This window comes from Streptomyces tsukubensis (assembly GCF_003932715.1).
GTDB lineage: Bacteria > Actinomycetota > Actinomycetes > Streptomycetales > Streptomycetaceae > Streptomyces > Streptomyces tsukubensis.
On the sequence record NZ_CP020700.1, the window covers coordinates 5,459,451 to 5,574,793 of the forward strand.

At 72.7% G+C, this 115,343-nt stretch carries 94 protein-coding genes and 1 riboswitch (2 of these 95 cut by a window edge); of the genes, 45 read left to right on the top strand and 49 right to left on the bottom strand.

Going from position 1 to position 115,343, the window contains the following annotated elements; all coding sequences use genetic code 11:
- Positions 1–112, bottom strand: the 5' portion of a protein-coding gene (locus B7R87_RS22665) for a M50 family metallopeptidase (RefSeq protein ID WP_006346727.1). Its footprint begins 656 nt before the window's first position; only the first 112 of its 768 coding nucleotides appear in the window; its start codon is at positions 110–112; the stop codon falls past the left edge of the window.
- A gap of 381 nt (positions 113–493) precedes the next feature.
- On the opposite strand from B7R87_RS22665, the gene B7R87_RS22670 reads away from it, so the two are divergent.
- From B7R87_RS22670 to def, 8 genes are all read left to right on the top strand, one after another.
- Positions 494–1,309 carry an SOS response-associated peptidase gene (locus tag B7R87_RS22670; RefSeq protein WP_040914341.1) on the top strand — a complete coding sequence of 272 codons (816 nt, stop codon included), beginning with the start codon at positions 494–496 and terminating at the stop codon, positions 1,307–1,309.
- A 159-nt stretch (positions 1,310–1,468) separates the two neighbouring features.
- Positions 1,469–2,173, top strand: coding sequence for an alpha/beta hydrolase family protein (locus B7R87_RS22675; protein ID WP_233168906.1), 705 nt, complete (start codon positions 1,469–1,471; stop codon positions 2,171–2,173).
- Positions 2,174–2,485: 312 nt separating this feature from the next.
- Positions 2,486–3,181 (top strand): sigma-70 family RNA polymerase sigma factor, encoded by a 696-nt coding sequence (locus tag B7R87_RS22680; protein WP_006346724.1) that lies wholly within the window; start codon positions 2,486–2,488, stop codon positions 3,179–3,181.
- Complete coding sequence (rsrA, locus tag B7R87_RS22685; protein WP_006346723.1) at positions 3,178–3,492, top strand: mycothiol system anti-sigma-R factor; 315 nt, start codon at positions 3,178–3,180, stop codon at positions 3,490–3,492. The genes B7R87_RS22680 and rsrA overlap by 4 nt, the downstream gene beginning before the upstream one ends.
- A gap of 246 nt (positions 3,493–3,738) precedes the next feature.
- Positions 3,739–5,220 (top strand): HD-GYP domain-containing protein, encoded by a 1,482-nt coding sequence (locus tag B7R87_RS22690; RefSeq protein WP_130584839.1) that lies wholly within the window; start codon positions 3,739–3,741, stop codon positions 5,218–5,220.
- A gap of 251 nt (positions 5,221–5,471) precedes the next feature.
- Complete coding sequence (locus B7R87_RS22695; protein WP_045852864.1) at positions 5,472–6,779, top strand: HD domain-containing protein; 1,308 nt, start codon at positions 5,472–5,474, stop codon at positions 6,777–6,779.
- Positions 6,780–7,065: 286 nt separating this feature from the next.
- Complete coding sequence (locus B7R87_RS22700) at positions 7,066–8,076, top strand: tetratricopeptide repeat protein (RefSeq protein ID WP_006346720.1); 1,011 nt, start codon at positions 7,066–7,068, stop codon at positions 8,074–8,076.
- Positions 8,077–8,220: 144 nt separating this feature from the next.
- Positions 8,221–8,853: a peptide deformylase gene (gene def, locus B7R87_RS22705; protein ID WP_006346719.1), complete on the top strand. Its 633-nt coding sequence runs from the start codon at positions 8,221–8,223 to the stop codon at positions 8,851–8,853.
- A 157-nt stretch (positions 8,854–9,010) separates the two neighbouring features.
- On the opposite strand, the gene B7R87_RS22710 is transcribed toward def, so the two are convergent.
- From B7R87_RS22710 to B7R87_RS22720, 3 genes are all read right to left on the bottom strand, one after another.
- The gene (locus tag B7R87_RS22710; RefSeq protein ID WP_006346718.1) at positions 9,011–10,039 is read right to left on the bottom strand and encodes a ribonucleotide-diphosphate reductase subunit beta; all 1,029 of its coding nucleotides are present in this window, start codon (positions 10,037–10,039) and stop codon (positions 9,011–9,013) included.
- A complete protein-coding gene (locus B7R87_RS22715) occupies positions 10,039–12,444 on the bottom strand; it encodes a ribonucleoside-diphosphate reductase subunit alpha (protein WP_006346717.1) in 2,406 nt (801 codons plus the stop codon). The genes B7R87_RS22710 and B7R87_RS22715 overlap by 1 nt, the downstream gene beginning before the upstream one ends.
- A 139-nt stretch (positions 12,445–12,583) precedes the next feature.
- Positions 12,584–12,745: riboswitch (cobalamin riboswitch) on the bottom strand.
- 597 nt (positions 12,746–13,342) lie between these two features.
- On the bottom strand, positions 13,343–14,107 hold the full coding sequence (locus B7R87_RS22720; RefSeq protein ID WP_006346716.1) for a GntR family transcriptional regulator: 765 nt from the start codon (positions 14,105–14,107) through the stop codon (positions 13,343–13,345).
- 390 nt (positions 14,108–14,497) lie between these two features.
- On the opposite strand from B7R87_RS22720, the gene B7R87_RS22725 reads away from it, so the two are divergent.
- The 6 genes from B7R87_RS22725 (at position 14,498) to B7R87_RS22750 (ending at position 22,891) form a co-directional block, all read left to right on the top strand.
- A complete protein-coding gene (locus B7R87_RS22725; protein ID WP_006346715.1) occupies positions 14,498–15,772 on the top strand; it encodes an extracellular solute-binding protein in 1,275 nt (424 codons plus the stop codon).
- 86 nt (positions 15,773–15,858) lie between these two features.
- Positions 15,859–16,839 carry a carbohydrate ABC transporter permease gene (locus B7R87_RS22730; RefSeq protein ID WP_006346714.1) on the top strand — a complete coding sequence of 327 codons (981 nt, stop codon included), beginning with the start codon at positions 15,859–15,861 and terminating at the stop codon, positions 16,837–16,839.
- A complete protein-coding gene (locus B7R87_RS22735; protein WP_006346713.1) occupies positions 16,836–17,666 on the top strand; it encodes a carbohydrate ABC transporter permease in 831 nt (276 codons plus the stop codon). The genes B7R87_RS22730 and B7R87_RS22735 overlap by 4 nt, the downstream gene beginning before the upstream one ends.
- 15 nt (positions 17,667–17,681) lie before the next feature.
- Positions 17,682–19,265: a glycoside hydrolase family 3 protein gene (locus B7R87_RS22740; RefSeq protein ID WP_391116083.1), complete on the top strand. Its 1,584-nt coding sequence runs from the start codon at positions 17,682–17,684 to the stop codon at positions 19,263–19,265.
- Between the two features lie 99 nt (positions 19,266–19,364).
- Positions 19,365–20,447 (top strand): SIS domain-containing protein, encoded by a 1,083-nt coding sequence (locus B7R87_RS22745; RefSeq protein ID WP_040914325.1) that lies wholly within the window; start codon positions 19,365–19,367, stop codon positions 20,445–20,447.
- Between the two features lie 971 nt (positions 20,448–21,418).
- Positions 21,419–22,891 carry a PAS domain-containing sensor histidine kinase gene (locus B7R87_RS22750; protein ID WP_006346708.1) on the top strand — a complete coding sequence of 491 codons (1,473 nt, stop codon included), beginning with the start codon at positions 21,419–21,421 and terminating at the stop codon, positions 22,889–22,891.
- Between the two features lie 287 nt (positions 22,892–23,178).
- On the opposite strand, the gene B7R87_RS22755 is transcribed toward B7R87_RS22750, so the two are convergent.
- Together B7R87_RS22755 and B7R87_RS22760 are read right to left on the bottom strand one after the other, a co-directional pair.
- Positions 23,179–23,436: a WhiB family transcriptional regulator gene (locus B7R87_RS22755; RefSeq protein ID WP_003953983.1), complete on the bottom strand. Its 258-nt coding sequence runs from the start codon at positions 23,434–23,436 to the stop codon at positions 23,179–23,181.
- A 318-nt stretch (positions 23,437–23,754) separates the two neighbouring features.
- Complete coding sequence (locus tag B7R87_RS22760) at positions 23,755–24,723, bottom strand: diacylglycerol/lipid kinase family protein (protein WP_006346707.1); 969 nt, start codon at positions 24,721–24,723, stop codon at positions 23,755–23,757.
- Positions 24,724–24,820: 97 nt separating this feature from the next.
- Here B7R87_RS22760 and B7R87_RS22765 point away from each other — a divergent pair, with 97 nt between their 5' ends.
- Positions 24,821–25,237: a hypothetical protein gene (locus B7R87_RS22765; protein WP_006346706.1), complete on the top strand. Its 417-nt coding sequence runs from the start codon at positions 24,821–24,823 to the stop codon at positions 25,235–25,237.
- Positions 25,238–25,385: 148 nt separating this feature from the next.
- Here B7R87_RS22765 and B7R87_RS22770 read toward each other — a convergent pair whose 3' ends face one another.
- From B7R87_RS22770 to B7R87_RS22780, 3 genes are all read right to left on the bottom strand, one after another.
- Positions 25,386–26,507 (bottom strand): RNA polymerase sigma factor SigF, encoded by a 1,122-nt coding sequence (locus B7R87_RS22770; protein WP_006346705.1) that lies wholly within the window; start codon positions 26,505–26,507, stop codon positions 25,386–25,388.
- 17 nt (positions 26,508–26,524) lie between these two features.
- The gene (locus B7R87_RS22775; RefSeq protein WP_040914318.1) at positions 26,525–26,938 is read right to left on the bottom strand and encodes an ATP-binding protein; all 414 of its coding nucleotides are present in this window, start codon (positions 26,936–26,938) and stop codon (positions 26,525–26,527) included.
- 321 nt (positions 26,939–27,259) lie between these two features.
- Positions 27,260–27,520 (bottom strand): UBP-type zinc finger domain-containing protein, encoded by a 261-nt coding sequence (locus B7R87_RS22780; protein WP_006346703.1) that lies wholly within the window; start codon positions 27,518–27,520, stop codon positions 27,260–27,262.
- 84 nt (positions 27,521–27,604) lie between these two features.
- On the opposite strand from B7R87_RS22780, the gene B7R87_RS22785 reads away from it, so the two are divergent.
- Positions 27,605–29,203 (top strand): Na+/H+ antiporter, encoded by a 1,599-nt coding sequence (locus B7R87_RS22785; protein WP_006346702.1) that lies wholly within the window; start codon positions 27,605–27,607, stop codon positions 29,201–29,203.
- A 659-nt stretch (positions 29,204–29,862) separates the two neighbouring features.
- Here B7R87_RS22785 and B7R87_RS22790 read toward each other — a convergent pair.
- Positions 29,863–30,810, bottom strand: a complete 948-nt coding sequence (locus B7R87_RS22790; RefSeq protein ID WP_130584836.1) for a 1-aminocyclopropane-1-carboxylate deaminase/D-cysteine desulfhydrase — start codon at positions 30,808–30,810, stop codon at positions 29,863–29,865.
- A gap of 405 nt (positions 30,811–31,215) precedes the next feature.
- Here B7R87_RS22790 and B7R87_RS22795 point away from each other — a divergent pair, with 405 nt between their 5' ends.
- The 3 genes from B7R87_RS22795 to B7R87_RS22805 all read left to right on the top strand — a co-directional run bounded on the left by B7R87_RS22795 (position 31,216) and on the right by B7R87_RS22805 (position 33,338).
- Complete coding sequence (locus B7R87_RS22795) at positions 31,216–32,247, top strand: family 2 encapsulin nanocompartment cargo protein polyprenyl transferase (protein WP_130584922.1); 1,032 nt, start codon at positions 31,216–31,218, stop codon at positions 32,245–32,247.
- Between the two features lie 126 nt (positions 32,248–32,373).
- Positions 32,374–32,619, top strand: a complete 246-nt coding sequence (locus tag B7R87_RS22800; protein ID WP_006346698.1) for a hypothetical protein — start codon at positions 32,374–32,376, stop codon at positions 32,617–32,619.
- A 278-nt stretch (positions 32,620–32,897) separates the two neighbouring features.
- A complete protein-coding gene (locus tag B7R87_RS22805; RefSeq protein WP_006346697.1) occupies positions 32,898–33,338 on the top strand; it encodes a DUF6304 family protein in 441 nt (146 codons plus the stop codon).
- A gap of 200 nt (positions 33,339–33,538) precedes the next feature.
- Here the strand turns inward: B7R87_RS22805 and snpA are convergent, their stop codons facing one another.
- Positions 33,539–34,213, bottom strand: a complete 675-nt coding sequence (snpA, locus tag B7R87_RS22810) for a snapalysin (RefSeq protein WP_130584835.1) — start codon at positions 34,211–34,213, stop codon at positions 33,539–33,541.
- Between the two features lie 414 nt (positions 34,214–34,627).
- Between snpA and B7R87_RS22815 the strand changes: the two genes are divergently transcribed.
- The gene (locus B7R87_RS22815; protein WP_130584834.1) at positions 34,628–35,575 is read left to right on the top strand and encodes a LysR family transcriptional regulator; all 948 of its coding nucleotides are present in this window, start codon (positions 34,628–34,630) and stop codon (positions 35,573–35,575) included.
- A gap of 117 nt (positions 35,576–35,692) precedes the next feature.
- On the opposite strand, the gene B7R87_RS22820 is transcribed toward B7R87_RS22815, so the two are convergent.
- From B7R87_RS22820 to sodN, 3 genes are all read right to left on the bottom strand, one after another.
- A complete protein-coding gene (locus B7R87_RS22820; protein WP_045852862.1) occupies positions 35,693–38,008 on the bottom strand; it encodes a peptidoglycan recognition protein family protein in 2,316 nt (771 codons plus the stop codon).
- A gap of 91 nt (positions 38,009–38,099) precedes the next feature.
- Positions 38,100–38,750 (bottom strand): NUDIX hydrolase, encoded by a 651-nt coding sequence (locus B7R87_RS22825; protein WP_006346694.1) that lies wholly within the window; start codon positions 38,748–38,750, stop codon positions 38,100–38,102.
- A gap of 215 nt (positions 38,751–38,965) precedes the next feature.
- Positions 38,966–39,361: a superoxide dismutase, Ni gene (gene sodN / locus B7R87_RS22830; protein WP_006346693.1), complete on the bottom strand. Its 396-nt coding sequence runs from the start codon at positions 39,359–39,361 to the stop codon at positions 38,966–38,968.
- Positions 39,362–39,527: 166 nt separating this feature from the next.
- On the opposite strand from sodN, the gene sodX reads away from it, so the two are divergent.
- Positions 39,528–39,944 carry a nickel-type superoxide dismutase maturation protease gene (gene sodX / locus B7R87_RS22835; RefSeq protein ID WP_078902139.1) on the top strand — a complete coding sequence of 139 codons (417 nt, stop codon included), beginning with the start codon at positions 39,528–39,530 and terminating at the stop codon, positions 39,942–39,944.
- On the opposite strand, the gene B7R87_RS22840 is transcribed toward sodX, so the two are convergent.
- Positions 39,827–40,477 (bottom strand): CGNR zinc finger domain-containing protein, encoded by a 651-nt coding sequence (locus tag B7R87_RS22840; protein WP_006346691.1) that lies wholly within the window; start codon positions 40,475–40,477, stop codon positions 39,827–39,829. The genes sodX and B7R87_RS22840 overlap by 118 nt on opposite strands.
- 93 nt (positions 40,478–40,570) lie before the next feature.
- On the opposite strand from B7R87_RS22840, the gene B7R87_RS22845 reads away from it, so the two are divergent.
- The 3 genes from B7R87_RS22845 to B7R87_RS22855 all read left to right on the top strand — a co-directional run bounded on the left by B7R87_RS22845 (position 40,571) and on the right by B7R87_RS22855 (position 42,853).
- Positions 40,571–41,356: a class I SAM-dependent methyltransferase gene (locus tag B7R87_RS22845; protein ID WP_006346690.1), complete on the top strand. Its 786-nt coding sequence runs from the start codon at positions 40,571–40,573 to the stop codon at positions 41,354–41,356.
- A gap of 145 nt (positions 41,357–41,501) precedes the next feature.
- Positions 41,502–41,993 (top strand): SigE family RNA polymerase sigma factor, encoded by a 492-nt coding sequence (locus B7R87_RS22850; RefSeq protein ID WP_006346689.1) that lies wholly within the window; start codon positions 41,502–41,504, stop codon positions 41,991–41,993.
- Positions 41,990–42,853: a hypothetical protein gene (locus B7R87_RS22855; RefSeq protein ID WP_006346688.1), complete on the top strand. Its 864-nt coding sequence runs from the start codon at positions 41,990–41,992 to the stop codon at positions 42,851–42,853. Before B7R87_RS22850 ends, B7R87_RS22855 begins: the two co-directional genes overlap by 4 nt.
- A 132-nt stretch (positions 42,854–42,985) precedes the next feature.
- Here B7R87_RS22855 and B7R87_RS22860 read toward each other — a convergent pair whose 3' ends face one another.
- From B7R87_RS22860 to B7R87_RS22870, 3 genes are all read right to left on the bottom strand, one after another.
- Positions 42,986–43,738 carry an amino acid ABC transporter ATP-binding protein gene (locus tag B7R87_RS22860; protein ID WP_040914299.1) on the bottom strand — a complete coding sequence of 251 codons (753 nt, stop codon included), beginning with the start codon at positions 43,736–43,738 and terminating at the stop codon, positions 42,986–42,988.
- A gap of 5 nt (positions 43,739–43,743) precedes the next feature.
- Positions 43,744–44,709 carry an amino acid ABC transporter permease gene (locus B7R87_RS22865; RefSeq protein ID WP_006346686.1) on the bottom strand — a complete coding sequence of 322 codons (966 nt, stop codon included), beginning with the start codon at positions 44,707–44,709 and terminating at the stop codon, positions 43,744–43,746.
- Between the two features lie 97 nt (positions 44,710–44,806).
- Entirely contained in the window at positions 44,807–45,790 is a 984-nt protein-coding gene (locus tag B7R87_RS22870; RefSeq protein WP_006346685.1) for an ABC transporter substrate-binding protein, read from the bottom strand.
- A gap of 632 nt (positions 45,791–46,422) precedes the next feature.
- Between B7R87_RS22870 and B7R87_RS22875 the strand changes: the two genes are divergently transcribed.
- From B7R87_RS22875 to B7R87_RS22895, 4 genes are all read left to right on the top strand, one after another.
- Positions 46,423–47,709 (top strand): NAD(P)-dependent malic enzyme, encoded by a 1,287-nt coding sequence (locus B7R87_RS22875; RefSeq protein WP_006346684.1) that lies wholly within the window; start codon positions 46,423–46,425, stop codon positions 47,707–47,709.
- Between the two features lie 508 nt (positions 47,710–48,217).
- The gene (locus tag B7R87_RS22885) at positions 48,218–49,180 is read left to right on the top strand and encodes a zinc-binding dehydrogenase (protein ID WP_006346683.1); all 963 of its coding nucleotides are present in this window, start codon (positions 48,218–48,220) and stop codon (positions 49,178–49,180) included.
- 69 nt (positions 49,181–49,249) lie between these two features.
- A complete protein-coding gene (locus tag B7R87_RS22890; RefSeq protein WP_006346682.1) occupies positions 49,250–49,459 on the top strand; it encodes a helix-turn-helix domain-containing protein in 210 nt (69 codons plus the stop codon).
- Positions 49,459–50,082, top strand: coding sequence for a Clp protease N-terminal domain-containing protein (locus B7R87_RS22895; RefSeq protein ID WP_040914295.1), 624 nt, complete (start codon positions 49,459–49,461; stop codon positions 50,080–50,082). The genes B7R87_RS22890 and B7R87_RS22895 overlap by 1 nt, the downstream gene beginning before the upstream one ends.
- A gap of 70 nt (positions 50,083–50,152) precedes the next feature.
- Here B7R87_RS22895 and B7R87_RS22900 read toward each other — a convergent pair whose 3' ends face one another.
- Positions 50,153–51,124 carry a PadR family transcriptional regulator gene (locus tag B7R87_RS22900; RefSeq protein WP_130584833.1) on the bottom strand — a complete coding sequence of 324 codons (972 nt, stop codon included), beginning with the start codon at positions 51,122–51,124 and terminating at the stop codon, positions 50,153–50,155.
- A gap of 1 nt (position 51,125) precedes the next feature.
- Positions 51,126–52,022 (bottom strand): DUF4097 family beta strand repeat-containing protein, encoded by an 897-nt coding sequence (locus B7R87_RS22905; protein WP_006346679.1) that lies wholly within the window; start codon positions 52,020–52,022, stop codon positions 51,126–51,128.
- Between the two features lie 185 nt (positions 52,023–52,207).
- On the opposite strand from B7R87_RS22905, the gene B7R87_RS22910 reads away from it, so the two are divergent.
- Positions 52,208–53,056, top strand: coding sequence for a hypothetical protein (locus tag B7R87_RS22910; protein ID WP_130584832.1), 849 nt, complete (start codon positions 52,208–52,210; stop codon positions 53,054–53,056).
- Positions 53,057–53,135: 79 nt separating this feature from the next.
- On the opposite strand, the gene B7R87_RS22915 is transcribed toward B7R87_RS22910, so the two are convergent.
- Complete coding sequence (locus B7R87_RS22915; RefSeq protein ID WP_006346677.1) at positions 53,136–53,318, bottom strand: DUF6104 family protein; 183 nt, start codon at positions 53,316–53,318, stop codon at positions 53,136–53,138.
- A 141-nt stretch (positions 53,319–53,459) separates the two neighbouring features.
- Between B7R87_RS22915 and B7R87_RS33715 the strand changes: the two genes are divergently transcribed.
- From B7R87_RS33715 to B7R87_RS22940, 4 genes are all read left to right on the top strand, one after another.
- Positions 53,460–54,119: a CU044_2847 family protein gene (locus tag B7R87_RS33715; protein ID WP_006346676.1), complete on the top strand. Its 660-nt coding sequence runs from the start codon at positions 53,460–53,462 to the stop codon at positions 54,117–54,119.
- A complete protein-coding gene (locus B7R87_RS22930; protein ID WP_006346675.1) occupies positions 54,116–56,113 on the top strand; it encodes a VMAP-C domain-containing protein in 1,998 nt (665 codons plus the stop codon). The genes B7R87_RS33715 and B7R87_RS22930 overlap by 4 nt, the downstream gene beginning before the upstream one ends.
- Before the next feature lie 398 nt (positions 56,114–56,511).
- A complete protein-coding gene (locus tag B7R87_RS22935) occupies positions 56,512–57,525 on the top strand; it encodes an AAA family ATPase (protein WP_006346674.1) in 1,014 nt (337 codons plus the stop codon).
- Between the two features lie 4 nt (positions 57,526–57,529).
- Positions 57,530–61,120, top strand: coding sequence for an SAV_2336 N-terminal domain-related protein (locus tag B7R87_RS22940; RefSeq protein ID WP_187144535.1), 3,591 nt, complete (start codon positions 57,530–57,532; stop codon positions 61,118–61,120).
- A 770-nt stretch (positions 61,121–61,890) separates the two neighbouring features.
- Here B7R87_RS22940 and B7R87_RS22945 read toward each other — a convergent pair.
- The 10 genes from B7R87_RS22945 to B7R87_RS22990 all read right to left on the bottom strand — a co-directional run bounded on the left by B7R87_RS22945 (position 61,891) and on the right by B7R87_RS22990 (position 74,865).
- A complete protein-coding gene (locus B7R87_RS22945) occupies positions 61,891–65,772 on the bottom strand; it encodes a multifunctional oxoglutarate decarboxylase/oxoglutarate dehydrogenase thiamine pyrophosphate-binding subunit/dihydrolipoyllysine-residue succinyltransferase subunit (protein WP_130584831.1) in 3,882 nt (1,293 codons plus the stop codon).
- A 333-nt stretch (positions 65,773–66,105) separates the two neighbouring features.
- Positions 66,106–67,350, bottom strand: a complete 1,245-nt coding sequence (locus B7R87_RS22950; protein ID WP_233168907.1) for a HAMP domain-containing sensor histidine kinase — start codon at positions 67,348–67,350, stop codon at positions 66,106–66,108.
- A complete protein-coding gene (locus B7R87_RS22955) occupies positions 67,347–68,087 on the bottom strand; it encodes a response regulator transcription factor (protein WP_006346668.1) in 741 nt (246 codons plus the stop codon). Before B7R87_RS22955 ends, B7R87_RS22950 begins: the two co-directional genes overlap by 4 nt.
- A gap of 92 nt (positions 68,088–68,179) precedes the next feature.
- Complete coding sequence (locus B7R87_RS22960) at positions 68,180–68,884, bottom strand: spermidine synthase family protein (protein ID WP_006346667.1); 705 nt, start codon at positions 68,882–68,884, stop codon at positions 68,180–68,182.
- A gap of 152 nt (positions 68,885–69,036) precedes the next feature.
- On the bottom strand, positions 69,037–69,630 hold the full coding sequence (locus B7R87_RS22965; RefSeq protein WP_006346666.1) for a hypothetical protein: 594 nt from the start codon (positions 69,628–69,630) through the stop codon (positions 69,037–69,039).
- Between the two features lie 38 nt (positions 69,631–69,668).
- A complete protein-coding gene (locus B7R87_RS22970) occupies positions 69,669–71,009 on the bottom strand; it encodes a hypothetical protein (protein WP_130584830.1) in 1,341 nt (446 codons plus the stop codon).
- 125 nt (positions 71,010–71,134) lie between these two features.
- Positions 71,135–71,986, bottom strand: a complete 852-nt coding sequence (locus tag B7R87_RS22975; protein ID WP_006346664.1) for an ABC transporter ATP-binding protein — start codon at positions 71,984–71,986, stop codon at positions 71,135–71,137.
- Positions 71,983–73,221 (bottom strand): zf-HC2 domain-containing protein, encoded by a 1,239-nt coding sequence (locus B7R87_RS33720; RefSeq protein ID WP_332903359.1) that lies wholly within the window; start codon positions 73,219–73,221, stop codon positions 71,983–71,985. Before B7R87_RS33720 ends, B7R87_RS22975 begins: the two co-directional genes overlap by 4 nt.
- 458 nt (positions 73,222–73,679) lie before the next feature.
- The gene (locus B7R87_RS22985) at positions 73,680–74,291 is read right to left on the bottom strand and encodes an RNA polymerase sigma factor (protein ID WP_130584829.1); all 612 of its coding nucleotides are present in this window, start codon (positions 74,289–74,291) and stop codon (positions 73,680–73,682) included.
- A gap of 70 nt (positions 74,292–74,361) precedes the next feature.
- On the bottom strand, positions 74,362–74,865 hold the full coding sequence (locus B7R87_RS22990; RefSeq protein ID WP_006346662.1) for a DUF1877 family protein: 504 nt from the start codon (positions 74,863–74,865) through the stop codon (positions 74,362–74,364).
- A gap of 173 nt (positions 74,866–75,038) precedes the next feature.
- On the opposite strand from B7R87_RS22990, the gene B7R87_RS22995 reads away from it, so the two are divergent.
- From B7R87_RS22995 to B7R87_RS23005, 3 genes are all read left to right on the top strand, one after another.
- Positions 75,039–75,971, top strand: a complete 933-nt coding sequence (locus B7R87_RS22995; protein ID WP_130584828.1) for a hypothetical protein — start codon at positions 75,039–75,041, stop codon at positions 75,969–75,971.
- A gap of 129 nt (positions 75,972–76,100) precedes the next feature.
- Positions 76,101–78,524: an endopeptidase La gene (gene lon / locus B7R87_RS23000; protein WP_040914266.1), complete on the top strand. Its 2,424-nt coding sequence runs from the start codon at positions 76,101–76,103 to the stop codon at positions 78,522–78,524.
- Between the two features lie 456 nt (positions 78,525–78,980).
- Positions 78,981–79,829 carry a pentapeptide repeat-containing protein gene (locus tag B7R87_RS23005; RefSeq protein ID WP_006346659.1) on the top strand — a complete coding sequence of 283 codons (849 nt, stop codon included), beginning with the start codon at positions 78,981–78,983 and terminating at the stop codon, positions 79,827–79,829.
- Positions 79,830–79,946: 117 nt separating this feature from the next.
- On the opposite strand, the gene B7R87_RS23010 is transcribed toward B7R87_RS23005, so the two are convergent.
- Positions 79,947–80,843, bottom strand: coding sequence for a lysozyme (locus B7R87_RS23010; RefSeq protein WP_006346658.1), 897 nt, complete (start codon positions 80,841–80,843; stop codon positions 79,947–79,949).
- Positions 80,844–81,078: 235 nt separating this feature from the next.
- Here B7R87_RS23010 and B7R87_RS23015 point away from each other — a divergent pair, with 235 nt between their 5' ends.
- Positions 81,079–81,561, top strand: a complete 483-nt coding sequence (locus B7R87_RS23015; RefSeq protein ID WP_040914265.1) for a MarR family winged helix-turn-helix transcriptional regulator — start codon at positions 81,079–81,081, stop codon at positions 81,559–81,561.
- A 91-nt stretch (positions 81,562–81,652) separates the two neighbouring features.
- Here the strand turns inward: B7R87_RS23015 and B7R87_RS23020 are convergent, their stop codons facing one another.
- A complete protein-coding gene (locus B7R87_RS23020; RefSeq protein WP_006346656.1) occupies positions 81,653–82,441 on the bottom strand; it encodes a protein phosphatase 2C domain-containing protein in 789 nt (262 codons plus the stop codon).
- A 399-nt stretch (positions 82,442–82,840) separates the two neighbouring features.
- Between B7R87_RS23020 and B7R87_RS23025 the strand changes: the two genes are divergently transcribed.
- The 5 genes from B7R87_RS23025 (at position 82,841) to B7R87_RS23045 (ending at position 89,026) form a co-directional block, all read left to right on the top strand.
- Complete coding sequence (locus B7R87_RS23025) at positions 82,841–85,996, top strand: sensor histidine kinase (RefSeq protein ID WP_391115834.1); 3,156 nt, start codon at positions 82,841–82,843, stop codon at positions 85,994–85,996.
- A complete protein-coding gene (locus B7R87_RS23030) occupies positions 85,993–86,478 on the top strand; it encodes a roadblock/LC7 domain-containing protein (protein ID WP_006346654.1) in 486 nt (161 codons plus the stop codon). The genes B7R87_RS23025 and B7R87_RS23030 overlap by 4 nt, the downstream gene beginning before the upstream one ends.
- Positions 86,475–86,903, top strand: coding sequence for a DUF742 domain-containing protein (locus B7R87_RS23035; protein ID WP_006346653.1), 429 nt, complete (start codon positions 86,475–86,477; stop codon positions 86,901–86,903). The genes B7R87_RS23030 and B7R87_RS23035 overlap by 4 nt, the downstream gene beginning before the upstream one ends.
- Positions 86,884–87,606 carry a GTP-binding protein gene (locus B7R87_RS23040; protein WP_006346652.1) on the top strand — a complete coding sequence of 241 codons (723 nt, stop codon included), beginning with the start codon at positions 86,884–86,886 and terminating at the stop codon, positions 87,604–87,606. The genes B7R87_RS23035 and B7R87_RS23040 overlap by 20 nt, the downstream gene beginning before the upstream one ends.
- Positions 87,607–87,769: 163 nt before the next feature.
- Positions 87,770–89,026: a styrene monooxygenase/indole monooxygenase family protein gene (locus tag B7R87_RS23045; RefSeq protein ID WP_006346651.1), complete on the top strand. Its 1,257-nt coding sequence runs from the start codon at positions 87,770–87,772 to the stop codon at positions 89,024–89,026.
- Positions 89,027–89,089: 63 nt separating this feature from the next.
- Here B7R87_RS23045 and B7R87_RS23050 read toward each other — a convergent pair whose 3' ends face one another.
- From B7R87_RS23050 to B7R87_RS33180, 12 genes are all read right to left on the bottom strand, one after another.
- Entirely contained in the window at positions 89,090–90,298 is a 1,209-nt protein-coding gene (locus B7R87_RS23050; RefSeq protein ID WP_130584827.1) for a C40 family peptidase, read from the bottom strand.
- Between the two features lie 179 nt (positions 90,299–90,477).
- The gene (locus tag B7R87_RS23055; protein ID WP_006346649.1) at positions 90,478–90,747 is read right to left on the bottom strand and encodes a hypothetical protein; all 270 of its coding nucleotides are present in this window, start codon (positions 90,745–90,747) and stop codon (positions 90,478–90,480) included.
- A 45-nt stretch (positions 90,748–90,792) separates the two neighbouring features.
- On the bottom strand, positions 90,793–92,013 hold the full coding sequence (locus tag B7R87_RS23060) for a helix-turn-helix domain-containing protein (protein ID WP_006346648.1): 1,221 nt from the start codon (positions 92,011–92,013) through the stop codon (positions 90,793–90,795).
- A 221-nt stretch (positions 92,014–92,234) separates the two neighbouring features.
- Positions 92,235–92,963, bottom strand: coding sequence for a TetR/AcrR family transcriptional regulator (locus B7R87_RS23065; RefSeq protein ID WP_006346647.1), 729 nt, complete (start codon positions 92,961–92,963; stop codon positions 92,235–92,237).
- A 53-nt stretch (positions 92,964–93,016) separates the two neighbouring features.
- Positions 93,017–93,952, bottom strand: a complete 936-nt coding sequence (locus B7R87_RS23070; protein ID WP_006346646.1) for an AurF N-oxygenase family protein — start codon at positions 93,950–93,952, stop codon at positions 93,017–93,019.
- 287 nt (positions 93,953–94,239) lie between these two features.
- Positions 94,240–94,716, bottom strand: a complete 477-nt coding sequence (locus B7R87_RS23075) for a DUF3291 domain-containing protein (protein ID WP_006346645.1) — start codon at positions 94,714–94,716, stop codon at positions 94,240–94,242.
- Positions 94,717–94,778: 62 nt separating this feature from the next.
- The gene (locus B7R87_RS23080; protein ID WP_006346644.1) at positions 94,779–96,236 is read right to left on the bottom strand and encodes a penicillin-binding transpeptidase domain-containing protein; all 1,458 of its coding nucleotides are present in this window, start codon (positions 96,234–96,236) and stop codon (positions 94,779–94,781) included.
- On the bottom strand, positions 96,233–97,684 hold the full coding sequence (locus tag B7R87_RS23085) for an FtsW/RodA/SpoVE family cell cycle protein (protein ID WP_006346643.1): 1,452 nt from the start codon (positions 97,682–97,684) through the stop codon (positions 96,233–96,235). Before B7R87_RS23085 ends, B7R87_RS23080 begins: the two co-directional genes overlap by 4 nt.
- 97 nt (positions 97,685–97,781) lie before the next feature.
- Positions 97,782–98,948 (bottom strand): sensor histidine kinase, encoded by a 1,167-nt coding sequence (locus tag B7R87_RS23090; protein ID WP_006346642.1) that lies wholly within the window; start codon positions 98,946–98,948, stop codon positions 97,782–97,784.
- Positions 98,949–99,214: 266 nt separating this feature from the next.
- Positions 99,215–100,024, bottom strand: coding sequence for a hypothetical protein (locus B7R87_RS23095; RefSeq protein WP_130584826.1), 810 nt, complete (start codon positions 100,022–100,024; stop codon positions 99,215–99,217).
- A gap of 104 nt (positions 100,025–100,128) precedes the next feature.
- Entirely contained in the window at positions 100,129–100,497 is a 369-nt protein-coding gene (locus B7R87_RS23100; RefSeq protein ID WP_006346640.1) for a zinc-ribbon domain-containing protein, read from the bottom strand.
- Entirely contained in the window at positions 100,494–102,908 is a 2,415-nt protein-coding gene (locus B7R87_RS33180; protein WP_187144534.1) for a PBS lyase, read from the bottom strand. Before B7R87_RS33180 ends, B7R87_RS23100 begins: the two co-directional genes overlap by 4 nt.
- Before the next feature lie 228 nt (positions 102,909–103,136).
- On the opposite strand from B7R87_RS33180, the gene B7R87_RS23110 reads away from it, so the two are divergent.
- Entirely contained in the window at positions 103,137–103,991 is an 855-nt protein-coding gene (locus B7R87_RS23110; RefSeq protein ID WP_130584825.1) for a nuclease-related domain-containing protein, read from the top strand.
- Positions 103,992–103,998: 7 nt separating this feature from the next.
- Here the strand turns inward: B7R87_RS23110 and B7R87_RS23115 are convergent, their stop codons facing one another.
- Both B7R87_RS23115 and ligD read right to left on the bottom strand, forming a co-directional pair.
- Positions 103,999–104,916 (bottom strand): ATP-dependent DNA ligase, encoded by a 918-nt coding sequence (locus B7R87_RS23115; RefSeq protein WP_269847464.1) that lies wholly within the window; start codon positions 104,914–104,916, stop codon positions 103,999–104,001.
- 65 nt (positions 104,917–104,981) lie between these two features.
- A complete protein-coding gene (ligD, locus tag B7R87_RS23120; RefSeq protein ID WP_006346635.1) occupies positions 104,982–105,857 on the bottom strand; it encodes a non-homologous end-joining DNA ligase in 876 nt (291 codons plus the stop codon).
- Between the two features lie 40 nt (positions 105,858–105,897).
- Here ligD and ku point away from each other — a divergent pair, with 40 nt between their 5' ends.
- Positions 105,898–106,968, top strand: coding sequence for a non-homologous end joining protein Ku (ku, locus tag B7R87_RS23125; protein WP_006346634.1), 1,071 nt, complete (start codon positions 105,898–105,900; stop codon positions 106,966–106,968).
- A gap of 228 nt (positions 106,969–107,196) precedes the next feature.
- On the opposite strand, the gene B7R87_RS23130 is transcribed toward ku, so the two are convergent.
- Both B7R87_RS23130 and B7R87_RS23135 read right to left on the bottom strand, forming a co-directional pair.
- The gene (locus B7R87_RS23130) at positions 107,197–110,478 is read right to left on the bottom strand and encodes a S8 family peptidase (protein WP_006346633.1); all 3,282 of its coding nucleotides are present in this window, start codon (positions 110,476–110,478) and stop codon (positions 107,197–107,199) included.
- Between the two features lie 361 nt (positions 110,479–110,839).
- Complete coding sequence (locus tag B7R87_RS23135) at positions 110,840–114,235, bottom strand: S8 family peptidase (protein WP_040914241.1); 3,396 nt, start codon at positions 114,233–114,235, stop codon at positions 110,840–110,842.
- A 477-nt stretch (positions 114,236–114,712) separates the two neighbouring features.
- Here B7R87_RS23135 and B7R87_RS23140 point away from each other — a divergent pair, with 477 nt between their 5' ends.
- Positions 114,713–115,343: the 5' portion of a hypothetical protein gene (locus tag B7R87_RS23140; protein ID WP_153227288.1), read on the top strand. The gene runs 380 nt beyond the window's last position; the window shows 631 of its 1,011 coding nt (coding positions 1–631); the start codon lies at positions 114,713–114,715; its stop codon lies off the right edge, out of view.

The following is a 115,343-nucleotide window of genomic DNA, read 5'->3' on the forward strand; positions in this document are numbered from 1 at the left end:
CCGGCGCGGGCTGGACGCCGGTGAGCCGGTCCCAGAGGTCGGCGGGGGAGGCGCTGCTCAGGAGCAGGCCGGTCGTGGCGTCGGGGAGACCGGCGACGGGGGTCCTGTCCATGGCGGGGCGGCTCCTGGGAGAGGGGGGCGGGCGCGGGGGGAGAGTGCAGTGTGGCATCCGAAGGTGTGCACCCGGGGAGACGCCTGGGCGGAGCCGATCGTTCCGTGGGTGCCTCGGGGCCGGTTTTTCGGCCACCGGGGCGCCCGGCCCGGCAGACTGCAGGGGCGCACCGGGGCGTCCGCCGGGTCACGGGCACGCCCTCGGGCCCGGCCCGGCGGGCCCCGCAGCGGCGCGGGACGGAACCGGGGACGCGACGGAACCGCGGGTTCACGGCGCCGTAGGACCACGGCACCGCGAACCGGCGGCCTCGCGGAGCGACGGGCACCGCGGAATCACAGCGCACGACCGCACGGTTGTGCAGAGCGAAGGGGTGGTTGGCAGATGTGTGGACGGTACGCGGCCGGTCGGGGGCCCGAGGAGCTCGTGGGGCTCTTCGGCGTACAGAAGTGGGAGCCGGAGGAGACCCTCGCACCCGACTACAACGTCGCCCCGACCAAGCAGGTCCACGTCATATTGGAGCGCCCGCTGAAGGACTCGGGGGATCCCGCCCCGGTGCGGCAGCTGCGGACGGTGAAGTGGGGGCTGGTGCCGTCCTGGGCGAAGTCGCCCGAGGGCGCCGCCCGGATGATCAACGCCCGGGCGGAGACCGTCCACGAGAAGCCGTCGTTCCGCCGGGCCTTCGCGGCCCGCCGCTGCATCGTGCCCGCCGACGGCTATTTCGAGTGGGTCACCGGCGCCGAGGAGCGGGAGCTGGAGGAGAAGGGCCGGAAGAAGCGGCCCCGTAAGCAGCCGTATTTCGTCACGCCCGCCGACGGTTCGGTCTTCGCCATGGCCGGGCTGTACGAGTTCTGGCGCGACCGCACCCTGCCGGACGACCATCCGCTGGCCTGGTGGGCCACCTGCACGGTCATCACCACCGAGGCGGAGACGGGTCCGCTGGGCGTCGCGCCCGCCGACGGGCCGCGGACGCTGGCGGAGATCCACCCCCGGATGCCGCTGATGCTCACCCCCGACCGCTGGGACGAGTGGCTGGACCCGGCGCATACGGATCCGGCCGGGCTCCGGTCGCTGCTCGTCCCGCCGCCGGAGGGCCTGATGCGGGCCTATCCGGTCGCCACGGCCGTCAGCAACGTGCGGAACAACGGCCCCGAGCTGCTGACCGAGCTGGAGGCCCCGGAGGAGAGCACGCTCTTCTGAGCCCGAAGCGCCCGAAGCGCCCGACGCGCCCGACGCGCCCGACGCGCCCGACGCGCCCGACGCGCCCGTTGAGCCCCGACCGCCCCCCGCGACCGGCGCGGCAGGATGGGTCCGTGACCCCGGTGCCCCGGACCCGGGGCCGGAACGGAGGACGTCGGGATGGAGCACGGCCACAGGGACGGCGCCGGAAGCAGGCCCGGCGGCACAGAAGCCCCCGCAGCAGTCGAAGCAGCAGAGGTGGAGGACGTCGGGACGGCCGCCGGTCCCGCGCGGATCCTCTGGCACCGGGCCCGCCGCCCCCGGCTCGTCCTCGCCCTCGGCCACGGCGCGGGCGGCGGTACGGGCGCCCGCGATCTCGCCGCCCTCGCCCGGGCCCTGCCCGCCGAAGGGGTGACCGTCGCCCTGGTGGAGCAGCCGTGGCGGGTGGCCGGAAAGAAGGTGGCCCCCGCCCCGAAGACCCTGGACACGGCGTGGCGCGAGCTCTGGCCCGCCCTGGCCCGCCCCGGGCTGCCCGTCGTCGCCGGGGGCCGCAGCGCGGGCGCCCGGGTCGCCTGCCGGACCGCGGGGGAGCTGGGCGCCGCCGCCGTACTCGCCCTCGCGTTCCCGCTCCATCCGCCCGGCCGGCCCGAGCGGTCCCGCGCGGACGAACTCCTCGGCACCGGCGTGCCCACCCTCGTCGTCCAGGGCGGCAACGATTCCTTCGGCCGTTCCGGCGAGTTCCCCGACGGCCCGTACGAACGCGTCGAGGTGCCGTACGCCGACCACTCGTTCGCCGTGCCGAAGCGCTCCGGCCGGACCGAGGAGGAGACCGTGACGATGATCACGGAGACGGTACGGGGGTGGCTGCGCACGGTACGGGAATGACCCGCGCCCGCGCTCTGTTGTGCGGAGTACCGAGGCCACTGCGGAGAGTCGGCAGGTCCGGCAGGGAAACAGCCATCACGCCGACGGCACAGCCGCCACCAGAGCATGGAGTAGGGAGTCCGACGCATGGGATCGACCATCTGCCCCCGCCGTACGCACGCCGCTGACCTCGGCTGGACCGTGCTCGGACCGGAGGCTGCAGCCCCCGGGCGGGCGAAGGCCGGGGTCGATCACCGAGAGGTCGCCGCCGAAGGTCGACTATTCTCCGATTCGAGCGGGTCCGCATTCGGCCTCGCCACAGCGTTGGAGGAGGTGGGTCCGGTCACTGGGACCGACGCAGGGACCGACGGCGGCCAGGCACACAAGGCGGACGCGGCCGGACGGACGGCTGAGCGCGGTGCGGAGACCCCCGCCGAGCGCAACGCCCGATTCGAACGCGACGCCCTGGCCTTCCTCGACCAGATGTATTCGGCGGCCCTGCGCATGACGCGCAATCCGGCGGATGCCGAGGACCTGGTCCAGGAGACGTACGCCAAGGCGTACGGGTCCTTCCACCAGTTCCGCGAGGGCACCAATCTCAAGGCGTGGCTCTACCGGATCCTCACCAACACCTTCATCAACTCCTACCGCAAGAAGCAGCGCGAGCCCCAGCGCAGTGCGGCCGAGGAGATCGAGGACTGGCAGCTGGCGCGCGCCGAGTCGCATATGTCGACCGGTCTGCGTTCCGCCGAGTCGCAGGCGCTGGACCATCTGCCCGACTCGGACGTGAAGTCCGCGCTCCAGGCCATCCCCGAGGAGTTCCGGATCGCCGTCTATCTCGCGGACGTCGAGGGCTTTGCGTACAAGGAGATCGCGGACATCATGGGAACACCCATCGGGACGGTGATGTCCCGCCTGCACCGGGGCCGGCGCCAGCTGCGCGGTCTCCTGGAGGACTATGCGCGCGAGCGCGGACTGGTCCCCTCCGGTGCGGGGGAGTCGGACGAAGCGAAAGGCTCGGGCTCATGAGCTGCGGAGAGCCGCACGAGACGGACTGCTCGGAGGTGCTCGACCACCTCTATGAGCTTCTCGACGGCGAGATGCCCGACGCCGACTGCACCAAGTTCGAGGTGCACTTCGAGGAGTGCTCCCCCTGCCTGGAGATGTACGGGCTGGAGCAGGCGGTGAAGAAGCTGGTCAAGCGGTGCTGCGGATCGGACGACGTCCCGTCCGACCTGCGCTCCAAGGTGATGGGCCGGATCGACCTGATCCGCGCCGGGCACCCCGTGCCCGACGAGGACGTCACCGTCGGCGGACCGGAGTCCCCCGACCGCGAGTGACCGCACCGGGGCCGGACGCCCGGGGCCGCACCGGCTTCCGCTCCCGGCCCTGAACGCGCTGACGGGCGCGCCGCGACGATTCAAGGCGGCGCGCCCTTCGTCTGCCCTCCGCCACCCGTCCGCCGCCGGGGATTCACCCGGATGCGGGAACCGCCGGGCGGCCCGTCACTCCTTCGCCCGCCGCTCGTTAGCGTGACACCCGGGTGCACCACCGGCGCGCGCGGAGCACGAAGGAGGGGTGGCGACGTGCGGTCCGTTCCGGCTGCGGCCTACGCCTACGTCCTGGGTGCCGTCCTCGGCACCGTCTGGTGCGTCCTGCCCGCACTGCGTGCGCACCCCTCCTGGACCACGCTCGGACTGCTCGCCGCCCTGTACGCGCTCTGCGAACTGCCCGGCCACTGTCCGTACACCGGTGACGCGATCCCGGTCCGGCCCGGCTCCTTCTTCCCGGTCCTGCTGGCGGCCTCGTTCCTGCTGCCGCCCGCCGCGGCGGCGCTGGTCGCCGTGCCGGGCGCGCTGCTGTCCCGGGTCGACCGGCGTCCGGCCGCGGTACGGCGGATCTGGCGGGCCGCGCAGCTCGCGCTCGCGACCTGGGCGGCGGCCCGGACGTACGACCTGCTCGGCGTCGACCACATCCCCGGGCCGCCGGACTTTCCCTATGCGCTGCTGCCCGCGGCCGCCGGGGCGCTCACCTTCTGTCTCGTCCTCGGACTGCTGGAGTGCGGTGTGCTCGCCACCGCGGAGCGACTGCCCGCGCGGAGCGCCTGGCGCGCGGCCGGATCCGCCGGGGCCGCCGGGCCCGCCGGTGCGGGACGGCCCGGCGGCCCCGGCGGACCACTGGGCGCGGCGGCGGTGCCGTACCTGGTCCACGGTCTGGCCGGGCTGATGATGGCGGTGCTCTGGCGCAGCCCGTACGGTCCGGTGTCGGCGGTCTTCGTCCTGCTGCCGATGTACATCTCCTGCTGGTTGTTCGCCCAGTACCAGCGCGAGTCGGCCGCCCACCGGGCCACCATCCGCTCCCTGGTCCAGGCCGTCGACATCAAGGACCGCTATACGCGCGGGCACGGCGAACGGGTGGGCCGCGCCTCCGTGCTGATCGCCCGGGAGCTGCGGATGGGCGAGGAGCGGCTCGAAGCGGTCCGGTTCGCCGGGATCCTGCACGACGTCGGCAAACTGGGCGTCCCCACCCGGATCCTCCGCAAGGACGGGCCGCTGACCCCGGAGGAGCGGCGGGTGATCGAACTGCATCCCGAGTACGGCCACGAGATCACCCGGGGCATCGGTTTCCTCCGCGAGGCGCGGGACGCGATCCTCCACCACCACGAGCGGCTCGACGGCTCCGGATATCCGAACGGGCTGGCCGGGGACGCCATTCCCGAGTTCGCGCGGGTGGTCGCGGTGGCCGACGCGTTCGACGCGATGACCTCCACCCGCTCCTACAGCAGGGCCCGGCCGGTGCAGGTCGCGCTCAAGGAGCTGGAGCGCTGCGCGGGCTCCCAGTTCGACCCCCGGATGGTGACGGCGCTGGTCAGGGCGCTCGCCCGGCACGGCTGGGAGACCGCGGTGACCTCGGACGAACCGCTGCTGCCGGCCCAGCGCGGCGATGCGCCGGACACCGCCGCGGTACGCCTGCCGCCAGGCGCAGCACCGACCGCGGCGCCGAATGCCGAACCGACCGCGGCACCGGGCGCCGACCGGGGCGCCGGTCCGCGGGACGGCCGGCGATGAGCCGCGGTGCCGCCTCCGACGGGTGGTCCCGGGTGCGCGGGTGGTTCGGCGGCCGACGTGCCGCCCCCGGCGGACCGTGCCGGAGCCGCCGTGCCCCCGCCGGGGCACAGCCTCCGGAACAGGGGCCCGTCCCGAGCCACCGCACTGCCCACGGGGCCCGGCTCAGGAAGCTTGTGGCGTTCCGTGGCCGATGTGCCGCCCCCGGCGTCCGGCCGCCGGGGCGCGGCCCGTTCCGGGTCACGGCGGCGGGGGTGGGGTACGGAGTCGCCGCGGTGCTCGGCTGTGCCGCGGTCGTCCACTGCCTCGTCCACGGGATCGCCCAGCCCGGGATCGCCCTGGCCTTCGGGGTCCTCGTCGCCGTCGGCGAGGCCGCCCGGGGACCGGCCGCCCCCGGGGCGCGCGAGCCCGCGCCCCTCGGGACGGCCGGTGTACTGGCGTACGCCCTGCTGGGCGAATGCGCCGGGCGGGCGACCACTCACGGCACGCTCCAGGTCGTCTTCGTGGTCCTGGCGGCGACCCTCGCCGGAGCCGTGGCCCGGCCGGCCCGTCACCGCCGCGACCTCCCGCGCGAACTCCCCGGCCATCTCGCCCGCCGCATCCTCGTCGCCGCCTTCGCAGCCGTCTGCTTCCAGCCGCTGCATGCGTCCGGCACCCCCGAAGGCCCGGCCGCGGGCGCCGCGTACGCCCTGTTCCTGCTGCTCCTGCTGGCGCTGACGGCCCTCTGCGACACCGTGCTGCGCGCCGCCTTCCGGCGCTCCCGGACCGGATTCCCGTACGCCCCCCTGCTCCGTGACGAACTGCGGGCACTGCCCTCCATCGGCTCCGCGGTCTGCGCCACCGGGGTGGTGATGGCCCTCGCCGTCACCGTCGCCGGACTCTGGGCGCTGCCGGTGTTCAGCCTGCCCCTGCTGCTCACCCAGCTCTCCCTCAGCCGCTACGAGACCGTCCGCGCGACCTATCGGCAGACCATCGCCTCCCTCGCCCGCGCCACCGAGATCGCGGGATACACCCCGCCGGGCCATGCCCGACGGGTCGCCGCTCTGGCGGTCGCGGTCGGCCGGGAGCTGGGCCTCGGCGGCCCCGATCTGACCGTGCTGGAGTACGCGGCCCTGATGCACGACATCGGACAGCTCTCCCTCGTCGATCCGGTGCCCGACGGGGCCACCGCCCGGCTCCCGGCCTCCGAACAGCGCCGGATCGCGCTGCTGGGCGGTGCGGTCGTCCGGCAGACGGGTGTTCCGGCGGCCGTCGCCGTCGTCGTGGAGCGGCAGGCCGATCCGTACCGCGACCAGCCGCTCACGGCCCGTATTGTCCGTACCGCCAACGCATACGACGATCTGACCGGGGGAACCGCTAGGGAGAGCGGCGTCGGCGCGGACGCGGACTCCGGCGTGCGATCCGGCGCGCGGCGTGCGGTGACCGCGCCTGCCGCGCTCGAAGAGCTGCGGCTGGCCACCGGCCGGGACCACCAGCCCGAGGTCGTCGAAGCCCTCGCCCGGGTGCTGGCGCGGGGCGTCCGGGCCCGTGCGGTGCCGGGCCCCGGCCCGGGCCGTAGGTAGGGGTTGTGGCCCCCGGGCCTCCCGGTAACCCCTGGGTTCGCCTGGTGACCCATGGGTAATGAGCCGGTCCCCGGCGCGGCATGGTTGGATGCGAAGAGGAGGGCAAGCAGAGCAGAAGCAGAGGAGAAGCGATCGGACGGCGGCGTCCGCGACGGCTGCCGGGACCCGGGAGCCGCCGGGAAGGGCACGACGGCACACAGGGCGGCACGGAGAGCGGCAGCGCCGCAGACGGCGGAACGAGACAGCGTCCGGGGGAACTGACCCGAGCGACCGGCAGGCGGGAATCGTGAGGATCTTCGGGAAGGTACGGCATCGGCCCTCCGCCTCGTGGCGGCAGGCCACCGACCGCGCGTTCACGCTGATCGGCGACGGCCGTTACGAGGACGCGGGCGCCCTGCTGACCAGGGCCGCGGACCTGGAGCCCTGGCTCGCCGAGTCCTGGTTCAATCTGGCCCTCCTGCACAAGTTCCGGCACGACTGGGAGCAGGCGCGGGCCGCGGGCCTGCGCGCGGTCGCCCTCCTCGACCGGGACGCCGGAGCCCCGGACTGGTGGAACGTCGGTATCGCGGCGACCGCGCTCCAGGACTGGCCGCTGGCCCGCCGCGCCTGGCAGGCGTACGGACTGAAGGTGCCCGGCGCACCCGCGCGGACGGGCGCCGGGGGTGCGGGCCTCGGGGCCGCAGGCGAGCCCGTCGACATGGACCTCGGCAGCGCGGCCGTACGCCTGTCGCCCGAGGGTGAGGCGGAAGTCGTCTGGGGCCGCAGGCTGGACCCGGCCCGGATGGAGGTCCTCTCCATTCCGCTGCCGTCCTCCGGCCGCCGCTGGGGCGAGGTCGTCCTCCACGACGGCGCCGCGAACGGCGAGCGCGTCACCTCCGCGGGCCCCGCCTACCCCGTCTTCGACGAGATCGAGCTGTGGGCGCCGTCGCCGGTGCCGACCTGGGTCGTCCTGCTGGAGGCCGCGACCGAGGCCGACCGGGACGACCTGGAGCGGCTCGCCTCCGACGCCGGATTCGCCGCCGAGGACTGGTCGTCGTCGGTACGGCTGCTCTGCCGCACCTGCTCCGAGGGGTCGATGCCCAGCGCGGAGGGCGAGGGCGAGCACCTCGACCCCCACGACCACAGCGAACCGGGCCATCCGGGACCGCTGGGCCACCGGACCGCGGGCGAGCTGTGGTCACCGGAGCGGGAGTGCGGTATCGCGGCCCCGCCCGGACTGGTCCGCGGACTGCTCGACAGCTGGGTCGCGGACCGCCCGGACGGCCGGGAGTGGCGGGATCTCGAAGAGGTCTGCTGACCGCACGGCCGAAAAGTGCCGCTGACCGCGGTCCGCGGAAGGGCCGTAGGCTGTATCCCCGCACGTTCCGTACGCCGCCCGGCGCACGGGACGCTCAAGAACCGTCACCGGTCACCGACCATCACCCGGGGTATCGAGGAACACATGGCGTCGCAGCAGGGCATTGACGAACCGGCCGTCGAGGAGTTCATCAACGACACGGAGGACGCCGAAGAGCGTGAGCGGGCCCACCGCGAGCGCGGCACATCCCGGCCCATCACGGTCGTCGGCAATCCGGTCCTGCACCGGGAGTGCCAGGACGTCACCGTCTTCGACGAGGAGCTGGCGGCGCTCATCGACGACATGTTCGCCAGCCAGCGCACGGCGGAAGGCGTCGGCCTGGCCGCCAACCAGATCGGGGTCGACCGCAAGGTCTTCGTCTACGACTGCCCGGACGACGAGGGCGTCCGGCACGTGGGCGCCGTCTGCAACCCGGTACTGGAGGAGCTGCCCGCGGAGCGCCGGGTGCTGGACGAGTCCAACGAGGGCTGCCTCTCCGTCCCCACGGCGTACGCCTCCCTGGCCCGCCCCGACTACGCGGTGGTCAGCGGACAGGACGCCGCGGGCAACCCGATCCGCATCGAGGGCACCGGCTACTTCGCCCGCTGCCTCCAGCACGAGACGGACCACCTCTACGGCCGGCTGTACATCGACCGTCTGTCCAAGCGCGACCGCAAGGACGCGCTGCAGCAGATGGCGGAGGGCACCCCGCGCTACGCGACCGTCCCGAACGAGTGACGTTCCGCCCGTCCGCAGACCGTGAGGCCGCCCTCCAGGGCGGCCTCACGGCGTTCCCGGCCCTGCCGCGGCGCTGCGTACGGCCCCGTCACGACGGTGCGGCCGGGCCCGGGAGATCCGGACCCGGCCGCACCGGGGCGCCTCTGCCGAGGCAGGCTCAGAAGTCGTCGTCGAAGGCGACCGAGCCCTCCACCGCCACCTGGTAGGCGGAGGGACGGCGCTCGAAGAAGTTGGTCAGCTCCTGCACACCCTGGAGCTCCATGAAGGAGAAGGGGTTCTCCGATCCGTACACCGGGGCGAAGCCCAGCCGGACCAGCCGCTGGTCCGCGACGCACTGGAGGTACTCGCGCATCGACTCCGTGTTCATGCCCGGCAGACCGTCGCCGCACAGGTCCCGGCCGAACTGCAGCTCCGCCTCCACGGCCTCCTTCAGCATGTCGGTGACCTGCTGCCGGAGCTCGTCGTCGAAGAGCTCGGGCTCCTCCTTGCGGACGGTGTCGACGACCTCGAACGCGAAGTTCATGTGCATGGTCTCGTCCCGGAACACCCAGTTGGTGCCGGTCGCCAGACCGTGCAGCAGACCGCGGGAGCGGAACCAGTACACGTACGCGAAGGCGCCGTAGAAGAACAGCCCCTCGATACAGGCCGCGAAGCAGATCAGATTGAGCAGGAAACGGCGGCGGTCGGCCTGCGTGTCCAGCTGGTCCAGCTTCTCGACCTGGTCCATCCACCGGAAGCAGAACTGGGCCTTCTCGCGGATGGACGGGATGTTCTCGACCGCCGCGAAGGCGGCCGTACGGTCCTCCGGGTCGGGGAGGTAGGTGTCCAGCAGCGTCAGATAGAACTGGACGTGCACCGCCTCCTCGAAGAGCTGACGGCTCAGGTAGAGCCGCGCCTCCGGGGAGTTGATGTGCTTGTAGAGGGTGAGCACCAGATTGTTGGCGACGATGGAGTCACCGGTGGCGAAGAACGCCACCAGCCGCCCGATCAGATGCTGCTCGCCCGGGGTGAGCTTCGCCAGGTCGGCGACGTCGGAGTGGAGGTCGACCTCCTCCACCGTCCAGGTGTTCTTGATGGCGTCGCGGTACCGCTCGTAGAAGTCGGGGTAGCGCATCGGCCGCAGGGTGAGCTCGAAGCCCGGGTCCAGCAGATTCTGCACGCGGGCGGGGGTTTCCGGGGTGGGCATTACTGGCAGGCCTCGCAGGACTCGGGGTTCTCCAGGGAGCAGGCGACCGCCTCTTCGGGGGTGGCCTGCGCCGGAACGGGGACGGGGGTGGCGGCCGAACCGCTCGCGGCCCGGGCGATCCGGGTCGCGGGCCGGGACCGCAGGTAGTACGTGGTCTTCAGCCCCTGCTTCCAGGCGTACGCGTACATCGAGCTGAGCTTCCCGATGGTCGGCGTCTCCAGGAACAGGTTCAGCGACTGCGACTGGTCGAGATAGGGCGTCCGGGCCGCCGCCATGTCGATCAGACCGCGCTGCGGGATCTCCCACGCCGTCCGGTACAGCTCGCGGACGTCGGCCGGGACCCAGGAGAAGCCCTGCACCGAACCGTTGGCGTCGCGCAGCGCCTCCCGGGTCTGCGCGTCCCAGACGCCGAGCTTCTTCAACTCCGCCACCAGGTACGAGTTCACCTGCAGGAACTCTCCGGAGAGCGTCTCGCGCTTGAACAGGTTGGAGACCTGGGGCTCGATGCACTCGTACACCCCGGCGATGGACGCGATGGTCGCGGTCGGCGCGATCGCGAGCAGCAGGGAGTTCCGCATCCCGGTCCGGGCGATCCGGGCGCGCAGGGCCTCCCAGCGCTCCGGCCAGGCCGGCTCGGTGCCGTAGTGGTCGGGGTGCAGGACCCCGCGGGCGGCCCGGGTCTTCTCCCAGGCGGGGAAGGTGCCGTGGCGCTCGGCCAGATCGGCGGACGCCTCGTACGCGGCGAGCATGATCCGCTCGGCGATCCGGGTCGACAGGGCGCGGGCCTCGGGGGAGTCGAAGGGCAGCCGCAGCTGGAAGAAGACGTCCTGGAGGCCCATGGCGCCCAGGCCGACCGGCCGCCAGCGGGTGTTGGAGCGCCCGGCCTGCTCGGTCGGGTAGAAGTTGATGTCCACGACCCGGTCGAGGAAGGTCACGGCGGTACGGACGGTGGCGTCCAGCCGCTCCCAGTCGATCTCCCCGCCGACGACGAAGGCGCCCAGGTTGACCGAGCCCAGATTGCAGACCGCGGTCTCGCCGTCGTCGGTGACTTCGAGGATCTCGGTGCAGAGGTTCGACGAGTGGACCGTGTGGCCCTTCTCGGCGGTCTGGTTGGCGGTGCGGTTGGCGGCGTCCTTGAAGGTCATCCAGCCGTTGCCGGTCTGGGCCAGGGTCCGCATCATCCGGCCGTACAGCTCACGCGCGGGCATGGTCTTGCGGGCCAGGCCCTTCGCCTCGGCGGCCCGGTAGGCGGCGTCGAACTCATCGCCCCACAGGTCGACCAGCTCGGGGGTGTCGGCGGGGGAGAAGAGCGACCATTCGGCGTCGTCCGCGACCCGGCGCATGAACTCGTCCGGGACCCAGTGCGCCAGATTCAGATTGTGGGTCCGCCGGGCGTCCTCGCCGGTGTTGTCGCGCAGCTCCAGGAACTCCTCGATGTCCGCGTGCCAGGTCTCCAGGTAGACCGCGGCGGCGCCCTTGCGGCGGCCGCCCTGGTTCACCGCGGCGACCGAGGCGTCGAGGGTCTTCAGGAACGGGACGATGCCGTTGGAGTGCCCGTTGGTGCCGCGGATCAGGGAGCCGCGGGCCCGGATCCTGGAGTACGAGAGCCCGATGCCGCCGGCGTGCTTGGAGAGCCGGGCGACCTGGTGGTAGCGGTCGTAGATGGAGTCCAGCTCGTCGAGCGGGGAGTCCAGCAGATAGCAGGACGACATCTGCGGGTGGCGGGTGCCGGAGTTGAAGAGCGTCGGGGACGAGGGCAGGTAGTCCAGCCGGCTCATCAGCCCGTACAGCGCGACGACCTCGTCGAGGGCGCGTACGCCGTCGTCCTCCGCGAGCCCGCAGGCGACCCGGAGCATGAAGTGCTGCGGGGTCTCGATCACCTGGCGGGTGATGGGGTGGCGCAGCAGATAGCGGCTGTAGAGGGTGCGCAGCCCGAAGTAGCCGAAGCGGTCGTCGGCGGCCGGGTCGATCGTCGCGTCGAGCCGCTCGGCGTACCGCTCCACGAATGCGGCGGTACGGTCCGCGATCAGGCCCTCGTCATGTCCCACCCGCACCGAGGCGGTGAAGGAGACCGAGCCCTGGCCCGCGGCCTCGGCGGCGATGGTCCGGGTCAGCAGCCGGGCGGCCAGCCGGGAGTAGGCGGGATCATCGGAGATCAGGCCCGCGGCGGCGTCGGTGGCGAGCTGATGGAGTTCCGCCGCGTCCGATCCGGGGTGCCGGCCGCGGAGCGCGGCGGCGGCCACCCTGCCGGGGTCGGTGTCCGGCAGATCGGCGGTGAGGTCGGTCAGGGTCCGCAGCAGGGCGGTCCCCGGCCCGTCCTCGGGCGTCGCGGCAGTGGGCCGGGGGGTCTGCCCGGGCAGCTGCTGGGCGGTGCCTGAAGCCGGATCGGCTGGCGCGATGGTCACGTGGTGCTCTCCCTCGCTCGGCTCGCGGGCCGTCGGCGGGGGAGGGGTGGGCAGGCCGGACGTTCCCGGAAACGGGCAGCACGCACGGCGTCCACCGGCCCAACCGCGAGGCCCGGACGTCTCGGCACCCGGGTCGGACGATCCGGGTGCGCTGTCGGCAGACGGCCGGACTTGCCCTGGCGCGACAAAGTACGCCGAAGCACACCGTTGCGGGACAGTTCCGGATTCGCACCGGATTCCTCTGCGGTGACAGCGAGATGAGCATACATGTGGGGGCACCGCCGAAGCGGTGCCCCCACATGTTGTGTCGCGCCTCTCATGCTCCCGCACGGTCCGGGGCCGTCCACGACGGTGTCCACGCCCCTCCGGGGAGGCCCGGCCCCCTGCCCGGGACGGCCCGGCCGAGCCCCTCCAAGGGGCCACGGTGCGCTTCCCCGGCCGGGAGGCGGCTGTTTCAGGGGCACGGCTTCCTTCCCCAGGGGGCGAGGTGAAGGTTTTCAGGGGGGCGCCTCCCACGCCGCCAGGCGTAGGGGGAGGAAACTGCGCGATCGGCCACGACGGTGTTGTGCTCGGCAGACGGCATGCAATGCCGTTACGGATTCCGCCTCCCGCCCGGCCGGGTGACGACCGTATGCGACCACGCGCCGCCGTCGGCTTGTCGCGCAGTTCCTCGCGCCCCCGGGTACTCCCGCTTGGCGTCTTGGCAGGGGGAGCGCCGCCACGGGGTGCTCGTGCCTGCCATTCCGGGAATGACGGCCCCGCCCCTGGGCACTCCTGCTTGCCACTCCGGCGGGGGAGCCGTGCCACTGGGTGCTCCTGCGCGGCGTACCGGAAAAAAAAGGGGGGCGCCGCGCTCCGACAGGGGTCGGGGCGCGGCGCACATGGAGAAGCGGAGGCTCTAGTCCTGGGGGCGGCGGAGGCGGGCGACGAACTTGTAGCGGTCGCCGCGGTACACCGACCGCACCCACTCCACCGGCTCCCCCTGCGCGTCCAGCGAGTGCCGCGACAGCATCAGCATCGGCAGCCCGACGTCCGTACCGAGCAGCCCCGCCTCGCGCGGTGTCGCCAGGGACGTCTCGATGGTCTCCTCCGCCTCGGCGAGATGGACGTCGTAGACCTCGGCCAGTGCCGTATAGAGGGAGGTGTACTTGACCAGGCTGCGCCGGAGCGCCGGGAAGCGCTTGGCGGACAGATGGGTGGTCTCGATGGCCATCGGCTCACCGCTGGCCAGCCGGAGGCGTTCGATCCGCAGGACCCGGCCGCCGGTGGAGATGTCGAGCAGTCCCGCGAGGGTGTCGTCCGCGGTGACGTACCCGATGTCGAGCAGCTGGGAGGTGGGTTCCAGGCCCTGGGCCTTCATGTCCTCGGTGTACGAGGTCAGTTGGAGCGCCTGGGAGACCTTGGGCTTGGCGACGAACGTGCCCTTGCCCTGGATGCGCTCCAGCCGGCCTTCGACGACCAGCTCCTGGAGCGCCTGGCGCACGGTGGTGCGCGAGGTGTCGAATTCGGCCGCGAGCGTGCGCTCCGGCGGTACCGGCGTGCCCGGGGGCAGGGTCTCCGTCATGTCGAGGAGGTGCCTTTTGAGGCGGTAGTACTTGGGTACGCGCGCGGTCCGGGTCGGTGTCCCGGCCTCGGTCTCCGTACCCACCCCGTCCGTCGTCATGGCCCGCCTTCCCGTTCCCGACTGCGCTGCTGCCGTCACCGGCTCCTCCGTCTGTAGCGGATCACATCGTGGCACGGGCCGGTCCCGGGGAGTGACCCTGTCCCTCCTGTTTTTCTGCCTTCAGGGTGGACACCACTGCTTCTTATACACCGAGGGGGCTAGGGTTGGTCTAGTCCAAGCGAAGGCCTCAAGCCTGCCCGGATCATGCCCTGATGTCGGTCCGATAACGGACTGGACAGGCATGTTTATCGAGCCTTGACAGCCCGAAAGGTCTAGGCCAAGCTCCGGGTACTGGTCTAAACCATTTAAGACCGGGTCCCAGCCCCAGGCAGTACTTTCGCGTATGGCTTCGTTTTGGGCGGGGTGGCAGGCATCCCTTAGGAGGGTGGCGTGAAGCGCAAGCTCATCGCGGCGATCGGTGTCGCGGGCATGTTGGTCAGTGTTGCCGCGTGTGGCTCGGACGACAAGAAGGACAGCGAGGGTTCCGGCAAGGACGGCTTCAAGGGTCAGACCCTGACGTTCTGGGCCATGGACGGTTCGACGCCGGACAAGTGGCTCGCTGATCTGACCGCCGAGTTCGAGGCCAAGACCGGCGCCAAGCTGAAGTACGAGAAGCAGGCGTGGAACGGTATTCAGCAGAAGCTGACGACCGCTCTCTCCGAGGACACCCCGCCGGACGTCTTCGAGATCGGCAACACCCAGACCCCCGCCTACGCCAAGACCGGCGGTCTGGCGGACCTCGGTGACCTGAAGAAGGAGATCGGCGCCGACTGGTCCGAGTCCCTCAACAAGGCCTCCGTCTTCGAGGGCAAGCAGTACGCCGCCCCCTGGTACTTCGCCAACCGTGTGGTGATCTACAACAAGTCGGTCTTCGCCGAGGCCGGCATCACCGCGCCGCCGAAGACCCGCGCCGAGTTCTACGCCGCGCTCGACAAGATCAAGGCGAAGGGCAAGGAGCCGATCTACCTGCCCGGCCAGAACTGGTACCACTTCGTCGGACTGGTGATCGGCCAGGGCGGCGAGCTGGTCAAGAAGGACGGCGACAAGTGGGTCTCCAACCTCGCTGACCCGAAGGTCCAGGCCGCGGCCGAGGAATACAAGAAGATGCAGGCCTACTCCAAGGCCCCCAAGGACAAGGACGAGGCCACGCCGCAGCAGGCCGACATCTTTGCCCAGGGCAAGACCGGTGCCTTCATCGGCATGGGCTGGGAGGGCGCCACCGCCATCAAGGCGAACCCGGCCATCGAGAAGGAGCTCGGCTACTTCACCATCCCCGGTGAGACCGCCGACAAGCCCGAGGGTGTCTTCCTCGGTGGCTCCAACCTCGCCGTCGCGCAGAACAGCAAGAAGCAGGCGCTCGCCAAGGAGTTCCTGAAGCTTGCGCTCTCCGACAAGTACGAGGGCGGCCTGGCCAAGGCCAGCGGCGTCATCCCGAACAAGGAGTCCCTGAACTCCAACCTGACGGGCAACCCGGTCGCCGAGGCCGCCGCTCCGTCCGCGAAGTTCGGCGGCACGACCCCGCTGATCGCCGAGTGGGCAGCCGTCGAGAACGCCCCCAACCCGATCAAGACCTACCTCACCGCCGTGGTGAGCGGTAAGTCTCCGGCGGACGCCGCCAAGCAGGTCGAGGGCGAGTTCAACAAGCGCCTGGCTCAGAAGCAGTAACTGTCACGGCGGCCGGGGCGGGGGCGAACGCCCCTGCCCCGGCCGCCGACTGCTGTCCCCAAAGCGCCTAGGAAGAGATGGCGAGCATGACCGTGCAGACCGAACGGGCGCCGTCCGGCCCCGCGGAGGCGTCCGAGCCTCCGGTCAAGGGCAAGGGCAGGCCCTCCGCACCGCGTAAGGCGGGCGATTTCGTTCCTTATCTGCTGCTGCTTCCCGCGGTGGCCGCCACCCTGGTCTTCCTGGGCTGGCCTCTGGTCAACAACGCGATTCTGTCGTTCCAGAACCTCAATATGAGACAGCTGATCCAGCGTCTCACCGAGTGGAACGGCATCGACAACTACCGGGATATCCTCACCGGTCCGGACTTCTGGCGGGTCACCGGCCGTTCGATCGTCTTCGCGGGCGTCAACGTCCTGCTGATCATGGTCCTGGGCACGCTCGTCGGTCTGCTCCTCGCCCGCATCGGCAAGAAGATGCGCGTCACCCTCATGGTCGCGCTCGTTCTCGCCTGGGCCATGCCGGTCGTCGCCTCCAGCACCGTCTACCAGTGGCTCTTCGCCCAGCGGTTCGGCGTCATCAACTGGGTCCTCGTCCAACTCGGCTTCGAGGGCATGGCCAGCCACAACTGGTTCGGCACCCAGTTCTCCACCTTCTTCGTGGTGACCCTGCTGATCGTCTGGCAGTCCATACCCTTCGTCGCCCTCAGCCTCTACGCGGCGACCACCACGATCCCGAAGGAACTGTACGAGGCAGCGGCGCTGGACGGCGCCAACGCCTGGCGCAGCTTCACCTCGGTGACCATGCCGTTCCTGCGGCCGTTCCTCTACGCCACCACATTCCTGGAGATCATCTGGGTCTTCAAGGCGTTTGTCCAGGTCTACACGATCAACGCCGGCGGTCCGGACCGGCTCACCGAGATCCTCCCGGTGTACGCGTACATCGAGGGCATCGGCAACCAGCACTACGGCATGGGCTCCGCCATCGCGATGCTCACCATCGTCATCATGCTGCTGCTGACGGCCTACTACCTCCGGATCGTTCTCAAGCAAGAGGAGGACCAGCGATGAAGCGCTCCCTGTTCGGCCGCTTCTGGCCCAATGCCACCGCCGTATTCCTCGTGCTGGTCTTCATCTTCCCCGTCTACTGGATGTTCTCGACGGCGTTCAAGAAGACCACGGACATCGTCACGGACACCCCGGTCTGGTTCCCGACCAATCCGACGACGCAGCACTTCAAGACCGCGATCAACGCCGACAACTTCTGGAGCTTCGTCGGCAACTCGCTCACCGTCACCCTGCTCGCGGTGATCTTCTCGCTGATGATCGCCCTGGCGGCGTCCTTCGCTCTGGCCCGGATGCGCTTCAAGGGCCGGCGCGGCTTCATCATCGGCTTCATGGTCGCCCAGATGGCGCCCTGGGAAGTCATGGTCATCGCCATCTACTTCATCGTCCGCGACGCCGACATGCTCAACAGCCTGGTGCCGCTGACGCTCTTCTACATGGTGATGATCCTGCCCTTCACCCTCCTCACGCTCCGCGGCTTCGTCGCCGCCGTGCCGAAGGAGCTGGAAGAGGCTGCCATGGTCGACGGCTGCACCCGCCGCCAGGCGTTCATCAAGGTGATCCTGCCGCTGCTCGCCCCCGGTCTGATGTCGACGTCGATGTTCGGCTTCATCACCGCCTGGAACGAGTTCCCGATGGTGCTGGTCCTCAACAAGCAGGTCGAGTACCAGACCCTGCCGGTGTGGCTCGCCGGCTTCCAGTCCGTCTTCGGCAACGACTGGGGCGCGACCATGGCGGCGTCGACCCTCTTCGCCATCCCGGTGCTGCTGCTCTTCCTCTATCTCCAGCGCAGAGCGGTTGGCGGGCTGAGCGACGGCGCTGTGAAGGGATAACCTGGGATGACCTCCATGACCAACGACGTACGGGCCACCGACCGGCTCAGCCGGGACGCGCTCACCGTCCTCCAGCCCGGCTTCGAGGGCACCACCGCCCCCGACTGGCTGCTCCGGCAGATCGCCGACGGCCTTGCCGCGGTCGGCCTGTTCGGGCGGAACATCACCACCCCCGAGCAGCTCACCGCGCTCACCGCGCAGCTCCGGGCCGAGCGTGACGACCTCCTCGTCGCCATCGACGAGGAGAGCGGCGACGTCACCCGGCTGGAGGTCGTCGACGGCTCCTCCTTCCCCGGCAACTACGCGCTCGGCACCGTGGACGACACCGCGCTCACCCGCGACGTCGCCCACGAGCTGGGCCGGCGGCTCGCCGCCTGCGGGGTGGACTTCAACTGGGCGCCGTCCGCGGACGTCAACGCCAATCCGGACAACCCGGTCATCGGCGTCCGTTCCTTCGGCGCCGACGCGGCCCTGACCGCGCGGCACACCGTCGCGTACCTCCAGGGCCTCCAGGACGCCGGAGTCGCGGCCTGCGTCAAACACTTCCCCGGCCACGGGGACACCAACGTCGACTCGCACCACGCGATGCCCCGTATCGACGTCGGCCTGGAAACCCTCCACGCCCGGGACCTGCTGCCGTTCCGCGAGGCCATCGCGGCCGGCACCAAGGCCGTGATGAGCGCGCACATCCTGCTGCCTGCGCTCGACCCGGACCGTCCGGCGACCCTCAGCCCCCGGATCCTCACCGGGCTGCTCCGCGAGGAGCTCGGCTTCGACGGGCTGATCGTCACCGACGGCATGGAGATGCAGGCCATCGCGGCGACGTACGGAATCGAACGAGGCTCCGTCCTCGCGCTCGCCGCCGGTGCCGACGCGATCTGCGTCGGCGGCGGACTGGCGGACGAGGGGACCGTCCTGGCCCTGCGGGACGCGATCGTCACCGCGGTCCGGGAGGGCGACCTGCCCGAGGAGCGTCTGGCCGACGCGGCGGCGCGGGTCCGCGCCCTCGCCGACTGGACGCGCCGGGCACGGGGGGCCGTCGCGGCGCCGGGCGCGGAAACGCAGGAGGGGACCGCGCCCGGCGTCCGCGGCGGGGCTGCCAACGGTGTCGTACGCGATCTGTCCGATATCGGGCTCGTCGCCGCCCGCCGGGCCGTCCAGGTCACCCCCGGTGCGGAGCCGTACCGGCCGGTCACCGAACCGGCGTACGTCGCGGCCTTCGCCCCCGAGGCGAACATCGCCGTCGGTGACGAGACCCCCTGGGGTGTCGCCGGGGAGCTGGCCGCGCTGCTGCCGGGCACCGTCTCGGTCACCCGCACCGACGTGCCCGTCGAGGAAGCCGCCGGTCTCGCCGGCGAGGTGCTGGCCGAGGCCGGGGACCGTAGGATCGTCGCAGTGGTACGCGATGCCCACCGCCACGACTGGATGGCGGCGGCCCTCGACGCGCTCGTCACCGCCCGGCCGGACACGGTCGTCGTGGAGATGGGCCTCAACGGGGCCGAGCCGAAGGGGGCGCTGTACATCGCGACCCACGGCGCCGCCCGCGTCTGCGGACGCGCCGCCGCGGAGGTCATCACCGGCGCGAGCGCGGGTGTCTGACCGAAGCTGACCGTTTGCTGTACCGGGGGGGCCGCTCCGGGCGTTCGACGCCCGGGGCGGCCTTCGCGGTACCCGGACCGGCTGCTGGAGGCGCGACACATGGCTGCGACGGACTCGGCACCGGGGAATGGCGACCACCGGGAGCGGCCCGGGCGCATCATGTCCGGCGAGATGGCGGAACAGCCCGCCGTACTGCGGCGCATCCTCGAACAGGGCGCGCCGCGCATCCGCGAGACCGCGGCGGCCGTCGCGGCCCGCGCACCGCGGTTCGTCCTGCTGACGGCCCGCGGCACCTCGGACAACGCGGCGCTCTACGCCAAATATCTGCTGGAGATCAAACTCGGCCTGCCCTGCGGGCTGACCTCCATGTCCACCACGACGGCGTACGGGGCCAGGCCCGAGCTGCGGGACGTCCTGGTGATCACCGTCAGCCAGTCCGGCGGCTCACCCGACCTCGTCGCCTCGACCCGGGCCGCGCGGGACGCGGGCGCCGTGACGCTGGCCGTCACCAACAACCCGGACTCGCCGCTGGCCGCGGTCTCGGAATTCCACATCGACATCCTCGCGGGCCCCGAGAAGGCGCTGCCCGCGACCAAGACGTACACCGCGTCCCTGCTCGCCCTCTATCTCTTCGTGGAGGGCCTCCGCGGCGCGGACGGGGCGGCCGCCGGGGCCCTGCCCGAACTGGCCGAACGCATCCTGGCGCGCGGCGACGAAGTCCGCAGGCTGGCGTCCCGCTACCGGTTCGCCGAGCGGATGGTGATCACTTCCCGCGGGTACGGCTACCCGACGGCCAAGGAAGCCGCCCTCAAGCTCATGGAGACCAGCTATATCCCGGCCCTGTCGTACTCCGGCGCCGATCTGCTGCACGGACCGCTGGCCATGGTCGACAACATCTCGCCGGTCATCGCCGTGGTGACCGCGGGCCGCGGCGGCGAGGCGCTCCAGCCGGTCCTGGACCGGCTCAGGGGCCGGGGCGCGGATCTGGTGGTTGTGGGCCCGGCGCCGCAGGTCGCGGCGGCGTCGGCGGGTTTCGTCCTGCCGGTGGACGGCCTCCCGGAGGACCTCCAGCCGATCCTGGAGATCCTGCCGCTGCAGTTGCTGGCGTACGAGGTGACGCTGGCGAGGGGCCAGGACCCCGACGCGCCGAGGGCTCTCGCCAAGGTCACGGAGACTCACTAGCCCCCGGGAACCCCGGCCCCGGGGCCCTCGCCCGCAGGCGCGGGACTGGTTCTCGGGGGCCGGCCCCGAGAAGGTGCCGGGGGCGCGGCCTGCGGGCAGTCATGGGCTGTTCGCGCAGTTCCTCCCCCTACGCCTGGCGGCGTGGGGGGACCCCCGGCGCCCCATATGCCCCTCTCACCCTTGAGCAGGTGTGGCTCCGCAGGGAGCGCCGTGTCCGGCGGGGGTTGTTTCCGACTGCGGGCCGTCACGGGCCGTTCGCGCAGTTCCCCGCGCCCCTAAAGACCCTGCCCGGCCTTGTCAGGTGGAGGGCCTGCGGTAGACCAAGATCAGTGCCCGCGGGATCATGTCGGGATCACGTGGGAGGGGGGTGCAGGGTCGCCCCCGCAGCCGTGGGCGACAAGAGCGGAGGCGCTTCGGGGCGGTGCATCGCCCGTGGCGAGGAGGTGAGCCCGGAGGCCACCGACCCGGCCGCACCGGCAGGACCGGCGACCTACACCACGGAGAAACGCGACTCGACCGCAGAAGATACCCGCACCCCGCTAGGGCTCGGGCCGACCCCACGGAGAAACGCGACTCGACCGCCGAAGAGGCCCGCACCCCACGGGCAGGGGCATGAACGAGAGGCACCGGAGAGCCCGCACCTTGAAAGGGGGGCGCGCACCCCGCAGGGGACCCGCGGGCCGCGGCGCCTGGCGGGACCCTCAACCCGCCCGGCACCGCAGCCCGGAGTGCTCCGGCCGGGCGAGTGTGCGGGCCCGCTCGGCCGATGGGGAGGGTCGCGGTGCAGTCAGGGCAGAGAGCACGCGTCCCTCACTCCGCCCACCTGTGCGGGGAGGGCGGAAGTTCTTGATGCATTCATTGTGGACTAGACCATTCGCGGATGTCCATGCGTCGGCGCCGAGATGTTCGAAGTCTCATGCGGGCTCTCATCTTCCTCATCGCCCGCGGGTACGCTCGCAGACGTGCCCTCCATGAACGACCTCGTACGCCAGCACACCGCCCTCAGCGATTCGGACCTCGAATGGCTCCATCTGCTGGTCTCGGAGTGGCAGCTGCTCTCCGACCTGTCCTTCGCCGATCTCGTCCTCTGGGTCCCCACCCGGGACGGGACCCGGTACGTCTCCGTCGCCCAGATGCGGCCCAACACCGGGCCCACGTCCTACCAGGACGATATGGTCGGCCATCTGGTGCCGCGCGGCCGGCGCCCTCTCCTGGACGCCGCCCTCGACGAGGGCCGGATCGTGCGCGAGGGCGACCCCGAGTGGCGCGAGGAGGTCCCCGTACGCGTCGAGTCCATCCCGGTACGCCGTGAGGGCCGGGTGCTCGGGGTGATCGCCCGCAACACCAATCTGCTGACCGTGCGGACCCCCTCCCGTCTTGAGCTGACCTATCTCCAGTCGGCTTCCGATCTCGCCCAGATGATCGCGGCCGGCTCCTTCCCCTTCCCGGGGCAGCAGGTCGACATGGACGCCTCGCCGCGCGTCGGTGACGGGCTGATCCGGCTCGACGCCGACGGAGTGGTCCAGTACGCCAGTCCGAACGCCCTCTCCGCGTACCACCGCCTCGGGCTCGCCTCGGATCTCGTCGGGCACCATCTCGGCCAGGTCACCGCCGAGCTGGCACCCTCCCGGGGCCCGGTGGACGAGGCCATGGTCAAACTGGCCAGCGGCTACGCCCCCCGGGAGACCGAGGTCGAGGGCAACGGCGGGGTGATTCAGCTGAGGACGATCCCGCTGCGCCCGAAGGGCACCCGGATCGGCTCCCTGGTGCTCCTGCGCGACGTCACCGAACTCCGGCGGCGCGAGCGCGAGTTGATCACCAAGGACGCCACCATCCGGGAGATCCACCACCGGGTGAAGAACAACCTCCAGACGGTTGCCGCGCTGTTGCGGCTCCAGGCCCGCAGAATGGATTCGGTACGCGGCCGGGAGGCCCTCAACGAGGCGGTACGGCGCGTCGGGTCCATCGCCATCGTCCATGAGACCCTCTCCCAGAACCTCGACGAGCGCGTGGAGTTCGACGAGATCGCGGACCGGGTGATCGCGATGGTGGCGGAGATCTCGCCGGGGAAGGTGGAGTGCCGGCGGACCGGCCGCTTCGGCATCCTCGACGCCGAGGTCGCCACCCCGCTGTCGATGGTGCTGACCGAGATCCTCCAGAACGCGCTGGAGCACGCCTTCCCGGCGGGGGAGCGGGGCTCGGTCGAGGTGTCGGCGGTCCGCGGTCCGCGGCGCCCCGAATCCCGGCTGCTGATCACCGTCCAGGACGACGGCTCGGGGCTGCCCGAGGGCTTCGACGCCCATACGGCCGGGAATCTCGGGCTGCAGATCGTCCGTACGCTGGTGGAGGGCGAGCTGGGCGGCAGCTTCGACATGCTTCCGGTGCCCGCGCCCGGACGCGGCACCCGTGTCGTCCTCGATATCCCGGTCCGGCCCCAGAAGTAGCCCCGGAAGTAACGGAAGCCACACCCCCGGCCGCACCGGCTGCACCGGACCCCACGGCCACCGGCCCCCGGCCGACCCGCCCCGCCGGACCCCGGGGCGGGCCCGCCCGATACGGGCCCGGATCCCCCTGCCGGGGCCCGCGGCCACAGAGCAGCGAGCCCCGGAAGCGAAGGCTTCCGGGGCTCGAATGCTGTGGGTTTGTCCTGCTGCTGCGCGCTGCGGCTCGGTGGCGGTGATTGCGTACGCTGCGTACGCGCCGCCGGTTGCCTCGGCTCGTCGCGGGGGGATCAGGCGCTGGCGTTACGCGCCCGGTTGCGGGCGGCGCGGCGCTTCATCGCACGGCGCTCGTCCTCGCTGAGGCCACCCCAGACGCCGGAGTCCTGGCCGGACTCAAGCGCCCACTGCAGGCACTGCTCCATGACGGGGCAGCGACGGCAGACGGCCTTGGCTTCCTCGATCTGCAGCAGCGCAGGACCGGTGTTGCCGATGGGGAAGAAGAGCTCGGGGTCTTCCTCGCGGCAAACGGCGTTGTGACGCCAGTCCATGGCTGCTACCTCTCTTGTGTGACATGCAGGTTGCTTGTGAATGTGAACGCTTTCACGAATCCCCCCGCAAGGGAAGGGCCGAACGCCGATGCCACACCGGCGTGGTCCAGGGTTTGAGGAGGGGTTCGACGATCCGTGGGGCCGCTGTTCCGCAGGCTGTCCCGATCGCCATGAAGAGACTCGCAAACCTCGGCGGCGGATACAACCCCTTCTGGAAAGTTTTTTTTGATTCCTCGGTGTCGACTAGGTCACAGCCGTACTTCCATGGGGTGGATCCTGGTCCGTACGTTCGAGATAAAGGCGGTACGGCCCTTCCACTCACACAATCACACGCAGTGCACGGCGTACGCCTGTGAACGTCACGCTTGTCCGCAGTCCGAGATGGTCACCGTCCATCTGAAAGGGGAGCGGAACCTTGGAATTCAAGGTGAACCCGTCCATGTCGTGGACCGTCACCGCATGCTTGCCGTCAGGACCGCGTTCGGGCGTCGAACGCAGCAGCTGGGTCGCGTAGCGCGCGACGGCCGGGGTCGACAGTCTGGAGAGTCCCAGCAGGTCGAGGCCGGTGTCGAAGGACGCCTTCGGGGACGCGTACAGCGGACGGCTGCCCAGATACGTCCAGGGCGAGGTGTTCGCGACTATGGAGACCACGAGATCACGGATGGTTTCGGCGCCGGGGCGTTCGAACTCGATCGTGCCGTGATGCCGGTGGGGGTACTGGAGGAACTGGCGGACGACCTGGCGCACATAGAGAGGATGCGTGGAACGCTTTCCCAGTTCCCGCTGCTGTTCGACCCGGCCGATCACACTGGCGTCGAATCCGTATCCCGCGCAGAACGTGAACCAGCGTCCGGGAACTCCCTCGTCCGGGGTGCCCGGGGTGCCGGCCGCCAGACCGAGTCCGACGGTCTTTTCGCTCCGCGAGGAGAGCGCGTCGAGAATGGCGCCGGTCGCTTCCACGGCGTCGTTCGGCAGTCCCAGCGCCCGGGCGAACACGTTCGTCGAGCCGCCGGGCACCACGGCCAGCTTCGGCAGCCGGTCGGGGTCGGGTCCGCTGTGCAGCAGTCCGTTCACGACCTCGTTGACCGTGCCGTCGCCGCCGAGGGCGACGACCAGGTCGATCTCGCCCGAGTCCGCCGCCCGGCGGGCCAGGTCCCGGCCGTGGCCCCGGTACTCGGTCGTCACGGCCTCCAGCTTCATCTCGCTGGCCAGCGCGTGGATCAATACGTCACGGGTGCGGGCACTGGTGGTGGTTGCTGCCGGGTTGACCACGAGAAGTGCGCGCATGAAGTGCAGCGTACCCAGGCGGCGACGGGGGTGGTAACGGCGGTCCCCGGATCGGGGCGGTGTCCGGGGGACGGGCCTTACGGACTACCCTGCTGGGGTGAGTGCTGAGCCGACCCCCCGCCCCAACCGTCTGACCGCCGCCGCCGCGGTCTCCGGAGTGGAGGGCGTGGTCCTGGCGGGGTACGGCGTCTATCTGCTGGTGATGGGCCTGCTGGGCAGCCCGGAGAGTCCCACTCAGGCGGAGATGGGCGGGCTGACGCTGATCGCCCTGGGCGCGCTGCCCCTGATCGCGGCGCGCGGACTGCTGATGCGGAAGTCCTGGGCCCGCGGCCCGGCGCTGATCACGCATCTGATGGCGCTGATTCCCGCGTGGACGCTGCTGCGGGCGGAGTCGCAGGCCCTGATCCCGGTCGGGATCGCGGTGGCCGTGCTCGCCGTCACCGGTCTGGTGCTGGTGGTCAGCCGCGAGACCACGGAGGCCCTCGGGATCCGTCCGCCGGGCAACGGCGGCTGACCGGCCCGGACCCGGAACCGACCGACCCGGAACACCGACCCGACCCGACCCGGAACCGACCGGCTCGGGGCGGACCCGGACCGCGCCGCCCCGGAGCCCGGGGCGCCGCGACGGCATGCCGTGCCCCGGGCCCGTACCCCGGACGGTTCTACTCCTCGACGAGGAGCTTTTCGCGCAGCTGGGCGAGGGTGCGGGCCAGCAGCCGGGAGACGTGCATCTGGGAGATGCCGACCTCCTGCGCGATCTGCGACTGGGTCATGTTGCCGAAGAACCGCAGCAGCAGGATCCGCTTCTCGCGCGGCGGGAGATCCTCCAGCAGCGGTTTGAGGGACTCCCGGTACTCGACGCCTTCCAGCGCCTCGTCCTCAGCGCCCAGGGTGTCCGCGACGGCGGGCGACTCGTCGTCGGTGTCGGGGACGTCCAGGGAGAGCGTGGAGTATGCGTTCGCCGACTCCAGGCCTTCGAGGACCTCCTCCTCCGAGATGCCGAGCCGCTCGGCCAGCTCGTGGACCGTGGGGGAGCGGCCGTGCAGCTGGGAGAGCTCCGCCGTCGCCGTCGTCAGGGCGAGCCGCAGCTCCTGCAGGCGGCGGGGGACCCGGACCGCCCAGCCCTTGTCCCGGAAATGGCGTTTGATCTCGCCGACGACCGTCGGTGTCGCATAGGTCGAGAACTCGACGCCGCGCTCCGGGTCGAACCGGTCCACGGATTTGATCAGACCGATCGTGGCGACCTGGGTGAGATCGTCCAGCGGCTCCCCGCGGTTGCGGAACCGCCGGGCGAGGTGCTCGACCAGCGGAAGGTGCATCCGGACGAGCCGGTTGCGCAGCTCGGCGCGCTCCGGCGAGCCGTCCGGCAGCTTCCGCAGCTCGATGAAGAGCGCCCGGGCGCCACCGCGGTCCGGGGCTTCGCGCGAGGTGTCGCGCTGCGGCCCCGGCGCCCGTTCCGGTGCCTCGTCCGGCGCTTCGTCCGGTGCTTGGGCCGGTGTCTGGTCCGCTGCCTGGTCCGGTACTCCGTGCGGCGGTCCGGGCCGTTCCTCGTGCCCGTCCGCCGGCCGGTCCCGGAGCTGTTCGTTCCCGTGCTCGTGCTCGGTCATATGGTCCGCCCTCGCCCCGGGCTCCGCCGCAGTGGCAGCCCCCGCCTGCTCAGCCGCGGCCTGGCGGCCGCCGAGTCCGTCGCCGTCGAATCCATGGAGTCCGTCGAGTCCGTGGGCCTGCTGTTCCGGGAAGCCGGGAGGCGCGGCGGGCTGCCCGTCCCGCTCGCCGTCCCGCACCGGACCGTTCCCGCTCCTCACGCCGGCCCGGGTCCCGCGCCGCGCTGTTTGTACAGGCTGATGGAGACCGTGCGGTCGTCGGCGACCGACGACTCGACCTTGCCCGCCAGCGCGGAGAGCACCGTCCAGGCGAAGGTGTCGCGCTCGGGGGCCCGGCCGTCGGTGGTCGGGGCCGAGACCGTGACCTCCAGGGAATCGTCGATGAGCCGGAAGACACAGCTCAGCACCGAACCCGGCACCGCCTGCTGCAAGAGGATCGCGCAGGCCTCGTCGACCGCGATCCGAAGGTCCTCGATCTCGTCGAGGGTGAAGTCCAAGCGTGCCGCGAGGCCGGCGGTGGCCGTACGCAGCACGGACAGATAGGCACCCGCAGCGGGCAGCCGGACTTCGACGAAGTCCTGGGTCCCGGGCTCGCCTGCGATCTGGGACACCCTCACCTCCAAGGTGACACATGCTCTTTCGGGGCCCGCGGGGCAGATCCCGGGGCCGTCGGGGACGCGGTCCGGTACGACGGGTCTGAGACGACAACCGCGCGCAGCCGGTACCGGCCCGGCGACGCTATCGCGATCCATGGTGCCCTGTCGCAGGGCCCCCTCAGGTCACTGTCACTCATGGTAGGCATATGAGTACGCACAGTGGCTAGAGGTGTGCGGGGCGCAATTGCGGGGAGCGGGCGGAGGGTTGACGTACCCACTGTTCGAACAGGCGAATCCCTCCGGGGGCCGTCGGCCCCCGGTGCGGGGCGGGCCGGCTCAGACCAGGGCGCCGTCCACGAAGCACCAGCGCCAGTCCTCGCCCGGCTCGAAACTGCGCATCACGGGGTGGCCCGACTCGTGGAAGTGCGCGGTCGCGTGCTGCAGCGGCGAGGAGTCGCAGCAGCCGACGTGGCCGCAGACGAGACAGAGCCGCAGATGCACCGGTGTCGTTCCGGCGATCACGCATTCCGGGCACGTTTCCGACCCGGGGGGAGGCTCCGGGCGGGGCAGAGCCGCTGTGTGCGGACACTCGCTCATGATGGCCAGGTTACGGCGCCGGCGCCGGACCTTCCCGTCGAGGCGTCCGGCCCGGCGGGGACCGACCGGACGGAGTGGGTGGGTATGGAGGCCTTGTCCCTGGTGGCGCTGATCGCGGTGAGCGCGGCGGTGGCGGGCGCGGCCCGCCGTACGCGCGTACCGGCGCCGCTGCTGCTGGTGGCGGCAGGGCTCGTGGCCTCGTACCTCCCCGGGGTCCCGGACTACACCCTCGACCCGCATATCGTGCTGCCGCTGGTGCTGCCGCCGCTGCTGCACACCGCGGCGCTGGACAGCTCCTATCTCGACCTGCGGGCCAATATCCGGCCGGTGGCGCTGCTGTCCTTCGGCTACACGCTGTTCGCCACGGTCGCCGTGGGGTGGCTGGCGTATCTGCTGATCCCGCAGCTGCCGCTGACGGCCGCGCTGGTGCTGGGCGCGGTGGTGGCGCCGCCGGACGCGGTCGCGGCGACCGCGATCGCTCGTCGGCTGGGCCTGCCGCACCGAATCACCACCATCCTCCAGGGCGAATCGCTGATCAACGACGCGACCGCGATCACCGCCTACCGGGTGGCCGTCGCCGCGGCCGTCGGCGAGGGCGCCAGCTGGCTCGGGGGCATGGGCGAGTTCGCCGTGGCGGCGCTCGGCGGGGTCGCGGTCGGGCTGGCGCTGATGGTGCCGATCCACTGGCTGCGGACCAGGCTGCGGGAGCCGCTGCTGCAGAACACGCTCTCGCTGCTCATTCCGTTCGTGGCGTACGCGGCGGCGGAGCAGGTCCATGCCTCCGGGGTGCTCGCCGTGGTCGTGGTGGCGCTCTATCTCGGCCACCGCTCCTGGCAGGTCGACTTCGCCACCCGGCTCCAGGAGGCCGCGGTCTGGAGGATGGTCGCCTTCGTGCTGGAGTCGGCCGTCTTCGCACTGATCGGACTCCAGCTCTCGTACGTCCTGCGGGGGCTCGGCGACTACGGCGTCGCACAGGCGCTGGGGTACGGGGTCGGGGTCTTCGTCCTCGTGGTGGCGGTGCGGTTCGTCTGGGTCTTCCCGGCGACCTTCCTGCCGCGGATCTCGCCCCGGATCCGGGCCCGGGAACCGGAGGTCACCTGGAAGGCGCCGCTGGTGGTGGGCTGGGCCGGGATGCGGGGTGTGGTGTCCCTGGCGATTGCCTTCTCCATCCCGCTGACCACGGCCGCGGGCGAGCCCTTCCCTTCGCGGAACCTGGTGCTCTTCCTGACCTTCACCACCGTCATCGGCACCCTGGTGGTCCAGGGGCTGACCCTGCCCGCGCTGATCCGGGCGCTGAGGCTGCCGAGGCCCGACCCCTTCGCGGAGACCCTGGCGGAGGCGGAGGCCCAGAACGCGGCATCGGAAGCGGCCGAGCGGAAACTGGACGCGCTCCTCGCCGATGAGCGCAACGCGCTGCCGGAGCCCCTGGAGGAGCGGCTGCGGACCGTGATGGAACGCCGCCGGAACTCCGTCTGGGAGCGGCTGGGGGCGGTGAACGAGGCGACGGGCGAATCGGCCGACGAGACGTACCGGCGGCTGGCCCGGGAGATGATCGGCGCCGAGCGGGCGGTCTTCGTCCAGCTGCGCGACGCCCGGCGCATCGACGACGAGATGATGCGGACGCTGCTGTTCCGCCTGGACCTGGAGGAGGCCGCGGCCTACCGCGAGGAGGACGCCGACTGACGCCTCCCGCGGGGGGTACGAGGCCGGGCCGCCCCGGGCCCCGGGGCCGGGCGGGCCGGAGCGCCTCCGGGCGCGGGGCATGGCGTGGCCCTTGCGGGCCCGTGCGGGTGGCCTCCGGCCGGGCGGGCCTGGCCGGGCCCCGGGTGGTCCGGGCAGGGGTGCCTCCCGGGCGTGAGGTACGGGCGCGGCCGTGTGACCGGCCCGCGGCAGGGTCGCCCGAGGGCCGGTTCCGTCCGGGCCGGATTGCCCGGGTCGTACGGCCGGCCTGCGGCAGGGCGGGGCGTCGTCGGCGGGATCGGTGTCCGGGGCCTCCCCGGGACGGGTCCGGAAATACGGCGCCGTTCGCCCGGAGGGCGGGGCCTGCGGCCCGGTGGGGGTGCGCCCCCCTGGGCCACCGCCCGGGGGGACACCCACGGCGGAGTGCCCCGGGTGCGGGTCATCGCAAGGCGGTGGGCCCGGCGCCACGGGGAGGTGTCCCCCGTACCGCATGCGGCCCCATCCGTGCCCGACGGGCACAGGGCGGGCCGGGCCGTAGGAGAGGTCCGGCGTGTCTCCGGGCCGCGGGCCACCCGCAAGGGCCACGCCCGAACCCCACCTGAACGGGAGCGGGGCATCGTCCACCAGGCGGCCGGGGTGCTGCGCCGGATTTGCCCGGGTGGTTACGCCGCCGGGGGCGGCGGGCCCGTGATCACGGCCGCGAGGGCGGTGCCCCGGGGGAAGGCGCCCTCCGCGGTGAGGGTGACCAGGGCGAGCAGCAGCTTGGCCACGTACAGCCTCTCGACGGCGAAGCCGTGGCGGTCCTCGAAGTCGTCCGCGAAGGCCAGCAGCTCGGGAGGGGTCCGGGCGTATCCGCCGCAGTGGAAGCGGTCGTCCAGCGACCAGTCGCCCCGCCGGGCCCCGAAGGCGGCCCGCTGGAGGCGCTCGACCTCGCCCCCCAGAAAGCCGCCCCTGAGCACCGGGACGCCCAGAGCGCGGCTGCCGGGACCGAGCCCGGCCGCCAGGCCCGCGAGCGTACCGCCGGTGCCGCAGGCGACCGCCGCGACATCGGGGACGGTGCCGTCCGGGGTGCCCGCGCGCAGCTCCTCGCCCAGGGCGGCACAGCCGCGGGCCGCGAGGGCGTTGCTGCCGCCCTCCGGGACCACGTGGACCGGGCCGCCGCCGGGTATCAGTCCGGTGGCCGTACCGGTGATCCGGGCGAGGACCGCGGGATCGTCCTTCGCGCGGTACGTCGCCCGGTCGACGAAGAGCAGCCGCATCCCGTCCTCGGCGCAGCGGGCCAGGGAAGGATTGAGCGGACGTCCGGCCAGCTCGTCGCCCCGGACCACACCGACCGTGGGCGTTCCGATGAGCCGGCCCGCGGCGGCGGTGGCCCGGAGATGGTTCGAGTAGGCGCCGCCGAAGGTCAGCAGCGGGCGGCCCGCCGCGGCCCGCAGATTCGGGGCGAGCTTGCGCCATTTGTTGCCCGGCAGCTCGGGGTGGATCAGATCGTCCCGCTTGAGCAGCAGCCGCACGCCGAAGCGGTCGAAGCGGTCGTCGGCCACGGCCGCCAGCGGCGAGGGCAGCCGGGGCCGCAGGGCGGTGGTGGGATCGGACGCTTCCGGGAACATGCCCCCATTGTCACCGGCAGCCCCGGGAGCGGCCCGGCCCTGTGGACAACCCCGAGAACCCCGCCGACCCCGGCCCGGGACACCGGCCCCCGTGCCGCCTCCGGGGCGAGATCGGGTACGGAGAATTCCGTATGAACATACTTACTCGCATCACCGGACGGAGTCCGTCCGTTCGGATCGTGTGCGAACCGAACCGGTCGCCTCCGCTCACCCCACCTGGCGGATTGCCGAACGCGCCCGGCTGTGCCCCGTACCCGCCGATTCAGTCCCACCAATTCGTGTGATGGCGCCGGAACTTCACCCGCTGGAAGCTTCTTGCCGCGCGGGCCGGGCGGATGTTCGGGCAGGACACCGGCCGTCCCCGCCGCTCTCACGCACACCGAGGGGGAAGGACCGCACGTGACGATGTCGGAGACCGTCGAGGGCCGTGAGGCGCTCGCCCTGCTGGAACGTGCCCGGGCAGCCGTCGACCCCGGGCTGCGGACGGCCCTCGGGTCGCTGCCCGGCCCGATGCGCCGGGTCGCCCTCTACCACTTCGGCTGGGAGAACGCCGACGGCAGCCCGGCCGCGGGCTCGGCGGGCAAAGCGATCCGCCCGGCGCTCGTCATGGCCGCGGCCGAGGCGCTCGGCGGGGACCCGGCCGCCGTGGCCGGCGCGGCCGCGGCCGTCGAGCTGGTGCACAACTTCACCCTGCTCCACGACGACGTCATCGACGAGGACCCCACCCGCCGGCACCGGCCCACCGCCTGGACGGTCTTCGGCACCCCCGACGCGATCATCGTCGGCGACGCGATGCTCGCCCTCGCCTACCGGCTGCTGGCCCACGACCCGCATCCGGCGGCCGGGGCCGCGGCCGGGCGGATCGCGGAGTGCGTGATCGAACTGTGCGCCGGGCAGCAGGCGGACTGCGCCTTCGAGGAGCGCCCGCCGGAGGACGTCTCCCTGGAGGAGTGCCTGGCCATGGCCACCGCCAAGACGGGCGCCCTGCTGGGCTGCGCCTGCGCGGTCGGCGCGCTGTACGCGGGGGCCGGGGAGGCGGAGACCGCGGCGATGGACGCCTTCGGACGGGAAGCCGGTCTGGCCTTCCAGCTGATCGACGATCTGATCGGGATCTGGGGGGATCCGGGGCGTACGGGGAAGCCCGCCGGGGCCGATCTCGCCGCCCACAAGAAGTCCCTGCCGGTGGTCGCCGCCCTGGGGTCGGGTACCGCGGCGGCCGCCGAGCTGGCCCTGCTCTACCGGGGGCATATGTCGCCCGGGGCGGTGGCGCGGGCGGCGGACGCGGTGGACCGGGCGGGCGGGCGCGACTGGGCGCAGCTGCAGGCCGCGGACCGGATGGCGCGGGCGGTGCACGAGCTGTCCCGCGCGGTGCCGGATCTGGCGGCGGCCGGGGATCTGCTGTCGCTGGCGGAGTTCGTGACCCGGCGCTCGCGCTGAGCGCACGGCCGGGCGGAGGCCCCGGCGGGCGGGGGGCCGGGGGCGGCGGAAGTGGCCCCGTCTACGTCTCCGGGGCGGTCGGGGCCTTGCCGTGCCGGAGCCCGGCCGGCGACCTATCCTGGGGGCATGGGCAGCGCACGAGGCACCGCGCACAGCCCGCAGACCGCCTTCCGGTGTCCGGAGTGCGGGGAGCGGGTGGAAACGGTGATGCGGCGGCACAAGACCCTCGGGGCGTTCGTACCCCTCTGGGGGCCGGGTCCGTGCCATAACGCGGCCTGCACCGCGTACACCGGACCCGCGGAGAGCACAGACGGCGCGGACGGCGCGGACGGCGACGGCGCGCCCGGCCCCACCGTGGCCGGCACGGCCTGAGCCCCGGACCCACCTCCGTACCACTGGAACCTCCGGCACTTCCCGTACCTCTGGCCCCTCCCGTACCTTCGGCGCCTCCCGCCCTTCCCGTACCTCCGCCGTGGCGCTCCGCTCCGCCGTCACCCTCCCGCCCCCTTCCGACCCGTCCCACCATGGGGCGCGTGGGGTGTTTTGCGCCCCCTGCGGCGGCCCGCTTGCGCAGGTCGGAGGGGTCCGAACGCGCCGTAGTGGTATCCCTGATGCACGCCCCCGGCCGCCGTAGCGCTACAGTCCGCGCCATGTCATCGGAGTCGACTGAGGTCTGGGCGGGCTGGTACCGCGATCGGCAGGGCGCGGAAGCGGTCTCCATCGCGTCGCGCGGACGCCAACTGTGCACGCGCATCAGGGGTGTTGAGTACGAAGGAGCGGCTTTCGCCGCTCTGGAGCCCATGGGGGCCGAGGGGTTGCTCTCGTCCTGCGTACTGGAGTGGGACATGCCGCTTCCCGTCCATGCGGACGGATTGGTCCACCGGGCCACGCTGAGCTGTCTGCTGACGCTCGGAGAGCCGCGGCCCGACGGTTCGCTGGACCGGGCCGATCTGAATCTGACGCTCCATTACGGTGGGGCGGCATTCGAGGCCGGGGTGGCCGGGGGTGACTTCGACGATGCGCTCGACCGGCTCCAGCGGCAGTTGCCGCCCGGGGCCGAACTGGGGGTACGCGCGCCCGTAGACGCCTGAGACCCGCCGCGCGCGGAGAGGCGCCCCCGCCGCTCGGCGGCGGGGGCGCCGACGCGCCCGGACCCGGGTTTCACCGGTACCCGGACCGGGCGCGGACTCAGGGACCGGACCCGGGGACCGGACTCAGGGCCGGACTCAAGGGCCGGCCCGGGGAAACAGCCGGAGCCGCTGGAACGGGACCGTCCGGTGGGCCGGAACGGTCAGGAGGTGCGGCCGAGGCCCGCCCAGATCTGGTTCACCCGGCTGCGCTCGGCGGAGTTGGGCACATCGTTCTGACAGGACGGGCCGGGGCCGCCGCCGGACATCAGCTCGCTGCACGGGCCGCGGTAGTTGTCCCGCAGGCCGAGCACGTGCCCGGTCTCGTGCGAGGTGACGCGGTTGGAGTTGTACTGCTGGTTCTGCCGGTAGTCCAGGAAGATGAAGCCCCGGCCGCGGCCGTCCGTGGAGGCGTACGAGCCACGCGGGTCGTTGCCCTCACGGTAGGTGAAGCTGGGGCTGGGGCCCTCCTGGAGACGGACGTTGGTGACGGTGCTGTTCCACACCTGGGTGCTTCTGGCTATCTGGCTGCGGAAGGACGGCGCACCGGAGGTGCCGTAGTTGACGGTGACGACACGGGCGCCCGGGTTGGCGGCCCGCTTCTCGGCCACCGACTTGACGACGGCCTGGAAGAAGGCCTCGGTGGCCCGGGCGTCGGCGGCCGAGCCCTCGTAGGCGGCCCAGGCGGCGGCTGCGGCCTGGGCGTTGAGGCCGGTGCTCGTGGTCGCGGCGGCGGGGGCGCTCGCGGGGGCGGAGGCGGCGGATGCCGGGGTGGCGCCGAGCGCTGCGGCGAGGCCGATGCCGATGGCCGCGGCGAGGACGGATCGGGGGTGACGCATGGGGGGACTCCTACTCGTCCGGTTGAACGGGTTCGGTACGGAGTTTCGAGGAACCACCCCTGCTTGGGATGATGCCAACCCCCGATAACACCGAGGCATCACCCTCCGGCGGAGCGGCTGCGGGCCGCCGTTCCGCGGACCGCCGATTCTGCCGTCCGCCGCCTGTCGACTGCGCGTCGGCCCCTGTTCGTTCCGCGTTCACCGCGGACCCCGGCGGTGGCTTCGCGGCCCTGTTCACCCCGAGTCGGGGCTCCCGTCGCCTCCCGTACACCCGGTCCCGCCCGGACGGTCACCGTCACTGTCCGCTATCCGGTCCAGGGGATTCCGTTTGTTGTTTTCTTTGCCGGTCTTTGTGTCGGTGCGCCGGGACTGTGCGTCTGGTGGTGCCGGGCGTCGCGGTCCTAACGTCTAGTCATGGAGCTTGAGGTGAGACACCTCCGCGCGCTGTGCGCCATCGCGGATACGGGCAGTCTGCACAAGGCGGCCCGGCGACTGGGCGTCAGCCAGCCTTCCTTGACGACACAGTTGCGCCGGATAGAGAACTCCCTGGGGGCGGAGCTGTTCCTGAGGGAACGTTCCGGCTGTCGGCCGACACCGGTCGGGCGGGCGGTACTGAGCCGGGCCCGCCCGCTGCTGGCCGATATGGGTGCCCTGGTGGCCGAGGCGAAGGCCGCGGCGGCCCGGGAGTCGGGGCCCCGGCTGCGCATCGGGTCCACCGCGAGCCGGGCGCTGCCGGGCTGGCTGGGGCGGCTGCGGCGCAGGCTGCCCGGGACCGATATCTCCCTCCATATGGACGTCTCGCCCAACGCGCTGCTGCGGAAGGTCGCGGCGGGCGGGCTCGACGTCGCCTTCGTCCACGAGGTGGAGGGCTGCCCGCTGACCGTCCCGGACACGCTCGCGGTCCGGGTCCTGGTCGAGCGGGAGCCGCAGTTCGTCTCCATGGCCAGGGACCATCCCGCGGCCGCGGCTGCCGTCGTCGAGCTGGCCGATCTGGCCGACGACCGGTGGATCGTCGACCCCACGGTCGACGGCGAGTGGGAGGGCGTCCTCAGGGTGCTGTCCGCCGCCGGGATCGTCCCGCAGCTGCTGCACGGCGACTACCACACAGCGGCCGCGCTGATCGCCGTCGGCGAGGCCGTCGCGCCCTGCCAGCCGACCTCGGACCCGCGCGGCGACATGGCCATCAGGCCGCTGCGCGGCGATCCGCTGGCGGTCCGGCTGCTGCTGGTCTCCCGGCCGGGGGAGCCGGAGCTGTACGGATCGGTGTACGGGGATCTGGAGGCGGCCTACCGGGACGTGGCGGCGGGCTCGGTGGCGTACCGGCAGTGGCTGGGGAAGCAGAAGGTGGTGTCCGCTCCGTAACGCGGCCGGCCGGAGGGCGTACGGCACCGGGTGGCCGCGGCCGTGGCCGGAAACGGCGCCGCGCCCGGCCCCGGGGGTGCCGGGGGCGGGCGCGGTCCGTCGCAGCGGGAGCCGGTGCTACTTGACGTACACCAGGCCGTCCGTGGTGATGGTGGGCCGCTTGGCGGTGCCGACCACCACGATCTTCACGGTGTGCTTGGCGCTGGTGGCCCAGGTCTGGGTCCAGATCGCGTCACGGTACTTGGTGGCGGTGGACTTCAGGTCGACCGTCTTGACCAGCTTGCCGTCGACGTAGACGTTCGCCTGTCCGGAGGTCGCGGCCCGCGACACCACCCAGGCGGCCGAGCGGCCGGTGAAGGTCCACGTCAGGGAGGCGTTCTTGGTGGCGCTGCTGTACGACTTGCTGCCGAGGTAGCTGCTGGAGGACTTGGTCGACCAGGCTCCCGTCTTGACCGCGTGGGCCTCCTGGAGGATCACCGGGGTCGCCGCGACGGCCGCGGTGGCGGCGTTGCCCGCCTGGTCGTAGGCGGTCAGCGACCAGGTGGTGGCGGCCGGCTTGGAGGTGTGGGACGCGGCGGTCACCGTCGGGCCGTAGACCTTGGCGAGCGGCTGCGTCAGCCGGACGTCCCGCAGGGCGCGGGCGTCGGTGGCCTTCCAGCCCAGGGTGACCGGGACGGCGGTCGCGTCGACCGTGCCGGGCCGCAGGGCGACCGTCGGCTTGGTGGAGAAGACCGGCGGCGTGGTCTCGGCGATCACGGTCCGGGCGGCGGAGGTCACGGTCTTGCGGGAGATGTGCGTGGCCCGGACGGCGATCTGGTGGCTGCCCGCGGCGAGGGTGACCTTGGCGGAGGTCGCGGTGCCCGCGGTGGACGCCACGGCCTTGCCGTTGACCAGGACCTCGTACTTGGCGATCAGCGGGGCCGGGGTGGTGGCCTTCCAGTTCACGGTGGCGGTGTTCTTGACGTACGCCGTGGTGCCGACCGTACCGCCGCCGGTGACGGAGCTGACGGCGAGCCCGGAGACCGAGCCGCCCGCCAGTTCCCGGATGTTGTTGAGCAGCGGGTACATCTTGGTGCCCGGGCACGCCGTGGCGGTCACATGACCGTGGCCGTGGATGGTGTTGCGGGTGACCTTGTCACCCACGTTCCACTTCTGGCCGCCGAGGGCCGGGATGGAGGCGCCCGCGGCACCGGCCGTAAGTACGGTGGTGCCCATCGGATCCACGCCGTACTGGCCGAGCTTCCACGCGGCCACCCGAGCGGCCGAGTTGAGCGCCGCCTGGGTCGGGGCGACCTCCATGAAGTTGCCCATCAGGGAGACACTGCTGGTCTCGCTGTTGAAACCGTAGGCGTGGGCGCCGACCACCGGCCGGTCCATACCGCCCTTGCGGCCCTCGTAGATCGTGCCGCACTTGTCGACCAGGAAGTGGTAGCCGATGTCCTTCCACTTCTGGCTGACGACGTGGTACGCGTACACACCGCGGACCACGGCGGGACCCTCGGCACAGGTGTAGTCGTTGGTCAGCGACGTGTGGTGGACCGTCACCGCCTTCACCTTGTCGCCCGGGAGGTACGTCGGACCCTCCGGGCTCATCGACTCGTCGGCCTTCCACTCGGCGCGCGTGACGATCGGAGGCCGCGGGGCCGTCGAAGGCGGACCCGCCGTCGGTGCGGTCGTGGGGGCTGTCGTCGGCGGCTTGGTGGTGGGGCTGCCGGTGGGCGCGGGGCCCGTCGTCGCGGACGGCGACGGCTGGATGGTCGCCGGCGGGTCGGTGACGGGCGGCGCCTCGGTCGAAGCGGTGGCGGACGGGGTGGTGAGCGGCGGTTCCGCGGTGGCCGCGGGATCCGTCGCGGGCGTCTCGGTCGCCGGGGTGTTCTGTTCGGTGATCTCGGTGTCCGCGGCCGGGAGCGCGAAGGCGGCGGGCTCCATCGCGGTCACGCTGCCGGTGCCGGGGTCGATCATGTCGAGCCGGATCCCGGCGGGCAGCTCGGTGACCTCCCCGCCCGCCTTCACCCGCGCTTCCACACCCTTGGACGGCCCGACCCACATCGGGTCGGTGCCGCCGCGTCCGGTGCCGTCGCCATGCACTGCGTGGTCACCGTCCAGGCTCCGCCACCCGGACCACTTGCCGGACTCCGCGGACTTGGTACGGACCTCGACGGTGCCGGTGATCCGCGCGGCGGGGTCCGTCCAGGTGACCCCGAGCAGGCTGAACGGTTCCGTATCGCGCCGCGGCAGCTCGGCGGAGGTGCGGTCGGCGGCCACCTTCAGCTCGCTGGCCCGGGCCTCGGTGCGGGTGGAACCGGGCTTCGCCCCGTCCTCGCCGCCGCCCGGCCCGCCGGCCACCGACTGGATGACGAGCACCCCGGCGACCCCGGCCGCGACCGCCGCCCCGCCTCCCCACCAACGACGAGCTCTGCTACCGCCCCGCACGATGAAACCCCCTCAGACTGGACCGGCGCGAAGTAAACACTGTCGCGCAAGTTACCTGAGTGATTTACGGCTCAAGCCCGGGGGGCCGCTATCACGCGGTGAAAGGCGCCCCGTCCCTCGGTACGGAAAGCGCTTCCGCGGGTACGGAAGCGGGGGCGGCCGGACCCCCGGACCGCACGGCGTCCGTGCTCCCCGAGGCCTCCCGGCCCCGCTCCGAGAGCTCGTCCAGCAGCAGTTTGAGCAGGCCGTTGAGGGTGGCGCCGCTGACGATCTCGCGCCGGTCGATCATCCCCGGGATCTCGGACAGCGGAATCCACTCGATGCGGTCGGTCTCGTTCTTCTCCACCGGCGGTCCGGTGTACGTCGCCCCGTCGGCGCGGAAGAGGAAGTGCTCCGAGTCGGTGATGCCGTTCGCGGGCTGGGCGTACAGCAGCGGTCTGACGGACTCCACCCGCCAGCCGGTCTCCTCCTCCACCTCCCGGGCGGCGGTCTCCTCCGGCGTCTCACCCGCTTCGATCAGCCCCATGGGCAGCTCCCAGCCCCAGGTGTCGGTGACGAAGCGGTGCCGCCACATCATCAGCACCCGCTGCCGGTCGTCGACGACGGCGGCGACCGCGAGATGCCGTATCCGCACCACGTGGTGCTCGAAGCGGTGGCCGTCCGGCTGCTCGACGTCCGCCAGCCAGAGGTTGACCCAGGGGTTGGTGTAGATCTGCCGCTCACCGTGAACGGTCCAGCGCATAGCTCCGACTTCCTTCCGGTGCCCGTTTCCGGTCCGATATGACGACCGTGTGCCGATCCTCGCACCGCCCCCGCTCGGGCCCCGCCGGTTCGCCCGGGCTTCACCCGCAGGTGCCCCGCCCCGCCCCTTGGGGACCCCGAACACGACCGCGCCCGGCCCGTACACCGCCGGTGGGGGCGGAGTACGGGCCGGGCGCGGGAGACCGGGGCCCGGCTTCAGGCCTTCTTGGTCTCCCAGAAGATCGTGTCGATCCGGGCGATGTAGTCCAGCGCCTTCTGGCCCGTCGCCGGGTCCGTGGACGCCTTGGCCGCCGAGAGCGCCTTCAGGGTGTCGTTCACCAGCTGGTGCAGCTCGGGGTACTTCTCGAAGTGCGGCGGCTTGAAGTAGTCGCTCCACAGCACCGAGATGTGGTGCTTGGCGAGCTCGGCGCGCTGCTCCTTGATGACGGTGGCGCGGGCCCGGAAGTGGGGGTCCTCGTTGGCCTGGTACTTCTCCTGGACGGCCTTGACCGACTCGGCCTCGATACGGGCCTGGGCCGGGTCGTAGACACCGCAGGGGAGGTCGCAGTGGGCGCTGACCTTCACCGTGGGTGCGAACAGGCGGGAGAGCATGGAGCTGTCCTTCCTCGTGATCGTCTTCTCAAGAGGGGACATTACTCCGTGGGGGGCGGGTTTTCGCGGCTGCCCCCGGGGCTTACGACAAAAGTCCGGGGCCGCCCGGGACCCGCGGCGGACCGTACCGTAGGAGTGCCGTGCAGGTAGGACGTGGAGGTGGCGGATGAGTGAGCCGGAGCGGGCGGCGGCGCCGTTCGGGCTGGCCGAGGTGGTGGGGCCGTCGATGTATCCGACGCTCCGGCACGGGGACAGGCTGCTGGTGCGGTACGGGGCGGCGGTGCGGCCGGGGTGCGTGGCCGTGCTGCGCCATCCGCTCCAGCAGGATCTGCTCATCGTCAAGCGGCTGGTCGAGCGGCGGGACGGCGGCTGGTGGGTGCTCGGGGACAATCCGGGCGCGGAGGGCGACAGTCGGGTGTTCGGCACGGTGCCGCCCGAGCTGCTGCTCGGGCGGGTGCTGCTGCGCTATCGGCCGTCGGAGTCCGGCCGGAAGTCGCCGTGGGCGACGCTCTCCTGGGCGCTGTCCGCGGTGCGTACCGTGTCCTCCGACCGCTCGGTCTCCCGGCGTTTGCGGGCCCGGTAGGCGGCCACGTTGGCGCGGGTCGCGCAGCGGTCCGAGCAGTAGCGGCGGGAGCGGTTGGTCGAGGTGTCGAGGTAGGCGTTGCGGCAGGGTGCCGCCCGGCAGAGGCCGAGGCGGTCGACGCCGTGCTCGGTGAGGTGGATGGCCAGGCCCATGGAGGCGATGGCCGCGTATCCGGCCGTGGCGTTCGACGGATGCTCGGCCAGGTGCATATGCCATTTGGGACGGCCGTCCTCGTCCCGGAAGTCGTGGCCGGAGATCTGCGGGCTGACCGGGAACTCCAGCAGCAGGGAGTTGAGCAGATCGACGGCGCGGGTCTCGTCGCCCTCGTCGGCAGCGGTGAAGACCGCCCGCAGTTTGGCCCGTACGGCACGGAACCGGGTCACGTCCGCCTCGCCCGCCCGGCGCGCGGCCTGCGATGCCGGGCCGAACAGCTCCCGGATGGTGTCGACCGAGGTGAGAGTGTCCTTGTTACGGGCCGGCTCCTCGGTGTTGACCAGGCGCACGGCGTAATCCGAGTAAGAGGCCAGTTCCACTTGTAGTCCTTACCATGACGGTCTAGGGTCGAGGTTGGTAATGGTTGGTTCTGCATTTAGGGTATTACTTAGGTGATGTGAGGGGAGAACGCCGTGCCGGAGATCGGAACGGGGACGGGAACAGGGGCGGCAGCGGGCACCGACTGGCGGGCCTGGCAGCGGAGCTGGGACCGTCAGCAGGAGTGGTACATGCCCGATCGCGAGGAGCGCTTCCGGGTGATGCTCGACATGGTCGAGGCCACCGTCGGCCGCGCGCCCCGCGTGCTGGATCTCGCATGCGGTACGGGAAGTATTACGGACCGGCTGCTGCGACGGTTCCCGGACGCCACGAGTACCGGGGTCGATCTGGACCCCGCCCTGTTGACCATCGCCCGCGGCACCTTCGACGGCGACGACCGTGTCACCTTCGTCACCGCCGATCTCCAGGACCCCGACTGGACCGCGGCGCTGCCCCACCGGACGTACGACGCCGTCCTGACCGCCACCGCGCTGCACTGGCTGCGCTCCGGACCGCTCGCCACCCTGTACGGGCAGCTGGCCGGGCTCGTCCGTGACGGCGGTGCCCTGATGAACGCCGACCGTATGATCGACCGCACCACCCCCAGGATCAACGCCGCCGAACGCGCCCACCGGCACGCCCTGATGGACCGGGCCAGGGGCACGGGGGCCGTCGACTGGGCCGAGTGGTGGGCCCTCGCCGCGCAGGATCCCGTACTCGCCGAACCCACCGCCCGCCGCTTCGAGATCTACGGCGACCACGCCGACGGCGAGACCCCCTCCCTCCAGTGGCATGCCGAGACCCTGCTCGCGGCCGGGTTCGGCGAGGCGCGGGCCGTCTGGTCGTCCCCCTCGGACGCGCTGGTCCTGGCCGTGAAGTAGGAGCCCGGACTCGTACGGAAAACTTCCGGAGAAGCTGCCGGAAAGACCGCCGGAAAAAAATCGCCGGGCCGCTGCAACCCCGAGAGCGGTCCGGCGCACTGACTGAAGGGGGACCCAGTACTACAGCACCAGGAGGGGCCGGGGGATGACGCGGACCGAGACCGATGCCGCGCTGCGCGAGTTCGTCGAGGGGCGGCGAACCGCGTTGCTCCGCAGCGCGTTCCTGCTCTGCGGCGACCGTGACGAGGCGGACGATCTCGTCCAGACCACCCTGGTGAAGGTGGTGCTCGGCGGCAGGCGGCACGGCCGGATCGACAATCTCGAAGCCTATGCGCGCAAGACGCTGGTGAACACCTTCATTGCGTCACGACGGCGTTTCTGGCGGCGCGAGCACGCCTACGAGACACTGCCGGAACACCCGGAACCGGTGACCGACCCGGACAACGGGCTCGTGATCAGGGCTGCCCTCGGGCGGCTGACGGCCAAACAGCGGGCCGTGGTGGTACTGCGGTACTGGGAGGACCTGAGCGTCGCGGAGACCGCGCGTTTGCTCAATATGCGGGAGAACACCGTGAAGAGCCACGCGGCCCGGGGGCTGGCCGCACTCCGCGCCGAGGTGCACGAGGAGTACGCATGAAAGAGGACATCAGGGACCTGCTGGAACGCGCCGAGAGCACCGCGGACGGACGTGGCCGCTCCGCCGTGACGACGGAGTCGGTCTACGCGGAGGTCGCCGGGGTCCGCCGCAGACGGCGCAGGGGAGCGGCCGGGGCGGTGGCCGCGCTGGTCCTCGCGGGCGCCGCGGTCATCCCTGTCATGGACCGGGACCGGGGCGGCCCTCCGGAGATCGTCGCGAAGGGGCAGCACGCCGGCGACTCCGTGGGGGCGGCCCGGGCGAAGCAGATCGCCGGAATGCTCGCCGGAGGGACGGACGGCCTCGTGAGCGTGACCCGGATCCGCGACGCGCCGGTTCCGACCGGCTACCGCGAGAAGCCGGGGGAGGAAGCGGACTGGGGAGACGTCAGCGTCGGACCGCTCGACGGCCACTATCTGATCACCCGGAAAGAGGGGCGGAAGACCGTGGTGACAGGGCTGAGCGTCTCCTATATGTCCGCCGCGACGGCACGGAAGGTGAAGCCCCGGATCAACGCCGTCGAGTCCTGCGCGAGCTACTCCGGCTGCCGCAGCGACACCGGTCCCGACCAGAGCATGGTCTACAGCTGGAAGGGGGTGCAGTTCTTCGCCCTCGGTGGCGCGCCCTGGCAGAAGTTCGGGGACCAGCGGCTGGTCACCTTTCCGGACAACAGCGCGCTGCTCGTCGCGGACGGCCTCGACGAGCAGCGCGTCCCCTCCCTCGTGCTGTCCAACGGCGGGTCAGCGGTGACGGCCGACAGTACCGACACCATCAGTTCGGCGCTGGAGCCCCTCGGCGAGAAGCAGCTGACGGCAATCGCCGAGAGTGCCGAGCTGGTGCCGCCCGGCCACGGCACCCCCTGACCGTCCCGGCGGCGCGGCGGGGCCGGGAAGGCACGCCGCGGTGCGGTGGCGACGACGGAGGGCCGGGGACGACGACGGGGGCGGTACGGATGGTTTCCGTACCGCCCCCGTCGTGTCACCGCACCGCGGCGGTCAGAGCACCTTCGACAGGAACGACTTGGTCCGCTCGTGCCGGGGGTCCGTCAGGACGTCCCGCGGATGGCCGGACTCGACCACCCTGCCGTCGTCCATGAACACCAGCGCGTCGCCGACCTCCCGGGCGAAGCCCATCTCGTGGGTGACCACGATCATCGTCATGCCGTCCTCGGCGAGACCGCGCATCACGTCCAGGACATCGCCCACCAGCTCCGGGTCGAGCGCCGACGTCGGCTCGTCGAAGAGCATCAGCTTGGGCTCCATGGCCAGGGCCCGGGCGATCGCCACCCGCTGCTGCTGGCCGCCCGAGAGCTGCGAGGGGTAGTGGTCGGCGCGGTCCCCCAGACCGACCCGGTCCAGCAGCTTCAGCGCCCGCTCCCGGGCCACCGCCCGGGATTCGCCCTTGACCTGCATCGGCGCTTCCATGACGTTCTCCACCGCCCGCATATGGGGGAAGAGATTGAACCGCTGGAAGACCATGCCGATGTCCCGGCGCTTCAGAGCGACCTCGCGCTCCTTCAGCTCGTAGAGCTTGTCGCCCTTCTGCCGGTAGCCGACCAGCTCTCCGTCGACGGAGAGCCGGCCCGCGCTGATCTTCTCCAGGTGGTTGATGCACCGCAGGAAGGTCGACTTGCCGGAACCCGAGGGTCCGATCAGACAGAAGACCTCCCTGGGCGCGACCTCCAGGTCGATGCCCTTGAGGATATGGGCGCTGCCGAAGGACTTGTGGACGCCCTCGGCCTTCACCATGGCGTTCATCGGGTGCCTCCCGCGGGGGTGGTGCGCCGGCCGGAGCCGGAGAACAGATTGACCTTGACGCGCTGCCAGGGCGTGGGCGGCAGATCGCGCTGGGAGCCGCGGGCGTACCGCCGCTCCAGGTAGTACTGGCCGACGCTGAAGACGCTGGTCATCACGATGTACCAGAGCGAAGCGACGAACAGCATCTCCATCACCGCATAGGAGGTGGAGCCGATCTGCGAGGTGGTGCGCATCAGTTCGCCGTAGGTGACCACGTAGACCAGGGACGAGGTCTTCAGCAGATTGATGAACTCGTTGCCGGTCGGCGGGATGATCACCCGCAGGGCCTGCGGGAGCACCACCCGGCGCATCGTCTTGGCCTGGGTCATGCCGAGCGCCTGGGACGCCTCGGTCTGGCCCTGGTCGACCGAGACGATGCCCGCCCGGCAGATCTCCGCCATGTACGCGGCCTCGTTGAGGGCGAGGCCCAGCAGGGCGCACATGAACGGGGTCATCACATCGGTCATCTCGTCCTTGTAGATGCCCGGGATGTTGAGGTACTCGAAGATCAGCGCCAGGTTGAACCAGAGCAGCAGCTGGACATAGACCGGGGTGCCGCGGAAGAACCAGATGTACAGCCAGGCGACCGAGCTGGTCACCGGGTTCTTCGAGAGCCGCATCACGGCGAGCAGCACACCGAGGACCACACCCAGCGCCATCGCCAGGACACTGATCCACAGGGTCTTGCCCGCGCTTTCGACCACCTGCCGGTCGAAGGCCATATCGCCGACGGTGCCCCATTTGATGTCGCCCTGGGCGAACGCGTAGACCAGGGCGGCCAGCAGGCCGATCACGATCGCGCCGCTGACCCAGCGGCCGGGATGCCGTACGGGTATCGCCTTGATCGCCTCGGGCGGGATGTACGCGGCCTCGGCCGGGGCCGTCTCCGGTGCGCCGTCCCGCCGGTCGGTCTTGTCGAACATGCCGGGGCGCGAGCTGTCGGTACTGTCAGTCACGGTGACTGCCCTTCGGGGGAGTCTCTTCTACAGAGGTACGAGATACGGGCCTGTGCCGTGGGCGTCACTTGCCGCCGTTGACGGCGGCCTTGTCGATCGCTCCGCTCTCGGCGCCCCACTTCTGCAGCACCTTCAGGTACGAACCGTCCGCGATGATCGCGTCGACGGCCTCCTTGAGGGCGTCCCGCAGCGCGGTGTTGTCCTTGTTGACGGCGATACCGAAGGGGCCGGCGTCGATCTGCTCGCCGACGACCTCGAAGGCGTTGCCGCCGTCGGCCTTGCGGGACAGGTCCAGGGCGACCGGGTAGTCGTTGACCCCGGCGACCGCGCCGCCGGACTTCACCCGGGTCTGGGCCTCGGTGTCGTTCTCGAAGGGTTCGATCTTCACGGCGGGCTTGCCCGCGTCCTTGCAGGCCTTCGACTGGGTCTGGAGGGCCTTCTCGTACGTCGTGCCGCGCTGCACCGCCGCGGTCTTGCCGCACAGGTCGGCGATGGACTTGATGCCCTCCGGGTTGCCCTTCTTGGTGTAGACGGCGGTCCCGGCGAGGAAGTAGTCGACGAAGTCGACGCCCTTGCCGAGCTTCTTGCCGTTCTCGTCCAGGCCCTCCTGGCGCTGCTTGTTGTCCGTGATCGACGACATCGCTATGTCGTGGCGGCCCGTGTTCAGGGCGGTGATCAGGCCGTCGAAGGAGCCGGAGGTGAACTCGAACTTCACCCCGAGCTTCTTGCCCAGCTCGGCGGCGATATCCGGGTCGACACCGACGATCTTGCCGTTCTCGACGGACTCCATCGGCGCGTACTCGGCGTTGGTGCCGACCTTGATGACACCGGACTTCTGGTACTTCTCGGGCAGCTTGTCGAAGAGGGGCGCACTGTTGGACGTCTTGTCGCCGCTGCCCTTCTCCTTGGAGCCGCTGTCGGTCTGGTCGCCGCAGGCGGTCAGCAGCAGGGAACCGGCGACCGCGAGGGCGCCGACCGCGGCGAACCGGGAGGAGCGGGACTTCCGGAACTTCGGAGCGGTCGAGGTGCGCATGGTGCGTGCGGTCATGTCGGGGATCCTCCGGCGTGTCAGTGGGCAGCCATTTCTGGTCGCGTCCGTTCGCGTTCGGGTCGCGTCCACGATCCCGCCCGGGGCCCTTCGCCGGTCGTCTCCGCAGGTCGGGGACGTGCCATCGAGCGGGCCTTCGGGCGGCTGTCCGATCGCCGCGACCTTGTGCGTTTTCGGCATCTTGCCATTCGGGCGGGCTCCTTCAGGGGCCCGCGCATGTCAAAATCGGATAACGGGACGCCCCCGACCCCCGCAGGCCGGTACCGAACGACCGGACCATTAGCGGAAAACCTTCCTCCGGGCCGGAAGATCTGCGGCTGCCATCCGGCCATGGCCGGTATTCACTGCGTGAAACCGGCGTGTCATGATTTTTCCGAGTGAAGGACGACGTGTCGTAGTGATTCGGGTCGCCTGGCGCGATATGGACTCGTCGTCCACGGTCACGTTCCGGTAAGAAGGACTCTTACACCCCTCATCCGGGGCTCAGGGCGCGTGTGCGGCGCGCCCGCGCGTACGCAACGGCTCGGCCGGGCGGTCAGACCGCCGGGGCCGGGTGCGGACGCGGTGCCCGCTCAACCCTCCTCACCAGGAGCGGAAACCCTCAACCGATGAAGATTTAAGGGGTCAACCCAATGGCAGCGGAGATTGTCAATCCTCGCAGCGACAGCGCAACCACGGCCGCGGACGGTACGGGAACGGGGGCCGGCACCGGCTCCGGCACCCTCGTCGGCGGTGTGGCGGAGGCCGGTGCGGCGGCCGCCGAGGAGCCCTTCGATCCGGCGTTCGCCCTGCATCGCGGCGGAAAGCTGGCGGTCGCGGCCACGGTGCCGCTGCGGGACAAGGACGATCTGTCCCTCGCGTACACGCCCGGCGTCGCCAAGGTCTGCACCGCCATCGCCGAGCGGCCCGAGCTGGTCCACGACTACACCTGGAAGTCGGGCGTCGTCGCCGTCGTCACCGACGGCACCGCGGTGCTGGGACTCGGTGACATCGGCCCCGAGGCCTCGCTGCCGGTGATGGAGGGCAAGGCGATCCTCTTCAAGCAGTTCGGCGGGGTCGACTCGGTGCCGATCGCGCTCGCCACCAAGGACACCGACGAGATCATCGACACCATCGTCCGGATGGCCCCGTCGTTCGGCGGGATCAACCTGGAGGACATCTCCGCGCCGCGCTGCTTCGAGATCGAGCGCAGGCTGCAGGAGCGCATCGACATCCCCGTCTTCCACGACGACCAGCACGGCACCGCGATCGTCACCCTGGCGGCCCTGCGCAATGCGGCGAAGCTGACCGGGCGCGAGCTGGGCGAGCTGCGCGCCGTGATCTCCGGTGCGGGCGCGGCGGGTGTCGCCATCGCGAAGTTCCTGCTGGAGGCCGGGCTCGGGGACGTCGCCGTCGCCGACCGCAAGGGCATCGTCAGCCGTGACCGGGACGATCTGACGCCGGTGAAGCAGGAGCTGGCCGAGCTGACCAACCGGGCCGGGCTGACCGGGTCGCTGGAGAGCGCGCTGGCCGGAGCGGACGTCTTCATCGGAGTCTCCGGAGGTACGGTCCCGGAGGCGGCCGTCGCCTCCATGGCGCCTGGCGCGTTCGTGTTCGCCATGGCCAACCCCAACCCGGAGATCCACCCCGATATCGCGCACAAGTACGCGGCGGTCGTGGCGACGGGCCGCAGCGACTTCCCGAACCAGATCAACAACGTGCTGGCGTTCCCCGGCATCTTCGCCGGGGCGCTGCAGGTGCGGGCGTCCCGGATCACCGAGGGCATGAAGATCGCGGCGGCGAATGCGCTGGCGGACGTCGTGGGCGATGCGCTCGCGGCCGACTGCGTGATCCCCTCGCCGTTCGACGAGCGGGTGGCACCGGCGGTGACGGCCGCGGTGGCCGCGGCGGCGCGGGCGGAGGGTGTGGCCCGCGCGTAGCCCCTCCGGGGGGGGCCTGGCGTTTTCAGGGCCCTGGGCGTGGGCCTCCTTTTCAGGGGGCCGCGCTCGGGGCCCTTTCGCGTCTGCGTGGTGTTGGTGAGTGTCCGGCTGCCGGCCGGTGGGGGCTTGTCGCGCAGTTCCTCCCCCTACGCCTGGCGGCGTGGGCGGTGCCCCCACCCCTACGCCTGGCGGCGTGGGCGGTGCCCCCACCCCTACGCCTGGCGGCGTGGGCGGTGCCCCCACCCCTACGCCTGGCGGCGTGGGCGGTGCCCCCACCCCTACGCCTGGCGGCGTGGGCGGTGCCCCCACCCCTACGCCTGGCGGCGTGGGCGGTGCCCCCACCCCTACGCCTGGCGGCGTGGGCGGTGCCCCCACCCCTACGCCTGGCGGCGTGGGCGGTGCCCCCAGCGCCCCTGACCGGCCTTGCCGGTCCTCGTTGGTGCAGGGAGGGGGGTGTCACACTCCGGGGTGGTTTCTCGGTGGGGACGGGGAGCCTAGGGTCGGGCGCATGTTCGCCGCCTATGCCGCACGTATCGACCGCGACCATCCGCTCGACGGCCTCGTCCTCGGGGAGCGGCCCGCGCCCGCCGCCCGGGACGGGTGGACCACCGTCACCGTCAAGGCCGCCTCCCTCAACCATCACGACCTGTGGTCCCTGCGGGGCGTCGGGCTGTCCGCGGGGAAGCTGCCGATGATCCTCGGCTGCGACGCGGCCGGGATCGACCCCGACGGCAACGAGGTCGTCCTCCACTCCGTCATCGGCCAGAGCGGCCACGGCGTCGGCCCCGCCGAGCCCCGGTCCCTGCTGACCGAGCACTATCAGGGCACCTTCGCCGAGCAGGTATCCGTACCCACCTGGAACGTTCTGCGCAAACCGAAGGAGCTGAGCTTCGCGGAGGCCGCCTGTCTGCCGACGGCCTGGCTCACCGCCTACCGGATGCTCTTCACCAATGCGGGTGTACGGCCCGGTGACACCGTCCTCGTCCAAGGCGCCGGGGGCGGGGTCGCCACCGCCGCCATCGTCCTCGGGAAGGCCGCCGGGCTGCGGATGTACGCCACCAGCCGGGACGCCGCGAAACGCGCCAGGGCCGTCGAACTGGGCGCCGAGGAGGCGTACGAACCGGGGGCCAGGCTGCCGCGGCGGGTCGACGCCGTGATCGAGACGGTCGGCGCCGCGACCTGGTCCCACTCCGTCAAATGCCTGCGGCCCGGCGGGACCCTGGTGATCTCCGGGGCGACCAGCGGCGACCGCCCGGCCCATGCGGAGCTGACCCGGATCTTCTTCCTGGAGCTGAAGGTCGTGGGCTCCACGATGGGCTCCAAGGACGAACTGGAGGATCTGCTCTCCTTCTGCGCCGCCACCGGCGTCCGGCCCGTGATCGACGAGGTGCTGCCCCTCGACCGGGCCCGCGAGGGCTTCGAGCGGATGGCGGCGGGCGATCTCTTCGGGAAGATCGTGCTCACCCCCTGAGCGGCGGGAACCCCATCGGCTGTCAATAGAGGTTGACGCGGCCGTGGTTGTCAATCTAGATTGACAGTTATGACTGAGGCAACCGATCTCGCCGAGCGCGCGGGCGACCGTGACCCCCGGATCGGGCTGCGGGCGGTCGTCGCGCTGCGGCGGCTGCTGGAGCAGCTCGAAGCCGTCCAGGTCCGCAGCGCCCGCCATCAGGGCTGGTCGTGGCAGGAGATCGCCGCGGAGCTGGGGGTCAGCCGGCAGGCCGTGCACAAGAAACACGGGAGGCGATGATGTTCGAGCGGTTCACCCATGACGCCCGCCGCGTGGTGACGCGGTCCTGTGCGCACTCCGAGCGCACGGGCGACAGAACCGTCACCGAGGAGCACCTTCTGCTGGCGCTCCTGGACCAGCAGGGCACCCGTACCGCCTTCGCATTCGCGGCGCTCGGGGTCACCGACCGGCGCGCCTCCGTCGAGGACGCGCTCCGTACCGCCCGCCGCCGGGGCGGGCTCTCTCCCGCCGATGTCCGGGCGCTGGCCGGGCTGGGGATCGACGTCGACGAGGTGGTCGCCGGGGCGGAGGCCGCGCACGGCCGGGGCGCGCTCGACCCGGGGGTGTCCGGCCGGTTCCGGGCGGCCCGCCGCCGGTGGACGCACCAGCCCTTCTCGCCCGGTGCCAAGGCGACCCTGGAGAAGTCCCTCCGGATCGCCGTCGGCCGTGGTGACCGGGCGATCGGGGGCGAGCACGTCCTGCTGGCGTTGACGGCGGGCCCGGGGGTGGTCGCGGAGGTCCTCGCCGACCACGGCGCGACCTATGCGTCGCTGGAGCGGGTCATGTTCGCCCGCCCCGACGGCCCCGGCCCCGGTCCCGGCGACGGCGGTGGTGGTACGGCGGCGGCCGACGGCCCCGGCTGACCTGGCTGACCTGGCTGATCCGGCCGGTTTTCCCGGCCCGCCCCGGAGTGCGTCCGGGGCGGGCCGGGGCTCACTTCCGCAGCGGGTCCGAAGAGCGGCCCCCGAGCAGGGACGTGAGGTGCTCCGCCGTGGCCGACAGCCGCTGGCGGGCCTCGTCGAGTCGGCCCGCTGTGACGCCGTGGTCGCGTGCCGCGTCACGGATGTCGTCGCGGAACCGGTCCAGCAGCCGGTCCAGGTCCCGGGCCGGATCCCCGGTCGGCGCCAGGTCCGCGGCCCATGCGGGCGGTTCGGGGTCTGCTCGGTCCGGCTCCGGAGCCCCGGCGGGTACGGGCGGCGGCGGGGGTGGTGAGGCGGGCCGGGGAGGCACCGGCGGCCCGGGCGGCCCGGGCGGCGCGGAGGATGCGGGAGGTGCCGGAGGCGTCGGAGGCGCAGGGGGCGCAGGGGGCCGGGTCAGACCGCCGAGCCGGGTCGACAGCTCCGTCGTCAGATCGGACAGCCCCTCCCGCAGCCCCGCAGGCCAGTCACCCAGCGCGACATGGTGCTCCACCTGGTCCTGAACCTGCTGCGCGATCCTGGCGACCTCCGAAAGCGCCTGCTCCGGCCAGTCGTGACCGCCGGGGCCGCGCTCCCCGCGCGCAGCGCCCGGCGGCGCGGACCGCGCCCCCGAGGTCGCCGCACGGATCTCGCTGCGGAGCTTGCCCGCCGCACCGCGGACGTCGTCACGGATCTCCGCCGCCAGCTCCGAGACCGATTCGCGGATCTCCTGCTCCAGATCGTCCAGTTCGCTGCTGCGCCCGGCCAGTTCGGCCCGGCCCGCCGCGGTGATCGAGTACACCTTGCGGCCGCCCTCGGTGGCATGGGTGACCAGCCCCTCGGCCTCCAGCTTCGCCAGGCGCGGATAGACCGTGCCCGCGGAGGGCGCGTACAGCCCGTGGAACCTCTCCTCCAAGAGCCTGATCACCTCGTAGCCGTGGCGCGGGGCCTCGTCGAGGAGTTTGAGCAGATACAGGCGCAGCCTGCCGTGGGCGAAGACGGGGGGCATGTCAGAGCACCTCTTCCTGGGCGGGGCCCGCGGGGCCCGCTGCCACGTGGGCGTCGTCGCGGGGCGGGGTGCGCAGCAGGGCGAGGGAGCCGGACAGGGTGCTCGCCCTGAGCGTGCCCGTACCGGTCCCGAGGGTCCCGGTGATCGTTCTGGCGCCCCAGTCGCCGCCGACCTTCAGATCGTCGAAGGCATTCGATACGGAGCCGCTCGCGGTCTCCGCTTTCACGCGCGCGTCCGTACGGTCCGGCAGCCGGATCGCGACCGCCCCGGAGAGGGTGGCGAGCCGCAGCTCCGTGGGCCCGTACGATCCGCCGGCCGGGCGGTCGTCGTCACGGGGCGCGAGGTCGACCGTCATGCTGCCGCTGACGGATTCGGCCCGGACCGAGGAGCCCGCGCCCTCGATGACCGTGAGATCGCCGGAGACCGAGCTGAACCGCAGTCCGCCCGTGACCGACTGGGCTTCCAGGGCGCCCGAGACGGTGTCCGTCCGGATCGGCCCGGAGAGCCGGACCAGGGTGGTGTCGCCGCTCACACCCCGTACGGACGTCGCCCCCGCAATCCCGGAGACCACCGTGTTCGCGCCGACCACGGTGACGTCCACGGTCGCCTCTACGGGTACGGCCAGCGACACCACGGCGTCACGGTGCCACTTCTTGTGGTCGAGCCACTTCAGCCGGCCCTGCCGGGGCAGGTCCGGATAGGCCACGGTCAGTCTGCCGTCGGTGTGGGTGACGACCAGCGGAGGGCCGTCGATCGACGAGACCTCCAGCCGCGCGGACGGCTCGTCCGTCCCCACGACGTTCACCGTGCCGTTCACGATCCTTACGTCGAGCGCGGTCACGGGGGTGTCGAAGCCCAGCCTGCGCGGCTCCGGCACCTCCCACGTCGACTCTGCCATCTCGCTGACCTCCCGGCTCGGCCCACCGTCGGCAACGCAATATATCGCGTCTCTTGGATGGAGACGATATATCGCGAGTTTGGGTTGTCAAGCCCGTGAACTCTCTGCCCCCGGCCGTCCCCCCGCTCGCCCAACTGCCGGTCAAAACCGGTCATAGCCGGTCAGGGTGGCCTAGCGTGAGAGATATGAACGCGACAGCCGTGGGCGCCCTCCTCCTGGTGCGGGCCGAGCCCTCCGCCGTACGCTCTCCCGCCCAGCTGCTGCGCGAGCCGCAACTGCTCCTCCCGGCGGGCGAGGAGTGGAGCGCCCTGGTCCCGGAAGGCGCGGCCTGGCAGGACGGCGAGCCCGTCGACCGGGTGGTCGCGGGCTGGGCCGTCGCCCTCGCTGTCGCGGTGGGCCTCGGCAGACCCGTACTCGCGCTGTGGTGGGACGCCGACCGGGTCGGGTTCACCCTGGCCTCGGGCTTCCGGCGCCCGGTCGGCTATGTCTGGCTGACGGACGGGACACCGGCGGGCGAGGACGAGGCGATGTTGACGTTCGCTGCCCGCCTCGGGCTCGACCCGGTGATCGACGTACAGGCCCTCGCCCCGCTGACCAGGGAGAACCGCGAGATCAGCGGTGCGGACCGGCTGCGCGGACTGGTCGCCGTACTCTCCCGCGCCGGTCTGGAGCCGCCCCCGGGGCTCACCCCCGGCCGGGCCCCGGCCGAGCTGTACGCGGTCGCCGAGGCGAGGGACGACGCGCAGACCGTGGAGTGGGCGGGCTGGCGGGACGCGGTCAGGACCGAGCTGCACGCGGTGGAGGAGAGTTTCGACCACTGGCTCCGCGAGCCGCGGGAGCGGCGGGGGCTGAAGGCGCTCGGGGCGGCGCAGCTCGCGGTGGGGGTGCCGCTGGCCGTCTGGGGTCTGCGCCGATGGTCCGGAGGCGGTCCCGGCGGCCGGGCCGGCGGCGGCTGGGCCGTGGCGGGGGCGGTACTGGCCGCGCAGGGCGCGCTGCTGCTGGCGTACGAGCGGAGACGGGTCAGCGAGGGGTGAGCGGAGGGCGGGTCAGCGAGGCGTGAGCCGGGGGCGGTGCGCCCCCGGCAGCCCTGCCGGATCAGTCGTCTCAGTCGACTCAGTCGTCTTCGTCTTCGTCGTCGAGCCGCGCCAGCCAGGTGGCGAGCCGCTCCACCGGCACTTCGAAGTCGGGGTTGAGATCGACAAAGGTACGCAGCTGCTCGGCGAGCCACTCGAAGGTGACCTCTTCCTCGCCGCGCCGCTTCGCCAGCTCCTCGATGCCGCGATCGGTGAAGTACAAGACATGCTCCCGGGACGGATGGGGGACTACCTCTTCAGGTTAAGGCCGCGGAACCGTGCGGGGTGCTCCGGTCGTCGCCATGCACACACCATTCAGGTAACGCGCCAACGGGACGGGCTGCCGTCCGGTTCGGGGGAGTCGATGAACGGACGCGTCCAGCGGATCGAACTGCCCGGAGGGGCCGTGGTGCACGCCCGGCTCACCGCGCCGGGCGGTGGGTACGGCGACGACGACGAGGACGTCGGCTTCGCCGACACCGCCCTGGCCAGGGTCGAGCAGCTCCAGCAACTGATCACGGACGTCGGCGGTTCCGTGCTGCGGGCCGCGGCGGCCGCCGGGCCCGACGAGGCCAGTGTTTCCTTCGGGGTGGAGCTGACGGCGAAGTCCGGGGCGGCGCTGGCCGTTCTCGCGTCGGGCGAGGCCAAGACGTCCGTCCAGGTCACCCTCCTCTGGCGGCTCAAGGAACAGCCGGGGCAGGCAGGGCAGGTAGGGCAGCCGGGGGAGGCTGGGGAGGCGGCCCGGACGTCCGCGGGGCCCGCACCCGTTCCCGTACCGCCCGATCCCGCTCCCCCTGCCGCACCCGTACCCGCACCCGCCCCCGTACCCGCTCCTGCTCTTCCCGCGGCCCCCGCTTTCGCTCCGGCTCCCCCGGCGGTCACGGTCCCGCCGCCTCCCGCCCATCCGCCCGCGCCGGTACGGCCCCCTGCCGCACCCGATCCGGCCGCCGCCGCGGACCTGCCCACGGCCGACCGGGATACGGGTGGTGACGGCGCGGGCGGCAGCGGGCCGGCACCGGTATGACCCCCGGCGAGTCCGACCCCGTCATCGACGCGCTGCTGCGCGCCGCGACCGTACGCATCGGGGGCGCGGACGACACCCCGCTGTGGGGTACCGGATTCTTCGTCGCCCCGGGGTGGATCCTCACCTGCGCGCATGTCCTCGCACCCCATCTGCGGGGCGACCCCGGCCGTCCGGTGCGGATCGCGGGACCCGAGGTCAACGGCGGCGAACCCCTCGACGCCCGCCTCCACCGGTGGCTCGTCGACGGCGGACCGCTGCCCGAACACAAGGTCCCGGTGGAACAGGACCTCGCCCTGCTGCGGCTGCTGGACCCGGACGCCGAGCACGAGTGCGTCTGGCTGACGGACCGCACCGACCACCCCGGGGGCCGCGGCGTCGTCCAGGGCTACCGCCCCGGCGGCGAGGCCCACCCCGAACGCGCCGTGCCCTGGCAGGCGACCGCCCGGATCAACGGCTTCGACGACGCGTACGGCCTGCGGATCCGCCCCGAGGCCGAATTCCCGCGCGGCGGCTCGGGCTCGCCCGTCCTCGACGCCCACACCGGAGCCGTCGTCGGCGTCCTCAAGTCCCGGCGCGCGGGCCGTGACGGCGGGATGGCCATCGCGGTGACCGCACTGCGGCGCTTCGGCGCCGACTACCACGAACTGGCCGCCGCCCACGACCGCTGGCACGGCCGGTCACCCAAGATCACCGGTCACAACTGGGTCGAGCGCCAGCACCGGCTGCCCGGGACCGGCGCCCGGACCGGGGGTGACGAATGGAGCCCCCGCGACCGCCGCGAGGCACTCGCCCTGCTCTCCGCAATCCCCCCGCCGGACGGCATCCTGCCCGTTGTCGAACTGGCGAAGAAGGCCCGCGGCGGGGTCGCCGCCCCGCCCGGCCAACTGCTGCCGCACGCCTGGCGCGACGGACACGGACTGCTGTACGAGGCGGGGCAGCCCGCCGCCGCGATCGCCGCCCTCCACTATCTGCGGCTCGTCGCCGCATACGACCGGGCCCGCGGCGGTGACCCCTCGGCGCTCGTGGACTGGGTGGTGCGCCGCCTCGACGACGTACCCCGTATCGTCCACACCGTCGTCACCCAGGCCACCCTGCCGCCCGGTCTGCTGCACCCGTCGGACGGGGGCGGTGGCGTCGAGCGGACCGTGATGCGCCATCCGGCGCCCGGTGACGGCCGGGCCGTCGTCATCGTCGAGCTGGAACCCGTCGCGGACGCCCCGACCCCCCGCTTCTACTGGCGGGTCCGGGTCGACGACGGCCACGACGTCAACGAGCCGCTGCACGAGGTGCAGACCGGCGACGGCGTCCCACCCGACCGGCTCGTCCGCGAACTGCGCGCGCCCCTCGCGGAGGTCTTCGCCTCGGTCGACGCGCCCGGTGCGCCCGTACCCCTCGAAGTCGCGCTTCCGGCCGACCACTTCGATACCGCCGTGCACCGCTGGCAGCTGACGGAGATGGCCAGACTGCACCATCCGGCGTATGTCGGGGTACGCCGGGCGGTGGTGCTGCGTGATATCGGCAGACGAGGGGAGCCGGACGGTGTCTGGGCGGACCGCTGGCAGCGGCTGACTTCCGCGGGACCGCCGTTCAGCGCCTGCCGGGTACCGCCGCCGCGCCAGGTCCCACGGGCCCGCCAGCTGGCCGAGATCACCCCGGCGGGCGTTCCCGTCCTGTGCCGGCCCGCGGGCAGCGGTGTGGGCCGCCGGACGATCGGGATGGCCCTGGAGGCGGGGCACGGCGTGGCCCTGTGGCAGACCGACAGCCACTCCGAGCAGGGCTGCGGCGATTTCTGCGAGGAGCTGCACCGGGGGGCGGCCGGGCTGCTCGCCGCCACCGGCAGCGCGGACGAACTCCCCGACCGGCTGCGGGGCATCAGGGACGACATCAGCGGGCGGCGCGACGGCGGCCACTGGGCGGAGGGCGTGGCACTGCTCTACGACGATCCGCGCAGACCCCTTCCGGCCGACGGCGACGGCCCGGTTGACTCGCCCTGAACACTCCGCCCCGCCCCTGCGCGGAGGCGGAAGGAGACCTCGGCATTCGGGAGGCGTCGGGAAGGCGCCGGGAAGGCGTCGGACAGGGGGGCGGACAGGGGCGCGCCCGGGAGCGGAGGGCCACCCGCAGCACACCGGAAAAGACACCGGAACGACCCCGGTGACCACCTCGGACACGACATCGGGAAAACCGCCGGACTTCCCCGCGGTGCAGCGGAGAAACCGGCGCGGAACCGCCGCTCCGCGGGCGGAACGGCCGCTCCCCGTACGGACGGCGAGCTTCCTCATGAGGAGACCTCATACCGGGCACCGAACGGCAGTCATGAGACGGCACCGGGCAGGGAATACACCTCACGTTGCCCGCCATCGGTCACCCGGCCGTTGAAAAGGAGCGAGCGATGGACGACGACTGGCTGATCTACCGGGGCACCGGGGCACCCGATCCCGAGCGGATCGGGCACCTTCCGCCGCCACCGCCCTGGCGCACGTTCTCCGGCGAGCCGCTGCCGGACCCCGCGCCGCCCATCGACAGTTCGTCGACCCGGCGGCTCGGCACCCGGATCGGCGCGCCCCCGGCGTACGACGCGGAGGCGCTCCAGCTCATCAACGCCGCCCTGTACCTGCGCCGCCCGCTGCTCGTCACGGGGGAGCCGGGATCCGGCAAGTCCACCCTCGCGCACGCCATCGCGTACGAACTGGGCCTCGGCCGGGTGCTCCAGTGGCCCGTCGTCAGCCGTACGGAACTCCGCGACGGCCTCTACACCTACGACGCCATCGGCCGCCTCCAGGACGCCCAGCTCGCCGAGCGCGAGTCCCGCGCCCCCGACGACATCGGCGCCTATGTGAAGCTGGGCCCGCTCGGCACCGCCCTGCTCCCCACCGAACGCCCCCGCGTCCTCCTCGTCGACGAACTCGACAAAAGCGACATCGACCTGCCGAACGATCTGCTGATCGTCGTCGAGGAGGGCGAGTTCACCCTCCCGGAACTGGAGCGCACCGCCGACCGGCCGGGCCACCAAGAGGTTCTGGTCCTCACCGACGACGGCCGCCGGGTGCCGGTGCGCGGCGGCCGGGTGCGCTGCCACGCCTTCCCGTTCATCGTCATGACCAGCAACGGCGAACGGGACTTCCCGGCCCCGCTGCTGCGCCGCTGCATCCGGCTCCATCTCGACCCGCCGCGCGACGAACGCCTCGCGTCCATGGTCCAGGCGCACTTCGGTGCCGGTGCCGACGAAGGACACCTGGACCTGATCGCCCGCTTCACCAGCGAGGACGGCGACGGCGAACTGCGCCCCACCGACCAGCTGCTGAACGCGATCTATCTGACGCAGCACACGGGGCGGGCCGAACCGACCCGGCGCGAGGAGATCGCCGGACTGCTGATGCGGCCGCTCGAAACCCGGCAGCGGTGACGTCATGGGCGAGAGCGACCCGCCGCGCCGCCCAGGAGACCCGCCCGGCGAGACCACCGGGCCCCTGGTGCCCGAGCCGTCCCACGGGAGCCGCCCGGACAGCGGGCTCTCCGCCGCCTCCGCCGCCCCCGCCTCCGCGGACGGCCGGGGATCCGCGGAGATCGCCGCCATCGCCGCCCTCGTCGCCCGGCTCCGGGAGGCCGAACTGCGGCCCGGCGCCGAGGAGCTGGCCGACGCGCTGTGGCTGGCCCGCTACGTACCCGCCGCGGAACCCCGCCCCGCCGCCGACACCCCCGCCGCCGCCGGTACGGGTCCGGGCGCCACGCCCCGTACCCCCTCCGGCCCTGCCGCCCACCCGCACCCACCCCCCGCCGCGGGCCACGGCGACCCTGCCCCGGCACCCGGACAGCGCTTCGGGCTGTACGGACCCGCCCAGACCGAAGCCGGGTACGGCACCGCCGCCGACCGCCGGATGCGTACGGTCCCCGTCCCCGCCCCCGTCGCCCTGCCCGACGCCCCCTCCCTCGAACGCTCCCTCCGCCCCCTCCAGCGCTACCGGCCACCCGTCCGCGCCGTCCGCCGCGAACTGGACGAGATCGCCACCGCCGACCGGGCCGCCGACACCGGGATCGTCGTTCCCGTCCTCACCGCCGTCCGCCGCCGCGAAGCCCGGATCGCCCTCGTCATGGACCGGTCCAGCTCCAACGCGATCTGGTCCGGCGCCCTGGAGGAGCTGCGGCGGATCTGCGAACGCGCCGGCGCCTTCCGCGAGGTCACCGTCCACCGCATCGCCGAGGACGCCCCCCTCCCCGCCCACCTCGGCGATCCCACCGGACAGCGGATCACCGTCGTCCTCAGCGACTGCGCGGGACCGCTCTGGCGCAGCGGCCGGATGCAGCGGCTGCTCCACGGCTGGGCCGCCACCGCACCCGTCTGCGTCGTCCAGCCGCTGCCGCAGCGCATGTGGGGCCGGACCCATCTGCCCGCCCGGCCCGGACTGCTGCGACGGCGCGAAGGGCCCGCCGGGCGGCTGGAGTTCGTACCCCGGGGCGCCGCCGAGGCCGCCGCGGGCATCCCCGTACCGGTCCTCGCCCCCCGCCGCTCCTCCTTCGACGCCTGGACCCGGCTGATCGCGGGCGCCACCGGCCAGTCCCTGAACGCGGCCGCCGCAACCGTCTCCGCCCACCACCGGCCCACCCGCGCCCGCCCCCGCGCCGACCGCCGGATCGACCCCGCCGAACGGGTCCGCGCCTTCCGCCGTACCGCCTCACCCGCCGCCGCCCGGCTCGCCGTCTACCTCTCCGCCGTACCGCTCGTACTGCCCGTGATGCAGCTCGTCCAGCGCGCCATGCTGCACCGCAGCGGACCCGACGTCCTCGCGGAGGTGCTCCTCAGCGGGCTGCTGCGCCGCGACGACCGGGCCGCGGACGCCGAAGCGACGCGGGACGCGACGCAGGACGGGATGTACGACGGGATGCACGACGCGCCCGCGTACGCCTTCCTCGACGGCGTACGGGACGAACTGCTCGGCCAGCTCGGCGCGGGCAGCGCGTCCCTCGTCCTCAAACACTGCTCCGAGTACGTCGAATCACGGTACGGACGGACCGTCCGCAACTTCCCCGCCATGGCCGCGGCCTTCCTCTCCGGGGCCGTCGACCCCCGGGACGAGGAAGCGGCGGCGGCCCCCGGACCGGCCGAAGCGGAGAACCGGAAACTGTGGGCCTTCGCCCAGGTCTCCACCCAGGTCCTGCGGCGCCTCGGCGGCCCCTCGCCCACCGCCACCCCCCTCGGCGGCACCGAGGCCGCCGCCGAAGGATCCGGCGGGCTCGCCGCCCGGGCCCGGGCCTGCCTCGACCACTTCGGCGAGCACGGCACCGTACCCGACCTCGACACCGGGATCCGGCTCCTCGGCTCCGCCACCCGGGCCGAACGGCACCCCGCGCGCCGCGCAGCGCTCTACGGCGAACTGGCCGAAGCGCTGCTGCGCCGCTGGTACCTGCGGCCCGTGCCCGAAGACCTGCCCGAGGCGCTGGACGCGGCACAGAACGCCGTCACCGGGCCGCCCGCGGCCCAGCTGACGCTCGCCGGAGTGCTGGAGATCGCGGCGGGCGAGGTGTCGGAGGGGCGGCTCAGCGCGAAACTCCTGCCGGAGTGGGTGGCGGTACGGTCCGCGGCGGCGGCCGGACTGCATGCCATCGACGACATGGACGACCCCGGGCTCACGGCGACCGTCCTGCTGTCCGCCGCCGACAACAGCCTCGCCGAGCTGACCGAAGGCCCCCAGCGCTGGGACACCGCCCTGCGGACGGCCGCGACGCCCGTCCGGGTCCGGGTCCTGAGGCGGCTCGCCGTCACCGGGGCGCCCTACGGGCCCGGCACGCCCGCCGACTGGTTCACCGCCACCCTCGGCACCGCGGTCGCCGTCGTCGACGCCTACGTCGACGAGACCCGCGCCGGGCTCGGCGCCTACCCCGATCCCGGGCCCGAAGCCGACGCCGACTCCGACTCCGACAACAGGCTCCTCACCGGCCGGGAGCGGGACCCCGCCCGCGACGAGGCACTGCTCCTGCGCGGCAGCCTCCTCCTCGAACTCGCCCGCCACCACCGGGGCGAGGGCCCCGTCCCCGCGGACACCCCCGACCGTGCCGAGTCCCGGGCCTGCGCCGAACGCGCCGAAGGCGATCTGCTCGCCGGGATCGACGCCACGGACGCCACCGCCGCCACCACCGGCGCGGGCGCCCGGGAGACCGTCCGGGTCTGGCTGGAGTACGCCGACGCCATCGCGTACAGCAGCGAACACCCCGACGACGACGCCAGGCTCCGGATACTCCAGGCCCTCGACCAGGCCCGCCGCACCGTCGACCGCGACGAGGCCGTCGAAGCGGACATCCTGCTGCGGATGGGGCGGCTGCTGGAACAGCGGTACGCCGCGGGCGGCAGCTGGTCCCACCGGGACTCGGTGATCGCCGCCTGGACGGAAGCCCTGCCGCTGCTGCCCTGGCACGACCCCGGACGCGCCGGACTGCTGACCTCCCTGGGCCGCAGGCTCGTCGAGCGCGGTATCGACAAGGACGCGCCCGGCGATATCCGCACCGCGGTACGGCATCTGCGCGGCGCCGTCGACCAGACCGCGGTGGGCGACCCCGCGCTGCCCGAGCGGCGGGCGCTCCTCGGACAGGCCTATCTGGAACGCTTCCGGGCCGAGGGGACAGTGGCCGACCTGCACGAAGCGGACTGGGCACTGGGCGAGGCGGCCCGCACCACGGCGGACCCCGCGCTGGCGGCGACCGCCTGGTGGCGGCGGGCCGTCGCCGTCGCCCTGCTCGCCCGGCGCACGGCGTCCCGCGCCCGCCTGCTGGACGCCGCCGCGCACTGCCGCCGGGCGGCGCGGGGCCCGCGGGAGGTCCTGGACCGGCTGCTGGCTGCCCAGTGGGACCGGGCCGGGAGGCTGACCCGCGCGAAGGGGCCGCGGCGGGCGCTGGAGGAGCACGAGGCGGTGCTGGCGATGCTGACGGAGGCGGATGCGGTGGAGATCGGCGGAGAGCCGAGAGCGTTCCTGCGCCAGGAGATCGCGCGCCTGACCGCCTCCCGCTGAGGGTCACGCCCTCAAGACCCTCGCGCCGTGCCGCGCCCGGCCCGGTGGGGGTGGTTTCTGGTACGGGCTGGCGCCCAGCCGGGCGGTGGCCGTCGTCCGGCCGCGGGCCGTGGGTGGCTTGTCGCGCAGTTCCTCCCCCTACGCCTGGCGGCGTGGGAGGTACCCCCACCTACGGGGGGACCCCCAGCGCCCAGGTGCTTTCCGCTGGCCAGGGGATGCGCCCGGCGTGGCGGGGGTTGTCAGCCGGCCGCGGCCCGGATGTGGCCGTTCGCGCAGTTCCGCCCCCTATGCCTTCGGCAATGGGGGGACCCCCAGCGCCCAGGTGCTTTCCGCTGGCCAGGGGATGCGTCCGGCGTGGCGTGGGTTGTCAGCCGGCCGCGGCCCGGATGTGGCTTGTCGCGCAGTTCCCCGCGCCCCTTCATGGTCTTCCCGCCCTTGACTGTGCAGGCGCCCGACCCGGACAAGGGCGTGAGAGGGAGCAACCTAGGGGCGCTGGGGGTCCCCCATGCTGAAGGCATAGGGGGCGGAACTGCGCGACAAGCCACATCTCGGCCGCGGCCGGGAAACGCCACCCGCCAGGCCGGGCGAATCCCGTACAGGAGACTCCCCCGCCGGTCCGGGCGGGTCCCGTACGGGTGCAGAACGCGTCCCCACGGAAAACGGCCCTCCGAGGTCGCGGCGCGTCCCGCACGGGAACGCCGCGGGCCCGGGTGGGCACCCCCGTCAAGAGGTGCTCCACCCGGGCCCGTTGGAACGCCGGCGGGACGCGGCTACGCGTCGAAGACGTCCGCCACCAGCTGCGTCTGCTCCGCCTGGTGCCGCTTCGCCGAGCCCACCGCGGGCGACGAGCCGTGCGGCCGCGAGATGCGGCGCAGGCGCTCGCCGTGCGGCACGTCCGCGCCGACCGCCAGGTCCAGGTGGTCGATCAGGTTCAGCGCGATGAACGGCCACGCACCCTGGTTCGCCGGCTCCTCCTGCGCCCAGATGTACTTCTCGGCGTTCGGGAACTTGGCGATCTCGGCCTGCAGCTCCGCACCCGGCAGCGGGTACAGCCGCTCAAGACGGAGGATCGCGGTGTCCGTGATGCCGCGCTTCTTCCGCTCCGCGTCGAGGTCGTAGTAGACCTTGCCGGAGGTGAAGACCACCTTGCGGACCGCGTTCGGGTCGACCGACTCGTCACCGATGACCGGGCGGAAGCCGCCGTTGAGGAACTCCTCCGTCTTCGACTGCGCGGCCTTGAGCCGGAGCATCGACTTCGGGGTGAAGACGATCAGCGGCTTGTGGTGCGGGTTGTGCACCTGCCACCGCAGCAGATGGAAGTAGTTCGACGGCAGCGTCGGCATGGCGACCGTCATATTGTTCTGCGCGCACATCTGGAGGAAGCGCTCGGGGCGGGCGGACGAGTGGTCCGGGCCCTGGCCCTCGTAGCCGTGCGGCAGCAGCAGGGTGACGCCGGAGGTCTGGCCCCACTTCTGCTCGGCGGAGGAGATGAACTCGTCGACGACGGTCTGTGCGCCGTTGACGAAGTCACCGAACTGCGCCTCCCACATGACCAGCGATTCGGGGCGGGCCAGCGAGTAGCCGTACTCGAAGCCCATCGCCGCGTACTCGCTGAGCAGGGAGTCGTAGACGTTGTAGCGGGCCTGCTCGTCGGTCAGGTAGAGCAGCGGGGTGTAGTCCTCGTTGGTCTCCTGGTCGACCAGGACCGCGTGGCGCTGGCCGAAGGTGCCGCGCCGGGTGTCCTGGCCGGAGAGCCGGACCGGGGTGCCCTCCATCAGCAGGGAGCCGATGGCGAGCGTCTCGCCCATGCCCCAGTCGATCGTGCCGTCCTCGACGGAGGCGGCCCGGCGCTGGAGCTGCGGCAGCAGCCGCGGGTGGACGGTGATGTTGTCCGGGATGTTGACCTGGGACTCGGCGATCCGCTTGATGACCTCCTGGGACACCGCGGTGGTCACGGCGACCGGGAATTCGGCCTGCGGGTCCGGCACCAGGGTCGGCGCCGGGTGGCTGGTGGCCTCGCGGACCTCCGCGAACACCTTCTCCAGCTGGCCCTGGAAGTCCTGGAGCGCCTGCTCCGCCTCTTCGAGGGTGATGTCGCCGCGGCCGATCAGGGACTCGGTGTACAGCTTGCGCACCGAACGCTTCTTGTCGATCAGCGCGACCATCTGCGGGTTGGTGAACTGCGGGTTGTCGCCCTCGTTGTGACCGCGGCGGCGGTAGCAGATGAGGTCGATCACGACGTCCTTGTTGAACGTCTGGCGGAACTCGAAGGCCAGCCGGGCGACCCGGACACAGGCCTCGGGGTCGTCGCCGTTGACGTGGAAGATCGGCGCTTCGATCATCCGGGCGACGTCCGTCGCGTACATCGAGGAGCGCGAGGACTCCGGTGCGGCGGTGAAGCCGACCTGGTTGTTGATGACGACGTGGACCGTGCCGCCGGTGCGGTAGCCGCGGAGCTGCGACATGTTCAGCGTCTCGGCGACGACGCCCTGGCCCGCGAAGGCCGCGTCGCCGTGGAGGGCGACGGGCAGCACGGTGAAGTCGGTGCCGCCCTTGTTGATCACGTCCTGCTTGGCGCGGGCGACGCCTTCGAGGACCGGGTCGACGGCCTCCAGATGGGAGGGGTTGGCGACCAGGGAGACCTTGATCTGCTCGCCGTCGAGACCGGTGAAGGTGCCCTCGGCGCCCAGGTGGTACTTGACGTCGCCGGAGCCGTGCATCGACTTCGGGTCGAGGTTGCCCTCGAACTCGCGGAAGATCTGGGCGTACGACTTGCCCACGATGTTGGCGAGGACGTTGAGCCGGCCGCGGTGGGCCATGCCGATGACGACCTCGTCGAGGCGGGCCTCGGCGGCGGAGTCGATGACCGCGTCGAGCAGCGGGATGACGGACTCGCCGCCCTCCAGCGAGAACCGCTTCTGGCCGACGTACTTCGTCTGCAGGAAGGTCTCGAAGGCCTCGGCGGCGTTCAGCCGGCGCAGGATCCGCAGCTGCTCCTCGCGCTCCGGCTTGGAGTGCGGGCGCTCGACCCGGTCCTGGATCCACTTGCGCTGCTTGGGGTCCTGGATGTGCATGAACTCGATGCCGGTGGTGCGGCAGTACGAGTCGCGGAGCACGCCGAGGACGTCGCGGAGCTTCATCAGGGACTTGCCCGCGAAACCGCCGACGGCGAATTCGCGCTCCAGGTCCCACAGGGTCAGCCCGTGCTCGGTGATGTCGAGGTCGGGGTGCTTGCGCTGGCGGTACTCCAGCGGGTCGGTGTCGGCCATGACATGGCCACGGACCCGGTAGGAGTGGATCAGCTCGAAGACCCGGGCGGCCTTGGTGACGTCGTCGTCGTGGGACGCGTCGATGTCCTTGAGCCAGCGGACCGGCTCGTAGGGGATCCGCAGGGCCTCGAAGATCTGGTCGTAGAAGCCCTCCTCGCCGAGGAGGAAGTTGGCCACGACGCGCAGGAACTCGCCGGACGCCGCACCCTGGATGACCCGGTGGTCGTAGGTCGAGGTCAGCGTCATGACCTTGGAGATGCCCAGCTTGTTCAGGGTGTCCTGGGAGGTGCCCTGGAACTCGGCGGGGTAGTCCATGGAGCCGACGCCCATGATCACCGACTGGCCGGGCATCAGCCGGGGCACGGAGTGGACCGTGCCGAGGCCGCCGGGGTTGGTCAGCGAGACGGTGACGCCGGTGAAGTCGTCCATCGTCAGCTTGTTGCTGCGGGCGCGGCGGACGATGTCCTCGTACGCCTGCCAGAACTCGAAGAAGTTGAGGGTCTCGGCCTTCTTGATGGCCGCGACGACGAGCTGGCGGTCGCCGTTCGGCTTCACCAGGTCGATGGCGAGGCCGAAGTTGACGTGCTCCGGCTTGACCAGGGTCGGCTTGCCGTCCTTCTCCGCGAACGACCAGTTCATCGACGGCATGGCCCGCAGGGCCTGCACCATGGCGAAGCCGATGAGGTGGGTGAAGGAGACCTTCCCGCCCCGGGCGCGCTTCAGGTGGTTGTTGATGACGATGCGGTTGTCGAAGAGCAGCTTCACCGGGACGGCGCGCACGGACGTGGCCGTGGGCACCTCCAGGGAGGCGTTCATGTTCTTCGCGACGGCGGCGGAGGGGCCGCGCAGGGTGATCAGCTCGGGCCCGGCCGGAGCCGCGGCCTCGGGGGCCTTGGCCGCGGCGGGCTTCGCCGCCGGAGCAGCGGGCGGCTTGACCGCGGGTGCCGCGGGTGCAGCCGGAGCCACGGGCGCCTTCGCCGCGGGTGCGGCGGGGGCTGCCGGGGCGGCGGGCGCCGCGGCCGGAGCGGGCTGCGCGGCCGGTGCCGGAGCGGACACCGGGGCCGGCTGCTGCGGAGCCGGAGCGGGGACGGTCGCCGGAGCCGGGGCGGTGGATGCCGCGGCGGCCGGGGCTGCGGCAGCACCCTCGGCCGGAGCCTCGGCGGTGTTCTTCCCGCCGGGCTTGTAGTCGGCGAAGAAGTCCCACCAGGCGCGGTCTACCGAATCGCGATCCTGGAGGTACTGCTGGTAGATCTCGTCGACGAGCCACTCATTGGCACCGAAGGCGGCGGCAGGGCCCTGGCCCGGCGTGCCTCGGTCGGCCGTGGGGGCCCCACCCGGCCGAAGGCTGGGGGAATTGGCGTTACTGGGGGACTGAGACGACACGGCGGCAACCGCCCTCTTCCGCTTCACAAGGTGATGGACAGCGGAAATAAAGGCTACGCCCCCTGGGGCCCCAGATGCAGGCCGGACCGGTCATCGTCATGTAAGTCACATCGAAAGCCGGGTTTCATTGCAAGGAATGGCGGGAAACAAGCACAGTTTGCCCGAACCTGGGGCGGGACGTACCGGTCGGCGGCGCCGCCCGCCCGAGCGGCGGAACGTGTCTGCGCACCGGTCCTGCCGGATGTCGGCCGGGTGCAGGCCGGGGTAGCCGCCCCGGTCGCCCGGAGTCTCCCGTGTCGGATACACGCACCACGGCCGCCGACGGTTCGAACCCTACGTCAACTGACGCTCGGCCGGGATTCCCGGAAGGGTGACCCGGATCCGGCAGCCGCGGGTGGATTCGGCCACTCCGATCCGCCCGCCGTGCAGATCGACCGCCCAGCGGGCGATGGCCAGGCCGAGACCCGTACCGCCGTCGCTGCCCTTGCCGTGCGGGAAGGCCACCTGTCCCCGGTTGAACCGTTCGAAGACCCGGTGCCGCTCCTGCTCCGGGATGCCCGGGCCCTCGTCGAGGATCTCCAGGTCCAGGGACTCCGGCTGCGGGCCGCGGCGCGCCAGGACGGTGACCCGGCCGTGCGGCGGAGAGTGCTTGACCGCGTTGTCGACCAGATTGGCCACCACCTGGTGCAGCCGTTCGGTGTCCGCGTAGGCGGTCAGGCCCGGCGGTGACACGTCCAGGTGCAGATGGACGTCGGTCCGGGTGTGCCGCCCGGACCCGGAGGCCAGCTTCCGGTGCGCGTCCGCCAGATTCGCCTCCTTCAGCACCCCGGACAGATAGGGCCACACCTCGAAGCGGTGCGCCCGCAGCGGTACGACACCGTTGTCCAGCCGGGAGAGGTCGAGCAGCGTCTCCACCAGCCGGCCCAGCCGCTCGGTCTGGGTCAGCGCGGTCCGCATCGTCTCCGGATCGGCCGCGGACACCCCGTCCACGACGTTCTCCAGCACCGCCCGCAGCGCGGCGATCGGGGTGCGCAGCTCGTGCGACACATTGGCCACCAGCTCCTTGCGGTGCCGGTCCACGGCCTCCAGATCGTCCGCCATGCGGTTGATGGTGGCCGCCAGGTCGCCCAGCTCGTCACGGCGGTCGGCGCCCAGCACCCGATGGGTGTAGTCCCCGTGGGAGATGCCCTTGGCGACCCGGTTCATCTCGTCCAGCGGCGCGGTCAGGCCGTGGGCGAAGAACTGGGTGATCAGCAGGGTGGCGATGATGGAGAAGACCGTGATGAAGCGCAGCTCGGTGGAGGTCTTCAGGGCGACCAGGAGCAGCCCGGTGGTGATGAAGACCGAGACGACGACGAGGATGCCGAGCTTGGTCTTGATGGAGACGGGGACCGTGGCCCGCCGCCGGTCCGGGCGCGGCCCAGGACGCCCGTCGCGGGCCGGGGGCCACGGATCGCTCCGGCGCTCCGCCCCGGTCCCGGGCCGGGGCCCGGGACCGGACGGGAGTCCGGCCGCCGTTCCCGGACCGGCCCCGGAAACGGCTCCGAGGCCGTCCTTCGTGCCACGGACCCGCCTCATGGCGCGGGCGTCTCCAGCGCGTAGCCGACCCCGTGGACCGTACGGATCCGCTCCGCGCCGATCTTCCGCCGGAGCGCCTTGATGTGGCTGTCCACGGTCCGGGTGCCGGAGGCGTCCGCCCAGTCCCAGACCTCCGCGAGCAGCTGCTCGCGGGAGAGGACCGCGCGCGGGGTGTTCGCGAGACAGACCAGCAGGTCGAACTCGGTCGGCGTCAGATGGACGTCGTCGCTCCGGACCCGGACCCGCCGCTGTGCGTGGTCGATCTCCAGCTCGCCGAGGCGGAGGATCCCGCTGCGCGGGGTCACCGCGGCCAGCGCGGCGCGCTCCACCCGGCGCAGCAGGACATGGACCCGGGCCGCCAGTTCGCGCATGGAGAACGGCTTCGTCATGTAGTCGTCGGCGCCCACGCCCAGACCGACCAGCATGTCGGTCTCGTCGTCGCGCGCCGTGAGCATCAGGACCGGAACCGGCCGCTGGGCCTGGACCCGGCGGCAGACCTCCAGCCCGTCGAAGCCGGGCAGCATCACGTCCAGCACCATCAGGTCGGGCTGCCAGGCGTCGGCGGCGTCCACGGCGGCCGGTCCGTCGGCGGCGGTCTGCACCAGGAAGCCCTCGGCCCGGAGCCGGGCTGCGATGGCGTCCACGATCGTCGAGTCGTCCTCGACGACCAGCACCCGCCGCTGCGCGCCCGGTGTGGCCGCGACGCCGGTCTGGGTGGTGGTCTGTGTCTGTTCCATCGCCCGCCCCTGTAAGCGCTCTCGGGAGATTCACGCTTGGTTGTCGATCCGGTGTGTGGTTCAGCAGACTAAAGGCACTTTGCGCATCCCGGCTACGCAGGGCTAACGGCGAGGTGGACCACGTCCGGTACGCCTCGGGCAACCAGGATCTCTTCGGTTCTTACCCCGCTGAACCCGGCATTCCGCAACGCTTGTTCAAACTCCGGGGACGGTTGTGCGGACCAGATGGCGAGCGCTCCGCCCGGCCGCAGGGCGGCCCGGCACAGGGCGAGTCCGGCAGGGGTGTAGAGGCCTGCGTTGTCGTCGGTGACGGTCCAGTCGGGGCCGTTGTCGATATCCAGACATAGGGCGTCGTAGCGGTGCGCCGCGGCCCGGAGATGGGTCAGGAGGTCCGTGCGGAGGATCACGCTCCGGGGGTCGGCGACGGCCGTGCCGGAGATGTCCGCGAGCGGTCCCGCCAGATGCCAGTCGACGATCGCCTGCTCCCGTTCGACGACGGTGATCCCGCCCCAGCGGGGGTCCGCGGCGGCGTGGGCGAGGGAGAATCCGACGCCCAGACCGCCGATCAGCAGCGCGGGGCCGACGGGGCGCTTTTCGGTCGTTTTCGCCGGTCCGGGGCCGGTGGCGGCGGTGAGGGTTTCGAACGCCGCGTCGACCAGACGCCGTTCGGACCGTCCGTCCGAGGTGTCCATCAGGAAGCAGCCGTTGGCGATGATCTCGTGGTGATCGCCCCGGCGCCGCAGGACGACTTCTCCGTGGGGCCCCTCGCGACGGTCCAGTGTGACGGGTGCGGACAAGGGGGCCTCCGGTGACCTGAGGTACGGCGGACGGGGCCATGCTCGCGCTGTATGCCGGGGTGTGCGAATGAATTCGGCCAGGGTGGGCACTTCCGTACGGAGCGGGGACGATCACCACCGCCGGGGCGGTCCGCCGGGCCGGTCACTCCCGTTCAGCCGCCGCCGCGCCGGGCGCCCCGCCACAGCCAGGCCGCCGCCCCCGCCGCGTACAGCACCACCGCCACCGTCCAGGGCCCCGCCTCCGGCCCCGGCCGTACCGCCCAGCCGGCCGGTCCGGAGGCGGGGTCCTGGAACAGCAGATAGGCCAGCGCCCCGTAGGACACGGTCGGCAGCCAGCCGACGCCCGCCCCCGCGACCACCGCCGTCAGCAGGGTGATCCCGGTACAGCCCAGCAGATTGCGGATCGCCGCGGGGGAGCCGTACACCTCCGGACTGCCGGTCACCGCCAGCGCGAACGCACCGGCGGCGAGCCCGGTGAGACCGAGGAGGTGCAGCAGTCTCGGCCGCCACCAGGCGCGGGACGCAGCCCGGTCCAGCTCGTCGCTCGGCGTGTGCAGACCGGTCCCGATGGCCACGGCCGCCACCAGCGGCGCCACCAGCACCAGCGGCAGCCGGTTCGCCGGGTCCGCGAATCCGTCGGCCCGTACGATCCGGGGTGCGAACCAGGCGGTGGCCAGCGCCGTCACCACCAGAACGACGACGGTGGCGGGCAGCCCGCGGGAGCGGCCGTACAGCAGGACAGGCAACGGGGGGAGCGGGGTACGGCCGGGAGGGGGCGAGAGGGTCACGGTGCGGGCACCGCCTCGGGCGCCTTGCACCGGTCCGAGGCCAGCAGCCGGGTCAGATAGGCGCGGGATTCGGCGGGCGTCATGGCCTTCAGCCGGGTCAGATGGCGCTGCGTCCCCGGTGACGGTTCGTACCAGTTGTGGGTGTACGGTGCCAGCCAGTCCGATACGGCCTGCGTGATGTCCACGGCCCGCTCCCAGCCGGGCCGCTCGGTGCTGCACAGGCCGAAGAGCTCGGTGACCGACCCGTACGCATACCGCTCCGGCTCGGCGAGCCGGCCGCGGAAGGCCTCCCAGCCGAGGGGCGACAGCCGCGCCTCGCCGGGCATCAGCACCCCCTCGGGCAGCTCCACCCAGCGCTCGGGCGCGCCGGGTACGCCCCGCAGCTTGCCGTGCATCCCGCTCAGCGCCGCCGTGAGCTCGGGCAGCAGCCGGCGGTTCTGCGCCTCCACACAGATCTCCGGGTCCTTCCCCGTGCAGACCTGCCGGGTCAGGGCCGGGCTGTCGCGCCACAGGCCGTCCCCGGTGTTCATCAGGACGGCCGCGCCGAGGACGGCGGCGGCCAGCGGCACCAGGGCGAGGGCCCGGCGCCGGGCCGCGTACAGCAGCAGGACCGTCCCGCCGACCCCGCCCGTCCACAGCAGCGCCGCCGGTGCGGACCACCAGACCGGCACCCGGCCGTAGAGGTCGAGCTGGTCGGCCGGGTTCAGCAGGCTCAGGACCGCGGCGCCCCCGCCGCCGTTGTACTGGAAGCCGATCAGTGCCACCCAGGCCGCGATGCCCAGCAGGGGCGGGGCGAGACGCCACGGCACCAGCCTCCCGATGACGAAGCCCACGACGCCGAAGGACATCAGCGCGACGGCGTCGGTGACGACGACGGAGCCGTACGGGCTTCCGGCGCCCGCGTACGGCCGGATCGCCAGGACCATCGCCAGCGCCCCGAGCAACTGCGCGGCCACGGGCCACAGCACGACGGGCGCGACGGCGACCAGGGTCTGGCGCAGGGGCCCGCGGGCGGCGCCCGCCCGCAGGTCCAGGGTGCCCCGCCGCCGCTCCCGGCCGCCCTGCCAGACCCCGGCGGCCAGCACGATCGGCCCGCCGAACTGGACCGATCCGATGCGCAGCAGTTCGGCACCCGCCGACCAGCGGCTCTGCCAGTCGGTCGTCGAGTCGGCCTTCTCGTACAGCGTGAGCCCGACGGCCAGCGCGACGGCCGCGCCCGCCCAGGGCCCGATACCGCGCAGCAGCTCGGCACGGAGCGGGTGGCTGCGCGGGGGGCGTGGCCCGGCGGGCGGGGGTGCCGCGGCGCCGGGCGGCGCGGGGGATTTCAGGGTGGACACGGAGGGGCTCCAGCGGGTGCGGTGCGGGTACGGGTGAGCGGGGTGCGGGCACGGCGGCGCGCGGCCTGCCGGGGGCGGGCCTGCCGAGGGGAGGTGAGGGGGAGGGGCGGTGTGCGGTGGCTCCGTCAGCGCGTTCCTGCGGAGGCGGAGGCGGAGGCGGTGGCGGTGGCGGAGGCGGTGGTGCGGTGGGCGCGCAGGGCCGCCGTATAGCCGCGTTCGATGGCGCTCCCCTCCTCACCCGCCCCTTCGCCGGTACCGGTGCCGGTGCCGGTGCCGAGCGCCGACAGCTCCTGGGTCGTACCCCGCCAGGCGACCCGGCCGGACTCGACGACGGTGACCCGGGGGCAGGCGGCGGCCACGTCCTCCACCAGATGGGTGGAGACGATCACCGTCGCCGTGCGGCCGATCTCCCGCAGCAGCGCCCGGAAGTCGACCCGCTGCTCCGGGTCCAGACCGGCGGTCGGCTCGTCCAGCAGCAGCAGTTCGGGCTCGTTCACGATCGCCTGCGCGACGCCGACCCGGCGCACCATGCCGCCCGACAGGGTCCGCATCTTCGCGTCGGCCCGGTCGGCGAGACCGACGCGCTCCACCGCGTACCGGACGGCCTCCGGGACCCGGGCCGCGGGCATCTCCTTCAGCCAGGCCACGTACGCGACGAACTCGCGGACCGTGAAGCCCGGGTAGTAGCCGAACTCCTGCGGGAGATAGCCGAGCCTGCGCCGGACCTCGGTACGGCCGCGGTGCGCGGACACGTCGTGGCCCAGCAGGGTGATCCGCCCGGCCGAGGGCGCGGCGACCGTCGCCAGGACCCGGATCAGGGAGGTCTTCCCGGCGCCGTTGGGCCCGAGCAGCCCGTGGACTCCGGCGCCGAAGTCGAGGTCGACCGAGTCCAGGGCGACCGTGCGCCGGTGGCGGACCGTCAGCCCCGCTACGTCGACGCCTGCGCCGGGGCTGCGGGGGTGCGGGCTGGTGCTCATGCTTTCTCCAGATGGTCGAAGGTGGTACGGCGCAGCACCAGCAGCCCGGTGCAGAGCGCGGCGGCGGCGGCCCAGCCCGTCTGGGCGGCGGTGCCGGAGAGCAGGGGCGCCAGCCGGGCGCCGAACCCTCCGGGGGAGCTGCCCGCGGCCGTGTACAGGGCGACGGCCAGCCAGCCGCCCGCCAGTGCCGCGGCGGCGGTCCGCAGACCGGTCCAGGTGCCGAGCGCAAGGGCTCCCGCGGTGAGTGCCAGCGCGGGCAGCAGCCAGGTCGCGGCGCCGGGTGCGCCCCCGCCGGCGGGCAGCAGGGCGCCCGCCGCCGTCAGCAGCGTCACGCTCAGGGCGAGGACGGCCGCCGAGCGGGTCAGCAGCAGCCGCAGCCCGCCGGAGGGTGTGGCGGCGGCGATCTCGTGCAGGGGGTCGGCGTGCCGCCCGTACGAGAGGGCGACCCCGGCGGGCGGCAGGGCGGGCGCGAGCGCGAGCAGCAGCGGGCGGGCGGCCTCGGATCCGGTGCCGTACGAGACGGCGAACGCGCCCGCGACGACGGCGGCCAGCGCCCCGAGCCAACCGCGGCTGAGCGCGGGCCCGACCGTCCGGAGCAGCCCGGTCCGGATCGCCCCGGGGCGCGGTGCGGGCGCCGGACGGCTGTGCGCGGTGCCCGGCGGTGATCCGTGCCGCCTGCGTCTCGCCGCCGTGTGGGAGCGGTGGTCGCGGCCGCGGAGCCTGCCGAGGCTCACGGCGGGGCGGGCGCCTGCGTGGACGGTGCCGAGGACGGACGCGCGGACGTCCGCAACGACGGCGCCCGCGGCCGTCTCCCGGACGGCGGCGGAGACGATCCCGGCGCAGGGGCCGCAGCTTTCGAGGTGCTTCTCCAGCGACCAGGCGTCGGGTTCGCGGACGGCACCGCGGGCGTAGGCGGCGGCGAGCGCCTGCCCGACGTGCCAGCCGCCGGGGCGGGGCCCCGGGCCGGGGCTGGTGCTCCGGGCTGCTTCCGGGTTCGGGTGGTTGTCCGCGGGCCTGTGGTGCTCCGGGGTCGCACCCGCTTCGGATGCGGTGCTGCGGACCGTCTCCGGGTCCGGGCGGGTGCCGGGGGTGGCGGGCGCCGCCTGGGCACGGTCCGGGTCCGGGGCCGCATCCGGGCCCCGGCGGGTGCGGGTGGGTTCGCCGGGGGTGGCCGCTGTCCGGGGGCGGTTGCCCGAGGGCCCGGCGCGATCCGGGGTCGCACCCGCTTCGGGCACGGTGCTCCGGACCGTCTCCGGTCCTGGGCGGAGGTCGGGGGAGGCGTCGGGGGCAGTGGCCCCCGCCCGGGCGCGGTCCGCGGCAGGGGCCGCATCCGGGCCGGGTGCCGGCTCGGGGCCGGTGCTTCGGGCTGTTTCCGGGTTCGGGCGGTTGCCCGCGGGCCCGCGGTGATCCGGGGTCGCATCCGCTCGGGGTGTGGTGCTCCGGGCCGCTTCCGGGTCCGGGTGGGTATCGGGGGCAGTGGCCCCAGACTGGGCGCGGTTCGCGGCAGGGGCCGTATCCGGGCCGGTGCTCCGGGCTGTCTCCGGGTTCGCGCGGTTGTCCGCAGGTCCGTCGCGGTCCGGAGTCGGGGGCGTACCCCGGTCGGTGTTCCGGGGCGGGGCCGCGGGCGGGGTGCCTTCCCGGGCCGCCGGGTCCGGGGCCTCGCCCCCGGGTCGCCGCCGTGGAGTTCTGTCCTTCATGCCGTGCCTCCCAGCGGGTGGGTTTCGGGGGCGATGCTCTCCAGTGCGGCGCGCAGCTCCGCCCGGGCCCGGCGCGCCCGGGTTTTGACCGTGCCCTCCGGAATGCCGAGCAGCCGGGCCGCCTCACGGGTCGTCAGCCCGTCGACGACGGTGGCCCTCAGCACCGCGCTCAGCTCGGGCGAGATCCGGTCCAGCGCGGCGCCCACGTCCCCGTACTCCAGACCGGCCAGCACCCGGTCCTCGGCGGACGGCGCGGCCGCGGGCGGTGGTACGGCGACGGCCGCCGGGCGCTCCTCACGGGCCCGGACCCGGCCCGCGTCCACCAGGCGCCGGGCGGCGATCACCCACAGCCAGCCGCCCGCTTCGCCGCCGCGGTGGGAGGCGGCGGAGCGCCAGACGGTGACGAAGGTGTCCTGCAGGACTTCGCGTACGGTCTCCGGATCCCGGCAGCGGCGGGCCAGCCGGGCGTGCAGCCAGCCGGCGTGCCGGTCGTAGAGCGCGGCGAGCGCGTCGGCGTCGCCGCGGGCGACCGCGCGCAGCAGCGCCGCGTCGTCCGTATCCGGTCCGACGCCCTCCTCCTCGCGGCCCCTGGGGCGTTTCAGTCTCACGTCCGGTCTATCGTGCGCCGGGGGCCGTTCGGTTCTCCGCACCGGGGGGAGACCCCGGTCAACGGTGATGTCAGGCGATCCACATCAGCAGGGCGTGGCCGCGCAGCGACGTCGAGCGGACGTACGCGGCGAGCGGCTGGACGCAGGCCGTCACCAGGCCCAGGGAGTACTCGTCCGTCCACTGCGATACGGGATACACCTCTGCCGCCACGAGGTCCGCGGCGGTCACGCCGTCCACCAGCGCCCCGGGGCTGAGCCCGGCGAAGGCGTCGGCCGCGGCCCGGACCCGCCCGGGTGGCAGGAAGCGCGGCGGCCCGTACCCCCACTCCTCCGCGCCCGGTATCTCCTCCTCGCCGTGGACGACGTCGACGGGGAACCCGTGGCGGCCCAGCAGGAAGTCGAGTCCGTGCCAGGCGGCCCCGGTGTGGTGGCTGCGGGCCGTCGACGGCAGCCGCCCGCTGTCGGACTCGGCCTCCAGCAGCTCTTCGGCGAACTCCTCGGCCCAGTCGGGTTCGCGGAGCGCCCGGTCCAGTTCGGCGGGGGTGAAACGGAGGTAGACGCCGTTCATGCTCATGCCCGGAGGGTAGGGCGAAGCACCGACAGCACCGACAGCACCGACAGCACCGACAGCACCGACAGTACGGACAGCACCGTCGGCACCGCCCGGCCCCAGGAACCGAATCCCCGCTCGCGGGAGTGTTCCGGGAGGGTTCGGGGACACGTACAGGACAGCACGGAGGAGACCTGGTGGGAACGGTTCGGAAGAGGGCAGTGGCGGTCATGGCACTGGCGGGAGCCGTCGCGCTCGCGGGCTGCGCGGGCGGCGGCGGCGGTGGCGGTGGCGGTGGTGACCGCGACGAACCGGAGCTGGGCCGGGTCCCGAAGGTGATGCGTCCGGCCGATGTCCCCGACCTGCCCATGGACCGCTATCTGCTCGACGAGAAGGAGATACGCGCCTACACCCGGGCGCATGCCGCGCTCTCGCGGCGCTGTATGGAGCGTTTCGGCATGTCGTGGCTCACCGATGCCCAGGCCCTGGCCGCTGGGTCCGGCACCGCCGCGGATCCCGCCCGCTACTTCACCCTGATCGACGCCGGGGCGGCACGGCTCCACGGCTACGGCACCCCGAGTGGCCGGGGCCCTCAGGGCAGGACCAGCGGCTCCGGATACGAACCCACGGACGCGGAGCGGGCCGTCTACGACGGGAGGGCGAAGGGCGTCACCGACTCCGCGGGCCGGCTGCTGCGGAAGGGCGGCTGCGCGGCGGAGGTGGAGGCGGGCCTGCTGAAGGGCGGGGCGCGGGGGGCCGCCGACCCCTTCACCGTCGGGAACGAGTTCGACTCCCTCCGTGCGAAGGTCCGGCAGGACAGCCGGGTGACCGGGGCGTTCACCGAGTGGTCCGGATGTATGAAGGACAAGGGCTTCGACTACCGGACCCCTCTCGACGCGGCGAACGACACCGACTGGAAGTCGGGGACGGTGAGCGACACCGCGATCGCCGTCGCCGCCGCCGATGTCGCCTGCAAGCAGCGGCACAACACCGTGGGTATCTGGTACGCGGCGACGGAGGCGCACCAGAAGGCGTGGATCGACGGGAAGGCCGAGCACTTCGCCGCGGTACTCGCCGGGAAGAAGGCGCTGGTCGACAGGTCCCTACGGGTGGTGCAGGGGGCACCCTGAGAGCGCGCCGACGGGCCCCGGCCGGTGCGTACCGGGCTGTTCGCTCACAGTGAACGCGGCCCGGGGAACAATGGCGGACTCCAGAGCATTGAGTCGGTACAGCTCAAGTTCACTGCCAAAGGGGAGATCATGGCTGCTGAGTCCGGCACGTTCACACCGTTCACCCTGCCCGTGCTGCCGCTCGACGACGAGGTCGTGCTGCCCGGGATGGTGGTGCCGCTCGACCTCAACGACGCCGAGGTACGGGCCGCGGTGGAGGCCGCACAGGCCGCCGCCCGCTCATCAGGGGGCAGCAAGCCCGAAGTGCTGCTTGTTCCCCGGGTCGACGGGCACTACGCGGCGACCGGTGTGCTCGGGACCGTCGAGCAGGTCGGACGGCTCTCCGACGGTGATCCCGGCGCGCTGATCAAGGGGCAGCGCCGGGTGCGGATCGGCGCCGGGACGACCGGGCCCGGGGCCGCGCTCTGGGTCGAGGGCACCTCGGTCGACGAATCGCTGCCCGATCCGCTGCCCGGGCAGGTGCTGGAGCTGGCCAAGGAGTACAAGGCCCTGGTCACCGACTGGCTGAAGAGGCGTGGCGCCTGGCAGGTCGTCGACCGGGTTCAGCAGATCGACGACATCGCGCAGCTGGCCGACAACGCCGGGTACTCCCCGTTCCTCTCCGTCGCCCAGAAGATCGAACTGCTCGACACCGCCGACCCGGTCGCCCGGCTGCGGCTGGCCACCGAGCAGGTCCGCGACCACCTCGCCGAGCAGGACGTGGCCGAGTCCATCGCCAAGGACGTCCAGGAGGGCGTGGACAAGCAGCAGCGTGAGTTCCTGCTCCGCCGCCAGCTCGACGCCGTCCGCAAGGAGCTGCGCGAGCTGAACGGCGGGAACGCCAAGGACTCCGTCGAGGAGTCCGACGACTACCGCGCCCGCGTCGAGGCCGCCGATCTGCCGGAGAAGGTGCGCGAGGCCGCCCTCAAGGAGGTCGACAAGCTGGAGCGGTCCAGCGACCAGAGCCCCGAGGGCTCCTGGATCCGGACGTGGCTGGACACCGTCCTGGAACTGCCGTGGAACGAGCGGACCGAGGACGCGTACGACATCCGGGGCGCCAGGACCGTCCTGGACGCCGAACACGCCGGCCTGGAGGACGTGAAGGAGCGGATCACCGAATACCTGGCGGTACGGAAGCGGCGCAGCGACCGCGGCCTCGGGGTCGTCGGCGGACGGCGCGGCGGCGCGGTGCTCGCCCTGGTCGGCCCGCCCGGTGTCGGCAAGACGTCCATCGCCGAATCCGTCGCGCACGCCATGGGCCGGAAGTTCGTGCGCGTCGCCCTCGGCGGTGTCCGGGACGAGGCCGAGATCCGGGGCCACCGGCGGACGTACGTCGGCGCCCTGCCCGGCCGGATCGTCCGGGCGGTCAAGGAGGCCGGGTCCATGAACCCCGTCGTCCTGCTCGACGAGATCGACAAGGTCGGCTCCGACTTCCGCGGCGATCCGGCCGCGGCGCTCCTCGAAGTCCTCGACCCCGCGCAGAACCACACCTTCCGCGACCACTATCTGGAGGTCGAACTCGACCTCAGCGACGTCGTCTTCCTGGCCACGGCGAATGTGCTGGAGGCCATTCCGGAGGCGCTGCTCGACCGGATGGAGCTGGTCCGGCTCGACGGGTACACCGAGGACGAGAAGATCGTCATCGCCCGGGACCATCTGCTGCCGCGCCAGCTGGAGCGGGCGGGCCTGGAGCCCGGCGAGGTCGTCGTCGAGGAGGCGGCGCTGCGGAGGCTGGCGGGCGAGTACACCCGGGAGGCGGGCGTACGGAATCTGGAGCGGTCGGTCGCCCGGCTGCTGCGGAAGGTCGCCGCACAGCACGAGCTGGGCGAACGCGAGCTGCCCTACACCGTCGGCCCGGACGGACTCCGCGGGCTGATCGGGCGGCCGCACCATGTGCCCGAGTCCGCGCAGGACCCGGCCGAGCGGCGGACCGCCGTGCCCGGGGTTGCGACGGGCCTCGCGGTCACCGGCGCGGGCGGCGACGTCCTCTATGTGGAGGCTTCGCTCGCCGATCCGGAGACCGGTGCCGCGGGGCTGACGCTCACCGGCCAGCTCGGCGACGTGATGAAGGAGTCCGCGCAGATCGCGCTCTCCTACCTGCGGTCGCACGGAGCCGAGACGGAGCTGCCGGTCGCGGACCTCAAGGACCGCGGGATCCACATCCACTTCCCGGCGGGCGCGGTGCCCAAGGACGGGCCGAGCGCGGGCATCACGATGACCACGGCGCTGGCGTCGCTCCTCTCGGGGCGGCTGGTGCGGACGGACGTCGCGATGACCGGCGAGGTGTCCCTGACGGGACGCGTGCTGCCGATCGGCGGCGTCAAGCAGAAGCTGCTGGCGGCGCACCGGGCCGGGGTCACCACGGTGATCATCCCCAAGCGGAACGAGCCGGACCTGGACGATGTGCCCGCGGAGATCCTGGACACGCTGGACGTCCACGCGGTGACGGACGTCCGCGAGGTGCTGGCGCTGGCCCTGACCCCGGCGTCGGTCCCGGTGGCAGCCGCGGCGTAACCCCTCCGGGGCGTCCCCCCGGCCCAAGGCCCCCGCCCCGGAGGAGTCCCCCCTCCGGGGCGGGCGCTTCTCCGGGCCGCGCCCGGCCCGACGAGGACTGTTTCCCGGCCGCGGACCGTGGATGGTTCTCGCGCAGTTCCGCCCCCTACGCCTGGCGGCGTGGGGGGACCCCCAGCGCCCCTTCATCACCTCCCCGTTCCTGACTGTGCAGGCGCCCCCACCCGGACAAGGGCCTGAGAGACAGCAACCTAGGGGCGCGAGGAACTGCGCGAACGGCTCACGACGGCGCGCGGTCGGGCAACAACCCTCGCCGGTTACGGCGCTCTCCGCCAGCGGCGCAGGGCGCAGGCCGGTTCGAGGTGTGGGCCACTCCCTCCCGGAGTGCCGGGCCCCCGGGAACGGGAACCGCCCCCGGGACACGTACCCCCGCCGGAGGCGATCCCGCACAATGGGCGGATGCGCACGCCCACGTCCCCTGACCGCCCTCCCCGCCCCGCCCCCGGGGGGCCCGGCGCGCTCCGGGCCGACTGTGCGAGCTGCTTCGGGCTCTGCTGCGTCGCCCTGCCCTTCATCGCCTCCGCGGACTTCGCGCGGAACAAGGCCGCGGGCGAGCCCTGCGGGAACCTCGACGCGGACTTCCGCTGCGGGATCCACGCCCGCCTCCGGACCGGCGGCTACCAGGGCTGCACGGTCTACGACTGCTTCGGCGCCGGACAGCAGGTGTCCCGGGAGACCTTCGGCGGCCGCGACTGGCGGCAGAACCCGGACACGGCCCGCGCCATGTTCGACGCGTTCCCCGTCGTACGGCATCTGCGCGAACTGCTCTGGTATCTCACCGACGCCCTCGGGCACGAGGCCGCCCGCCCGCTCCACCCCGGGCTGCGGGCCCTGCTCGCCGAGACCGGTGCCCTGACCCGGCGCGAGCCCGCCGAGCTGGCGCGGCTGGACGTGGCGGCCCACCGCGAGAAGGTCAACGCGCTGCTGCTGCGGACCAGTGAGCTGGTGCGGGCGCCCGTGCGGGGGCGGAAGAAGGACCGGCGCGGCGCCGATCTGATGGGTGCCCGGCTGCGCGGCGCGGATCTGCGCGGGGTGAGCCTGCGCGGCGCGTATCTGATCGCCGCCGATCTCTCCGGCGCGGATCTGCGGCAGGCCGATCTCATCGGTGCGGACCTGAGGGACGCCGATCTGTCCGGTGCGGATCTGCGCGGCAGTCTCTTCCTCACCCAGATGCAGGCCAACGCGGCGCGCGGCGATACCGCGACCGGGCTCCCCCCGGCTCTCGACCGCCCCGCGCACTGGTCCTGACTCCGGCGGACGCGCCGGAGGGTGCGGAGGCGGACGGGCTCTCGGGCCCGGACGCGGCGGGGTGACGACGGCCCGCCGGGAGGTACGCGTACCGTTCGGCGCGCGTACCGGACGGGTCTACGAGCCGTTGGCCAGTGCCACGACCCGGTCGTAGGCCCCGTTGAACTTGTTGTGGTCACCGACGATCGGACCGGACGACGTGTACTGCCACATCGTCTGGAAGTTCCAGCCGGCCGGCAGCTCCCCCGGGGTGGTGTTGTACCGGGCGATCCACAGCGGAGTGTTCGCTCCGAAGCCGCTGTAGTTGCCCGTGCACTGCTTCCACCAGCTCGTCGACGTGTAGATCACGGCGTCCCGTCCGGTCCGTGCCTTGTAGCGGGCGAGGAAGTCCCGGATCCACGTGACCATCCCCGACGTCGTCTTGCCGTAGCAGGCGGCGCCGTACGGATTCCACTCGATGTCGAGGGCGCCGGGCAGCGTCTTGCCGTCGCGCGACCAGCCGCCGCCGTTGTTGACGAAGTAGTCCGCCTGGGCCGCTCCCGACGTGGTGTCGGGGGTCGCGAAATGGTAGGCGCCGCGGACCATGCCGATGGTGTAGGAGCCGTTGTACTGCTGCGCGAAGTAGGGGTTCTTGTAGTACGTGCCCTCCGTCGCCTTCACATAGGCCCAGCGCACTCCGCTGCTCCAGAGCGCGGACCAGTCGACGTTGCCCTGGTGGCTGGAGACGTCGACGCCCTCGGTCTGGGCGGCGCGGACCGGCACCGGCAGGCCGCCCTGCCCGTCGTGCCGGACGACCCCCATGCCCAGGTACGCGGAGCCGCGCGGCGGCGGTTCGCTGCCGCCCGCGGGACCGGGGGCGGCGGATGCGGGGAGGGCGGTGGCGGGGAACAGGACGGCGAGGAGGGCGCCCGCCGCGGTGGTGCGGGGACGGCAAGGACGGCGGGGACGGTGATGACGGTGGGATCTCTTGGGTTCGGGGTGGGGAACGGTCGTTCCGGATCTCTGCACGGGCATAAGCGTGCCTCCGACTGACCTCGTGGGGGAGTTGGGCGATATGACGGCATGGCACCGCAATGGAGCAACATGGTGTGGACATGCCACGAATAACGCTACGCACGTAGACCATGGCCGTGGAAGGGGCGGAAGGTGATGCCGTTGGTCTAAGCCTGCGAAATACTGACCGAACTGCGGAGACGGTCGCCTTCGGCAGAAACTTTCAGGATTCGGAAAGCGTACGAGGGGTGCTGACGTGCACGGAAGCGGTACGGGGAGTGAAGCAGCCCCCAATGGTGCGAGTGGTGTGGACCAGGTATTCCTCGCACTGGAACGGGAATTGGCGGTCTTCCTGCGCCGTGCGCGGGCCCAGTCGGGGGAAATGGCGCGCGAGGTCCACCCCGGACTGGAGTCCTCGGCCTACGGGTTGCTGGTCCGGCTGGAGGACGCGGGCGCGCAGCGGGCGACCGACCTCGCCGCGTACTTCGGCGTCGGCAAGGCCACGATGAGCCGTCAGCTCCGGGCGCTCGAAGGCGTCGGGCTGGTGGTCCGGGAGCCGGATCCGGCGGACGGCCGGGCCTCACTCGTCCGGCTCACCGAAGAAGGACTGGAACGGTTCCGCCGAGTGAGGGACGCCCGCCGGGAGCGGTACGTACGGAAGCTGGCGGGCTGGGACCGCGGGGAGATCGCCGAGCTGGGCCGGCTGCTCCGCCAGCTCAACGACCGGGCCGCCGACTGACGTACCCCCGCGGAAACCCGGCCCTCGCGGAAACCCCGCCCTCGCGGGAGCCCGGCCCCTGCGCGAACCCGGCTCCCGGCGGAAGGAGGCGTTACGGCTCCACGAAGACCGCCGTCGCATCGTCGTGGAGCTTCCAGCGGAACGGCTCGCCCTGCTCCCGCGTCGCCGTCTCGACCGCTCTGACCCGGTCGATCAGAGCCTGCGGACCCGAGGTGCGCAGCAGGGCGACGCAGTCCGTCCAGTCGCCCTCCTTGAACAGGTCCGTCCAGCGCGATGCGCCGTCCGTGAGGGCGGTCAGGGAGCGCACCCCGGCGCGCGGCACCCGGCCCGTCACCGCGCGGGAGGCGACCGAAGGATCCGCCGCCGCCGTGAAGAAGCCGCCCTCCGCATTGCGCAGGGCGTCCGCCGACGCATGGGTACGGAGGGCCTCGCGCGGCAGCCGGTCGATGCGGTCGTCGAGCACCGCGCGCACCTCCCCGGACGGGGACTCCAGCAGCAGGGTGGAGTCGGAGAGCACCAGATACTCCACCTCCCCGCCCGCCCCGCCCCACCGGACGACGACCACGGTCGCCTGCGGTGTACGCACGTGAGAAAGGTCACAGGTTTGACGGTGGGCGTCGGCGGTGCGGCGAATTGCCGTGGAGAGAATTCCGGTCAATTCGAGATCGTGTGCCGAAGTGGTGAGTTCGAGCAGCGCACCGCCCAGTCGCGTGGTGAACCACGGAACGCCGTGCACACAACCGTCATCGCCCTGCGGCGGGGTGACTCCGTCGAGCACCACCAGCGATCCGCCCTGGCCCGACGCGGGCAGGGCCACCGAAGCCCAGTCCTCGTTGGGCTGTTCGGGGCGGCCGGCCGAGGTGGCGAGTTCGATACGCATGTTCCTCAGTCTGCATCACCTGTTCACGTACCCCGCACATCTGCGGATTTCGTACGTACGGGCTGGTCAGACCGGTTGCCGGGGAGTGTCCGGGCCTGGTGTTGCTTTACCTGCGGTCATCACGTGATCGCGGGCGGGCATCTTGCCAAAGCCGGACCGGAAGATCCAATCAGTGCCCCGTCGACCACGGCCACGGTAGCTCCGGGGAGTTGTTTGCCAACTCATAGGTGATGTTCACTCGTTCAGGTGGCGGAGCAGCCGAACGGCGTCTCCCTCCCAAACGCACTGGAATCGTCTGAAGCCGTGCCCGTGCCGGGGTGGGATCTTTCCGGGTGACCGGTCGTCACCTCTGCTACATGGGTCAACGGCTGGACGAGTCGAGCAGGATTGCGAGCACCGGTGCAGAACAAGCGGCCTTCCGGGGCCCCGACGGCCGCCCCAGGGGCCCCCGGAACGTTCTCGGCGCAGGACGCCCACCTTTCCATGCCCCTGCCTCCGCCCGACGTGCCCGTCGCGCGCGGACGCAGCAAGAAACTCCGCAGCAGACTGGTCGTCGGAGTGGCCGTCGTCGCGCTGATCGTCACCGGCGCCGGAGCGCCCGGGCTGCTGGACAGCTCCTCGGAACTCCACGACTCCCAGCGTCTGGTGACCCTCGCCGAACTCAACCGGCAGGCCGTCACCCTCGCCCATGCCCTCGCCGACGAACGCGACGAGGTCACCGCGTACATCGCCGCGGGCCGCGAGGGCGGGCCCGCCGACCGGCAGAAGGCCGTGACGGCCCCCGCCGTCCGGGTCGACCGGCAGATAGAGGAGATCCGCGGCTCCATCCCGGACGAACGGGCCGCCCTGCGCCGCGATCTGGCGACCGTACCGACCGTCCGCCGCAGCGCCCTCGGCGGCAAGGGCACGGCGCTGGAGGCGCACAACGCGTACACGACCGTCATCAACGGTCTGCACGCCCTCGCCGGGGAGCTGGCCGAGAAGACCCCGCCCCGGGCGGCCGACGGCGCCCGCGCCCACGCCGACCTCGGTCTCGCCGTCGAACAGGCCTCCGCGACCCGCGGACTCCTGCTCGCCGCCCTCGCCGTCCCCGCCGCCGACCCCGACCACTCCGGCGGCGGCCAGGACGGGTCCGGACAGCAGGACCAGTCCGGGCAGCAGGGTCAGCAGGGTCAGTACGGGCAGTCCGGTGACGAGGAGAGCGAGGAGCAGAAGGCCGCCGCCCGCGCCCGCGACGCCCTCAGCGCCCTCGCCCTGCAGGCCCGGGTCCGGGAGGAGGCGGCCCTCGCCGACTTCGACCAGGACGCGGCCAAGTCCGCCCGGGACTCCCTGCTCGCCACCGTCACCGGCGCCGAGGTCAAGGCGGCCGAGGCCTACCTCAGCCGCCTCACCGACGAACCGCAGCTCTCCGGCAAGGACCGGGAGACCGATCCGCGGAAGCTCGCCGCCGCCCTGACCGCCCGCATCGAGCAGATGCGCGGCGTCGAGTCCGCGCTGGCCGCCCAGCGGATCACCGCCTTCGAGCAGCTCCGCGACGACGACGTCACCGAGCTGGAACTGCGGATCGCCGTCCTCGGCGGTCTGCTGCTGCTCGCCGTCGCCGTACTCGCCGCGCTGCTGCGCACCATCACCCGGCCGCTCTCCGTGCTCCGGCGCGGTGCCGCCCGGCTCGCGGGCGCGCCCGAGGCGGAGGAGCCCGTCGGATTCACGGGCCGCAACGACGAGTTCGCCCAGACCGTACGCTCCCTGAACACCCTCCACGGCAAGGTCCGCGAACTCGCCGAGCGGGCCCGCGGTCTCGACAGCGCCCGCGGCGGACTCGCCGCCGAACGGGACGCCCTCGCCGCCGAGCTGGCCACGGCCCGGGCCGACGCCCACCGCCGTACGGTGGAGCTGACCGCCGACGTCGAACGGCTCCGCCACAGCGTCGAGCACACCTTCGTCAACCTCTCCCTGCGCAACCTCGGTCTGGTCGACCGTCAGCTCTCGGTCATCGAGAAGCTGGAGGAGCGCGAGCAGGACCCGGAGCGGCTGGCCACCCTGTTCAAGCTGGACCATATGGCCACCGTGATGCGCCGCCACAGCGAGAACCTCCTGGTGCTCGCCGGGGCGGAGCACAGCCACGGCCATCCGGGCGCCGTACCGCTGGTGGATGTGCTGCGGGCCGCGGTCAGCGAGATCGAACGGTACGAGCGGGTCGTCATCCAGTCGCTGCCGCCGCAGACCCAGGTCGCCGGGTTCGCCGCGGACGACCTCAGCCATCTGGTCGCCGAACTGCTGGAGAACGCGACCTCGTTCTCCCCGCCGGAGGCCCGGGTCGAGCTCTCGGGCTGGCTCCTGGAGAACGGGGAAGTCATGCTCTCCGTCCAGGACACCGGCATAGGGATGACCGCGGGGCGGCTCGCCGAACTCAACGAGAAGCTGGAGAACCCGCTCTCGTTCGAGGAACCGGCCGAGTCCGCGGACCCCGCGACGGACGGCCGGGCGACCGGGACCGGCGGTAGTAGCGGCAACGACCGCGACACGGCGGGTGTTCCGGCCGACCGGGCCTCCCGGAAGAACGGAAAGAACGCGAAGGGCGGCAAGGCCGGGAAGAACGGCAAGGCCGCCGGGAGGAACGGGAAGAACGGCAGGGCGTCCGAGCCCGAGGGGCTCGGGCTGCGCGTCACCGCCCTGCTCGCCGCCCGCCACGGCGTCCGCGTCCAGCTCCGCGACCAGAAGCAGGGCGGGATCACCGCGGTCGTGGTGCTGCCCATGGCCCTGCTGCCGCAGGGCGCCCGCACCGAACTGCGCGATCCGCTGACGGACTCCGGCTCCATGCCCGCCGTCCGGCTCCCGGGCTCGGTCGCCGAAGCCAACTCCAATGCGCTGCCCGCCGGTTCCCGCCAGGCCACCGTCCGTCCCGGTACGGATCCGGACAGCGGTACGGCTCCGGAGCCCGGCACCGCGGCCGCCGCGGGGCACGCTTCCGTGCCCGCCCCCGCCGCCCCCGCCGACGATATCCCGTCGGCCCTGCCCGTGCGGTCCGGCGGGCAGCGTACGACCGGCGCGTACGACAGCGGCCCTGCGGGACCCGTCCCCGTACCGCAGCCACCGTTCGCCGAACCCCTGACCGACCCGCTCGTCGAGGCCGCGGAAGCGGCCGTGCGCGCGGCGGAGCCCGAGGTGCACGGCCGGACCGCCGACGGCGACCCGGTGGTCGCGGGAATCGACGAACCCACCTTCGACATGCGGCTTCCGGACCTCGGAGCCGACCCGGCGGACCGCACCGCGCCCGCCGAACCGGCCGCCGCGGCGGCCCCCGCCGGACCGGCCGCGCCGGTCTGGGACCGGGTCACCGACAAGGGCCTGCCCAAGCGCACGCCCAAGGTCGTCCGGCCCGCCACCGATCCGGGGGAGCGCAGGAGTGGCGGCGTCGACCCGGCCGAACTGAGGCGTAGGCTCGGCGGGTTCCAGAAGGCCGCGGAGGACGGCCGCCGCGAGGCACAGGCCGAGATCGCCCGTACCGCGGCACCAGAAGAAGCGGGGGACACAGTCGAGGAGGCACGCAGTTGACTGCGACCGGGACGTTCGGCCTGAGCAGTGAGGCCCGCAATCTGCACTGGCTGCTGAGCAATCTGGTGGAGGAGGTGCCCGGACTGCGCTCGGTCGCCGTCGTCTCGTCCGACGGACTGCTGCTGCTCTCCTCCGACCCGGAGCAGAACGCCGCGGCCACCGGCACCACCACAACGTCGGAGGGCCCCAGGGGCTCCAGCGCCGACCTCGCGACCATCGTGTCCGGTATCGGCAGTCTGACCATCGGCGCCGCCCGGCTGATGGACGGCGGCGGGGTGAAACAGACCGTGGTGGCGATGGAGGAAGGCTGCGTCTTCATCATGTCCATCAGCGACGGTTCACTCCTCGGAGTGCATGCCGAGGCCGACTGCGACATGAGCGTCGTCGCCTACCACATGGGCCTGTTCGTGGGCCGGGCCGGACATGTGCTCACCCCCGAACTCCGCAGCGAGCTGCGGCAGTCCCTGGAGGGCGCCCGGTGAACGCCGCCGCCGCGGGACCCGTCGGCGCCGGACCGGGGAAGCTGCCCGTCCGCGGCGAGAACCGCCGCCCCGCCCGGGTCCGCCCCTATTCGCTCACCGGCGGACGCACCCGCTTCGGGCACGTCCTGCTCGTCGAGACCTTCGTCGCCGCGCTGGAGGCCCCCGCCGACCGCCGTGAGCTGCCGAAGGGCGATCTGTCGTCCCGGGTCATGCCGGAGCTCCAGGCCATCGTCGAACTCTGCCGCCGGATGCGGACCGTCGCCGAGATCTCGGCGATCCTCAAGATGCCCCTGGGCGTCGTCAGGGTGCTGCTGAGCGACCTGGCCGACCAGGGCAAAATTCGTGTATACGGCACCGGGCAGGGCCCGGGCCGCCCCGAACGCGCACTGCTCGAAAGGGTGCTGAGTGGACTCCGCCGCCTCTGACACGCTCTCCGGTCCACTCCACGACGGAGCGGGCTCCGGCCGGATCGCGCAGCCCCGCCCGCCGGACCGGACCGCCGCCCCCGGCTTCTTCGGACTGCCCACCGGCGATGAGGAGCCCGAAGAGGGCCTCCAGTCCTGGCAGCTCGACCACACCCGCGCGCCGACCGTCGCCAAGGTCGTCGTCGCGGGCGGCTTCGGCGTGGGCAAGACCACCTTCGTCGGCGCGGTCTCGGAGATCACCCCGCTCCAGACCGAGGCGCTGATGACCGAGGCCAGCGAGGAGACCGACGACCTCTCCGCGACCCCCGGGAAGACCACCACCACCGTCGCCATGGACTTCGGGCGGATCACGCTCTACGACGATCTGGTGATGTACGTCTTCGGCACGCCCGGCCAGCAGCGGTTCTGGTTCATGTGGGACGACCTGGTCCGCGGCGCGGTCGGCGCGATCGTCCTCGCGGACACCCGGCGGCTCTCGGACTGCTTCCCCGCCCTCGACTACTTCGAGAGCAGCGGTCTGCCGTACATCGTGGCCGTCAACCACTTCGAGGGTTCGGAACTCTTCGAGACGGAAGACGTGCGCGAGGCCTTGACCATAGCCCCGCATGTACCCATCGTGATCATTGATGCACGGAAACGGTACAGCGTCGTCGAGGCGCTGTCGGCGCTCGTCGCCCGCGCCCTGGACGAGACACCCGAATGACACCGGGGCACCGGGGCACCGGGGCACCGGAGCCCCGGTGCCGTCCGGGTCCCGGTCCCGGTCCCGGCCGACGTCCGTCCGTCCGCCGCCCGTGCCCGGTCCCGGCTCACGGGCCGGCCGAACCGAGCCCCCGCCCCAGTCACCTGAGAGAAGAGCCTCCCGGATGCGGAAGATACTCATAGTCGGAGCCGGACAGTCCGGGCTCCAGCTCGCCCTCGGCCTCCAGTCCCAGGGCTACGAGGTCACGCTGATGTCCAACCGCACCCCCGACGAGATCCGGTCCGGCCGGGTCATGTCGACGCAGTGCATGTTCCACACCGCGCTCCAGCACGAGCGGGACCTGGACATCAACTTCTGGGAGTCCCAGGCCCCCAGGATCGAAGGCCTCGGCGTCTCCGTCGCCGGACCCCCGGCACCGGACGCCCCCGAGGGCCCGTCGCCGCGGATCGTCGACTGGGTGGGGAAACTGGACGGATACGCCCAGTCCGTGGACCAGCGGGTCAAGATGGCCGGCTGGATGGAGACCTTCGCCCAGCGCGGCGGACAGCTCGTCATCCACGGCGCGGCCGTTTCCGACCTGGACTTCTTCGCCCGGACCTATGATCTGGTGCTGGTCTCGGCGGGCAAGGGCGAGCTGGTGACGATGTTCGGCCGGGACGCGTCCCGTTCGCCGTACGACAGCCCGCAGCGCGCCCTGGCCGTCACCTATGTCCACGGCCTCGGGCCGCGCCCCGAACACCCGGACTACGACGCGATCCGCTGCAATCTGGTGCCCGGCGTCGGCGAGCTGTTCGTGATGCCGACGCTCACCACCTCCGGGCGCGCCGACATCCTCTTCTGGGAGGGCATCCCCGGCGGCCCCCTCGACGTCTTCACGGGCGTCAAGGACCCGGCGCAGCACCTGGCGCTGACCCTGGAGCTGATGAAGCGCTTCACCCCCTGGGAGTACGCGCGGGCCGGCAAGGTCGAACTGACCGACGGCGGCGGCACCCTCGCCGGACGGTACGCCCCGGTGGTCCGGGGGCCCGTCGGCCGGCTGCCCTCCGGCGGAGTGGTCCTCGGGGTCGCGGATGTGGTCGTCGCCAACGACCCCATCACGGGACAGGGCTCCAACTCGGCGTCCAAGTGCGCCGCGTCCTATCTGGACTCCATCGTGGAGCACGGCGACCGGCCGTTCGACGAGACCTGGATGCGGAACACCTTCGAGCGGTACTGGGCCACCGCGCAGCACGTCACCAAGTGGACGAACGCGATGCTGGCGCCGCCGCCGGAGCATGTGCTCCAGCTGATCGGGGCCGCGGGACAGCTGCAGCCGGTCGCCGACCGGTTCGCGAACGGCTTCGACAACCCCGCCGACTTCGAGAACTTCTTCTACGACCCGGAGAAGGCGGGAGCCTATCTGTCGTCCTTCGGCGGATAGCGGGGCGGCGCACAGCGGGGCAGCGGAGCAGGGGGGCGGCCGGTCACGGCCGCCCCCGCGCCGTCAGGGTGCCTCCGTGGAGGAGTAGCCCGCGTCCGGGCCGTCCGTCGCGGCCTCCGGAATCTCAGGCGGGGTGTACTCCGCCAGCGGGGCGCCCCCGGGATCGGGACGGACCGCGCCCAGCACCGGATTGGCCGCGAGCGGGGACACCTTGACCGCGGCGCCGGGGCGCGGGGCGTGGACCACCCGCCCGTCCCCGAGATAGAGGCCGACATGCGTGGCCCCGGCGAAGTACACCACCAGATCACCGGGCCGCAGCTGCCCGACGGGCACCCGCGGCAGCTCCCGCCACTGCTCCTGGCTGGTCCGCGGGATCGCCCGCCCGGCCGACGACCAGGCCTCGGAGGTCAGTCCGGAGCAGTCGTACGCGTCCGGGCCCCGGGCACCCCACTCGTACGGCTTGCCGATCTGCTCCACCGCGTACCGCACCGCCCGCTCGCCCTCCGCCGTCGGCCGCGGGGCGAGCGCGCCGTTCGCGCCGTCGGTGCCGTCTGTGCCGTGGGAGGGCGCGCCCAGTGCTCCCGAACCGGCGAGCCGGGCCTGCGATTCGGGCGAGGTGATGCCGTCGAGCTGCTCCGGGGTGAGCGCGGAGAGGGCCTCCTCGACGGCGGCGAGCCGCTCGTCCGCGGTCTCCCGGGCCCGCTGCTGCTCGGCCGCGAGGGCGCGCTCCGCATCGAGTGCCGCCCTGGCCGCACCGGCCAGGTGCTCCGCCCGCTGCGTCCGGGCCGCGAGCCGGTCCAGCGAGGCCAGCCGGTCCGCCGCCGCCCGCCGCAGCAGATGCCCCTGGTCCAGGGCGGCCTGCGGATCCCGGGCGAGCAGCAGCCGCAGGGACATCGACAGATCCGAATGCCCCCGGTACTGCTCCCGGGCCAGCCGGCCCGCCGCGTCCCGGCCCGCCGTGAGCGCGTCCCGGGCGGCGGTCAGCTCCCGCCCCAGCCGTGCGGTCTCGGCACGCTGGGCGGTGAGCCTGCTCTCGGCGGCGGTGTACGCGGTGGCCGCGGCCTCCGCCTCGCGGTAGAGGGCGCCGAGGCGGGTGAGCATCTCGGGGACGGTGGCCGCGGGGGCCTCCGGCTCCGGCACGGCGGGCAGCGCGGGCGCGGCACCGGCCCGGAGGAACGTTCCGGCGGAGGCGGCGGGCACCGGGACGGCCGTGACCGTCGTGACCGCCGCGAGCGCGGCCGTACACACCGCGCGGAGCATCCTGCCTGACACGTGATCACCTCCGGCCCGGGGGCGGCGGGTTCCGCCCTCGTGCTCCGGAGCGTGCGGGCGCCCGCGCCCGCGCGCCTCCCGGGTGACCGCTTCGGACGCACCTCTTCACTCCTTGCGGCGGTGCGTGCGGCGGTTGCGGCGTGTCGCCTAGGCCCTCGCCGGAGCCGGAGGATCGGCCCTCAGCCCCGGGGGCCGGACCAGGGCCACTTCAGTTCGCGCCGCTCCCGGCCCTCCGGGGCGTAGACGTACTTCCAGCCGCGGGGGAGCCCGAGGCGCTTGCCGTATCCGGCGGGCTCGCGGCGGTAGGCGTGGACGACGGGCGGGGCGCCGCCGTCCTGCGGTACGGGTACCTCGTACCACTTCGGCGGATGCCCGGTCGGCCCGGTCAGCACGTCCAGCACCTGCCCGTCCAGCGGTCCCCCGGTGAACGGGGTCTTCTCACTTCTCACGCCCCCAGTCTCTCCCACGGCCCCGGCGACGGCCGCCGCCCGGGGTCAGAGCCGGACCCGGTAGACGGTCGGGGGGCGGCCCGTGCGGCCCTCCTCGCGCCGGACGGTGGGCACCGCGACCCCGGCGCGTTCGAGGCGTTTGAGGATGCGGCGTGCGGTGCGCTGCTGGACGTCGAGGCGCTCGGCGACCAGATGGGCGGTGAGGCAGTCATCCGGCCCCTCGGCCGCGAGGGCCCGGAGACTGTCCAGGGTCCTCTGGCGGAGGCCGGTCCGGCGGGCCAGCGCGTCGGCCCCGCCGCCGTCCTCCCGCTCCCCGGCGGGACCGCGGCCGATCACGATGTCGACGCCGTCCCTCGGGCAGACCACGGCGGCCGCCGTACCGACGGCCCGGGCCCGGGCGACCGCGCGCGCGGCCAGTGCCTCGGCCTCCGCGGCCGTCCGCCCGAGACCGAAACCGATCCGGACCGTGCCGCAGCGGGCGGCGAGGCCGTCGAGGAACGGGAGACGGGTGAAGCCTGCCGTCACCTCCTCCAGAACGCCCTTCGTGGTGACGACCAGCGGCCTCCCGTCGGGCAGTTCGGCCAGGCTGCCGCCGAGCATCCGCAGCTCCCGGGCGAGATCCGGGCCGGGCTCCACCTCCACGATGCCCAGCGCCACCTGCGCGTCCCCGCTGTGCGCCCCTGCCGTGGCCAGCAGCAGCGCCTGGAGCGCGGCGCGGATGGAGTGCCGCGACGGGGAGAGCCGTACCGCGTGCAGTTCGTGTTCCAGCAGCCGGTACGCCGACCCGGCACAGGTCACCGCCACCCGCGCGCCCCTGCGGTCCCGGGCGTCGCGGTGGAAGTCCGCGAGATCGTGGGAGGTCAGCCCCGGACGGTACGGCAGCACCTGGACGTGCTCGGTGGGCAGCATCGCCTCCGTGAGGGTCTCCGCGACCTCGGCACGGCCGAGCGTGTCGATGGAGATCCGGGAGACGTCGTGGCCCAGGCGGAGCAGTTCCACCAGGGTCCGCAGCAGGGTCGCCCCGCTGTACGGGACGTACATCGCGGGCCGGTCCAGCGGCCCGGCCGCCGTCGCGACCGAGTACGGGACGATCCCGGTGAACAGCAGCGCGTCCGTCTCGGCCCGGGCCAGGGCGGCCGTCCGCCCGGTGTCGTCGTCACGCGGGCAGACGTACGGCCGGAGCCGCCGCACCCCGCATTCGGTGCCCACCACGAGGACCTTGTGCACGAGGTCCTCGGGGCCGATCACGCCGACCGTCGTCGCCATGGCCGCCCTCCCCTCTCGCCCGCTCCGGGGAGGTGCCTGCGCCGCCCCGCACCGTCCCGGCCCGGACCCGGTGACCGGTCCGGCGCCGGCCGCTGTTGATCCGGGGCGGGTTCCGGCGGAGGCGCGGGCCCGCGCTCCGACGCTGCCCGCGCCGCCCAAGATAGTGCCCGCTTCCGGCCCGCGGAAAGCGGTTCCCCCGGCAGCCGGCCGGGCCGGGCCGGTCAGGACACTCCTTCACCCGCCCCGAGCAGGGGGGCCAGCCGGAGGGCGAGGGCGCCGACCCGGCCGTCCGGCGGCTCCTGCGCCACCAGCGCGCCGACCAGCCGCCCGGTCTCGGCGTCCCGGGCCCCGGTGGCGGCCAGCAGCGCCAGCAACTGGTCCACCAGCCAGTCGCGCAGCTCCGGTGCGGGCGGCCGCTTCTGCTCGTCCAGCCACATCAGGGAAGCCGCCTCCACGGCCGCGATCCACATCCGGACCGTCATCCGCAGCCTCGGGCCCGGCCGTTCGGTGCCGAGATCGCGCAGGATCCGGTCGGCCGCCGCCCGGCGGACCTCGTCGACGATCGCGGTCGTCCGGGAGGACTCCGCGGCGCTGCCGCCGCGCAGCAGCGCGCTGAACCCGGCGTCGTGCGAGTCGACGAAGGCCAGATAGCGGTCCATCACCCGGGCCATCCGCTCACCGGGCGGACCCGGGTGCCGTTCAGCGAAGCAGGACTCCAGCTCGTCGGCGGCCGAGCGCAGGGCGGCCTCGTACAACTGCTGCTTTCCGCCCGGGAAGTAGCGGTAGACGAGCGGGCGGGAGACCCCCGCGGCCTCGGCGACGTCGTCGAGGGACACGTCCTCGGGCGGCCGGTGGGCGAAGAGGTCCAGGGCCGCCGTGAGCAGTTGGGCGCGGCGCTGTTCGACGCTGAGCCGCCGGTAGGCACGGGTCACCGGCGCGGAACTGGTCATGACGGCAGGGTAGCCCCGCCGCCCGCCCCGCCGATCCGGCGGCCGGCCCGCCCTCATGCCAGCAGGCCCGATGCCCTCCAGAGCCTGCGCCCGGGGCCGTGCAGCAGCCCGATGTCGTCGAAGAAGTCCGTCAGCCGCCGGGCGCCCGACTGCATCACCTCGCGGCGGTGCCCGCTCGCCCTGACCTGGGCGACCGCCTCGTGCGGGTCGAGCCCGGCGTTCGCGTACGCCGCCGGGCTGATGAAGCAGACGGAGAAGACGAAGGCGGTCTCCCCGGCGCTGATCCGGCTCAGCCCGCGCTCCCAGCGCGGCGCGCTCACCATCCGCCGCCGCAGCTCCTCACGGGCGTACCGGACATGCCGGGCCTCCTCGACGACATGGATCCGGGTGACGCCCCGGACCAGCGGCTGCACCCGCTCGTCGGGGAAGGTCAGCCGCTGCATCCAGTCGAGGATCTCCTCGCCGATGAGCGTGGCAGCGAAGGTCCCGGAGGGCGTCGAGACGGTCTTCAGGAAGCGGGCGAGATGGTGGTAGCGGCGCGGTACCGGATAGTCGGGGGTGCCCAGCTTCCCGATGAGCCGGGCGAACATCATCGAATGCCGTGCCTCGTCGGCGATCTCCGTCAGGGCGTACCGGACGTGATGGCTGGTCAACGGCTTGTCGTAGATATGGCGTGCGAGCAGCTGGGTGAGGATGATCTCGAACCAGATCCCGAGCGAACAGAGCGACGCCACCTCGTGCCGGGAGAGTTCGCGCCGCTGCTCCCCGGACATGCGCCGCCACAGCGGGGTGTCGTAGAGCGACACCAGCTCGGGCGGCCAGTACCAGCCGTCCGCCGTGAGCGGGGCGTCCCAGTCCAGATCCCGGTCGGGGTCGAACGAATGCCTGGCGGAGGCGGCGAGCAGCTTCCGCGCGACCTCCTCGCGGTCCCGCAGGGGACCGAGGGCGTCATGGGTCTGCCGCGGAGGGCGGCCGGTCACGGTCGTCATGGCGATGGACACCTCGGGGTCTCCGGTACCGACATGGACCCTCTTATCAGACTGTCTGTCAGTAGGCGCGTCAAGGGGGTGTGCGACGGGATGCCGAGCCGGTCATGGTGTCAACGCGCGGCAGTGAGCCGCTCGTTCGGGCGATGTGGCTCCGGACGCCTCGTGCCGGGCCACTCGGCGCGCCTGAACAGGGGTACGACCCCGGCCGCACCGGGCGCCGGTGAGCCTGCTCGGCCCGTGCGGCCGCCCGAGCCGGATTCGGCCGACCGGTACCTCTGAGGGGCCGCTCAGGCCCCCGGCGCCGGGAACAGTCGGCTCAGCGTGAACGCCTCCGGCGTCGGGCCCTCCGTGCGGAGCCGGGTCAGGCGCTCCTCCGCCTCGGCGACCGTGGGGCGGTGGCCCGACGGGACCCACCACAGCGTCGCCATCGCCTCGGCGACCCGCTCGAACCACTCGTGGCGGCGGGCCAGCAGCTCGCGGTGGGTACCGCGGTACATGAAGTCCTTCAGCCCGTCGACACCCTGCCAGACGGACATGTTCACGATCAGCCACTCGTCGTCGAAGATCCGGATGCCGGTGGCGTCGCCGTCCCCGGCGGCGTTGGCGTCGGTGGGTTCGTCTTTCAACCGCCAGACGAATCCGTCCGACGCCTCGGCCGCCGCGTTCACCGGGGCGAGGTTGTCGACGAAGTACTTCAGCTCGGGGGAGTCGAGGGGGAATTTGAGGCGGGCTATGTTCACCTGGGCGAGTTCGTGCGACGTCATGATCCGCACCTTAAGCGGGTGGAGCCCCCGGGGGCAGCACCCTTTTCCGCGCAACCGCGGGCTCAGTCCCGCAGCACCGCCTCCATCACCGCCCGGGCGATCGGCGCCGCGCTGCCGTTGCCGCTGATCCGGCCGCGCACGGCCTCCGCGTCCTCCACGACCACCGCGACCGCCACTCCCGGCTGGACCGCGTCGTCCGCCTGGGCCCAGGCGATGAACCAGGCGTACGGGGTGCCGGTGTTGTCCGGGCCGTGCTGGGCCGTGCCCGTTTTGCCGCCGACGCGGGCGCCGCGGATCGCCGCGTTCCGGCCGGTGCCGTCCTCCACCACCCGGACCATCAGCCGCTGCAGCTTCTGCGCGGTCACCGGGTTCATCGCCCGCCGGTACACGCGCTGGTGGTAGCGGCGGACCGGACGCCCCCCGGAGGTGGTGACCCGGTCCACCAGATAGGGCCGCTTCAGCGTGCCGCCGTTGGCGACCGCCGCCGACACCATCGCCATCTGGAGCGGGGTCGCGGTGGTGTTGAACTGGCCGATCGACGAGAGCGCGAGCTGGTCCACCGACATCCGCCGGTCGAAGGCGGAGGGCGCCACCGGGGACGGGATCCGCAGCGACCGGTCGTTGAAGCCGAAGTTCTCGGCCGTCCCGAGCACCGCGGGGAGCCCCGCCTCCGACCCCAGCTCCGCCAGCACCGAATTGCACGACCACTGGATCGCATAGGCCAGCGACGCGCCGCCGCAGCCCTCCGCGGCGTCCGGGAGCCGGGTCCTGGTGCCCGGCAGGACGTACGGGTCGGGGGTGTCGGTGGGCGCGTCCACATCCCGTACCAGCCCCGCGTCCAGCACCGCAGCCGCAGTGACGATCTTGAAGGCGGAGCCGGGCGGATACGTCTGCCGGATCGCGCGGTTCAGCATCGGCTCGGCGTCCGATCCGTTCAGCTCGGCCCAGGCCCTGCGGGTCGCCGGGCCGGTGCCCGACAGCACCCCCGGATTGTACGAAGGGCTGCTGACCAGCGCCAGCACCCGGCCGGTCGACGGTTCGAGTGCCGCGACCGCGCCGCGCCGGCCCGCCAGGCCCCGGAACGCCGCCTCCTGCGCCGCCGGTTCGATCGTGGTGTGCACCCGGCCGCCGGCGCGGCGGGACCGGCTCAGGTCGTTCCAGAGCGGGAAGACGGAGAGCAGCGGTTCCGTGCCCGACAGCGCAGCGTCCTCGGCGTGTTCGACCAGGGAGGTGCCGTACGTCTGGGACGCGTAGCCGGTCACCGGGGCGTACATCGGCCCGTGGGTGTACGTGCGCTCGTAGCGGAGCTGCTCGCGGGTGTCGCGGGATCCGGTGACCGTCCGCCCCCCGGCGAGGATCTCGCCGCGGGGCTCCGCGTACCGGGCGATCGGGCCGCGCCGGTTCGCCGGGTTGCCGTCCAGGGCGGGGGATTCGACGATCTGCACCCGGGCGGCGTTGACCAGCAGCGACGCCAGGAGGACGAGACAGAGCGCGGCCGCGCGCCGGATGGTCCGGGTCATCGGAAGGCTTTCCGCGGTCCGTCGAGGTTTCCGGCGAGCAGCGGGGACTGCTCCTCCGGTGCCGGATCGCCGTCCGGTCCGCCGGGCAGCGGTTCCCGGGCCGCGTCGCTCAGTCTGATCAGCAGCGCCACGATGATCCAGTTGGCGACCGTCGACGAACCGCCCTGGGCGAGGAACGGCATCGCCATACCGGTCAGCGGGATCAGACCGGTCACACCGCCGGTGATGACGAAGACCTGGAGCGCGACGATGGACGCCAGGCCGACCGCGAGGAGTCGGCCGAAGTCGTCGCGCAGGCCCAGCCCGGCCCGGAAACCGCGGGACACCAGCAGGGCGTACAGCAGCACGATCCCGGTCAGCCCGGCCAGTCCCAGCTCCTCGCCCGCCGTCGCCAGGATGAAGTCGGACTTGGTGGCGAAGCCGATCAGGGTGGAGTGCCCGAGGCCGAGCCCGGTGCCGAGGAGGCCGCCCGCGCCGAAGGAGAACAGCGACTGGGCGAGCTGGTCGGGTCCCCGCCCCGCCCGTACCGAGGCGAAGGGGTCCAGCCAGTCGTCGACCCGGCCGTGCACATGGGGTTCGACCGTGCCCACCGCGTACGCGCCCGCCGCGGCCAGCGCCAGACCGGCCAGGATCCACCCGGTGCGGCCGGTGGCCACGTACAGCATCAGCACGAACAGCCCGAAGAACAGCAGGGACGAGCCGAGGTCCCGCTCCAGGACGAGGACGCCCACACTGATCAGCCAGACGGTGACCACAGGGCTCAGCACCCGCGCGGGCGGCAGCCGGAACCGCCGCAGTCCGCGGCCCCGGAACGCCAGGGTGCGGCGGTTGGCGGCCAGATAGGCGGCGAAGAAGACCGCCAGCAGGATCTTCGCGAACTCCCCCGGCTGGAAGGAGAGGTCGCCCACCCGGACCCAGATCCGGGCGCCGTTCACCGGCGGGAAGAGGACGGGCGCGACCATCAGCACCAGGGCGGCGACCACCGAGACGTACGCATAGCGGGCGAGCAGCCGGTGGTCCGGGAGCAGCGCCACCACCACGATGAACAGCCCCACGCCCAGCGTCGACCAGACCAGCTGGGCGGGGGCCGCGGCACCGTCGGCGGTCTCCAGGTCGAGGCGGTAGATCAGCACCAGGCCGAGGCCGTTGAGGAGGACCGCGATCGGCAGGACCAGGGGGTCGGCGCCGGGGGCGCGCAGCCGGACCGCGAGATACGCCAGCAGGGCGAGGGTGCCGAGCCCGGCGCCGTATCCGAGGACATCGGGCGGTACGGCTCCGCCGCGGGCGAGGCCCACGGCGGCGTATCCGTACACCGGGATCAGTACCGCACCGGCGAGCAGCAGCAGTTCGACACCGCGCCGACGCCAGGCGGCCGCCCGGGGCACCGGTCCCGTGCCCGTGCCCGTGTCCGTACCGGTATCGGTGCCGGGGCCTGCGCTTGCGGTCATGCGGGGCAACGTAGCAAGCGCGAAGTGTTATGTCCGTTATGCGGGTCCGCGGCGTGGGGTGGACGCCCGTCACGGCGCCCCGCCGCACGGCGGTCCGTTACGGCAGCGTGAGGCGGGCCAGGGCGCCGCCCTCCGGGGAGTTGCGGAACGTCAGCGTCGCACCCAGCACCGACGCCTGGCCCACCGCGATCGTCAGACCGAGTCCGTGGCCCTTGGTGGTGCCCTCGGTACGGAACCGCTCCGGGCCGTGGGCGAGGAGATAGCCCGGATAGCCCGGACCGCCGTCCGAGACCGTCACCGCCGGGCCGTCCACGGTCAGCACCACGGGCGGCGCCCCGTGCCGGTGCGCGTTGGCCACCAGATTGCCCAGCACCCGTTCCAGCCGCCGCCGGTCCGTCTCCACGGTGGCGTCGCGCACCACCCGTACCTCCGTGCCGGGTCCGGCCGCCCTGGCCACCCGCGCGGTCAGTTCGCCCAGCTCGTACACGGCCAGGTCGACCGTCTCCCGGCCGGCGTCCAGCCGGGAGATCTCCAGCAGGTCCTCGGTGAGCGCCCGCATCGCCCGCACCCGGTCGCGCACCAGCTCCGCCGGGCGTCCCTCCGGGAGCAGTTCGGCCGCCGCGGTCAGTCCGGTCAGCGGGGTGCGCAGCTCGTGCGCCACGTCCGCGGTGAACCGCTGCTCGCTGAGGAGTTTGTGCTGGAGCGACGAGGCCATGGTGTCCAGCGCCCCGGAGACCGTGGCGACCTCGTCCTGGGGGCGGGAGGGGTCCTCGGCCCGCGGGTCGCCGACCCGGGCGTCGAGATCACCGGCGCTGATCCGCCGGGCGACCTGCGCGGTCAGATGGAGCCGCCGGGTGACCCGGGTCACCGCGAACGCGCCCACCAGCAGCGTCACACCGATCGCCAGTCCGGCGGAGCCGAGGATGGCCCGGTCCAGGGCCGAGATCGTCCGGGCGCTCTGCGTGTAGTCGATGCGGACGGCGATCGCCCGGCCGTCCGCGGGGCCCGCCGCCCACATCGTGGGGCGCTCCCGGTAGCTGCCGACCATCGTGCCGCGTTCACCGCGCAGCGCCAGCTCGCGCAGCCGGTCCGGCAGCCCGGCCGGGTCGACGCCGCCGAACTTGGGCAGCGGATGCCCCGCCTCGTACGCCTCGGTGACCTCCTCCAGTCTGCCCAGCGCCTTCTCGCGGGAGGCGTCCACGGTCTGCCGGGTCACCCCGACGTGCACCAGCACCCCGAGCAGGGTGGCGAGGGTGCAGCACATGACCGTGATGAAGAGGGCGGCCTTCCAGGTGAGGGTCGCGGTCCAGCGGGGGCGGCGGGCCCAGCGGCGGAGTCCGCGGGCGGTGCGGTTCTTCGGGCGGCGCGGCAGCGGGGCCGGGCGTTCGGCGGTGTCCGGCCCGGGGCGGCCGTCCCCGGTGGGGGCGGGAGGCGGTACGGGGGAGGGCCCGCCGTCCCCGGCCGGGGACGTGGGTGGAACGGGGGACGACGGTGCCGGTACACGGGACCGGAGGCGTCCGATCGGGAGCTTCACGGCCGACCCGCTCCCGTGCCGCCGCCCCCGCCGAGACCCGCTCCGGTGCCGGTGCCCGCGGCCGGTGCCGGTTTGTCCGAGCGCGGCTTCACCCGCACGATCTCGTCGCGCGTCGGCAGCATCGCCTGGTGCTGCTCGTCCCAGGACCAGGCCGTCCGGTACTCGTACCCCGGAATACCGGCCGATACGGACCGCAGGATGATGTCCCGGCCCGCCAGCTCCACGCTCACGAGCTGGTCGGACGTGGCCATGATCCGGGTCAGCACCCGGGGGTCCTTCTGCGCGCCGGGCGTGAAGACCCGGACCTCGGTCAGCTGCCTGCCCAGCCGCACCCCGACGATCAGCTCCTCCCGGCGGTCACCGGTCAGATCGCGGTAGTACGGGGTGAGGACCGGGCACTCGCCCGGCTTCCGCGCCGTGCCCGCGGCACCCTTCCCGCCCCGAGAGGCGCATGCCGCCAGCCGGTCGGTCAGCGGCTCGGGCGGGCCCTTCGGGTGGTAGTAGGACATGGGGTAGGTGCGGGCCTCGGCCCGGACCACGGCGACCGGGTCCAGCGCCCGGACCCCGCCCGACGGCACCTGGACGCCCGGTATCGCCACCGTGTCGATCTCGCCGTAGTCGTACGGGGGCGCGGTCACCGGCGGCAGATCGGGCCAGAGCCGTACCGGCCCGGTGGCCGTCGGCGTCGGCCCGGCGCTGCGCAGATCGCCCGCCGTGCCGCAGCCCGACAGCAGCCCCGCCAGGACGGCCACCGCCCCGGCCAGCAGGGCCGGGACGGTCAGCGGACGACGGGCGCGCGGGCGCAAGGGTCTCCTCGCCGGGCGGGGACGGGCGATGGCTTCCCGTCAAGGTGTGCATGGTTTCCCGTCAACCATATGAGATGTCCGGGTCCGCTCCGGCCCCGGTACGGTCAGCGCTGGTACGGATTGCCCGGGGCCCCGGGCTGGCCCTGCTGGCCGGGCTGGCCGGGCTGTCCCTGCTGGAACGGGTTGCCCTGGGCGAACGGGTTGGCCTGCTGCGGACCGTGCCCCGGCGCGGGCGCCGTCGCGGCCTGGACCTGCAGCTGCTCGGCCTGCTCCCCGGAGAGCTGCGATTCCGCCCCGCAGAAGGTGCACTGCGTGCCGTACTTCGTCGAGACCGGGAACAGCGGCACGAAGAACAGCGTGAACTTCGTGACGCGCTTGCGCAGGGTGTGCGCGGCGGGGTTGCCGCAGCGGCCGCAGACCAGCGTCACTATCGCGAGCTGGTACAGATATCCCTTGGTACCAAAGATGATCATGAACTGGTCCTCCCGTTCAGCGCCTGCCGGCACAGGGCCAGCAGCCTCTCGTCCCTCACGATGTCATGACTCCCGTACCCCCCGTCTATCGCGTTGTGACGGCGCACGTGCACCAGCTCGGAGCGGAGCAGCCCCGCCGCGCCCCGGGCCCCGGCCGGAAACGCGCCCCCGCCGTTGCTGGTGTCCGCCCCGCCGGTCAGCCGCTCGGCGGTCGGGATCCGGGTGCTCGGCAGCGAGTCCCACGCCGCCCGCAGCACCGGCCACGACAGCCCCGGGCCGCCCGTCACGCTCCACAGCGCATGCGCCGCGTCCACCCGGGTCCACGGGTCGGCCGCCGTCAGGAGCGGGGCGAGGACGGGCGCGGCCCCGGCCCCCGCCGGGCCCATCGCCCCGACCGTCTCCGCCGCCACCCGCCGGGCCCCCTGGTCCGTCCCGGCCAGCGCCGCGCAGAGCACCGGCAGCACCGCGTCCGCATCGCCCTCGACCGCCCACAGCGCCGCCGCGGCCTTCGCCCCGAAGGCCGGCGACGACCCGTTCCGGCGGGCGCCGTCCCGCAGCAGGGCCCGCAGCCCGGGCACCGCCTCGGCGGCCGCGGGACCGAAGGCCGCCAGGGCCCGCAGCACCAGCTCGGCCACCCACTCCCGGCGGTACTCGGGCGCCCCGCGCAGCAGCCGCAGCACCTCGGGCAGCGCCTCGGACGCCCGCAGCGCCTTCACCGCCCACAGCAGCGAACCGGCGGTGTCGTACAGCCGGTCGTCGAGGGGGAGCGCGCCGAGCCGTTCGCGCAGCGCCGGGACCAGCGGCGCGGCCGCCGCGCCCAGATGGCCCACCGCGAAACCCAGGTCCCGGGGCAGCGGATCCCGCTCCAGCAGCCGCGCCAGCACCGGTACCGCCCGGGCGTCGCCGGTACGGGACAGGGCCACCAGCGCCCGGCCCAGCGCATCCGGCTCCTCCGCCCACCGCCGCACCCACCGGCCCGGACCGCCCGCGATCACATGGTCCGCCAGGGCGTCGGCCGCGGGCCGCGCCAGCCCGTGCAGATCCTCCAGCGCGGTGACGGCGGCGTCCGCGAGCCCGGGCTCGCCGTCGTGGAGCTGCTCACCGATCAGGCCGACCAGTTCCCCGTACTCCCCGCGCCAGGTGCGCATCAGCCGGGCACTCATCCGGACCGCGTCGATCCGCTGACCCCAGTCGGGACTGCACAACTGGTCGGCGAGGAGCGCGATCCGGTCGTCGACCCGGTCTCCGAGACCGTCGTGGAGGGTGCGCAGCAGATCGCCCGTCCACGGTGCCGTCCGGGCGGCACGCTCCGCCTCCCGCTGGTCGAGCAGTCTGCCCAGCAGCGCCCCCGGACCCGGTGGCGGTACGGGCCGCGGCGGCGGCCCGGCCGGGGCCCGGTGGAAGCGCTCGGGCCCGCGGCCCGTCCGCAGCTCGCGGAGGAGTCCGGTGACGTCCGGCACCACGTCGGCGGGCAGGGTGTGCGGGGCGCAGCGGGCGAGCTGGGCGATGGCGGAGAGCCGCAGACCGGGATCGTACGGCCGGCCGGGGGCCGGTGCCCCGGGCCGGGTGCCGTCCGCTTCCCGGCCGGTCCGGCCGGTCCGGTCCCGACCCTTCGCCCGCGTCTGCCGGTCCGCGCGCTGCGCGCCGCCGGGACCGCTCGTACCCCCCTGACTTCCCGGCCCGTTCGGACCGGTCACGTCGGTCACGCCGTTCGGATGCGGCCGGGTGCGGACCGGCGGTTCGGGCGGCAGTCCCACCGCGTACGCGTCCGGGTCGTACACCGACGGCTTCCCGTCGTGCGGACTGCGGGTCAGCGCGGTCAGCCACTCGACGACCTCCGGCGCCAGCCCGTCGTGCCGCAGCGCGATCCGCCCCCCGGCCTCCACGTACGCCAGCCGGACCTCCGGGTCGGACTCCACCTTCAGCCGCTCCCGCAGCAGCGCCAGCACCAGGGCCGGTTCGCCGTGGAACGCGGCCAGGGCCAGCGGCACCGTCAGCCGTACCCCGCGGTCCTCGCAGCCCACCAGCGACAGGAACGCATCGGCCCCCGCCGTCACCGCCGAGGCCGCCATGGCGTAGTTCGCCGCGGACTCGAACTCCTCGCACTCCGGGTCCAGCTCGTCGTCCCCGTCGAGTTCGATACCGCCGATGCTGGTCAGCAGCTCGATGATGCCGCCGCGGTCCGGCACCGCCGGATCCACCACCAGTTCCAGCAGGAACGGTATGCAGGCGAGCGTCGAATCGTAGACGTCGCCCTGGTGGTGGACCGCCCCGTACATCGCGTCCAGCGCGGACTCCCGTACCGCCGGATCGGCCGAAGCGAGCCCCCGCAGCAGCCCCGGCACATCTCCGGCGGATCCGTAGGCGTGCTCCAGTCCGGCCCACTCGACCTCGTCGATCCCCCCGAACACGTGTGCCTCCTCCCCGGGCCCCGTCCTCACGGAGCACCACAGGCATACGCCCGCAAGGGGTGCGTTCACCACCCCGTTCGAACCATTCGTTCGGTGGAAGTGTGCACCACCGAGCCGACATGGAGTCGGCAACGAACGCACATGGCGAGGTTATTGCCCCCGAGGGCCGGGGACTGGTCCCATGGGCCGGAGCGCCACGCCGGGTGGCCGGGGGCCGGAGGTGAGGGCATGGCGGGGTTACTGCGCGTCACACCGGCAGGCGACCGCCTGTTCGTCCGGGCCCGGGACGGCCGGATCGTCGGCTGGTACGACCCGGAGGACGGCGTACCGGGCCCCGGCGGGGCCGGTGAGGGTGGCCGGATCCGTATCGCACACGAACCACTCCGCGCCGAAGTGCTCGCCGCACTCGCGCCGTTTGTGACGGGTGAGGTCACCGTGGGGCCGCCGCCCGTGCCGACCTCCGCCCGGCTCGCCCGGCTGGCGCTGCACCCCGACGACGATCTCGCCCCCAACCGGCCCGGCGAGGCCCTGCACGCCCGGCTCGACCACCTCCCGGCCCGGGGGAGGGCGGCCCGCGCGCTGCACGATCCGCACCGGGCGGACCGCACCCTGCTGACCGCCGAACAGACGGTGGGTGCCGCGCTCGACGGCTGGGAGGGCGCGGGCTGGCGGCTGCTCCACTCCTTACCGCTGCCCGGAGACGACAGGATCCCCCATCTGGCCGTGGGCCCCGGCGGGGTGTTCGCCGTGCACACCGTGCCCGCGCGGCGGCTGCCGGTCCGGACCGGGGCCGCCCTGCTGCGCCCGCCGGGCACCGGACGGGACACCGCGGTGCCGCCGCTGAGACTCGCCCGCCGCCGCGCCGAACGCGCCTCCTACGCCCTGGCGACGGCGGTGCACCCGCTGCTGGTGCTGGTGGGCCCGGCCGGGCGGACGGCCGTGCCGCCGGGCCCGGCGGACGTACGGATCCTGTCGGCCGCGGACGTACCGGCGCTGGCCGCGCTCGGCGGCGTACTCAAACCGGCGGACGTCGAGACGGTGTACGCGACGGCGCGCGACCGCCGCACCTGGACGAGGACCTGACCCGCCACTACCCCTCCCCGTCCGCGCCCGCGTTTCCGTTGGTATCCGGGTCCGTGTCCTGGGGAAGCCTCAGCCGGACCACCGTCACCGTCGCATGGCGGGTGGTGCGGACCTCCACCTCCGCCACCAGCCCCGGCTCCAGCGGCCGGTAGCCGATCTCGCCCAGGCCCGCGGCCGTCGCCCGCCCCTCCGGACCGGCCGTGCCCGGCGGCAGCGCGGCCGCCGCCTGTGCCCTCAGGGCCGGGCTCAGCGGGGCCGAGACGACCGGGGTGCCGTCGCCGCCCCGGAGGACGACCACCAGGGCGCGCGGACCGGTCGCCGGGCCGGTATGACCGGTCACGGCCGCGTCCCGCAGCGTGGTGTGCCGCAGCTTCTGCCAGGTCCGGGCGCCGCTCCGGTAGGTCCGGCCGAGCTGCTTGGCCACCAGCCCCTCGACACCGATCGCCGGAAGCGCCTCGTACCAGGCGGCGGCCTCCTCCGCATCGAGCGTCATCGGCACCGCCTGGAGCGGCGGCCCCAGGGGTTCGAGCAGGGCCACCAGCCGCTCCCTGCGGTACCGGTAGGCCCGGGCCCGCAGATCCGTGCCCGCCTCCGCGATCAGATCGAAGGCGGCGTACGAAGCCGGAAGCGACCGCGCCAGCTCCGGCGCGTGCTGCGCGGTGGCCATGGCCCGCTTCTGCACGGCGGCGAAGTCGGTACGGCCGTCCCGCCAGACGACGACCTCGCCGTCGAGTACGGTCCCCGGCGGCAGCCGCCGGGCCGCCGCCGCCAGATCGGGGAAGGCGGCGGTGACGATCCGGCCGGAGCGGGCCTGGAGCTGTACCTCCGGGGCGCCCCCGGGGCCGGAGTCGCGGAAGACCAGCATCCGATGGCCGTCGAACTTGGGCTCGTACGCCAGATCGGCACCGCGCGGCAGGCTGCTCACGGACACCGCAAGTGCGGGCCGCAGCGGTGGCCGGAGCGCGGGCGGCAGCAGACGGTGCGGCGCGTTCACGGCAGGGGCCGGGCGGAGGCCGGGTCGAGGAGCGGGGCCAGCAGGTCCCCGTACCGTTCGAGCCGGGGGCCGATCTCCGCGAAGCCGAAGGCCAGCTCCCGCCGCTCGGCGACCTCCTCCCAGGTCACCGGCGCCGAAACGGCCGGCTCGGGGCGGGCGCGCAGCGTATACGGGGCGGCCGTGGTCTTCGCGGCGGCGTTCTGGCTGTGGTCGACGAAGACCTTGCCGGGCCGCAGGGCGCGGGTCATCCGGTGCACCACCAGCCGGGGCAGCGCCTCCTCACCCTCCGTGGCCAGCCGTTTCGCATAGGCGGACACCTGGGCGGACGGGGTCGGGGCCAGGGGGACGAGCAGATGCAGCCCCTTGGACCCGGAGGTCTTGACCCCGGCCGTGAGTCCGTCCGCCGCCAGCCGCTCGCGCAGCCAGAGGGCGACCTCGCAGCACTCCACGACGGTCGCCGGGGCCCCGGGGTCGAGGTCGAACACCAGCCGGTCTGCGATCCCGGGCGCCCCGGCCCGCCACTGGGGGGTGTGGAACTCCACAACCAGGTTCGCGGCCCAGACCAGCGACGCCAGATCGTCGACGACGACCTGCCGGGCCCCGGGGTCGTCGGAGTGCGGCACGGCTGCCGTCCGTACCCACGACGGAGTACCGGGCGGCGGATTCTTGGTGAAGAAGCGCTGGCCCGCCGGTCCGTCCGGATAGCGCAGGAAGGACACGGGCCGGTCCCGCAGATGCGGCAGCATCGCCTCCGCCGTGACGGCGTAGTAGTGCAGCAGCTCGCCCTTGGTGGTGCCGGTGGCCGGGTGGATGACCTTGTCGAGGTTGCTGAGCGTGATCCGTCGCCCGGCCACCTCCGTGATCGGCGTCATACGATGAGAATCACATGTTTATTGGGCGAAAGGGATCAAAGTGCGATCCATTTGGAATGGTGCGATCTCCTTCGGGCTGGTCAGCATCCCGATCAAGCTGGTGAACGCCACCGAGAACCATTCGGTCTCCTTCCGGCAGATCCACACCGCCGACGGCGGCCGGATCCGCTACCGCAAGGTGTGCGAGCTGGACGACGAGGAGGTCCCCGCCGCCGAGATCGGCAAGGGGTACGAGGAGGCGGACGGTTCGATCATCCCGATCACCGACGAGGACCTGGCCGCGCTGCCCCTGCCGACGGCCAAGACCATCGAGATCGTCGCCTTCGTCCCGGCCTCGTCGATCGACCCCCTCCAGATGGACGCGGCGTACTACCTGTCGGCGAACGGCGTGCCCGCGGCCAAGCCGTACACCCTGCTGCGGGAGGCCCTGAAGCGGAGCCAGAAGGTCGCCCTGGCCAAATTCGCCCTGCGGGGCCGCGAACGGCTCGGGATGCTGCGGGTCGTGGACGATGTGATCGCCATGCACGGGCTGCTCTGGCCGGACGAGATCCGGCAGCCGGAGGGGGTGGCGCCGCAGACCGAGGTGACCGTGCGGGCCGCCGAACTCGACCTGGCGGACGCGCTGATGGACACGCTGGGGACGGTCTCGATGGACTCGCTGCACGACGACTACCGGGAGGCGGTCGAGCGGATGATCGCGGCGAAGTCGGAGGGCGGACGGGCGCTGCCGGAGGCCGCGCCCGCGGAGACCGGTGGGCAGGTCATCGACCTGATGGCGGCGCTGGAGAGCAGTGTGCGGGCGGCGAAGGAGGCCCGGGAGAAGGGGACGGAGGCCGCCGAGGTGACCCCGATCGCGGGCCGGAAGCGTACGGCCGCGAAGAAGACGGCGGCGGCGAAGAGGCCGGTGGCCGGAAAGGGGTCGGCCGGGAAAGCGGCGGCGAAGTCGGCGGCCAAGGGCAGTGCCAGGGGCGGGGCGAAGAAGTCCACCGCGGCCGGGAAGGGCGCGCAGTCGGCGAAGCCGGCGGCGAAGAGCGTGAAGTCCATGGCCCGGACGGCCGGGACGGCGAAGAAGGCGGCCAAGGCGGCACCGAAGAAGCGGGCGTCGGCCTGAGCGGAGCCGTACCGAAGGAACCGGACCTGCGCGGGCCGGGCCGATTCTTCCGGGACGGTCTTGTCAACACCCCTGACGGGTGACGTTCTTGAAAGCCTTGAGAACGTGAAAGTCACGGACGACGGACGGCCCGCCCGGAACCGTGGTTCCGAGCGGGCCGCCGCCTGCTGCTGTTCCGCTGTCAGGTCAGCCGTGACCTCGCGTCACGTGCTCATGTGGAACACGTACTCACTTGCCGAACCAGGCGTTGTGCACCGTGACGGACGCCTTGTTGTTCTTCTTGTCTGTGACGAACGCCCGCAGCGTCAGCGCCTTCCCCTTCGCGGGGCTGGTCACCGTCGCCTTGCCGCTCTTCACGACGACGCTCTTCCACGTCTTGGCGTTGTCGTACGACACCTGGACCGTCAGCGCCTTCAGATTGCTTCCGGCCGCACCGCCCTGCACCACCACGGGCACGGACAGCGCACGTCCGGCCGGAGCGGTGGAGTCCAGCGCCAGCGCGGGCGTGAAGCGGACCGTGGAGACCGGCAGCTTCACCGCGCTCTTGCCGCGGACCGAGGTGAAGGTCCACGAAGCGTCGACCCGGGTGGCGGTACGGGTCACCGACGGGCTGCGGTTGACCGTGGTCGCCAGGGTGTACGTGGCCGAAGCCGACGGCACCCGCCACAGCGTCTCGTCCGCGGGCAGCTTCTGCACACCGAGCAGCGTGCCGTTGCGGTGGAGACTGGTGATCGCGGTGGTGTACTCGGTCTGGCCCACCGCATGCCCCGCGCCGTCGGAGAGGAGCATGACCGACGGGTAGAGGTAGTTGGCGTCGCGCTCCAGCCCGCTCCACGAGTTCACCAGCGGACCGTGCACCCCGACGTTGAAGTTCTGGGTGTACGTCGCTCCCGCGGCGTACCGGCGCACGTTCCCGGAGCCGTAGAGGGCCTCGAACACCGGGAAGCCCTCGGGGTCCAGCCCCTTGTACTGGCCGCCCATGATGTCCCAGAGGACGCCGTCGCCGGTGGACAGCCACACATGGCGCACGCTCGCCGCGGGCTGCACGGAGAAGACGCCGGAGTCGTTCGACGAGTAGTCCGGCAGTTCGCCGTAGGCGAGGACGGCGCCCTGCTTGCCCGGTACGGACGCGCCGAGGCCCACCTTCACCAGGGCCAGGTCCTTGGACGCGTAGACCTTGCTGTAGCCGTTGCCCAGCTGCTGGACCGGGCTGCCGGAGAGGGTGTTGAACTCCGAGGTGCCCCGCTCCCACTTCGCGTACCACGACTGCGACAGGGAGCCGTCGGTGTAGCGCGGCCCCTGGTAGGCGGTGCGGATGTTGTCGAAGCTCTCGAAGCCGTAGCCCCGGGAGATCAGCGAACCGTCGGGCAGTTCCAGGCTGTACGTCATCCCGGCAGCCGTCTGCTTGGCCTGGCTGTCGGGGACCTTGACGGAGACCGGCTTGGTGGTCCGGCCGTCCAGGACGACCGTGATGTCACGGTCGACGGTCAGCTTCGGGTTGTCGATCAGGTCGGCGCCCTTGCCCGGGTCCGCCGGGTCGACGTAGGCGTCGGCCGACATGGCGTACGTGCCGCGCGGGATCCGGAGCACGGCGCTGCCCGAGGACAGATCGGGGGAGACCGAGTGCCCCTCCGTCTCGCCGCCCAGACTCTGCAGCTCGGCCTGCCAGGCACCGCTGGACGCACCGTCGCGCCCGATGCCCTGGAAGGTGACGCTGTACGACTCGATCTCGCGGTCCACCGCGGCCGGGGTGCGCACGGTCAGACCGCCGCCGGAGGCGACGACGGTGGCCGAGTACGAGCCGTTGACCGTACCGCCGAGCGTGGTGTCGGCCGTCAGGCCCACCGAGGCGGTGCCGCCCTTGGGCACGGTGATCTGCCGGGCCCCGAGGGTGAAGAAACCGGCCGGGGCGGGCCGTCCGTCGGCGCCCGTGGGGTTGGCCAGCGACAGGTCGAGGACCACGTCGGCGTCGCCGGAGTTGCGGTAGGTGAGCTGCCGGGTGACCGGGGTGTCGTCGTTGTGCGGCCACTGCTGGGTGCCCAGATTCAGGCTCGGCTGCTCGGCGACGACGGTCTGGTCGAGCGCCTTGTCGACCGCGATACGGCCCGCGCCCTGCTGGAACACCGAGTAGGTGCCGCCCTTGGCCGAAGCCATCAGCGCGGACTTGAGCTGCGCGCTCGTCCAGCCGGGGTTCTTCTGCTTGAGGAGCGCGGCCGCGCCCGCGGCGTGCGGGGTCGCCATGGACGTGCCGTCCATGGAGATGTAGCCGGCCGGGTTCTGGCCCGGCGCGTTCGCCAGCGCCGCCGCCGTGGTGGCCACACCGGGCGCGGTGACATCGGGCTTGATGCCTCCGTCCCAGTTGCGCGGGCCGACCGCCGAGAAGCCGGCGAGCTTGTCGTCGTCGTCGACGGCGCCGACGGTCAGCGCCGCCTCGGCGCTGCCGGGCGAGTCGATCGACTTCGGGTCGGGGCCGAAGTTCCCGGCCGCGACGGCGAAGAGCACGCCCTTCTCCGCGGAGAGCTTGTTGATCTGCGCTTCCAGCGCGTCGATCTGCGGGGTGTCCGAGCCGCCGAGGCTCAGATTGAGCACACTGGCGCCCTGGGCGACGGCCCAGTCGATACCCGCGACGATGCCGGAGTCGTCACCGCTGCCGCCGTCGTCGAGCACCTTGGCGTTGATCAGCTCGGCCCCGGGGGCCACGCCCTTGAAGCGGGCGTCCTTCTTCCCCGTACCGGCGGCGGTGGACGCCACATGGGTGCCGTGGCCGTCGCGGTCGGCGGCGGTCGTCGAAGCGGAGAAGTTCTTCTCGGCCACGACCCGGCCCGCCAGGTCCGGATGGGTGGAGTCGATCCCGGTGTCGAGGACGGCGATCTTCACACCGGTGCCGTCGAGGGACCGCGCCCAGGCGGCCGGGGCCCCGATCTGCGCGGTGCTGCGGTCCAGCGACGCCTTCCGCACACCGTCCAGCCAGACCTGCCCGATACCGGACGTCGCGGTGGCCGAGCCCTCGCCGTCGGGGCGGGTGAGGGCGTCCCACAGTTCGCCCGCGGTGCCCGTGGCGCTGGTGACGGCATCGGCGCCGAGCGTCGCCAGGGTCCGGCGGACCGTGGTGCCCTCGGCCGAGCGGACTTCCGCCCGCGCCTTGCCCGCGGTGGCCCCCCGGTAGCCGACGATCACCTTCAGCCCGGCGCGGTGGGCCTTGCGGCTCTCCGGCTTCGCGAGTTCGGTGATGTCGAACAGCCGCCGGTCGAGCGTGCCCTTCGCGATCAGCTCCCGCGCGTCGCGCGGGATGACATAGGTGCGGCCCTGGTGGGTCCGGGTGAAGACGGGTATGCCCTCACGGCCCTTCGCGCGCTGGATGCTGACGATCCGTCCCCGGTTGTCCACCAGGACCCGGTCGCCGGTGATCAGCGTGATGGTGTGCGGGGCCCTGCCCTTGGCATCGGCGGCCCCCGCCGCCGTGGTGGAGGTGCCCCGGTCTCCGTTCCCGGCCGACGCCGGGCTGGTCATGCCCGCCGTCAGCGCTACGGCGGCCGCGGCGGCAACGGTCGCCGCGTACGCCTTCTTCGGTTTGTTCGTTGGGCTGCGCAAGATTCCCCCTGCTGAGGAGCGATGCGGGCGGGCGAAGACACCGGCCCGTGCGGGGGGACGTTCGTATACGCGTTCACCCCCCGGTGTCGGAAGTATGCATGGACGCTTCCGGGCTGCTCAACAGCGGGTCGGTAACGAGTCGGTGCGACGTCCGGGGCGGAAGTGAAGGCTCCGCGCGGCCGGTCCGGGAGACCGGCGGGACGGAGCCGCCGCGGTTGGCGGCGGCTCCGCCCCGAGTCACGTGATCATGATCGGAGCCGGCCCGTGGGCCGGACCCGGCTCAGCCGCCCAGATAGGCGTTGATGACGGTCACGGACCCCTTGTTGCCCTGCCGGTCGACGACCTCGCCGCGGAACGAGATCCCCTTCCCCTTGGCCGGGTTGGTGACGGTCACCTTCCCGCCCTTGACCGCCAGCGGCCGCCAGGTGAGGCCCTCGTCGTACGACACCTCGGCCGTGAGCGATTTCAGGTTCTTCCCGGACTTCCCGTTCTTCCCTGCCGCCGCGCCCTGGACGAGGAGGGGGAAGGTCTGGGTACGGCCCGCGGGGGCGGTGGCGTCCGGTCCGGCCTCGGCGGCGAACCGTACGACCGACACCGGCAGCCAGGTCCGCTCCGTGGAGTGGGCGGACGGGAAGGTCCACTTGCCCTCGACCCGGGTGGCGGCGGTGGCGACGGACGTCGGCCGCTCGTACTTCGTGGCCAGGGTGTAGATGCCGGGCTCGGCCGGGACCTCCATCCAGTGCCTGCCCGTCAGCGGATCGTCGGTGCGGCCGACGAGCACTCCGTCCTTGTGGAGTGTGGTGTCGGCGGTTCCGGTGCGCGGGAGTCCCGGATTGCCCTCGCCGTCCCCGACGAGGGGGATCCGGCCCTGAATAGAGTTCCTTTCGCGCAGCACGCCGTACCCCGGGGCCAGCGTCGGCGCCTGGGCTCCGGTGTTGAGCGTTACGGTGTGGGGCTTTCCGGGGGTGAACCGCCGTGGTACGGCGAGCTGGTGCTCGACCTCCCCACGCGGGGCGGTCGGTGAGCCGTACTGGACGTGCTTGAAGCTCCAGGCTGCGCTGTCGGGCGCCGACACCCGGACGGTGCGTTCACCGGGGCTGGGCAGCGCGGGCAGTTCCAGGCCCGGACGGACACCGGTACCGGGCAGTTGGCCGCCGACGGTCAGCGTATGGGTCTTCCCGGCCGCCGATGCCTCGGAGCGGACCGTGACGGCCGCCAGCTCACCCTCGGTGAACTGCTTGGTGTAGCCGGTCGACAACCGGTCCACCAAACCGCCGCTGATGGTGTGGATGCTGCTCCCGGCTGTCCGCCACTCGCCGCGCAAGACCTGTGACAGTGGATGCTCGGGGGTGCCGCCGCCGATCTGTGCGGTGCGCAGTCCCTCGAAGCTCTCCTGCAGGACCCCGTGGTCGGAGGCGTAGCCGGGGGCGTCCAGGCTGATGCCCAGACCGGCGAGCACCGGGACGGCCGTGGCGTCCGGGACGTCGATTTTCACCGGCTTGGTGGCCCGCGAGTCGAGCGTTAGTACGAGGGGCCTGTCGACCACCACACGGGGCTGCCACATCAGGTCCTGGGCGCGGCGCGTGTCGCTGCCCGTACTGCTCCCGTCCAGGAAGTAGTCGCCCTTTGGCAGCCGGAGCGTGACGCTGCCCGTACTGAGGTCGGGCCGCTGGTACAGACCCTTTCCGAGGCCCGAGTATCCGAAGAGGTTCGCCGTGGCCCGGGTGTCCGGGCTGCCGTCACGGGCGACGGCCTTCAGCGTGACGTCGTACGACTCGATCTCACGCTCGACGGTCACATGGGTGCGGAAGGTCCGCCCGCCACCGGTCGCGGTGACGACAGCCGTGTAACGGCCCTCACCACCGCCCTCGATCCGGGTGTCCGTGGTGAGATTCACGGAGGCGGTACCGCCCGCGGGGACGGTGAGCTGCCGGGAGCCCAAGGCGAAGAACCCGGCCGGCACGGGCTTGCCCGAAGGGCTGGTCGCGCCGGTGAGTTCCAGGTCGAGGGTGACCGGGACCGTGCCGGTATTGCGGTAGGTGACCTTCTTGGTGAGCGGGGTGTTGTCGTGGTGCGGCCATACCTGCTTGCCGAAGTACACCGCCGTGGTCTCGGCGAACAGGGGCAGGTCGAGTGCCCGGTCGACGGCGATCCGGCCGGTGCCCTGCTCGTCCCGGGTGTACGGGCCGGGCTCGGCCGAGCCCATCAGCGCGGCCTTCAGCGCGGCGCCGTTCCAGGTGGGGTTCTTCTGCTTGAGCAGTGCGGCGGCTCCCGCGGCATGCGGAGCGGCCATCGAGGTGCCGCTCTTGGCGGCATAACCGGCCTGGCCGTTCGCGGTTGGTACGGCGGCCGTCACGTTCACCCCCGGAGCGGTGACATCGGGCTTGAGCAGCCCCTCGTACCGCTCCGGTCCCCGGGCGGACAAGTCGGCGAGCTTGTCGCCGTGGTCGACGGCGCCGATGGTCAGGGCGGCTTCGGCGCTGGCGGGTGTGGCGATGCCGTCATGGCCGGGGCTCAGGTTTCCGGCCGCGACGGCGAAGAGCACGCCCTTCTCCGCTGAGTACCGGTTGACCGCCTCCTCCACCGGGTCGATCTCGGGCCCGTTTTCCCTGCCAAGGCTCATATTGACGATGTCCGCGCCCTGGGCGACGGCCCAGTCGATGCCCGCGATGATGCCCGACGTCGTGCCGCCCCACTCGTCGAGCACCTTGCCGTTGAGCAGCGTCGCTCCCGGGGCGACGCCCTTGTACTTCCCGTTCGAAGCGGCACCCGTACCGGCGGCGATGGACGCCACATGCGTCCCGTGGTTATACCCGTCCCGGGTGTCCGGGGAATCGGTGAAGTTCCGGGCCGCGGCGATCTTGCCCGCCAGATCGGGATGGGTGTCGTCCATACCGGTGTCGAGCACGGCGATCTTCACACCTGCGCCGTCGTACGACCGCGCCCAGGCCGCCGGGGCGCCGATCTGCGCTGTCGACCGGTCCAGGCTCGGTGTGACGATCGCGTCCAGCCAGATCTTCTCGACGCCCGGCGCGACGGCCGCGCCCTTGGCCGCCCCCTTGGCCTTGCCCGTACGACCGGTGAGGGCGTCCCACAGGGCGGAGCCGCGCTCCGGATCCGTGGACACGGCCTCCGCGTTCACTGCCGGGAGGGCCCGCTGGACCGCGGCCCGGTCCGCCGCCCGTACCCCCGCCTTGGCGGCGGCCGCCTGCCGGCCCTCGTAGGTCACGAGGGCTCGGGCGCTCTTCCCGTACGCCTTGCGGGCCTCGGGCCGGGTCAGTTCGGTGAGGTCGAAGAGGGTTCGGTCGACCTTTCCGGCGGCGATCAGCGGTTCGGCGTCGCGCGGGATCACAAAGGTCCGGCCGTCGAAGGTACGGGTCCGGAAGGTCGTCTTCTCCCGGCCCTCGGCGGGCTGCACCCGGGCGACCCGGCCGTTCTCGTCGACGGTGACCCGGTCACCGGTGATCAGGGTGACGGTCTGCCGGGTCCCGGTCGCCGGGGCGGGGGTCTTGGGAGCGCCCGCCCGGGCTTTCTTCTGGGTCTCGGACCGGCCCGGGCGGTCGTCGGCCCCGGCCGTGGCCGATGCGCCCGCGACCATGGCGAGGGCCAGGACGGCCGCCGCCGATGCGGAGGTCCGTACCCGGTGGTGTTGCTGATGATGTCGTCGTTGCCGCAAGTCTCCTCCAAGGGAGAGGGATTGGCAGTCGGGGACAGGACGAGCCGGCTCATCGGCGTCCGAGGGCTGCCGGTGGGGCAGTCGCGCTCCCTCGGAACCCCTGGAGTATTGCGGCGCCGACGGAACGAACTCAACGGCTGGGGCCGGTGATAACCAGAGGGGCCCCCACGCATTTCCGTGACGCACACCGGCGTCGAATACTCCTTTACGGAAGGGGTCGAAGATCGCCGCGACAGTGCCGAACTCCACCACCGCGAAAGGGAATGCGGGACGGTATTGCCGACCGCCCGCTCGCCCTGCCCGTACGCTGCCGTAAATCTCCCGTACACCACGCTGAACAGGGGTGACGCGGTTGATTCGATGCATCGTGAAGGGACGCTGCACCAAGGGCTCCGCCGTCCGAATTCCGTGTCACACTCCCTGACACACTGTTTTCAACGGGCGTGCGGGGAGTGCGTCCGAAGGGGGAGTTCTGCAGTGCGTCACACCATGAAATCCGGCAATTCCCGGGGCCGTCGGCTCCGTGTTCTCAGGGGCGCGGTGCCCGCCGCGGCGCTGGCGGGGATGCTTGCCGCCGCCCCGGCCCACGCGGATGGCCCCGGCGGCCCCTCCGCCCCCTCAGGCAAGGCGGCGGCCACCGGTTCCGTACCGGCCGCGGCGGCGGACGCCGACCCCGCCGTCCCGTTCGCCAAGGTCGTCCCCGACTCGGGCGCGATCCACCTCACCGAACCCCTGACCGTCGAAGTGGAGTTCCACAACACCCTCTCCACCCCGATCACCGACAGCTTCATCGTGGCGGTGGGCCTCCGGCTCGCGCCCCCGGCAGCCGCGCTGACCCCGCAGCAGGTGAAGGCCGAGTGGTACGACTCCGGGGCCTCGACCTGGCGGACGGTCGAACTCACCCAGGGTGCGACGGCCCTCAGCGGCTTCCTCACCGTCGACGGCGGACTGCCGTCGGTCGGTTCGATCCCCGCGAAGGGGGTCGCCAAGGTACGGCTGCGGCTCACCCTCGACCAGGCCGTGCCGGTCGGCGAGAAGCTCCAGTTCGTGGGCCAGGGGCTGATCCAGTTCTTCCCGGGCACGGAACCGGTGCTGTTGATGGACGGCA

Coding starts and splice junctions, on each gene's coding strand:
- sodX (WP_078902139.1), top strand. CDS start 39,528: ATGAGTGAGCCGGAGCGGGCGGCGGCGCCGTTCGGGCTGGCCGAGGTG.
- B7R87_RS23020 (WP_006346656.1), bottom strand. CDS start 82,441: ATGCGTATCGAACTCGCCACCTCGGCCGGCCGCCCCGAACAGCCCAAC.
- B7R87_RS22675 (WP_233168906.1), top strand. CDS start 1,469: ATGGAGCACGGCCACAGGGACGGCGCCGGAAGCAGGCCCGGCGGCACA.
- B7R87_RS22870 (WP_006346685.1), bottom strand. CDS start 45,790: ATGACCGCACGCACCATGCGCACCTCGACCGCTCCGAAGTTCCGGAAG.
- B7R87_RS22745 (WP_040914325.1), top strand. CDS start 19,365: ATGGCTGCGACGGACTCGGCACCGGGGAATGGCGACCACCGGGAGCGG.
- B7R87_RS23130 (WP_006346633.1), bottom strand. CDS start 110,478: ATGACCAGCCCGGCGTCGGCCGGGAACGGAGACCGGGGCACCTCCACC.
- B7R87_RS22850 (WP_006346689.1), top strand. CDS start 41,502: ATGACGCGGACCGAGACCGATGCCGCGCTGCGCGAGTTCGTCGAGGGG.
- B7R87_RS22815 (WP_130584834.1), top strand. CDS start 34,628: ATGGAGCTTGAGGTGAGACACCTCCGCGCGCTGTGCGCCATCGCGGAT.
- B7R87_RS22760 (WP_006346707.1), bottom strand. CDS start 24,723: ATGCGCGCACTTCTCGTGGTCAACCCGGCAGCAACCACCACCAGTGCC.
- snpA (WP_130584835.1), bottom strand. CDS start 34,213: ATGCGTCACCCCCGATCCGTCCTCGCCGCGGCCATCGGCATCGGCCTC.
- B7R87_RS22670 (WP_040914341.1), top strand. CDS start 494: ATGTGTGGACGGTACGCGGCCGGTCGGGGGCCCGAGGAGCTCGTGGGG.
- B7R87_RS22860 (WP_040914299.1), bottom strand. CDS start 43,738: ATGGTGAAGGCCGAGGGCGTCCACAAGTCCTTCGGCAGCGCCCATATC.
- B7R87_RS23010 (WP_006346658.1), bottom strand. CDS start 80,843: ATGCCCGTGCAGAGATCCGGAACGACCGTTCCCCACCCCGAACCCAAG.
- B7R87_RS22755 (WP_003953983.1), bottom strand. CDS start 23,436: ATGGACTGGCGTCACAACGCCGTTTGCCGCGAGGAAGACCCCGAGCTC.
- B7R87_RS22790 (WP_130584836.1), bottom strand. CDS start 30,810: ATGTTCCCGGAAGCGTCCGATCCCACCACCGCCCTGCGGCCCCGGCTG.
- B7R87_RS22930 (WP_006346675.1), top strand. CDS start 54,116: ATGACCCCCGGCGAGTCCGACCCCGTCATCGACGCGCTGCTGCGCGCC.
- B7R87_RS23100 (WP_006346640.1), bottom strand. CDS start 100,497: ATGATCATCTTTGGTACCAAGGGATATCTGTACCAGCTCGCGATAGTG.
- B7R87_RS22940 (WP_187144535.1), top strand. CDS start 57,530: ATGGGCGAGAGCGACCCGCCGCGCCGCCCAGGAGACCCGCCCGGCGAG.
- B7R87_RS23060 (WP_006346648.1), bottom strand. CDS start 92,013: ATGGCGACGACGGTCGGCGTGATCGGCCCCGAGGACCTCGTGCACAAG.
- rsrA (WP_006346723.1), top strand. CDS start 3,178: ATGAGCTGCGGAGAGCCGCACGAGACGGACTGCTCGGAGGTGCTCGAC.
- B7R87_RS22780 (WP_006346703.1), bottom strand. CDS start 27,520: ATGAGCGAGTGTCCGCACACAGCGGCTCTGCCCCGCCCGGAGCCTCCC.
- B7R87_RS22825 (WP_006346694.1), bottom strand. CDS start 38,750: ATGCGCTGGACCGTTCACGGTGAGCGGCAGATCTACACCAACCCCTGG.
- B7R87_RS23045 (WP_006346651.1), top strand. CDS start 87,770: ATGCGGAAGATACTCATAGTCGGAGCCGGACAGTCCGGGCTCCAGCTC.
- lon (WP_040914266.1), top strand. CDS start 76,101: ATGGCTGCTGAGTCCGGCACGTTCACACCGTTCACCCTGCCCGTGCTG.
- B7R87_RS22865 (WP_006346686.1), bottom strand. CDS start 44,709: ATGTTCGACAAGACCGACCGGCGGGACGGCGCACCGGAGACGGCCCCG.
- B7R87_RS23005 (WP_006346659.1), top strand. CDS start 78,981: ATGCGCACGCCCACGTCCCCTGACCGCCCTCCCCGCCCCGCCCCCGGG.
- B7R87_RS23110 (WP_130584825.1), top strand. CDS start 103,137: ATGGCGGGGTTACTGCGCGTCACACCGGCAGGCGACCGCCTGTTCGTC.
- B7R87_RS22895 (WP_040914295.1), top strand. CDS start 49,459: ATGTTCGAGCGGTTCACCCATGACGCCCGCCGCGTGGTGACGCGGTCC.
- B7R87_RS22720 (WP_006346716.1), bottom strand. CDS start 14,107: ATGACGACGGACGGGGTGGGTACGGAGACCGAGGCCGGGACACCGACC.
- B7R87_RS22975 (WP_006346664.1), bottom strand. CDS start 71,986: ATGAGCACCAGCCCGCACCCCCGCAGCCCCGGCGCAGGCGTCGACGTA.
- B7R87_RS22710 (WP_006346718.1), bottom strand. CDS start 10,039: ATGCCCACCCCGGAAACCCCCGCCCGCGTGCAGAATCTGCTGGACCCG.
- B7R87_RS23075 (WP_006346645.1), bottom strand. CDS start 94,716: ATGACGTCGCACGAACTCGCCCAGGTGAACATAGCCCGCCTCAAATTC.
- B7R87_RS22910 (WP_130584832.1), top strand. CDS start 52,208: ATGAACGCGACAGCCGTGGGCGCCCTCCTCCTGGTGCGGGCCGAGCCC.
- B7R87_RS22730 (WP_006346714.1), top strand. CDS start 15,859: ATGACCGTGCAGACCGAACGGGCGCCGTCCGGCCCCGCGGAGGCGTCC.
- B7R87_RS22735 (WP_006346713.1), top strand. CDS start 16,836: ATGAAGCGCTCCCTGTTCGGCCGCTTCTGGCCCAATGCCACCGCCGTA.
- B7R87_RS22855 (WP_006346688.1), top strand. CDS start 41,990: ATGAAAGAGGACATCAGGGACCTGCTGGAACGCGCCGAGAGCACCGCG.
- B7R87_RS22785 (WP_006346702.1), top strand. CDS start 27,605: ATGGAGGCCTTGTCCCTGGTGGCGCTGATCGCGGTGAGCGCGGCGGTG.
- ligD (WP_006346635.1), bottom strand. CDS start 105,857: ATGACGCCGATCACGGAGGTGGCCGGGCGACGGATCACGCTCAGCAAC.
- B7R87_RS23065 (WP_006346647.1), bottom strand. CDS start 92,963: ATGACCAGTTCCGCGCCGGTGACCCGTGCCTACCGGCGGCTCAGCGTC.
- B7R87_RS22900 (WP_130584833.1), bottom strand. CDS start 51,124: ATGCCCCCCGTCTTCGCCCACGGCAGGCTGCGCCTGTATCTGCTCAAA.
- B7R87_RS22990 (WP_006346662.1), bottom strand. CDS start 74,865: ATGAGCATGAACGGCGTCTACCTCCGTTTCACCCCCGCCGAACTGGAC.
- B7R87_RS22890 (WP_006346682.1), top strand. CDS start 49,250: ATGACTGAGGCAACCGATCTCGCCGAGCGCGCGGGCGACCGTGACCCC.
- B7R87_RS22875 (WP_006346684.1), top strand. CDS start 46,423: ATGGCAGCGGAGATTGTCAATCCTCGCAGCGACAGCGCAACCACGGCC.
- sodN (WP_006346693.1), bottom strand. CDS start 39,361: ATGCTCTCCCGCCTGTTCGCACCCACGGTGAAGGTCAGCGCCCACTGC.
- B7R87_RS23070 (WP_006346646.1), bottom strand. CDS start 93,952: ATGACGACCGTGACCGGCCGCCCTCCGCGGCAGACCCATGACGCCCTC.
- B7R87_RS22800 (WP_006346698.1), top strand. CDS start 32,374: ATGGGCAGCGCACGAGGCACCGCGCACAGCCCGCAGACCGCCTTCCGG.
- B7R87_RS22885 (WP_006346683.1), top strand. CDS start 48,218: ATGTTCGCCGCCTATGCCGCACGTATCGACCGCGACCATCCGCTCGAC.
- B7R87_RS23085 (WP_006346643.1), bottom strand. CDS start 97,684: ATGACCGCAAGCGCAGGCCCCGGCACCGATACCGGTACGGACACGGGC.
- B7R87_RS22805 (WP_006346697.1), top strand. CDS start 32,898: ATGTCATCGGAGTCGACTGAGGTCTGGGCGGGCTGGTACCGCGATCGG.
- B7R87_RS22950 (WP_233168907.1), bottom strand. CDS start 67,350: ATGAGGCGGGTCCGTGGCACGAAGGACGGCCTCGGAGCCGTTTCCGGG.
- B7R87_RS22795 (WP_130584922.1), top strand. CDS start 31,216: ATGTCGGAGACCGTCGAGGGCCGTGAGGCGCTCGCCCTGCTGGAACGT.
- B7R87_RS22955 (WP_006346668.1), bottom strand. CDS start 68,087: ATGGAACAGACACAGACCACCACCCAGACCGGCGTCGCGGCCACACCG.
- B7R87_RS23090 (WP_006346642.1), bottom strand. CDS start 98,948: ATGTGCTGCACCCTCGCCACCCTGCTCGGGGTGCTGGTGCACGTCGGG.
- B7R87_RS22750 (WP_006346708.1), top strand. CDS start 21,419: ATGAACGACCTCGTACGCCAGCACACCGCCCTCAGCGATTCGGACCTC.
- B7R87_RS22935 (WP_006346674.1), top strand. CDS start 56,512: ATGGACGACGACTGGCTGATCTACCGGGGCACCGGGGCACCCGATCCC.
- B7R87_RS22905 (WP_006346679.1), bottom strand. CDS start 52,022: ATGGCAGAGTCGACGTGGGAGGTGCCGGAGCCGCGCAGGCTGGGCTTC.
- B7R87_RS23080 (WP_006346644.1), bottom strand. CDS start 96,236: ATGACCCGGACCATCCGGCGCGCGGCCGCGCTCTGTCTCGTCCTCCTG.
- B7R87_RS33715 (WP_006346676.1), top strand. CDS start 53,460: ATGAACGGACGCGTCCAGCGGATCGAACTGCCCGGAGGGGCCGTGGTG.
- def (WP_006346719.1), top strand. CDS start 8,221: ATGGCGTCGCAGCAGGGCATTGACGAACCGGCCGTCGAGGAGTTCATC.
- B7R87_RS22740 (WP_391116083.1), top strand. CDS start 17,682: ATGACCAACGACGTACGGGCCACCGACCGGCTCAGCCGGGACGCGCTC.